This is a genomic window from Oscillibacter sp. PC13, from assembly GCF_900115635.1.
Classification (GTDB): Bacteria; Bacillota; Clostridia; order Oscillospirales; family Oscillospiraceae; genus Oscillibacter.
In genome coordinates this window covers 1-114,623 of record NZ_FOXE01000005.1, presented here as the reverse complement: position 1 = coordinate 114,623, position 114,623 = coordinate 1, and the positions used below count along the sequence as shown (strand labels likewise).

The window sequence follows — 114,623 nt, the reverse complement described above, 5'->3', positions numbered from 1 at the left end:
GGGAGTCTAAGGCGGCCAAAAGTGCTCGAATCCGATCAAGTCCCGGTGCGTGCTTCTGCCAGTTAAATGAGTGGATATAGGCAATGGATTCCTGTCCGTTCAAGGGAAGCACTCCTCTCTGTTCGTGCGGCGATGCACAGAATTCTTATGCCTGGCGGCGGACAATTCCCTGCCGCCGCAGCAGCCTGACCAGCGGAATTCCCACCGTGGTCACTACAATGGCAGTCAGGATGCCCGAGATGATTCGGATAATCGCGGAGCCAAACACATAGGCGAAGCTGTAGTACCCCATGATAACGCTGTCAACATACATGACTGCTGTATTCACCGCCGTGGTACACAGCGCTGCCGCCACACAAACCCCATAGCAAAGCGCATACCGGTCCTCTAAGTGCCTCTGTTCGTTTCCCAGCAGCAATGCGCTGCCGCCCACAACCAGGCCCCGCACTGCCGGAGGAATCAGCCAGAGGACTGTGGTGACCGTAATACCGTAGGAAAGAAGCTGGTTGAAAAACTCGCCGATGGCAGCAATCAACATTCCAGCTGCCGGTCCAAAAAGCAGACTCCCCACGATAACCGGAAGTGAGGCAAAGGTGATATGAAAGCTCCACGCCTTGAAGCCCAACATATTCAGGGCGAGATACAAGGCGGCAAGCATGCCGACAAGGCAAATTCTGCGGGCGATACGGTTGTACTTGAACATAAAAATACCTTCCTTCTGTATAGTTTCGGCAGTCCGGTTCCGGAACGCCGCACAGAGGAAGGCCATTGCAATTTCCCATATGCGGCAGCGGGATGCGAAACACACACTGCGGGCTTCTAGCCAAAGGCCTTGCCCCTTCGTCCGAAAAACAACTCCCCGTTTTTCCGGCACTATTTCACACGTGTGTCTCTACTCTGCCTGATAGCAATTATCATATGCCACTTGCGCCAAAAAGGCAAGAAAAAAAGCACCCCGGATTTAAAAATCCGGGGTGCTTCCTGTCAAAGCGGGATCAGGCCTTCTCGGCTGTCTCCGCCTGGGCGGCGGCAGCCTTTGCAGCCGCAGCTTTCTCAGCCTGGGCCTTCTTGATAGCCTTGTACTTCTCCTTCTCCTCCGCAGTGGCGGCGGGCTGGATGGCATCTCTCGGGCAGACCTTGGTGCAGAGCTTGCAGCCCACGCACTTATCATAATCGATAACGGCTACGCCATTCTCTACATGAATGGCGTCCTTCTTGCACTCCTTCTCGCAAAGGCCGCAGCCGATGCAGGAGCTGTTGCAGACGCTCATTGCAGCCTTGCCCTTGTCGCGGTTGGCGCAGGCCACATGAACCTTCTTGGAAGCAGGGACGGAGACAATCAGCTTCCGGGGGCAGGCGGCCATGCAGGCACCGCAGTTGGTACATTTATCGGGATCCACCACAGCTGCGCCATTTGCGCCGATAGACATAGCGCCGAACTGGCAGGCGCTCACACAGGAACCGAAGCCCAAGCAACCAAAGGCACACTCCAGGGGACCGGCAGCCACCTTGGTGGCAGAGATGCAGTCCTTCACGCCTACATAGTCAAACCGCTTCTTGGCATTGGTACCGCCGTTGCAGCGGACGTAGGCCACCTGGCGCTCACCAGAGGGAGCCTCCTGGCCCATAATGGCGGCAATGGCCGCCGCATTCTCTGCACCGGCAGGAGCGCAGGCGTTGACAGGCGCAGTGCCGGCCAGAATAGCCGCCGCACAACCCGCACAGCCGGGGAAACCGCAGCCGCCGCAGTTGGCGCCGGCCAAATGGCTTAGAATCTCTTCCTCGCGGGGATCCTTCTTCACCTCAAAAATCTTGGAGGCAATAGCCAGGACCAGTCCGAATACTGCACCCAGCACACCCAGCACGACAATCGCATAAATTACATTCGTCATTTCTCGCTCCTCCTTACCAGACCTTCAGGCCGGAGAAGCCCATGAAAGCCAGAGCCATCAGGCCAGCGGTGACCAAGGCGATGGGGAACCCATCAAACGCCTTGGGATAATCGGCAAACGCCAGACGCTCCCGGATACTGGCAAACAGCACGATGGCCAGCAGGAAGCCAAGGCCGCCGGTGATGCCGTACACCACGGACTCGATGAAATTGTAATTATTCTGCACATTCAGCAGCACCACGCCCAGCACAGCGCAGTTGGTGGTAATCAGGGGCAGGTACACGCCCAATGCGGTATACAGTGCCGGCATGGACTTCTGCAGGAACATCTCAATAAATTGCACCAGAGCGGCAATGACCAGGATGAAGGCCACCGTCTGCATATAGCCCAGGCCCAGATTTATCAGAAGAAGGTTGACTGCATAGCACACGGCGGAGGCCAAGCCCATAACAAATGTCACGGCGATGCCCATGCCAACAGCGGTGTCTACCTTCTTGGAAACGCCCAAGAAGGGGCAGCAGCCCAGGAACTGGGAGAAGATAAAGTTATTGGCCAGGATAGCTGCCAGGGTAATGGCCAAAAGGTTAGTAATCTGTTCCATTATTTGCTCTCCTCCTTATTCTTGGGTCTGGCAAGGGCCCACTGCATGGCTGCGATCAGGCAGGCCAGCACCAGGAAGCCGCCTACCGGCAGGGTCAGCATACCGGCGGGGAACTGCGCAGGGATAATCTGAATGCCCTTGGCATCGGGGCCCAGCAGTCCGGCGCCGAAGGTACCGGCACCCAACAGCTCACGAATGATACACATCACCATCAAAACCGCGGTATAGCCGATGCCCTGGCAGATGCCGTCCACAAAAGAGGCGCCCACACCGTTTTTATAGCAGAAGGACTCTGCACGGCCCAGGATGATGCAGTTCACCACGATCAGCGGGATGAATACGCCCAGGGACGCAGCCACGGCGGGAACAAATGCCTGCAGCAGCAAATCCACACAAGTCACAAAGCCTGCGATAACCACGATAAACATGGCAATCCGGATCTTATCGGGGACAATTTTACGAATTGCAGAGATGACGACGTTGGAGGCCGTCAGAATAATAAGTACGGCAACGCCCATACCCAAGCCGTTCATGAAGGAGGTGGTGATTGCCATGGTAGAGCACATGCCCAGCACCTGCACCAAAACGGGGTTGTTGGTAATCAGGCCTTCCTTAAACTGTTTTCCAAAATTCATGTTCTATGCTCCCCCTTCCTCAGCCGATGACACCGGCCACAGCCAGTGCACCGTTGACACCAGCGGTAACGCCCTTGCTGGACACCGTGGCGCCGGAGATGGCGTCCACATTGCTGCCCACGGTCAAGGTTCCGTCCGCCGCGCTCTTACCGGCAAATTGATCCAGTACGCCGTTTTCATTCTCCATAACTCTGGAGCCAATGCCGGATGTCTCGGCGTTGTCCACGATGGAGACACCGGTAACCGTGCCTTCCGCGTCAATGCCAACCACCATCTCAATGCTGCCTTGGGAGCCGGAGGCCACAATCTTCACGGCATGGCCAATAAGCTGACCGCCGTCCTGCGCCTCGTAGACATTTTGAACCGTCGTGCTGAAGCTGCCAGCTGCAGCTGCCATTTCCTCCGTCACTTCCATTTCGGGGAACTCGGGTGCGGATGCCTCCTGGAACACAGACGCCAGAGCGGCGTTGGTCTTTTCCAGGTTTGCCGCCGCAATGGGGCCCGCGGTCACTTTGTTGACCAGTCCCAAGGCAGCAGCCACAATCACGCAGGTAACCAGCAGAGTTACGGTCAGCGTAGTGATGTACTTGGGATCCATATTGACCTTTTCCTTGGTCTTGACTTCCTTACTCATTTCGCAGCCGCCTCCTTCTTCTCGGATTTTACGACACCAAAACGAGCGGGCTTCGTGCACTTGTCAATCAAAGCCACAAACAGGTTCATAACCATAATGGAGTAGCAGACGCCCTCGTTATAGGAGCCAAAGTAGCGGATAAACACGGTAAACAGACCGCAGCCGATGCCGAAGATCAACTGGCCCTTCTTGGTAACAGGAGAGGTGGCATAGTCGGTTGCCATGAAGAAGGCGCCCAACATCAAGCCGCCGCCGAAGATGCTGTACAGCATCCAGTTCAGGCCGGACATGCCGTGTTGCGGGAACAGGAATGTCAGAACGGCCACTGTACCGATATAGGCCACAGGAGTCTGCCAGTTGATGACCTTGCGCCAAATCAGGTATACCCCACCCACAATCAGCAGCAGGGCGGAAACCTCACCCAAAGAACCCGGGATTTTGCCCAGGAACATGTCCAGGGCAGAGTACTGACTCAACGCCTCCAAGTCACCGCTCTTCATCAGAGCCAGCGGCGTGGCCGCAGTCACCACATCCACGGTGCCGCCGAACAGCGGAGCCTTGTTCTGGGCGGGATCCACCCAACTGGTCATCACGCCGGCATAGCTGCCCAGCAGGAATGCCCGGCCAGCCAGCGCGGGGTTGACAAAGTTTTTGCCGATACCGCCAAAGAGCTGCTTCACCACCACGATAGAGAAGAAATCGCCGATGATAATCATCCACAGCGGCGTAGAGGCGGGGCAGACAAAGGCCAGCAGCATACCTGTAACCACTGCGGACAAATCACCCACAGACTGGGGCTTTTTCATCAGCTTGCGGTACAGCCACTCCCAGAACATGCACCCTGCCACGGAGACCGCAGTCAGCAGCAGCGCCTCAAATCCGAACTGCCAGGTGGCATACGCCAAAGCAGGTACCATGGCAATGATAACATCCAGCATGATGGATCGGGTCGTCTCCGCCCCGCGGATATGGGGAGAAGACGTTGCAATCAGTTTTAAGTTCTTGTAATCCGTCATTTGTTGACAGCCTCCTTCTGCGCTTCTGCAGCCTTTGCCTCTTCCGCGGCCTTCTTGGCCTCGGCGGCGGCCTTGTCAGCGGCCATCTTGTCCTTGAGCTTCTGCTTGCCGGTCTTGAACATATGGGTCAGATGCATCCGGGCCGGGCATGCATAGGCACAGGCACCGCATTCCATGCAGTCCATAATGTGCGCATCATTCAGCTCATCCAGCATGCCCTTTTCCGCATACTGGTACATGAACAGGGGCTCCAGGTGCATGGGGCAGGCGGCAACACACTTGCCGCAGCGGATGCACTGGGGGTGCTCCACGGTCTGCTCCTCGTTTTCACAGAAGGCCAGCATAGCGCCGGTGCCCTTGCCCACGGGGACATCCGTGGTGTACTGGGCCATGCCCATCATGGGGCCGCCCATAATCAGTTTATAGGTGCCGTCCTTCAGGCCGCCGCACGCGTCGAACAGGTTGGATACCGGAGTACCGATGGGGCATTCGATATTCTTGGGGTCAATGACGCCGGATCCGGAAACCGTGACAATCTTGCGTACTACGGGCATGCCCTGCGTAACAGCCCGGTAAATGGCACAGGTCGTGTTGATATTGAACACCGCGCAGCCGATGTTGGCAGGCAGTCCGCCGGGAGGCACCTGCTTGCCGGTAATGGCCTGGCAGAGCTGCTTCTCACCGCCCTGAGGGTAACGGCAGTGCAGGGCTTCCACCACCACAGGTGCATTTTTCTCTGCAATGACCTTGTTCATGGAGTCAATGCCGTTTTGCTTGTTGTCCTCAACACCGATAATCACTTTATCAGTACCAAACATTTTCGCCAGATATGTAGCGCCGCCGATGATCTCCTCAGGCCGCTCCAGCATCGTGCGGTGGTCGCCAGTGATATAGGGTTCGCACTCAGCACCGTTGATGATGACGGTATCCACCTTACCGATACCGCCGGAAATCTTGACATGGGTGGGGAATGTTGCGCCGCCCATGCCGACGATGCCAGCGTTCTTGACAGCCTCTACCATCTGCTCTACCGTCAGAGCTTCCGGATCTGCTGGGGCCTGAACTTCCTCGCTGAGCTCGTCCTGGAAATCGTTCTCAATCACAACGGACATCATATTGCCGCCCATATTATAGGGCCGCGGCTCCACTGCCTTGACCGTGCCGGAAACACTGGCATGAATCGGTGCACCCAGGCCGCGGAACTCGCCGATCTTCTGGCCCACTTTTACGTGATCCCCAACCTTGACAAGGGGCGTACACGGTGCGCCAAAGTGCATCGACATGGGAATGACCACGATTGCTGGCGGAGCCAGCTGTTCGATGGCCTTTTCATTGGTCGCGGCTTTCATGTCATTTGGATGAACGCCGCCAAAGAATGCTTGTGCCATTGTCTTCACCTCATTTTTACTCCTTGATAGCGGCCAAAACATGATAATTCTCCGCCTCTTTCCCTGGCGGAGCCATCATGCATTTAGCAAAACTACCACATACTGCGTTTGATTCTACACCTATTTTTAAAAAATGTCCAGACTGTGAACAACTGTTTTTGCGGAAAACCATCCTCTTTTTAACAGTTTCTTTCTGTTTTTCCCGAATTCTTCCAAATGTGGGTAGTATTTACCGCCCTGATTCCGGTCGGCTTCCAAAAGCTCCTATCCGTTCTCTTGTTATTTGGACGGAGACTTAGTATAATAGAGATATTCGGTATCGATATTCTTGAATGGTTGGAGGAACACACCCTATGATGGCACAAATTGTGGATCGCAAGGCGTTGAAGGCCCAGATGCGCAGCCTGCTGCACACTGCTCAGGTCAGTCCCAAGGGCTTTACCGCGCTGTATCTCATTCTGACTTCTGCGTTGAACCTGGTGGACTCCATTGCCGGCGGCACAGAGAGCGGCCTTCTGGGAACCTTTGTCACGGTTCTCACCAGCCTCCTGGGCATGATCCTCGGCACAGGCTTTGTCCTCTACTGCATGGCCATTCGCCGCGGCGAACGGGCGGAATATCTGACGCTGTTTGACGGTTTTTCTTTCGTGGGCAAAGTCATTGGGCTGAATATCGTCATGTATGCTTTTGTCACACTTTGGTCACTTTTGTTTGTCATTCCCGGCGTTATTGCCGCTTACCGTTACCGCTTCGCACTTTATAACCTCTATGAAAATCCCGGCATCGGCATTATGGAGGCTCTGGATATGAGCAAGCAGCAAACCTACGGTTACAAAGGCCAGCTGTTTGTTCTGGACTGGAGCTATTTTGGCTGGGGCCTGCTGGCCTCGATTCCCTCTTTGACATTGATTGTCCCCATAGCAAGAAGTGCGGCAGACATGGTATTCTCCGGCCAGTTTTTCTCTGTGGAAGAGGCGCTGGCCGCCATGCCCCATTTCTGGGGTGCCACGCTTCTTGGCAGCCTGTGGTCCCTGGCGGTGCAGCTGTTCTATCTGCCAAACTACCAGTGCACAGAGTTGGGTTACTTTGAAATTGCCAAGCAGACCTCCGGTGTTGGTTTTGGCAGCGTGTCCGGCGGCCATGTAGGAGGCAGCAGCGGGCCGGACGATCTTGGCGGCTTAGACGGCTGGAACAGCCGTTTCTGAACCTCACATCAAGCAACTCCGTATCCAATGTACAAGGCCCCGGCGGGTTCTAGAACCCGCCGGGGCTTTTTTGTGCGAATTGCTATACATTATAATATAGGAAATATGCGTCGGACATAACTGCTCTTCCGCAGGGCCAATGCCAACAGTGTGGAAACCGCGATGCCGAAGCCCGCCTGCACTAGATTGCTTGGGATTCCGATGGCCGTTCCCGCCAGACTGACGCCAAAACTCTGTCCGGCGGAGGTAGCCAGAATGGCGTCAAACAGCCAGTATCCCACAACCATGGGTACCTCCCCAACAACACCGCAGGCAATCACGCCCGGAACGCTTGTTTTTCCAACGGCCTTATACAGCAGTCCCGCCACCAGTGCCATCACCGCTTTGATCACCAGCGTAGCCGGAACGTACATTGGGTAGCCGGCCAGCAAATCCGCCAGTGCGGATCCAATACCGCCGGCGGCGGCGCCGTACAGCGGCCCCAGCAGATAGGCCCCCAGCAGCACCACCGTATCTCCCAGATTCATATATCCGTCCGTTGGCGACGGCACCCGGATGAGCATGGTGGCCACGCAGGCCATCGCCGCAAACAGCGCCGTCAGCACCAGCTTTCTCGTCTGGCTCGGTGCCACTGCCGCAGAATGTTCCAATGTCTTTTCCATTTGGATGGTTCCCCCTTCAAAATGCATGGTTTGAACAGGCCCGTTCGATTGATGGTTGTCATCATACGGCAAAAATGGTATGATTGAAATATCCAATTTTACGTTTTTTTATAAGGTCAGAAAGGAGATGGCACCATGCTGACCTATCCACTGGAGGAGCGGGGCGGTCTGCCCCTGTACGAATATCTCTACCGCTGTATCCGATCGGACATCCTCTCCGGCGCTCTTCCCGCTGGGGAGCAGCTCCCTTCTAAGCGGAAACTGGCGGAACATCTGCGTATCTCCGTCATCACCGTGGAGGGGGCTTACCAGCAGCTGGAAGCAGAGGGATATGTTTATACCCTGCCCAAACGGGGGTTTTTTGTCTCCCGGGTGGAGCAGCCGTCAGCTGCCGGCACCCCGGTGCCGCTGCCCCCGCCGGAGCAGCCGCCTGACTGGGTGCTGGATCTGAAGAGCAACCGTGTGGACACCTCCCGTTTTCCGGTGGCCACCTGGGCTCGACTGACACGGCAGGTCCTCAGCGAGGACCGGGAGGCCCTGCTGCAGCCGGTTCCCCATCAGGGGCTTTCTGCCCTGCGGCAGGCCCTGGCGGACGACCTGCGCGCTTATAAGGGAATGGCTGTCTCTCCTCAACAGATTGTAGTGGGCGCTGGGGCTGAGTATTTGTACCTGCTGCTGGCCCAATTGCTGGACAGCGGCCGCCTGCCGGGGCAGGGAACGGTTTTTGCTGTGGAAGATCCCGGCTATCCCAAGATCCGGCAGGTATACCGCCAGTGCCGCGTGGAGTGCCGCCCGGTTCCGCTGGATGAACAGGGCCTGTGCATTGCGGCCCTGGAGCACTCGGGTGCTACCGCCGTTCACCTGTCCCCCTCCCACCACTATCCCACCGGCCTTGTAACGCCCATCAGCCGGCGTCAGGAACTTCTGCGCTGGGCGGAGCGGTCCGGCGGCATTATCATTGAGGACGATTATGACAGTGAGTTCCGTTTTGCCGGGCGGCCCATCCCCACTCTGCAGAGCATTGACGACGGGGGCCGGGTCATTTACATGAATACCTTTTCCCAGACCATCTCTCCCTCCATGCGAATGGGCTTCATGGTTCTGCCGCCCCGGCTTCTGGAGCAGTACCGGCAAAAGCTTGGGTTTTACGCCTGCACAGTTCCCGCCCTGGATCAGCACGTGCTGGCCCGGTTTCTCACCGGCGGCCATTATGAGCAGCATCTTGCCCGGATGCGGAAGGAATACCGTCTCCGCCGTTCCCGGGTGCTGGAGGCCTTCCGCACCTGTTCCTTTGCAAACCGCATCACCATCTCCGAGCAGGGGGCGGGCCTCCACTTTCTTCTGCGGCTGGATACCGCCTGCACGGATGAGAACCTGCGGCAGCGGGCAGAGGCCCGCGGTGTGCGCCTTGGCTTTCTGTCTGAATACGCCGCCCAGCCGAATCCCGCCTATGCCCACACGCTGGTCATCAACTACGCCGGGCTGGAGGGGAAGCGCTTGCCACAGGCCATGGCGCTGCTGGCGGAGATTTTCCAGACGTAATCCTTCCGGCTGGCGTGCCCTTCCCACAGCAAGGCCGCCCGGCAGACAGGCAAAAACAGCGGCGGATGCATTGCATCCGCCGCTGTTTTGTTTTTTCAAAGTTCCCGCCGGCCCTCCAGCGCCCGCATCAGCGTGGCGTCATCGGCAAATTCCAGATGTCCCCCCACAGGAATTCCGTAAGCCAATCGGGTAACCCGCACCTCAAAGGGCTTTAAGAGCCGGGCGATGTACATGGCGGTGGCCTCTCCCTCCGTATCCGGATTCGTGGCCATGATCACCTCCTGCACGCCGCCCTTGGCCACCCGTTCCACCAGGGACTTAATCGCCAAATCGTCGGGCCCAACGTGGTTCATGGGAGAGATGACGCCGTGGAGCACATGGTAGTGGCCGTTGTACTCCCGGCTCCGTTCAATGGCCGCCACGTCCCGCGGATCCGCCACCACGCAGATGGTGGTCCTGTCCCGCTTGGGAGAGGCACAGATGGGGCATAGCCCGCCGGCGGTAAAATTCTGGCAGACCGGGCAGCAGGTGACGCTTTTTTTTGCGTCGAGAATTGCGTCGGCAAATTCCTGCGCCTCCGCCTCCGGCAGGCCCAGCACAAAAAAGGCCAGGCGCTGGGCTGATTTGCCGCCGATGCCCGGCAGCCGGGCAAATTGCTCCACCAGTTTTTCAAGAGGTGCGGGGAAATATTCCATAGCAGTGGATAACTCCTTACATGTGGTTTTTCACATTTGGGCGGAACGGCCCACCAGGTCATCCAGTGTAACCTGGTAAAAATCTGCAAGCGCGACCAGAGTCGAAGCCGTCGGCTCCCGCTCTGCATTCTCATACCGCTGGTAGGATTTCGCGGAGATTCCGACGGCATCTGCCACTTCCTGCCGGGTAAGCTTTCTCCCTTTACGCAGCTTTAATAGTTGTTTTGCTAAATTTTCCATTTTATTTCCTCAAAGCCCTTGACAGGACCGTTTGGTCTCATCCCGACAAAAAGAGGTGCAGGGAAATATTCCATGGCAGCGGATAACTCCTTACATGTGGTTTTTCACATTTGGGCAGAACGGCCCACCAGGTCATCCAGTGTGACCTGATAAAAATCTGCAAGCGCGACCAGCGCAGACAGTGTCGGCTCCCGTTCGCCAGCCTCATACCTTCGGTAAGAACGATATGCAATTCCGCATCCAAGGGCAGCGTCTTCTTGGCTTAGCTTCCGCTGTTTTCGTAACTTTAGCAGATTTTCCGTAAAAACGGACATAAATTCTCTCCATTCTCTTGACAGGCCCAGACGGGACAGCTATACTTATTATCGTCCCATTCAGGACAATAATAAAAGGAATTGACTTTATGATACCCGCTGTCCAAGCCCTGTTAAACTATACCGACGACATGCTCCTGCCGAAGCTCCTGCGGGAAAACGGCTATTGGGACGCCATCCATCAAAACGATCTGCAGCAGGCCGCCGCGCTGGAGGCCGAGGCGCTGTTTCAGCTTGGCCTTGCCCTGGGCCTGGAGCTGGGACGCCTTCCGCCCCCGGCAAAGCCCTGAAGCAGTCAGCCAGCCAGTTTCCAATGAAACGCCAGCTCCGCCTCACATGCAGCGGGGCTGTGGAAGATCCATGGCAAACAGGGCCGCCGCGCCGCCGGTGTGGACGAACACCAGATTATCCGCATCGCCAAAATATCCGTGCTGCAGCAGCTTCAGCATGCCGGACCAAGCCTTGCCGGTATACACCGGATCCAGCAGGATTCCCTCCATCCGGGCAAGCTCCTCGATATACGGTGTGTCCGCACTGTTGGGGACGGCATAGCCCTCTCCAATGTTATAGACCATTTCAAAGTCCTGCTCCGTCCGGTCAAAGACGCAGTCCAAAAGCTCTGCCGCTCCGGCGGCCAGCTCCGGCACAATCTTTTCAAAGGGGTCGTTGTCCACGCCCAGGCCCGTGACCTTCACGCCCGGCTGGAACAGCTTCGCCCCCAGCAGCAGTCCCGCGGTGGTGCCGCCGGATCCGGTGGCGGAGACAATGTGGCCGATTTCAATTCCCTCGGCCAACGCCTGCACCGTAAATTCCCGGACGCAGTTCACATAGCCAACCGCGCCCAGGGCTGTGGAGCCGCCCACGGGGATGTAATAGGCCCGGTGGCCCTTTTGGGCCAGCTCCGCTCCCATCCGGTGCATTTCCTCATAGATATCGTCGTAGCTGTCCGTGTCCATCAGCTGGACGGTCGCTCCGTAAATCCCGTCCAGAACCAGGTTGCCCTTGCGCTCCGTCACACCCCGGTCCTTCAAAATCAGGATGCAGCGCATCCCAAGCCGGGCGGCACAGGCGGCAGTGAGCATTGCGTGGTTGGACTGGGCGCCGCCGGTGGTGAACACCGTGTCACAGCCCTGGGCCTTTGCGTCTGCCAGCAGGTATTCCAGCTTGCGGACCTTGTTTCCTCCAAGCGCCACGCCGCACAGATCGTCCCGCTTGATCCAGATGTTCCGGCCATACTTGGCGCTGATATGTTCCAGCTTGTAAAACGGGGTTGGGTATACGCCCAGCCGCAGCCGGGGCAGTTCATCAAAGTTTTTCATGGCTCATCCCCTCAGTTCCGCGATGCGGGCGGGAATATCCGCCGCCTTGTATACCGCGCTGCCGGCCACCAGCACGTTGGCCCCGGCGTCAATGCAGGTTTTGCAGGTGTCCGGGGCGACGCCGCCGTCCACCTCCAGCTCACAGGCTGGATTTTCCGTCTCAATCCACGTGCGGATGGCCGCCACCTTGGGCATCATGTCCGCCATAAACTTCTGGCCGCCAAAGCCAGGCTCTACGGTCATCACCAAAACCAGCTCCACTTCCTTCAGGAAGGGCAGCACTGCCTCCGCCGGTGTTTTGGGCTTCAAAACCACGCCGGCCCGTTTCCCCTTGGCGTGGATTTTGGCAATGGCGGCGTGAATGTTTTCCTCCGTGTCCGCCTCCACATGGACGGTCACCAGATCGGCGCCGGCGTCGCAGAACCGCTCCACATACCGCACCGGCTCCACAATCATCAAGTGTACATCCAGCGGCATCTTCGTAACCTTCCGGATGGACGCCACTACCGGGATACCGATGGTGATGTTCGGTACAAACATCCCATCCATCACGTCCACATGAACGTAATCGGCGGTTTCAATGCGTTGGATATCCCGCTCCAAATTCGCAAAATCAGCGGAGAGGATAGACGGTGCAATTTTGACCATGGAGATGGCCTCCCTTTCTCAAATTCAGCGGAAAAACGAAACAGCCGGGCTGACAGGCCCTGTGGCGCCCTCTCCTGCGGGCGCATAGGATACTGCAAGCGGCAAGGGCGTCCCCCAGATCTCTTCCGCGCAGCGTCCGCCCCCTGGACGGGGCGCCGCCGCTTTTTTGAATAGAGAGCCGGCGGGAGCTTCCCGCCGGCTCCAATTATATTTGGAACCTGTTTTAGTGTACCAAACTCCCCCGGCAAAAGCAACTCCCCGGCGCCCCCCTTAAAAAATTTTCCCCTTGTTGCAAAAACGACTTCTATATTAAGAACATCATGATATTCTAATATTACAAATTCCACAAAGGTGGTGTGTATGGTAGAAAATCGGATAAACTACATCGAGCAGGCGGCACTTTTAAAGGCCCTGTCCAATCCCGTCCGTCTGCAAATTGTTCACCACCTGCTGGCCACCGGCTGTCATAATGTCAGTTGTATGGAGCGCGAAACCGGTATGTCCCAGTCCTGCATTTCCCAGCATTTGCAAAAGCTGCGCTCTGCCGGCATTGTCACAGCCGCGCGCATTGGCAATGAAGTCTATTACCGTGTGACATCGGAAGAAGCCGCCCGTCTTGTGGCGCTTTTGCTGAAGGAGGAGGTATCCGCTTATGCCCCATGATATTTTGATCATCGGCGGAGGCCCGGCAGGTCTCTCCGCCGCCATCAATGCCAGATCCCGTGGGCGGAGCGTTTTGGTAGTTTCCAATCCCCCGGCAGAAAATCCGCTGTGGCCTGCAAAGCGGGTTGACAATTACCCAGGCCTTCCTGGCATCTCCGGTGCGGAGCTGCTCACTGCGTTGCGCCTGCACGCCGAGGAGGCCGGTGCAGAATTCTGCACCGGAAAGGTTCTTTCAACCGCCTTTATGGCCGGTACATGGTATGTCAGCGTAGGGTCAGATATGGAGGTGGCCACGGCCGTCATTCTGGCGGCAGGCGTATCCCGCGGCAAGAAATTCCCCGGCGAGGCGGAGTTCCTCGGGCGGGGCGTCAGTTACTGCGCCACCTGCGACGGGATGCTCTATCGCGGGAAAGCGGTCGCGGTGCTGGGCTACAGCGGCACTGCCCGGCAGGAGGCTGACTTCCTTCGTGAGATTGGCTGCACCGTTACCTATTTTGACCAACCCCGGCACTGCGAAATTTTGGGTGACGAACGTGTGGAGTCCATTGTCTGCGACGGGGAGTCCGCCGCAGTGGAGGGGGTGTTCATTCTCCGGCCAACGGCCGCGCCGGACGATCTCTTTCCCGGCCTTGCCGTGGAAAACGGATATGTAGCCGTAGACCGGCGCATGGCCACCGGTCTTCCCGGTGTGTTTGCAGCAGGTGACTGCACGGGAGGTCCTCTGCAGGCGGTGAAAGCGGCCGGCGAGGGGCTGATTGCGGGGCAGAGCGCTGCAGCCTATGTGGCGGATCTGAACCGGCAGATGAAAAAAGGAATCCAGACAACTTAAAAATAAAGGAGTAATGACAATGGCAATCAAGCATTTGACAACTGCAGAGTTCGATGCCGCAGTGGACGCGGCTCCCCTGGCAATGGTAGACTTCTGGGCGGCTTGGTGCGGCCCCTGCAAGATGCTCTCCCCCGCGGTGGAGGAGCTTGCAGAGCAATATGGCGACAAGGTCCTGGTTGGCAAGGTCAACGTGGACGAGGAGCCGGATCTGGCCCGGCGCTTCGGCGTCATGAGCATTCCCACCGTCGTCTTTTTGAAAAACGGCCGGGAGTTTGACCGGAAGGTTGGCGTGATGCCTCCGGATGCGTTCAGCGCAGTGCTGGACGAAAACCTGTAAAAAGTACGAGGCTCCCGGCGCCTGAGCGCCGGGAGCTTTGTACTTTTCCCCTGACAGCGGCGGATATCGCCATAAGGCAGAATAAAACGGGAGAGATCGTTCGATCCCTCCCGTTTCTGTTCTCTTTAGCCTAAAGGGCGCAAGCTCCCTCAGGAGACATTCAGCACTTTTCGAAGATGGTGGCAGTACCCATGCCGCCGCCGATGCACAGCGTAGCCATGCCCTTCTTGGCCTCGGGGCGCTTCAGCATCTCGTGAATCAGCGTGACAATGATACGGGCACCGGAACAGCCGATGGGATGGCCGATGGCGATAGCGCCGCCGTTTACGTTGACCTTGGCCATGTCAAAGTGCAGTTCGCGGGCCACAGCAATGGACTGGGCGGCAAATGCCTCGTTGGCCTCCACCAAGTCGATATCGTCAATGGTGACGCCGGCCTTATCCATTGCCTGACGGCAGGCGGGAACCGGGCCAACACCCATGATCTTGGGATCCACGCCGCCCTGGCCCCAGCCAATCAGCTTGGCCATGGGCTTCAGACCGTACTTCTCAACCGCCTCGCCGGAAGCCAGCACCATGGCGGCAGCGCCGTCGTTCAGGCCGGAAGCATTGGCGGCGGTCACGCGCTGCACATGCTTGTGGGCATCTGCCTCGTGGATTTCCTTGGGCTCAAAGGTATGGACAATCTCGTTCTCCACGCCGTCGGGACCAACGGGGAATGCACCGCGCAGCTTGGCAATGCCAGCGGCGGTGGTACCTGCCTTGGGATATTCGTCAACCTTAAAGTCCACAGTTTCCTTCTTGACCTTCACAGGAACAGGGACAATCTCATCGTTGAAGCGGCCAGACTCAATGGCAGCGCAGGCCTTCTGCTGAGAGGATGCGCCGAACTCATCCAGTTCTTCGCGGGTAATGCCCCACACATCGCAGATATTCTCAGCGGTGGTGCCCATGTGATAGTTGTTGTACGCATCCCACAGGCCGTCCTTGATCATAGTATCCACGATCTTCTTGTCGCCCATGCGGGCACCCCAGCGGGTATCCGAAGAGGCAAAGGGAGCCTGGGACATGTTCTCAGTGCCGCCGCAGACAATAATCTCCGCGTCACCGGCCAGAATGGAACGGGCACCCTCAATCATGGTCTTCATGCCGGAACCGCACACCATGTTCACAGTATAGGCGGGTACGCTGAAGGGAATCCCTGCTTTAATAGAAACCTGACGGGCGATGTTCTGGCCCAGGCCTGCGGTCAAAACGCCGCCGAACATGACCTCATCCACCTGCTCCGGCTTCACACCGGCGCGATTCAGAACTTCCTTTACCACGATGGCGCCCAGTTCAGCGGCCGGCGTGTTCTTCAGGGAGCCGCCAAATGAACCGACAGCGGTTCTGCAGCAATTCACGACATAAAGATCTTTCATGATGTTCCTCCGTTATTGTAAAATTTTGATCGGCAACGGCCGGATAAATATCTGAAAACCGCCGCTGCCGAAATGCCAGACATTGCTCTGCGGCAGATTTACGCATCTCTCAAGATTGCCAATTTTTTGACAAGCAAATTGCGTGCTCCGCCTCACATACTTGTATTATACGGGGTCTGCCCAGCTTCGTCAATGCAAAATTGTCCGTCTTTCAAAATTTTGTTAAATATTTGACAAAATCCCACTCATTTTCAGCATCTTGACGAAAATGAGTGGAATTTTCTTGGTCATGAATCTGCAGCACGGCGCAGTATTGTGAGCTTTTCATAAAATTCTCCGGTGTGAATCTCCTGGTAAGCCTTCTCCAGCTTGATTTCCGCCTCTTCCGCCGCTTTCTGCAAAAGACTGTCAAAATAGTCCCCTGCAATCACCTCTTCATCCGGTTGTTTTCGCAGCAGAATATAAAAACCGTTCTCTGCCTCTATCAAGCCGCTCCACTGCCCATCCTCCAGCGATTGTGCCGCTTCCTCCACTGCCGCTGGCAACACGCCCCTGCCAGGCAGGAAGGTTCGTCCCGCAGGATATTGGGCCCGGTCCGGGTCATCACTGTAAGTATCGGCCAAGGCAGCAAATCCCGCGGCCGGATCCGGGCTTGAATTCAGCTGTGAAAACACACTCTCCGCCCGCTGGCGCCGCTGAGCCAGGGCCTCCGTGTCCCCTTCCGGCACATCTTCCGTAGAAATTAAAATTTTATCCACACAGAGATACCCTTGTTCCTCTCCAAAGCGTTCGACAGCCCCGTCAGCCGGGTACAGCCCGCTTCCCGCCGTACGGTACAGATCATACAGGTGGCTGTACAAATAATAGTCGGCTGACATCGTCTCCGCGTCCGCCCGTTCCAGTCCCATGTCCGCCAAGGAAGCCAGGTACGCCTCTTCCCCGCCATAATGTTCTGTTTTTTCCGTCCAGTCATCGGCCATTGCCCTTCGATCTGCTTCTGTTACAGAGATGCCATATGTCTCTGCCCAATTCTCCACCGTGGCGTACAAAGCCGTGCTCTGCAGCGCCTGCTGGGCCGCGTATTCCGCCAAGCTCCCGCCGGAGAGCGGCGCGCTCCAGTCCAGGGTATCTCCCGTGCGCTCGTATGATGAATGGATAAAATCGCAGTTATAGGTCAGCCAGTAGAGGTATCGCCAGGAGGGTATTTCCCTGCCGTCCACCGTCAAAAGCACCGCGTCGGGGCTTATACCCGTGCCCTCATAAAAAAGGCCGGTTTTTCGCCCTTCTTCTTTTTTCCCCCCGCAGGCAGCAGTGAAGCCAAACAATAGCAGGGCAGCCAGCAAGAGCGCGATCCGTTTTCTCATGATGTTCAGGCTCCTTCACAGGATTGTCCTTCCATCCTATGTGAAGGAAACCTGAAACATGTCTTTTATTTCGGTGTATCGCCAGCCACTTCCTCCGTTGCCAGACGCAGCTCCTCCACCAGGCCTGCGGCGGACTCCAGCACGTCCGCGCCGGGCTTCAGCTTCAGGGAGAGGGCAGGCAAATCCCCGGCGGCCAGTGTCAGCCGCTGCTTGTACTTGGGCAGTCCGCAGACAGCCACCAAGGCCTCCGGGTGGAACACACCCAACTGGAATTTCAGCACATTGCCCTTTTGAGAAATATCGGATACGCCGGCTTTTGCCGCCGCCGCCCGCAGCAGGGCCACGTCCAGAAGGGCCAGTACGGATTTCGGTGCCTCGCCATAGCGATCCAGCATCTCGTCCAGCAAATCAGAGGCATCGTCATCCGTACGAATGGCAGCAATCCGTCGGTACAGATCTATTCTCTGTTCCGGGGCAGGCACATACCGCTCCGGAATATTGGCATTCACCGTAAGGTCAGCAGAGCACTCCGTTTCAATCTGCCGCTCCTCGCCCTTTTCCTCCAAAACAGCCTCCTCCAGCAGCTTCAGGTACATGTCGTATCCCACGCTCATGAGATAGCCGGACTGCTCCGGGCCCAGCAGATTGCCGGCGCCCCGGATTTCCAAATCCCGCATGGCAATCCGGAAACCGGAGCCGAATTCCACGTATTCCCGGATAGCTGAAAGGCGCTTTGCCGCAGTTTCCTGAAGGATCTTGCCCCGCCGGTAGGTAAGATACGCGTACGCCCGGCGGGCACTGCGGCCGATGCGTCCCCGGATCTGATGCAGCTGGGCCAATCCCATCTTGTCCGCATCCTCAATGATTAAGGTATTGACATTGGGAATATCAATGCCGGTTTCGATAATGGTGGTGCACACCAAAATATCCGCCTCGCCGTCCACCATGGCCTGCATAACGGCAGAAAGTTCCTGCTCCCCCATCTTCCCGTGTCCCACTACAATGCGGATCTCCGGCCCCAGCATCTTCTGGATGCGGGAGGCCGTAAGGTCAATGGACTCCACCCGGTTGTGGAGATAATAAATCTGGCCGCCCCGGCTGAGTTCTTTCCGCATGGCGTCCTCTATAATCGCCCAATCATGCTCCAGCACGTAGGTTTGGACCGGCTGTCGATCCCGGGGCGGCTCTTCAATCGTGCTCATATCCCGAAGGCCGGAGAGCGCCATGTTCAGCGTCCGCGGAATGGGGGTGGCAGAGAGTGTCAGCACGTCCACCTGGCGGCTCATCTCCTTGAGCCGTTCCTTATGGGTGACGCCGAAGCGCTGCTCCTCGTCAATAATCAGCAGCCCCAGATCGTGGAAGACCACCGTTTTCTGCAGCAGCTTGTGGGTGCCGATCAGCAAATCCACCCTTCCGCCTGCTGCGGCCCCCAAAATCCGCTTCTGCTCCTTGGCCGTGGTAAACCGGGAGAGCACTTCAATCTTCACCGGGAAATTCCGGAATCGGTTCACTGCCGTGGCGTAATGCTGCTGAGCCAGAACCGTGGTGGGCACCAGAATCGCCGCCTGCTTGCCGTCCAGAATACACTTCATAACCGCCCGCAGTGCCACCTCTGTTTTCCCATAGCCCACATCTCCGCAAAGCAGACGATCCATGGGGCGGGGCCGTTCCATATCAGCCTTGATCTCCGCAATACAGCGGAGCTGGTCATCCGTCTCCGTATAGTCAAAGGCCTCCTCAAACTCCTGCTGCCAGGGGGAGTCCGGGGAAAAAGCGAACCCTGGCCGCTTCTGCCGCTCGGCATACAGGGCAATTAACCCCTTGGCCAAATCCTTTGCGGCGCGTTTCGCCTTGGTTTTCTGCTTGGCCCACTCGGTGCCGCCAAGCTTATTGAGCCGGGTCCGCTCCTGATCCTCTCCTCCGCCGATATACTTGCTGACCAGGTCCAGCTGTGTAACCGGAACATACAGGCAATCTCCGCCGGCATAGTCAATTTTGATATAGTCCTTCTCCACGCCGTCCACGGGCATCCTCTGGATCCCCGCGAACCGTCCTACACCATGATGGGTATGCACCACCAGATCTCCCGGGGACAAGTCTGTATAGGACTGTATCTTCTGGCGGTTGGATTCCTTTTTCAGTTTTCGCTGTTTCTGCGGAGCAGTCATCAACTGCCCCTCCGTCAGAACAGCAAGGTGCAGCTGCGGCCACTCGCTCCCTGCAGACAGAGCGCCCACAGAAATCCGCACCTCTCCAGGCGCGGGCATTGCGGTACCAGTCAAATCCAGCACCGCCGGAATCTTCCGTTCCTCCAGCAGATGCTGCAGGTTTTTTGCCCGGGTCTCCCCGCCGCAAAGGAGCAGCACCCCGCTGCCGCTCTCCCGGTAATGGCTCATATCGGTGACGGCAGTCTCCAGGCTGCCGCCATAGGAAGATAGCTGCTTGGCGTTGACAGACACCAGTCCCCTGGGCCGCATTGGGTGGCGCGACGTAGGCAGAGAATCCTCCATCAGCACCGGAAACTCCTCCAGCGCCGCATACAGTTCCTCCGCCGTCAGGCATAAATGGGCGTATTCTCCCGCCAGCACGCCAGCGGCAAGCAGGGACTCCATATCCTGCTTATACTGCAGCGCGGTATTCTTCACCCGGTCATCCACACGACCGCTTTCACACAGAAACACCACCGCGTCGGCAGGAAGATAATGAACGCCCGCCGTCACCTCCGGATATATCGCCGCCAGATACCGGTCCATGCCTCCGGGGACGGCGCCGTTTCTCATTCGCTCCGCGTCCTCCCGCAGCTGGGCGGTAATGGTCTCTGTCTTCTGCTTTTTGGCCAGCTTTTCCGCCAGCTTCTCCAGCTTGTCCGCAAGGCCCGGGAGTCCCCCCTCCGTGCTGCGGGGCAGCACCTCTGCCGCCGGCAGCAGCAGGGCGGCTTTCACATTCTTTACCCGCCGCTGGTTTGCCGGATCAAAGGTGCCCATGGAGTCGAGCTCGTCATCAAAAAACTCACAGCGCACCGGCTGTTCCATCAATGGGGAGAACACGTCCAAAATTCCGCCCCGCAGGGCAAACTGTCCCACGCCCTCCACCTGCTCACAACGGACATATCCCGCCGCCGTCAAATGATCTGTCAGCCGGCCGGGATCCGCCCGGCCGCCAACTTCCAGGGTCAGCGCCAGACTTTGCAGAAGCCCCGGCGGCATGGTCCTGGCCATCAGTGCATCTGCCGTGGCCACGACCGCGGCGGGGCTTCCGCTGGCCAGGGCATACAGGGCCGAAAGCCGATTCTGCTCCCAGGAACGGGAGCTGATGGAGCCGGGGCGGAACTGCCATTCACGGGAGAGCAGCACAACCGGATCCTTATCCGTAAGCGTCCGCAGATCTCCGGCCAAGAGCTGTGCCTCCCGCTCATCCCCACAGACGAACACCGCAGGGCGGCCGGTTCCCAAGGCCACTGCCGCGCTCACACAGGCCCGCTGCACCGGCTGTAGGCCATTCACCACCGCCGGGCAACCGCCCGCTTCCACCCGCCTGGTCAGCTCTGCCACCTCTGGAAGCGTATTCAATTTTTGCAGAAACTGTTCCATATTACGTCTTCCTTGTGTCATTACGGAAATGATATGGGCAGGCAAGCACACCCTGTCCGCAAGGGACAGGGTGTACCTGTCGATTCTTCCTTTTCATTCTATGCGGAATCCTCCAGCTTTTTCCGAAAAATTCTCACGGAGTCTCCCCTATACAGTGCCACCTCTGTCAATCCGTCAGTTAAAATCGTTCATCGCCTTCTGGCAGCCCGACGCAATGATGCAGGCCGCCGCTTCAATGGCCCGCTCAAAGCTCTCCAGCAGGATCTTCCTCTCTGCCTGGGAGGGTTGCCCAATCACCCAGTCAATCATGTCGCCGCCCTCCCCGGGAGCGCCTGTGCCAATTTTAATCCGTGGAAATTCCTGGGTCCCCAAGTGCGCAATGATGTTCTTGATTCCATTGTGACCGCCGGCGGATCCGGAGGGTCGTACCCGAATCTTTCCAACAGGCAAAGACACGTCGTCGTAAATGACCAGAACATGGTCAGCAGGAACTTTATAAAACTGTGCAGCCTCCCGCACCGCCTCACCAGACAGGTTCATATAAGTCTGCGGCTTCATCACCAGACATTTGGATCCGGCAAAAGCCAAAACCTGATATGCGGATTTGAATTTCACCTTGTTAAGCTTGACGCCCTGCTGCTCTGCCAGCAGGTCCACGGTGAGAAAGCCCATGTTATGACGGGTATTGGCGTATTTCTGGCCGGGATTTCCCAGTCCCACTACCAGCCAGTCCACAGCAGAATTTTTGTTTCCAAACAGCATTGCATTCTCCTTTGAAACGCCGCAAGGGCGGGGAAGAACTTCTTCCCCGCCTGCATGCTTTGTGAATCTTTTCCTGCGTATGCGTCAAAGCCGGCGTCACCGCAGGCTCCGACCTGACAGATACTTCTAAGCAAGGCGCTGTTTCCTCATTCTCCCAGATACGCCGGCAGCGCACTTGCCGCGGAAAAAACAGAACCGTTCGGGCAATGAATCGCCTCTTCCCAAAGCAGTTCCGGTCAGAGCAAGGTTTATGCCGGCAATCAGCGGAACAGCTTGGAAATGGAAACCTCCTGATAAATCCGCTCAATAGCCTCGGCAAACATGGAAGCCACAGACAAATAGTGAATCTTGCCGCTCTTAGCAGGGTCAATCGCCGGAATGGTGTCCAGCAGGGCCAGTTCGGTGATCACGCTGTTGTTGATGCGGTCAATGGCCGGGCCGGAAAGCACACCGTGGGAAGCACACGCGTGGACACTCTTGGCGCCGCCCACATCAATCAGTGCCTGGGCCGCATTGCACAGGGATCCGCCGGTATCCACCATATCGTCAAAAATGATGCAGTCCTTGTCCCGGACGTCACCAATCACGTTCATCACCTCGCACTGGTTGGCCTTCTGGCGGCGCTTGTCCACAATGGCCAGGTTCATGTGCAGCTTTTGGGCAAAGGCGCGGGCCCGGGAAACAGACCCCACATCCGGTGAAACCACTACCATGTCCTCACAGGCAGACCCAAACTTCTTGGCATAGTAATCCACAAAAATGGGGTTGCCTGCCAGATTGTCCACAGGAATGTCAAAGAAGCCCTGAATTTGGGAAGCATGCAGGTCCATGGTCAGTACGCGGTCAGCGCCGGCAGCAGTCAGCATGTTGGCCACCAGCTTGGCAGTGATGGGGTCCCGTGCCTTGGCCTTGCGGTCCTGCCGGGCATAGCCGTAGTAAGGCATGACGGCAGTGATACGGCCCGCAGAAGCACGCTTGAGCGCATCAATCATAATCAGCAGTTCCATCAGGTTGTTATTGACGGGGGTGCAGGTGGATTGCACGACAAACACGTCGGAGCCTCGGACCGTCTCATATAGGGAGACAAAAATCTCTCCATCGGAGAACGTCCCAACCTCCGCCTCGCCCAGCTTGGTGCCCATCAGTTTGCAAATCTCCTCCGCCAGCTTGGGATTGGCATTACCGGTAAATACTTTAATGTCCTTGCCATGGGAAATCATTTCCAAACGCCCTCTTTCTCTAATATTCTCTTTATTTATCCAATTGTTATTATTTATTATGCTAAAACTTCTATGAATGGAATCCGTCCTCACGAGTCCTTACCATGCATCTGCCGACGGCGCCGGGCCCAGCCCTCCTTGTTTTCCTGCTTGGATCGGGCAACCGCCAGGGCGTCGGCCGGCACATCCTTTGTGATGGTCGCTCCCGCTGCGATATAAGCACCTTCCCCCACCGTCACAGGGGAAACCAGGTTGGTATTGCAGCCGATGAAGGCCCTGTCGCCAATCGTGCAGCGAAATTTTTGAAAACCGTCATAGTTGGTGGTAATCGTACCGCAGCCAAAGTTGACCCCACTGCCCACATCGGCATCGCCCACATAGGTGAGGTGGGCCATTTTAGTGCCCTCCCCCAGTACACAGTTTTTCAGTTGAACGAACGCGCCGATGTGGCAGTTCGGTCCCACTGTACAGTTGGGTCTGATATGGGCATACGGGCCCACGTCACATCCGTCGCCCAAAATGCTCTCATTCACCTGCGAGGCATTAATCTCCACACCGTCTCCCACCGTGCACCCGTTTACCAGTGCCTGGGGACCAATGGTACAGCCCTTTCCAATGCTGGTCTCGCCCTGGAGGAGCGTTCCCGGTAAAAGCATCGTCCCACGGCCAATGACCACCCGGGGATCAATATACACAGCAGATGGGTCCAAAATTCGGACGCCGTTTTGAATATGGTGTTTTACAATCCGCTCCAGCAACAGGGGCTCCAGCTCTGCAATGGTTTCCAGCCCATAAACCGGAAGCCAGCCGGAAAGCATCTCCGCTTCCTGGATGGCATTGGTCAGCCGCTCCCTCCAGACACTCTGCAGCTCTCTGCCGGATGCCTGATAGACAAAGCCGGGTCCCGCTTCCTCCATGGGCAGCGCCGCCCTGGTCAGCACCAGAACCGAATCCGGTGTATCGAGGAATTCGGACAGATCGCTCTTTTGATCAGAAAGCGTCACGTCTGCATTCTCCGGAAAGCAGGCGCGGACCTCCTTCTTAAACTGCGGGCCGCAGACAACAAAAAACCGCTGTACGCCATCGGCCTGTAACTTGTCACGCATCCATCGCAGGATCGGGCAAAACAGCACAGCTTCCAGCATCAGCGGTTTGGCACGCGTCGGAGCAGTGGAGATTTCATCCAGGAAGATCACGGCGCGTTGCGGAAAATTCATCAGTGCTCTCTCCTTTTGTATCCATTTACGGTCTTATTATAGCAAAGTTCTTTTGAAAATCCAGTGTTTCCAGCGAATTTCTTCAAGAAATTTCCCTAAATCTTTTCGACATTTTGTCCTTTTTTTGTCAGAGCCAACGGGAGGAGAAGTATTTTCTGTAAAATTTTATAAGTTTTTCGGCATTTTGCAGAATTTCAGTCTCTTTTGTCGTGATTTTCTCCGAAAATCCTTTTTTCCCGCCATATTGCGGTTGAATTTGCATACGCAAAGGATTACAATAACTTAGATTCGCGATTAAAGGAGGGTTTTGCCCGTTTTATGCTCAATATTGTACTGGTGGAACCGGAAATCCCGCAGAACTGCGGCAACATTGCCCGTACTTGTGCCGCAACCGGAAGCCGCCTTCATCTGGTTCGTCCCCTCGGCTTTGACATTTCAGACCGGGCAGTGAAGCGGGCAGGCCTGGACTACTGGAATTTGGTGGAAGTCCTTGACTATGAAAACCTGGATGATTTGTTTCGCCGGTGCCCCGAAGCCGCCGCCGACGCCTGGCTGACGACCACCAAAGCCCCCCGATCATACGCGTCGGCCTTCTTTACGCCGGACAGTTGGCTGTTTTTTGGCAAGGAAACCGCCGGACTGCCACTGTCTTTCCGGGAGCGTTTCCGGGATCGGTGCATCCGGCTGCCGATGGTATCTGAAGCCAGGAGCCTGAACCTCTCCAATACGGTGGCCGTCTGTGTCTACGAGGCACTGCGCCAGACCGGCTTTCCCGGCCTGCTGGATGCCGGTGAGATGTCCCGGGGGTGACATTGCCCTTTTCGGTCCATACTATTACAAGCAAAAATCCCGGCACAGGCCGTGCCGGAACCCTAAGATTGAATGGAGGATCTCCCATGAATTATAATAAGAAAACCATCCGGGACGTGGACGTAACCGGGAAAAAGGTACTGCTGCGCTGCGATTTCAATGTACCGCAGGACAAGGAAACCGGTGCCATCACCAGTGACAAGCGGATTGTTGCCGCCCTGCCCACGATTCGGTATTTGCTGGAAAACGGCGCAGCCGTCATCGCCTGTTCCCATTTGGGCAAGCCGAAAAACGGACCGGATCCCAAGTTGAGCCTGGCCCCCGTGGCAGAACGTCTCAGTGAACTGCTGGGCCAGACGGTCATCTTTGCCCATGATGTGATTGGAGAGGATGCAAAAGCCAAAGCTGCCGCCCTGCAGTCCGGCGAAATCATGCTGCTGGAGAACACACGCTTTGAACCCGGTGAAACCAAAAACGATCCGGCGCTGGCCAAGGCCCTGGCCGATTTGGCGGATTTGTACGTGTCCGACGCTTTTGGCGCCGTCCACCGCGCCCACGCCTCCACTGCCGGCGTGGCTGCCTATCTTCCAGCCGTGTCTGGTTTTCTGATTCAAAAGGAGCTGGAGTTTCTGGGTGGAGCAATTTTCTCCCCTAAGCGGCCTCTGGTGGCCATTTTGGGCGGAAGCAAGGTCAGTTCCAAGATTGGCGTCATCAACAATCTGCTGGAGATTGCCGACACGATTATTATCGGCGGCGGCATGGCCTATACCTTTTCTGCCGCCCTTGGCGGCAAGGTGGGCGACAGCCTGCTGGAAGCAGACTGGCTGGACTATTCCAGAGAGATGATCGAAAAGGCTGCGGCCAAGGGTGTAAAGTTGCTGCTGCCGGTGGACACTGTCTGCGCCGATGCTTTCGCCCCCGGTGCCAACTTCCAGGTGGTAAAAGCCGGGGAAATTCCTGACGGCTGGCAGGGGCTGGATATTGGGCCTGAAACCGTAAAACTGTACTGCGATGCCGTGGCCGATGCCGGCACAGTGATTTGGAACGGCCCCATGGGTGTGTTTGAATTCCCGGCCTTTGCCAAGGGCACCGAGGCTGTGGCCAAAGCCCTGAGCCACACCTCCGCCATCACCATCATCGGCGGCGGTGACAGCGCGGCGGCGGTGGAACAGCTGGGCTATGCCGACCAGATGACCCATATCAGTACCGGCGGCGGCGCCAGCCTTGAATTCCTGGAGGGAAAGGAGCTCCCCGGGGTTGCCTGCCTTTTGGACAAGTGAGATTTTCCCTCATTTTGAGGTCCATCTGTTTTTTCTTGACAAGGCCCCCTTTTTTCGGTATAAAGTAATAGTTTGCCTGTTATCCCTGCCGTTGGCAGGCGCGCGCAATCCCTGCGTATTGACGCAGTTTTTATGATAGACATAGAAGGAGTTTGAAGAACATGAACCGCAGATACCGCAAAACTGTTATCGCCGGCAACTGGAAGATGAACATGACCGCTTCCGAGACAAAAAAGTTTGCCGAAGAAATGAAGAAGATCATGCCCCGTGTCAAGTGGTGCGAGACCTTGATCTGCGTTCCCTCCTGCAATATTCCCGCTGCCACAAAGGCGTTTAAGGATCTGCGCATCTCTGTCGGCGCGGAAAATGTCTACTTCGAGGGAAGGGGTGCCTATACCGGCGAGATTTCTGCCGAGATGCTGAAGGATCTCGGTGTCAAGTACGTCATCGTGGGGCACAGTGAACGGCGGCAGTATTTCTGCGAGACGGATGCCGTTGTCAACAAAAAGGTCCATGCTGTGCTGGATGCGGGCATGACTCCGATCATCTGTGTGGGCGAATCCCTGGAACAGCGGGAAACAGGTATCACCAGTGAGTGGATCGCCCTGCAGGTAAAGGGTGCCCTCCACGGGGTGGCCGCAGACAAGCTGCGGCGCTGCATCATTGCCTATGAGCCCATCTGGGCAATTGGTACCGGGAAAACCGCTACAGCAGAGCAGGCCGGCGAAGTGTGCTCCAATATCCGTGCCACTATCCGCAGCCTGTACGGTGCCCGGATCGCCCGGAGTGTCACGATCCAGTACGGCGGATCCATGAATCCCAAGAATGCTGCCGAGCTGTTGTCCCAGCCCGATATTGACGGGGGATTGATCGGCGGTGCCTCTTTGAAGCCCGATCAGTTCCTGGAGATTATCAACGCCGCCAACCAGGACTGATGCCGGCGGAAATTTCCTGTCTTTTCCGTTTTCAGATCCGCAGGTGGATTTCGCACTCTCTCAGCTCCTTTTGAGGGCCGCTTGCAATATAAGCGAAACGAGGTTTCTATGAATAAAACACCAACTACCCTGATTATTATGGACGGCTTCGGCCTTACCAACCATACTGCTGGCAATGCCGTGAAAGCCGCCCAGACTCCCCGGCTGAACCAGTTCTTTCAGGAATTTGCCCACACCTCCCTGTCCGCCTCCGGGCTGGATGTCGGCCTGCCGGAGGGGCAGATGGGCAATAGTGAGGTGGGACACACCAATATTGGCGCAGGCCGTGTGGTGTTTCAGGATCTGCCCCGCATCACAAAGTCCATCACCGATGGGGACTTTTTTCAAAACCCTGCCTATCTCCGCGCCATGGATGCCTGCCGGAAAAAAGGCACGGCCCTCCACCTGATGGGACTTCTGTCTGATGGCGGCGTCCACTCCCATCTGGACCACCTGTTCGCCCTTTTGAGAATGGCAAAGAGCTGCGGGCTGGAAAAGGTCTATATCCACGCCTTTTTGGACGGACGGGACGTATCTCCCACCTCCGGGGCGGACTTTGTCGCTAAAACAGTGGCGTATTGCCAAGATTTGGAGATCGGCAGAATTGCCACGGTCATGGGCCGCTATTACGCCATGGATCGGGACAAACGATGGGATCGGGTGGAGCAGGCTTATGACGCCATGGTCTACGGCGAGGGCGCTGTTTTCAATCCTGTTCCTGTAGCAGCGGTGGAGGCATCCTATGACAACGGCGTTACCGATGAGTTTGTAGAGCCCGTTGTATGCGATGCCGATGGAACCATCTCTGACAACGACAGCGTGATCTTCTTTAACTTCCGTCCGGATCGGGCCCGGGAAATTACCCGCTCTCTGGTGGATCCTGACTTTGACGGCTTTACCAGACAAATTTTCCCTTTGACTTTCGTGTGCAACACGGAATATGACGCCTCCATGCCCAACGTGGAGGTTGCCTTTCCCAGGATTTCCGTACGCAATGGACTGGGAGAATATCTCAGCCAGATGGGAATGACCCAGCTGCGAATTGCGGAAACGGAAAAATATGCCCATGTAACCTTTTTCTTCAATGGCGGTTCTGAAACGGTCTTCCCCGGCGAGGATCGGGTGTTGGTACCCTCTCCCAAAGTGGCGACCTATGATTTACAGCCGGAGATGAGCGCATTGGAAGTAACCAGCAAATGCGTCGAGCAAATTGAATCCGGTGCCTATGACGTCATTATCCTGAACTTTGCCAACTGCGACATGGTGGGCCATACCGGCATTTATGACGCGGCGGTAAAGGCCGTGGAAACCGTGGATACCTGTGTTGGCAGAGTGGTGGACGCTACACTGAAGATGGGCGGCATCGCCATGATCACCGCAGACCACGGCAACGCCGAGCAAATGGCAGAGTCAGACGGCAGCCCCATGACCGCCCACACCACCAATCCGGTGCCCTTCATTCTTTGCGGTGCCGGTACCGTTCTGCGCGCCGGCGGACGGCTGGCAGATATTGCTCCCACTATGCTGGATGTAATGGGTTTGGCCTGTCCGCCTGAAATGGACGGAAAAACCCTGATTGTGAAATAAGCAGTTGACAAAAGAGACGCGCTGCCCGGGCAGCGCATCTCTTTTGTCAGTATGTGAAAACCAGGCCCGCCTTTTGGCGGGCCTGGCTCTGTTATACACCGTAATAGCACTGGTCGAGGACTTCCAGAATATTATGCTCGTCCATTTTAACAGGATTGAATTTCGTTGGCCCCATCAAAGAACTTGCGGCGAGGCGTGCCCGATCCCTCTGATAAGTCTCTTCGTCAAGTCCCATGTCTCGAATGGTCTTTGGTATATTCAATTCTTCCTTCAAGTTCTCAACCGCCGCGATAAAATCATCGCAGCCGATCATGTGCGCCAGTTTCTTCTGCTTTTCGGCAACGGAGGCAACCTGCAGATTATACTTCAGTACATACGGAAGAACCACTGCGTTTGACAGGCCATGTGCGTAGTTGTAGATCCCCCCAAAGGCATGGGAAATACCATGTACCATGGTAAGGCCGCCATTGGTAAAGGCCAAGCCGGCAATGCACTGATAATTATGCATTTTTTCGCGTGCTTCCTGGCCCTTTTCTTTATAAGAAACGGGAAGCCATTCCATAATCCCAAGAATGGCGCCTTGCGCAAGCACTGCGTCAAAATCGTCACAGTCCACGCGGAGATAGCATTCCACGGCATGTGTTAAGGCATCCATACCGGTTTCAGCTACCACATTGTCAGGAAGGGTCATCGTCAGGTCACTGTCCAGAATGGCAATATCAGGCTTGTTGGCCATGCAGTTAATCGGAACCTTAATGCCGCGCTTCGGATCGGTAATGACAGAGGATTTTGTCACTTCGGATGCCGTTCCGGACGTTGATGGGATTGCAATCAAGTGAACCTTTTCCCGGCGATCCGGCAGATTGGCGGTCGCAAGCGATTCAAAAGAGAGATCCGGGTGCTCGTAAAAAACAATCATGGACTTAGCAACGTCCATGGCCGATCCGCCGCCGACGGCAATAAGAGTGTCCGGCTGAAACGCGTGCATATGAGCGAGTCCCTTGTACACCTCATTGATAGTTGGGTTCTTACTGACGCCTTCATATATATGGACAGCGCGCCCGTCTAAGTAAGAAAGCATTCGATCCAATACCCCGCTTTTTCGCATGGATTGGCCACCGGTGACAATCAAAAAACGGTTTCCATCAACTGATTTCAGCGCCTCCAGTGATCCCCTTCCTGTAATAATCTTGTACGGGGAAAAATTTAAACTCCGCATATAAAGTCCTCTTTTTCATTAGAGAAAATTGTTCGTTCTGCGTTAAATGTTTGGATGCTCCTGTTCCCAGGCTTCCAGACCCGCCACTGTTTTCTGCGCAGAAAAAATTCCCATGTTGTTGATGGAGTCAATCGAACTGCCTGCCACATGCGGAGCTGCCACCACATTGTTCAGCTCCAGCAAAGGAGAGCCCACCGGCGGCTCATGGCAGAATGCGTCAATTCCCGCACCAGAGATGATTCCTTCTCTCAGCGCGGTGTTCAAATCATCTTCGTTTACAAGTCCGCCGCGGGCACAATTGACTAAGAATGCGGACTTTTTCATCTGTCGCAGCTCTGCCATGCCGATCATATTGCGTGTTTCATCATTCAGATTGCAATGCAGGGTTATAAAATCAGCCTGTTCATAAATCTCGGCAAGAGATGCCTTCTGGACATCAAATTCTTTCACAAAGGCCTCGTCCCAAAACAGGTCATAGGCCATAATGCGCATGCCAAAGCCCTTTGCGCGGCGTGCCATACATTTGCCGATGGCACCAAGGCCAACGATTCCAAGCGTGGTACCATAGACAGGGTATCCGGTATACTTGCTGACCTTTCCGCCCTTGAGAGCGGCACTTTCCGCCGAAATCGACCGGGCAAGATCCAAAATCATTCCAAACGCGTAGTCAGCAACCGCGTTCGAGTTGGCGCCAGGGGTATTGTAGGTCCGTACGCCCGCGCGCTTTGCGGCATCCAAATCCACATTGTCCATTCCCACACCATACCGGGTCACCACTTTGAGATCCTTGCAGGCATCGATTACCTTTGCGGTCATTGGCTCCAGTCCCAAAATAGCGGCGTCGTACCCCTGCAGCTGTTCAATCAGCTCATCTTCCGTCATACCGGCTTTGAAATACTTATCCACTTTCAAACCGGCATCTGTCAAAATTTTCTCGGGTTCATTTGAAAATTTCCCAAAAGAAGAGGGGAACACTTTTACCTTTTTCATAAAATTACTTCCTTTGTTGAATTTAAATTACAGCGCAGCCTTCTTTATACGCTGGCATCCGCGTTCTGCTTTGCCTGCTGTATCTTTCTCTGGTGATTACGGAATGCAGGCCAGAAGGCCAACAGAATGCCGATTGCCAAAAGAACCAATGCAATAGGGCGGGAGAACAGCGGCAAAAAGCTTCCTTTAGACGCAATAATGGCCGTCCGATAATTCTTTTCAATTACCCCGGAGAGAACATAACCCAGGACCATGGGTGGAAGGGGGTATTTATTGCAGACCATGAAGTATGCCACAATACCAAAGCCGACCAAAACGCCGGCGTCAAAAATCCGGTTGTTTGTGGCAATTCCGCCCACCAGACATGCTACAATAATAATGGGATAGAGCAGATTAACCGGAATGCGCAGCATCATGACAAAAAACCGCATCAGCCCCAGCTGCATCACATACATCAGGACGTTTGCAAGCAAGTAGCCCGCAAATACAACACCGACAATTTCAGGGTTCGAGTTAAACAGCAGCGAACCGGGCTGAAGGCCATGCAAAACCAACGCTCCCAGCAAAATGGAGGTGATCACGTCGCCGGGAATACCAATTGCCATCATCGGAATCAGCGCGCCGCCGCATACGGCATTGTTGGCGGCCTCCGATGCAACAACGCCCTCCGTGCAGCCGGTCCCAAATTTCTCCGGGTTTTTGGAGCCCTGCTTTGCGGTTGTATAGGCCAGCAGAGATGCGGTGGCCTGGCCAATTCCAGGCAAAATGCCGATGCCTGTTCCTATCAGCGAGCTTGTGATCATCGTCTTGCCAGTGCCCTTGAGCCACTCTTTCTTCGGGAGCATCGGTGTCGCATCGATTTTGCGCCGTTCGACCTTTTGGTTAATTGATTTGATGGAGACAAGAATTTCAGAAATTGCGAAAAGCCCCATCAAAACAGGCAGGCTCGAAAATCCGCCCTGCAGCTGCCAGTTGCCAAATGTAAACCTGGTTACCGTGGATACCGAATCTGTGCCGACCATCCCCACCAGAATGCCAAGAATTGCAGAGATATAACCCTTCAGCGGATCGGCTCCTGTCAGGGAAATGACAATGAAAAGGCCCATCATGCCCATCGCGAAGTATTCCCAGTATCCAAACTTCAGGGAAAATGTGGCCATAGGGCCGGAAATCAGCACCATGAAAAGGCCGCCGATAATGCCGCCGATCAGTGATGCAAACGTACCGATAACCAATGCCTTGGAGGGCTGCCCCTGTCTTGCCATGGGCGCTCCATCAAAGCAGGTGACAATAGACGATGGCGTACCCGGAATGTTTAAAAGAATTGCGGAAATCAATCCGCCGGAAATGGAGCCCACATAAATGGCAATCAAGACTGACAAGCCCGAGATTGCATTCATGTGATAAGTAAAGGGAAGGATTAACGAAATGGCAAGAGCGCCGGTAAGTCCGGGAATCGAGCCAAATACAATGCCCATAAATGTTCCGCCGACCAGCAGCAGCAACACGGAGGGGTTGCTGAATATTTGCTGAAATCCCAGTAAGAGCGTGGAGAGACCACTCATACGCTTCATTCCTTTCTATTGATATACGGCGTGCGGGACACCAATCATTTTGTGCGGGGCTGAGCCTTTGATGTTCCAGTAAAGCGAGAGGAGAAGGGCGCGGCAGCTGCCATGCCCCTCTCCTTGACTCAAAGCTGATTATAAAGTGTTATGAGAGGCTGAAAAAGGTCACCCAAAGGCTTTATGCTGCAGTTATGTTGGCTGGGGCAGATCAATAGTTTGCTGCAGCCTCCATCAGCGCTGGGAAGTCCTTCAGGCACTGGGCGGCGAGCGCTTCGTATTCGTCATGTCCAGTCCAGACGGTGTTGAAGCCCAAGGTGTCATGCATGTAGTCCTGGAACTCTGGGTTGTCATACACAGCCTTGACACGGCTTTCCATATCTGCAACGATTTCAGCCGGGGTGTCGGGAGTCATCGCAAAGCCGCGGTGAATGCCGGAAACGATGTCATAGCCCTGCTCGGTAAAGGTATCCACATCCGGGAAGAAGGAAACCTTTTCGTTGGCGCAGACGCCCAAAATTGTAAACTCGCCGGAGTCATAGTACGTCTTAGACTCACAGCTCTGGCACAGCAGCAGGTCAACCTGGCCGCCCAAAAGGGCTGCGCGGGTGGCGTTGGAGTCCTCATAGGGGATGTACTGCAGCTCAATGCCCAGTTTCTGCATGATCTCAACAGCCCACAGCTTATTCACGCCGGAGCCCACGCCGGCAATCGTCAGTTCGCCGGGATGCTCTGTGGCATAGGCAATCAAATCTTCCGTTGTCTGAATGTCGGAAGTAGACAGAACGTTCAGGGAGTTTACGTCATACACAGGGCTGGCAAGGAAGATCAGCTTGTCAAACACATCCTCCTCCATGGAGTCATTCAGCACCTGAACCGCAAAGGACTCCGGCAGGCAGAGATTCATGCTGTAGCCGTCCGGCTCTGCGTTCCAGCACTCCATCATGGCAATCGTGCCGGATCCGCCGGTAAGGTTCGTGCAGACCATCGTCTGATCACCCAAATCAATATACTTTGCCAACGCACGGGCCAGCAGGTCAGATCCTCCGCCGGCACCATAGCCGATGTACATCTGAACGTCCTTGGTGGGATAGGTTTCCTCCGCACTGGTGTCAGGCTTGCTGGAATCAGGCGTGCCGGAGCTGTCAGGTTTCGCAGTCTCATTGCCGCAGGCAACCAGGGAAAGGCTCATGATAAGAGCAAGAACAAGCGCAAAAACTTTTTTCATACTTTTCATCTTGTTTCCTTCCTTTTCGTGTATCGCGAAGCAACCATGCCACGCAATTATGTATTTGTTTGTAAGATATCTCATCCTGTACTTTAGAATTCAGCTTTTTATAATCGCTTTGAGCTTTTCCCGCCGATTCTCTACTGGAATAGAACACCGTCAGGCAGATTGGCGCCCAGCAGCTCCGTAAAAATATACTGAACAACAATTGTAATGATAAGACCCACTGCCAAGTAGAACAGTATTTGTACGGCGACTTTCTTTTTTTCCTTCCACGTGATCTTGCCCATCGCCGCACTGTAGCTGATCAGGAGAACCGCCAGCAGCAAGAACGTATTCAGGAAAAAGCCAAGTTGCCGTATCGTTACCACATAAAACACAAGGATGCCTATGGTGATCATCATAAGCGGTGTGAATATACGGGGCATTTCCTCATCGGGCCGCTTCACAAGTGCCCGAATCAACTGGATGACAGCCAGGATTCCCAGGAGTCCAATCCAGAGATGCGCATAAGCCGTCGGCTTTGCCAACTCGATTTTCACAAGCTTCTGCTCAAAGCCGTTTGCCGTAACCCACATCACGGCACAGAAGACAATGAGCACGATAGAATAGATGACATCTCTTTTCCAACGCTTCATTTTTCCATCCATTTCCCGCGTTATAGCGTAGTAGTTTTTATGGTCCCTCTCCAAGGACTGTTTGGTCTCCATCCCCTATGTATAGAACGCGCATCCATGCCAAGAAACTTAAAAGGCCAACTACGATACTCTGCGTCTGCGATTATTTTTGTTCGGGCTTCTTCTCGTCGAATTCATACACACCGGCAAATACCATCTTCACCTTTTCAAGATCGCCGCCGGTCTTGCGCAGTGCCGCCTGCATCTTCGCTTCCTTTTCAATCACGCGTTTTGCCCGGATAACAACCTCCTCAAGATACTCTCTGGGGAATTTCACTGCGCCGTTTTCGTCCATATGAATGATTTCCGTCGGCTGGACGCTCATGCCGCAGATATTGACAGGGACATTCGTCGCCTGCAGTGCAAATGCGCCGTGGCCGGGAGTGACGCCGGTGAGCATATACTGAATGCCAAACGGGCGAATCTCGTCAACATCACGGGAGGGGCCGTCTGTCAGGACCCCCACACAGCCGGCTGCCTGGAAAGCTGTCATCATATTGCCGCCCAGCAGGCCGTTGATATTTTTGATCCGCTCAGGGAAATTCTGCTTTACCGCAAGAATCACGGGCTTTGGAGAGTTGTTGATGGCCTCCACAACGTCTGCGATATTTGCGTGGCGCTTATAATCGGGATCCGGCAGACCGTAAACACAGGTCACGGCATAGCCGACCACCCGCCCCAGTTCGGGATACATGCACTTCAGCGTCTGGTCGGTATACCACTCGCCGTCCCAAGGATGGTACAGGCCCAGGCAGTTGGTCTTGTCATTGGGGTAGGTGGCAACAACGTTTGTGATGGTGGGCGTGTCGAACTGTTTGAGTTCCTCCATGAGTTCGCGCTCGCGCGCCAGGTCTTCCTCGCTGTAATTTTTCATAGAATTCACATTTGCTCCCGCCCTTTTTCAAAAGCGCGGAGCCCCTCCTTTATAAATTTTGAATTTCAGGTATACAAGTGAATCAAAGAAGATTTGTATCTACAGTGAAAAAACATGGTGTTTTTCCCTGATCCTTATGGAGCCGCGCCCCTTGGGCCGGGACTTTTACTTGACCGTTACAACCTCGGAATTGGCGATGGCCTCCTCTGTCAGCTCCTGTCCGATGCCGGGCCTGTCCGGAACCTCAAAATAGCCGTCCTTTGCGACATAATCATATTTGCAAAGTTGAATGTTGTCTTCAATCAAAGCGGACGCATGCAGTTCATGAATAACAAAGTTCGGAATAACCGCTTCAAGCTGGAGCGCCGCCGCAGCGGATATGGGGCCGCCGCAGCAATGCACTTGCACGCCGATGTCATAGACATGGGCCATATCGCAGATTTTCTTTCCCTCTGTGAGGCCGCCGGTGTTGCACAGATCCGGCTGGATAATTCCAATGGAATGATCCTCAAAGAATTGCCGGTATCCCCAGCGGGTATAAACGCGTTCACCGGTTGCAACGGGAATCTCGATTTTGCTGCTGATTTCGCGGAACAGATTGGGGTTCATGGGCTGCGTGGGTTCCTCATAATAGAAGCAGTTTAATTTTTGAAGTTCCCGCCCCAGCTGAACAGATGTCGTCGCATCCGTCAGCGCGTGAAGCTCAATAATAATATCAACATCCGGCCCAGCTTCCCGCATAGCCGCCACACGGTCAATTGCCAGCTGCATCTGATCGCGCTGCAGAATTCCGCGGCTGCTCCGTCCCATCCAGACACCATTTTGGTCAAAACCAATCGGATCGACCTTAACGCAGTCAAACCCATCTGCCATCGCTTTGCGCATAGCCTCTGCATATTCCTCCGGCCGGGCAAGGGAGTGGCTGACCTTTCCCCAGTCAAACTGAAGCTGGCTTGCGTAGGCTCGCAATTTACTGTTGGTCTTGCCGCCCATCAGCTGATAAACAGGTGCATTCAGCGCCTTTCCCTTGATATCCCAGAGTGCAATGTCAATGCCGGAAATACCAGCCATGATGACACCGCCGTTGCCCATGCCCCAAAAGGTAAGCCGATGCAAACGGTTCCAGATTTCCTCGCTGTTCAGCGGATTGAGACCAATGATGCATTTTGCAAAATCCACGCCCATGCCAAAGCCGGCGTGCTGCGCGTTGCCATATGCAACTCCGATTTCACCATAGCCGCTGATTCCTTCGTCTGTGTTGATGCGGACAAACACAGGGTGCCACGGCACATTGCCAACCGCAACCTCTGCTGCCACAGACGGCGTTTTAAATGCCTTGATAAGGTCTACGCTTGTAATTTTCACAGAACCCCTCCCCACAACATGATATAAATTCCATTTCAGAAGAGTCACCGTCAAAAAGTTGGCCTGTTCATCTGTTCGCCTGATTTATAATCGAATTGTTGCACACCTTTCCATCTATGTCAATAAAAAAATAACATCTTTTTATCATTTTGTATAAAAAACAAAATATTTTTAAAAATTATTGTGCATCTTTTTTCTTCACAATATGTTAATATAAAAAAATATATAGAATGGGTGTTATCTGTTTGTTTGTTGACCTTATTTTCAAAAAAGTATCCGCTCGATTTTTATTTGTTATTCTGCGTATATTTATTTAATCGTGCAGACAATTGCCCTTTTACGTCTGATTTAAGATGTAGGAAGGGACGGGGGATGTTCATTGCCCGGTAAACGCCTCTGCATGTTTATTGGTTTTTCGCATACCGTAATTCTAAATTTACAAGAGGGTGAAATTGTGTCTGCTCAAATTATAAAAGTTGAAAAGATTACTGCCGGCGAGCAGGTTTACCAGAATTTGCGCGAAAATATTATTGCAAATCGGTGGAAAGCCGATGATAAACTGCCGTCTGAAACAGAGCTGGCCTCTATGTACGGAGTAAATCGGCTCACTGTGCGTATGGCGCTGCAGCGTTTAAATGCACTTGGATTGGTCGAAACCCGCGTAGGAGATGGTACTTACGTTAAGAAATTTGAATTTTCCGAGTTTATTAACGCGGTGCAGGATCTTTACAGCGAGCCAAAACTCATGGATGATGTCTGTGATTTCAGAAAACTAATAGAGGTGGAATGTGCAAGGCTGGCGATTCTCCGTGCCGAGCCCGAGGAGTATGAGGTCCTGGAACAATTGTGCCGTGAAAGCGAAAATTACAAATTGTCTCTGACCCCTCCTGTCAGTACGGAGCAGCTGGATACTCTGCTCAGTTACGATGTGAAATTTCATGAGCAAATTTGTATTATGTCCCACAATACGCTGTATACGTATTGCTTCATGGTGGCCCGGAATGCCATTGAAAAATACGTAAAGGTCACGCTCAAACGAGGAATTGCCGCATGGGAACGCCAAGGCTATTCCCTTTTGGAAGGAGATTTTCGGCACCGTGCAATTTTGGATGCCATGCGGAAAAAAGATTTTCCCCTGTGCAAACAGCTTTACGATGAAATGATTGACTGCGACATGTAGATTCCACGGCCAGGGCGCCTCCGTCCATTTCAGCCCACTTAACGAAAGAAAGGCCCGTCCCTAATGGCAGAGACAGGCCTTTTGATTTTTACAGCAGGGCGATGCTGCCTTTTGGAATATCACTTTTGTGCGGCCGTCCTGATTTTCTGCCGTTTTTGTATAACTCCAGGAAAATATGCCCATACTTCCCGTAGGTTCAAAATTGAGGGAGGTATCTATACATGGCAAACAAATTCAAGTCGGTTTTGGGCGGTGCAGGGTTTTATACAGTTCTGGCCTTGTGCGTCATGGCTGTAGGCATCGGCGGATATTTTCTGCTGTTTGAGCGCAGTGGAGCAGCAGAAACGGAAGATCCGCCCCAGGCGGAAACCTCAGCGCCAGCTCCAGACATCATTGACGAGTCCCCATCCGTAGAGACCGTCTCCCCGGAAGCAATGGAAACGGATGTCCCTGATGTCTCCATGCCTGTGGAAAAGGTTCCCATAGACGACACACCAGTGATAGCGGAGGCACCGCAATTGGTTGTCTCTCCCCTGCAGGGAACTGTAGTAGCCGCCTTTTCTGTGGACGAGCTGGTGTACAATGAAACATTGGAAGACTGGCGGACACACGACGGTGTGGACATTGCCGCCCAGCAGGGCACCGCAGTGACCGCAGCCTGTGCGGGCACAGTGCTCTCCATCTCTGATGACACACTGATGGGGACCACTGTAGTATTGGAGCACCAGGACGGCTATCAGACCACTTACGCCAACCTGCAGTCCAAGCCCACTGTCAGTGAGGGAGAATCCGTCTCTGCCGGACAGGTTATCGGTGCGGTGGGTACCACAGCTTCTGCAGAATCTGCCCAAGGGCCTCATCTGCATTTTTCGGTCACCAAGGATGGCGATGCCGTGAACCCCGATGACTTTTTAAACAAATAATTGAACACAAAAATAACGACGGAATGGGATGCCCATTCCGCCGTTATTTTTGTGTTCAGTCCAGTCAGGTTTCCATTCACACGGCACGCCGCAAAACGCCGGTTTAAGATGCCGTTCCGGCGTCTGCACCGCCGATTCGAGCCTCTGCGCTCCGCATGGTCCGCCGCAAAAAAATGGCACTGAGCGTCAGTGAGATCACCTCGGCCACCAAAAAGGCCAGCCAAACCAGTTCCAGCCGGCCTGTTTGGGCCAGCAGCCACGCCACCGGCAGCAGTACCAGCAACTGGCGGCAAACAGAGACGATCAAGCTGTAAAGGGGATTGCCGATGGCCTGGCACACAGACATGGCAATGATGCAGAAGCCCGCCAGCGGAAAGCTGACGCAAATGATTCGAAGCGCCACAATGCCAATGGAGAACATCTCCTCCGACGCATTGAAAAAGCTTAGCAGAACATCCGGAAACAGTTGGAAGATGGTAAATCCAGCCAACATAATACTGACGGCCGTAAATATCGTCAGCTTTACAGTTTTTCGCACCCGGTCCATTCTGGCCGCCCCATAGTTATACGCAACAATGGGTACCATGCCGTTATTCAGGCCAAACACCGGCATGAAAATAAAGCTCTGAAGCTTGAAATAGGCGCCGAACACGGCGGTGGCAGCCTCTGTAAAGGAGACGAGAATCCGGTTCATTCCAAAGGTCATAATGGAACTGATAGACTGCATCACAATGGAGGGCAGGCCAATCCGGTAAATCTCTCCTGCTACTTGGCGGTTCCAGCGGATCTCCCGCAGCCGCAGATGAATATCCGGATTACACCGCAAATTCATGACCACCGCCACGCAAGCGGCAATGATCTGGCCAGCCACTGTAGCGATGGCCGCGCCAGCCACCTCCAGCCGGGGTGCGCCAAACAGGCCAAAAATCAAAATGGGGTCCAGCACAATATTAATCAAGGCTCCAGTCAGCTGTGTACACATGGACAGCGTGGTGCGGCCCGTAGATTGAAGCAACCGCTCAAAGCAAAACTGGCAGAACAAGCCGACGGAAAAACCAAGGCAAATCCGGCCATAGGACGTGCCGTATTCCACCACCGCCGGATTTTGAATCTGTGCCAGGAAAAACGGGCGGGAGAGGAACAGTCCAATGAGTGCAAACACCACCGCACTGCACAGGGAGAGAAAAATTCCCGTATTCGCAGCCTTGTCCGCCATATCCTGGTGTTTTTCCCCAAGGGATCGGGACAGAAGGGCATTGATGCCCAGCGCCGTTCCGCCGCCCACGGCAATCATCAGGTTCTGCAGGGGGAATGCCAGGGAGACGGCATTCAGTGCATCCTGGCTGATCTGTGCCACGAAGATGCTGTCCACCACATTGTACAAGGCCTGGACCAGCATAGAGATCATCATTGGGATTGCCATACCAGCCAACAGCCTGCCGACGGGCAGCACACCCATTTTGTTTTCCTGATGCGCCGCACCCGCGGCTGGGGTTTTGTTTTCCATAGAACTCCTTTCTTTTGCAGAAAAAGGACGTGGCCCAAAGCCACGCCTTTTTTAGGGCATCTGTTGTCCTGCTGTTTACTTCTTCAGCTCGCCGGTGGCCAGCTGCGTCAGATAGGCGTTGATAAAGCCGTCCAAATCACCGTCCATCACATTGTCGATGTTTCCGGTTTCATAGGAGGTGCGGGTGTCCTTCACCATCTGGTAGGGCATAAAGACATAGGAGCGAATCTGGCTGCCCCATTCAATCTTCATTTGGACGCCCTTGATGTCTGAGATCTTCTCGGCGTGCTGCTGTGCCTTCAGTTCCATCAGCTTGGACTTCAGCATCTTCATGCAGTTGTCCTTGTTCTGGAACTGGCTGCGCTCCTGCTGGCTTGCCACCACAATCCCAGTGGGTTTGTGAATGAGGCGCACAGCAGAGGAGGTCTTGTTGACATGCTGGCCGCCGGCGCCGGAGGCCCGGTAAACCTGCATCTCAATATCCTCGTCCCGGATCTCAATCTGATCGTCGTCTTCAATTTCCGGCATAACTTCCAAGGCGGCAAAGGAGGTCTGCCGCCGGGCATTGGCGTCAAAGGGAGAAACCCGCACCAGACGATGGACGCCGTTCTCACTTTTCAGAAGGCCGTAGGCGTTTTCACCCTGAATGGAGATGGAGGCCGACTTGATCCCCGCCTCGTCGCCATCTTCATAGTCCAGGATCTGATAGGTGAAATCGTGGCGCTCTGCCCAGCGGGTATACATCCGGTAAAGCATCTGTGTCCAATCCTGTGCCTCGGTTCCGCCGGCACCGGCATGGAAGGTCAAAATAGCGTTATGGCCGTCATATTCGCCGGAAAGCAACGTTGCCATGCGGGACTCCTCGACTTTTTCCTCCAAAACGCGGAAGCTGTCCTTCAGCTCTGCCAGTAAATCCGGATCATCGGCCTCCTGCCCCATCTCGCAAAGGGCGCTTAGATCCTCCCACTCCCGGATCAGCCGCTCCTGGCGGCCCACCTTGTTCTGCAGCTGCTTGAGCCGCTGCTGCACCTTTTGAGAGCGCTCCAGATCATTCCAGAAGCCATCCTGCGCCGTTTCATCCTCCAGACGGGATGTCTCCGCCCGTGCGCTGTCAATATCCAGCGCGGCGGAGAGCTTCTGCAGCTCCGGCTCCAAATCCCGGAGTTTCTGCTTATACACATCATATTCGATCAAAGCCATGGCAATACTCCATTTCTTTCGAATTCCAGTAGCTATAGTATTATAATGGAGAATATATTTTTTGTAAAGGAAAACCTGGCAAAAGTTGTTCAAAAATGAAAAAAGCAAACATTTCCTGTTTGCGTCCTTCTCCGTGTACGCATCTGCCCTGCTTTCCGAAATTTCAAGGCAGGCAGTACAAGGCCCCGTCTTTCAAAGTCCCCTGTACTGCCCGCCTTCTCACAGCCGCAGGCCCTTGATGTCCTTAATGCGGGACAGGATGACATTGGTATTGACCGATGTGACACCGGGAAGCCTGTCCATCGTCTCCGCCATAAATTGCTCCAGCTCCGCCTGTCCCGCCGCCACTGCATGCACGTGGAGCCGGCACTTTCCCGTCATCCGGTAAATCTGTGTAACGGTAGGGCAGTTGTACAGCTGCTCCGTCACCTCCGCAAAGGTCTCGGGTGTGGTCTCAATTTCAAAGTAGCAGGAAACGGCACCGCCAAGCTGCTGGGGATTGATCACCGCAGTGTACTTCTCAATGATTCCCCGCTCCTCCAGTAAATTGATATGCGCCTTTGCCGCTACCCGAGACACGCCTACCCGTTCTCCGATCTCCGAATAGGAATATCGGGCGTTCTCAATCAGAAGCTGCAGAATCTTTTGATCCAGCTCGTCCAGTCCACTCAAATACATGCTCCATCACCTCATTTTTAGCATAACACCTCCACCCCAATAAGTCAAATCGAAACTTTTATATTGCGTTATGTTTCTATTTGTGCTAATATATCATCAATTTCGAAATCAATAAATTTACAGGTGTTGTTATGTATCGTGATTTAACAAAAGGGAATCTCTCCAAAACCCTTCTCTTGTTCGCGCTCCCCATGATTGCAGGCAATCTTTTGCAGCAGTTTTATAACATTGCAGACACTCTGATTGTGGGACAGTTTTTGGGGCGGGATGCCTTGGCAGCTGTCGGCTCTTCCTACACGCTGATGACCTTCCTGACCTCGATTCTCCTGGGCCTGTCCATGGGCGCTGGTGCGCTTTTTGCCATCTACCAAGGGCAGGGAAACCGGGAACGGCTGCGGGCCAGTATCGTCCAGGCCTTTGGGCTAATCCTGCTGCTGACAGTCCTGCTGAATACGGCGGTCTACCTGTGGATCGATCCCATTATGTCCTTTTTGCGGGTACCTGAGGAGGTTTATCCCCTCATGCGTGGGTATCTGTGGATTATTTTTTCCGGTTTGGCCGCCACATTTCTGTACAACTTTTTTTCCTGCCTGCTGCGGGCACTTGGAAATTCGGCCACGCCGCTGGCCTTTCTTGCTGTTTCTGCCCTGTTGAACATTGTGCTGGATCTGTTGTTTGTTCTGCGCTTTTCCTGGGGAGTTGCGGGAGCGGCGGCAGCCACGGTCATTTCCCAGTATGTCTCCGGCCTTGGAATTCTTCTGTATACGCTGGTGCGCTGCGGGGAATTGCGTCCATCCCGGGAGCATCTGCGCTGGAGTCCGGACATTCTGCGGGAAATCTGCAGCCTTTCCGTGTTGACCTGCGTACAGCAGTCCGTCATGAACTTTGGCATTCTGATGGTACAGGGGCTGGTAAACAGCTTTGGGCCTGTCATCATGGCAGCCTTTGCCGCCGCCGTCAAAATCGACTCCTTCGCCTACATGCCGGTTCAGGATTTTGGAAATGCGTTCTCCACCTTCGTTTCTCAAAATTATGGAGCCGGAGAACACGAGCGCATTCGGCTTGGTGTGAAGCGGGTCGTACAGATATCGATGCTGTTTTGCATCGTGATCTCCGCCCTGGTTGTGCTGTTTGCAAAGCCGCTGATGCTCATCTTCGTCCAGCCTCATGAAACGGAAATTTTGATGGAGGGCGTGCGCTACCTGCGGATAGAGGGCACCTTTTACTGCGGTATCGGCTGCCTGTTCCTGCTGTATGGCCTCTACCGCGCTGTGAAGCGTCCTGCTATGTCCGTGGTACTGACGGTCATCTCTCTGGGTACGCGGGTCGCCCTGGCCTATCTCCTGGCCGGTTCGGTGGGCATTTGCGGCATTTGGGCCGCCATTCCCATCGGCTGGTTTCTGGCAGATCTGGCAGGACTGTTGTACTACCGCAGACATCAACAGGAACTGTTGGGGGAATTTTGATCGCTCTGTCCAGTAAGCCGCGCAGGCAGGCCCCACACGTCAGCAGATAAAGGAAAGACACGCATGCAGCGTGTCTTTCCTTTGGCCTTGCTCCGCCGCTTCCATTAGGTGTCGAGGAAAAGCGGAGAGCCTACACGGAGGAACGCGGTTTTCGCCATGTCCATTCAGAGCGAAGTCTACTTTTCTGTTGAAGTCCAAAGCAAAAGGACATCCGTACGGACGTCCTTTTGCTTTGGACCAATGCGGTAAAAATGCTGTCCAAGCCTTAGAACCGTGCCCAGGCCCGCTCTGTAAACCAGCAAAGCGTTTGCGGGGGTAGAAGCGAGGAGCAGCAGAATGAGCGCGCGATGGGCTTTGCAATGGGCGCAAGCAATACAAAGCTTGTTCTGATGTGCAAAGGACGATTAAAACCGATATTTACGTTGCGGTAAGCGGCCCTTCTGCGCCGCACCGCAAGTGCGGTGTACAAGTATTTTTGCCAAAGGCAAAAATCTTGGCGGAGGTGGAGTTCACTTCTGCCGAGCATTTCAAAAAGCTTACGGTATCCATAAAAATGACCACACCGTTTGGTGTGGTCATTTTTATGGAGCGGCTGATGGGAGTCGAACCCACCTATGCAGCTTGGGAAGCTGCCGTTCTACCGATGAACTACAGCCGCATATCTGGTTATGTATGATACCATATGTTTTTCAGATTTGCAAGCCGAAAATTGAAAGTGTCCTATCTTTTCAACAGCCCGTCATGAATGTCCCCCCTTCTTCATAGAGTGAATCAACGATGCAAAGGGGGATCACCATGAAAAAACTGATTGCTCTGCTGTGTGCCGTGCTTTTCCTTGGAACCGGCGCCCAGGCTATCGACGTTTCGGCGCCATCTGCACTGCTGATGGAAAAAGAGACGGGCACCATTCTGTTTGCCAAAGACGAGCATGCCAAGCTGGAGCCTGCCAGCGTCACAAAGGTCATGACTCTGCTCTTGACCATGGAGGCCATTGACAGCGGCCAGCTCTCGTATGACACGGTTATCACCGCCTCCGCCCATGCCTGTTCCATGGGAGGCAGCCAAATCTGGCTGAAGGAAAATGAGCAGATGAGCGTGTCCGACATGCTGAAGGCCGTGTGCGTGGTATCTGCCAATGATTGTGCAGTTGCTCTGGCAGAGCAGGTTGCAGGCAGCGAGGGTGCCTTTGTGGAGCGGATGAACGCCCGCGCCAAAGAGCTTGGTATGAACGACACCACATTTCGAAATGCCACCGGCCTTCCGGCCGATGGACACGTCACCTCAGCTTACGATATTGCTCTGATGAGCCGGGAGCTGATTTTAAACCATCCGGATATCCGGCAGTACACCACCATCTGGATGGATACACTGCGGGACGGCGCTTCCTCTTTGGTAAACACCAATAAACTGATCCGTTTTTATGACGGTGCTACCGGTTTGAAGACCGGCTCTACTGACAATGCCCTCTACTGTCTCTCAGGAACTGCCGAGCGGGACGGCATGGAGCTGATCTCCGTCATCATGAAAGCCCCTACTTCGGCCCAACGGTTTGAGGACGCCAAAAGCCTTTTGAGCTTCGGCTTTTCCACGTACGCCCTGAAAGAAATTGTACCAGAGCAGGCTCTGGCACCGGTGCCGGTGGAGCTGGGCACACAGGCAACCGTCCAGCCGGTGCTTGGGGACAGCACACATCTCCTTCTGGAAAAGTCCAGGGCCGGGGAATTGCAGCAGTCTGTGGTCTTGGCGGAATCCGTGCCGGCTCCGGTAGCAGCGGGAGATCAACTGGGCACCCTGACGGTCACAGCGGGAGGCGAGGTGATTGCTGAACTGCCCATTCTGGCGGGCGAGGAAGTTCCCAGGATTACCTTTGGACAGATGCTGACTCGCCTTTTGAAAACGGCCTTTTTGTCCAATTGACCGTTCCGTGCTTTTTTCGGCGATGATCCGTGGCTTTTCTCTTGTTTATGCATGTTTCAAATGCTATAATGAATGAGAAATTTCCTGTTTCACCGTAACGATTCCGCTTGCCCATCACAAAAGAAAGGACCTGTTTACCATGCTGGACGTCAAGCTGTTCCATATGAAGACTTTTCTCCCTCTGCCCTATGAGGAGGCGTTGGCGCCCCGCCTGAAGCGGGCTCACGAAAAGCTGCAGAACGCCTCTGGGGCCGGCGGTGAGTTCACCGGCTGGGTTCATCTGCCCCGGGATTATGACCGGGCGGAGTTTTCCCGCATTCAGGATGCCGCAGCCAAAATTCAGCGGACCTCCAAGGCTCTGGTGGTCATCGGTATCGGCGGTTCCTACTTAGGTGCCCGCGGCGTGATTGAATGCCTGTGCTCTCCCAATTACAATCTGAAAAGGAAAGAAACGCCCAATGTCTATTTCATAGGCAATGGTCTTTCCTCCGACGCACTGCAGGAGGTACTGGATCTGGTGGCTGATGTAGACTTCTCGGTTAACGTCATCTCCAAATCCGGCACCACCACCGAGCCCGCCGTGGCCTTCCGCTTCTTCCGGGAAGCCCTGGAGCGCCGTTATGGCAAGGACGGAGCCAAAGATCGTATCTATGCCACCACAGATAAAGCGCGCGGCGCGCTGAAATCCCTGGCGGACGCTGAGGGATGGGAGACCTTTGTGGTTCCCGACGACGTGGGCGGGCGGTACAGCGTACTCACCGCCGTTGGCCTGCTGCCCATTGCCGTCACCGGTGTGGACATCGAGGCCCTGATGCGGGGCGCCGCCGCTATGATGGATATCTGCGGCGATGCCTCCTTCTCCTGTCCGGCCTGGCGCTATGCCGCCATCCGCTATGCGCTGTACCGCTCTGGCCGCTCCATCGAACTCCTGGCCTGCTATGATCCCGCCTTCCGTTTCATGGCGGAGTGGTGGAAGCAGCTTTTCGGGGAGAGCGAGGGCAAGGACGAAAAGGGACTCTTTCCCGCCAGCGTGGATTTCACCGCAGACCTGCACTCGATGGGACAGTATATCCAGCAGGGCAGGCGCCTGATGTTTGAAACCGTCGTGCGCCTGGGGGCCTCCAGCCACCAGCTGGCTGTTCCCATCGATAAGGCAGATGGCGATGGCCTGAACTTTTTGGCCGGGCAGTCCATGGACTTTATCCGGGACCGAGCCATGGACGGGACACTCCTGGCCCACACCGAGGGCGGTGTTCCGAATATTATTGTGGAAACCGGCGGCAAGTCTGCAGAGGACTTGGGCCAGTTGATTTACTTCTTTGAGTATGCCTGCGGCCTGTCCGGATATCTGCTGGATGTAAACCCCTTCGATCAGCCCGGCGTGGAGGCCTATAAGAAGAACATGTTTGCCCTGTTGGGCAAGCCCGGATATGAGGCGCAGAAGGCGGAGTTGGAAGCTAAGCTGACGCAATAACGTTTTTTTCAGGGAGTTGTCAGCTTTTATGAAACTCCCTGTATTCTCCCCTGCCTTAGCGCTGTCAATGCTCAATATGAACAAAGTTTAAATTTGCTTTTCTGCATTGTTTTTTACAGAATGTTATGATATCCTTAACGTAGCAAAACCATTTCCCACGATTTTAATTAACAGGAGTGATAATTATGGTCAGACTTATTATGGGCGTAAAGGGTTCCGGCAAGACCAAGCAGCTCATCGAACTGATCAACAACGCGGCGAAGGACGAGCCCGGAAACGTGGTTTGTATTGAAGCCAACCGCAATATGACGTACGATATTCACTATCACATTCGCTTGATTGACGCTCAGGAATATAAATTGAACAGTTATGAGTTGCTGCGGGGCTTTATCAGCGGCCTGTACGCCGGCAACTATGATATCTCTCATGTATTTATCGACAACCTGTGCAAGGTTGTCGGCGGCGAGGTCGGAACGGACACAGAATCTTTCCTGAACTGGCTGGATGCTTTCGGCGAGGCCAACAACATCAAATTTACCGTGACCATCAGTGCCGATGTTGGAATGGCAACAGACGGCATGCAGCGGTATCTCTAAATTCAGAATATTTCAGAGGAGGAGCCAATGCTCCTCCTCTTTTTGCAGGTTCCGTGCGGCTGTATCCATTGGTTCCCGCGGGCCGTTATATCCGGGCGCTGCATTCCGGCAGCAGTTCCGCCAGCACCTCCGGCGCATGCCGGATGATGAACTCCGCAAACCGCCGTGCCGCCAGCGGCATTGTCTCCCAGCTGCGCCACGCCAGTGCCACGGTGCGCTCCGGTGCCTCCCGAATGGGGCGCACCGCCACCCCCTCTCCAAATCCGGGCAGCACCAGACGATAGAGTACGGACACCCCCAGCCCCTGCCGCACCATGGCCAGGATGGAGTAGTCATCATAGACCTTGTATTCAATCTTCGGAGAAAGGCCCTGCTCAGAAAAAGCATTCAGCGGAACGCTGTCAGCCCCTTCATCCAGTAAGATAAAAGGTTCCTCTGCCAGTTGCCTCAGCAGAACTTGCGGCCGTGCAGCAAGCGCGTGTCCCCGCGGCAGAACCGCCACCATCTCATCCTGATACAGGGTTTGCGCGGTTAATCCGGCAGCTGTCTGCCGGTTGGTGAACCCAAAATCAATGATTCCTTCCTGTACCCACTGGTTGATACTGGTGTAGTCTCCCTGCTGTAAGGCAAAATGCACCCCCGGATACAGGGCTTTAAACCTCTGCATCAGCTGGGGCAGCAGGTTGCGGCTGACCGTTGTAAAGGTACCGATACGGATGGTGTTGTTTTCCAGGCCCTGCATCTCCTGCCGCTTCCGATCCAGCGTCCGTTCTGCACCGCTGATGGCCCGGATATAGGGCAGGTAGCTCTCCCCATCCGCAGTGGGTGTGATGCCCCCCTTGTTCCGGTTCACTAAGGTTGTCCCCAGCTCCCGTTCCAGCCCCTTTACCGCCTGGCTGACGGCACTTTGGGAATAGCCCAGGAGATCCGCCGCTCTGGTAAAGCTGCCGGTTTCCAGGACCTTGCAGAAAATATCGTAGTGCGAGAGCATTTTCTCTCCTCCATTCATCAGTTTTTCTTATATATTCATTATAAACATTCGTTTTTCAAATAGCAAGTCACATGTTATACTGAAGCCCGAATTGAAACAAAAGGTGTGTTGTGTTTTTATGATGTACGGAAGCTCCCCTTCTTCAGCCCTTCCTGCAATCAAGGCCAGACGGGGATTTTTTGCAGCTCATGGAGATGTTCTACGGGAGGGAATCCGGGACGGTGCCCCCATTGCGCTGGGTTATTTTGTGGTGGCCTTTACCCTGGGGATTGCGGCCCGCGGCGCAGGTCTGACGGCCTTCCAAGGCTTTCTGTCCAGCCTGCTGCTGAACGCCTCTGCCGGCGAGTATGCCGGGTTCGCCCTGATTGCCGCCAAAGCCGCCTATTGGGAGGTTGCTCTGGTCACACTGATTGCCAATGCCCGGTATCTGCTGATGAGCTGTGCTCTCAGCCAGCGTCTGGCTCCCGGCACCGCGCTGCGCCATCGGCTTTTGCTGGGCTATGACATTGCGGACGAGCTATTCGGCATTTCGATTGCCCGCCCCGGTTATCTGGATCCCTTCTACACATACGGCGCCATTCTCGTCGCCGCCCCCTGCTGGGCCATCGGCACCGCTGTCGGCGTCACCGCCGGAAGTATTCTGCCGCTCCGGGTGGTCAGTGCACTGGGGGTCGCCCTGTTCGGCATGTTTCTGGCTGTGATCATTCCCCCGGCCCGGAAAAGCCGTGTGGTGGCGGGCGTCGTGGCGGCAAGCTTTGCCGCCAGCTACGGAGCGGCAAAGCTGCCGCTGCTGGCCACGCTCTCGGACGGGACACGCACCATTTTGCTGACCGTGGTCATTGCGGGTCTCGCGGCGGCCCTGTTCCCGATTTCCGCAGCCAAGGAGGAGCCTGCCGGTCATGCAGCATAATATCTACCTCTATCTGTTTGTAATGGCTGCCGTCACCTATGCCATTCGGGTCCTGCCCCTGACACTGATCCGGCAGCAAATTCAAAATCGTTTTGTACAGTCCTTTCTCTATTACGTTCCCTATGTAACATTGGCGGTCATGACTTTTCCCGCCATTCTGGGTGCCACCCAGATCCCCATTGCCGGAGCGCTGGCTCTTGGCGCGGGGATTGTGCTGGCCTGGTGCGGTGCCGGACTCTTTTCTGTCTCCGCGGCCTGCTGTGCCGTGGTATTTTTGGTGGAGCTGGTGCTCTGCCGCTGATGACACAACTTTTCAAAAAAGCTGGGGGAAGCAATTGCTTCCCCCAGCTTTTTTGTTTTCGATATGGGCGGATTCTCTTACTGCAGTCCCTTCAGCAACTCCTCCGATACAGATGACAAATCGCTCAGACACACCTGATCCACGCCGAAAAAGCCCGCCATCCTGGCCCGTTCCGCCGCCGCCTCTTGATTCAGATACCACACCACGGTCTGACTCCTGTCGTTCTCTGCGCAGGTCAGATAGGCGCAGGCATAGCGGCTGGAGTAGTAAGTCTCCGTCTCCCGATCTGCCAGGCGGGCCGCTATCTCCGCCGCGTCCGGCGTTCCGCCCCGTTTTCCTCCAGTCCAGGCGATGCCTGTCGTGGTCATCATCAGGGTGATTTTCTCCCCTGGGACCACTCCCCTTAACTCCGCCAAAGCGTAATAGACCTCCTCCAGCGGCTCCATCGGTGCGATGGGAAAGCCTCCGCCATTCTGCTCATAGGGTGCCACCCGCAGCACCAGACGGTCCGCCGCAGCGCCCAAGGCAGCATAGTCATACCCCTCGTAGGTCTTTCCCTCCCACACGGGCGCCTCCGCCGCCACATACAATGCTTTCTCGCCCAAGGCGCTGTCCAGTGCCTGTACCAGTGTGGTCAGCAACTTTCTCTGCTCAAACTTCAGCTTGGGGAGGTCCAAAAACACCCCGTCATAACCGCCGGCGCTGACCGCGTCCGCGATTTTGCCCGCCAGTTCACCAGACGCCCCCTTCAGTGTGTTGGTACTTCCGGTGACCTGCAGCAAAACCGCTGCGCCGCTGGCCCGTGCGGCTGTCTGGATGGCAGCAGTCGTCTCCTCTTCCATTCCAATGGAAACCTGCACCTGGCCGTTATACACCAGCCGGGCGGCAGGCACTGCCACGGCCTCGTAGCCGGTCAGCCCTTCTGCAGTGGTGGTAATACCGATTCGGCCAATAGACGAAGCATGGTATTTGTCATACAGGCGCATCAGCATCACCGCCGCCTGTTCCCGGGTCGCCGTCCGATCCGGCGAAAAAGCCGCAGCGGAGGTCCCGCTGATGATTCCAAGCTCATAGGCCATGGAGATATATCCCACATTGGCATTCACATCCCGGAAGGGCATGGGCAGTTCCTGCGCAAGGCCCGCAATGGTTCCATACCCCAGGGCCCGCACCAGCATGACCGCAATCTCCTCTCGAGTGATGGCGTCACTCGGCCGGAATTTCTCTGTTTGGCGGGTAACAGCGCCGTTGGCATAAGCCGTCTCCACCGCGCTGTAATACCAGGCGGCAGGGTTCTGCACATCCGTATAGGTACCCTGCTCCGGTTTCGCCATCTCCCATCCGAAAAAGCGGCACAGCACTACGGTAAAGGCCGCCCGAGTCATGGGATGTCCCAGTCCAAACGTTGTTTTGCTCTCTCCCTGAAACAGACCCAGGTCAACCGCCCGGGTAATGGACGCGGCAGCCCAGTGTGAGGCAGGGACATCGGAAAAGCCCGTGCGCGCAGCAGCCGCAGAGGGCGCCGAAACTCCCAACAGCAGTGCGCACAGCAGCCCACAGGCGAGCAGCCGTTGCAGACAATTTTTCATCGTTGTTTTTGCTCCTTTGGCGATTCATTTGTTTGCAGATATAGGGCATTGTACCAAAATCCGGAAGTTTCGTCAAACGAAGGGTGTCGGAATACAGAAAAGCCTTTACGTTTCAGCGCTTGCCTGATATAATATTCTGGTTATCATAGCTTCTTCAGGCAAATATGGGAAAGGGGGGAACGTATCTATGAAATTCAAAAAATGGAATATCGGGGCTCCGGCAGAGCAGGACGTTGCCCTCCTGCGCAGTGCAGGGTATTCCTATTTGCTGTCCACCGTGCTGGCAGCCCGGGGCATTACCACGGCAGAGGCGGCCGCAGAATTCTTGGATCGGGAGCGGAAGCTGACGCTTTCCCCGATGCTGATGCGGGATATGGACAAAGCCGTTACCCGCATTCAGCAGGCCATTGCCTCAGGAGAAACCATTGCCGTCTTCGGCGACTACGATGTGGACGGCATTACCTCCACCTGCCTGCTTACAGACTACCTGCGCAGCTGCGGTGCCCGCTGCCTGCGTTATATTCCCCGGAGAATTGAGGACGGCTACGGCCTCTCCTGCGATGCCATCCGGAATCTGCACGAGCAGGGTGCCTCCTTGATGATCACCGTGGACTGCGGCATTACTGGCAATGAGGAAGTGGATTTTGCCAACGGACTAGGAATGGATGTGGTCGTAACGGATCACCATGAGTGCAAGGACACACTGCCGCATGCTGTGGCAGTGGTCGACCCGCATCGGCCGGACTGCTCCTACCCCTTCAAGTACTTGGCCGGTGTCGGCGTGGCGCTGAAACTGGTGCTGGCTCTGGGCGGGGAAAGCCGTGAGGACGCCTTGTTCGCCCGGTACTGCACGCTGGCCGCCATCGGCACCATTGCTGATGTCATGCGGATGGAAGGCGAAAACCGCACGATTGTCCACTGTGGCCTGGAAGCCCTGCCTCATACCAATTTTGTGGGCATTCACGCACTTTTAAAGGAGGCCGGACTTCTGGGAAAGCCCATCACCTCCATTCAAATTGGCTTTGTGCTCTCTCCCCGGATTAACGCCGCCGGGCGCATGGGTGCGGCAGATCTGGCTGCAGACCTTCTTGAGACCAGCGATCCAGCCCGAGCCGAGGCGCTTGCAAAACAGCTTTGTGATTTGAACCGGGAGCGCCAGACTGTGGAGCAGGCCATCTGCGCAGACGCCATTGGACAGATTGAACGCCTCCGGGCAGAGGACCGCAATGCCTTGGTGCTCTCCAGCGAAGACTGGCACCAGGGGGTGGTCGGCATCGTAGCCTCCCGCCTCAGCGAGAAATATTCCTGCCCCAGCTTCATGATTCACTTAAAGGATGGGACCGGCAAGGGATCCTGCCGTTCTTACGGCGGCTTTAACCTCTTTGCCGCCCTGGAGTCCTGTTCCGATTTATTGGAGGGCTTCGGCGGTCACGAGCTGGCCGCTGGTTTCACCATTCAGGAATCCAATATTGCCGCTTTCCGGGCGCGGATGAACCGCTATGCCCGCAGCGCCGCCGGCGGCGAACCGCCCATCAGCTCGCTGGACGTTGACGCTCCCATCTCCTACCCCGGAGATGTGTCCCTCTTTGAGGTAGAGCAATTGGGCCACTTGGAGCCTTATGGTGCGGGAAACCCCCGGCCGGTCTTCGCGCTGCTGGGGGCTACGGTGGACGCCATCCAGTCCGTTGGTCAGGGGAAGCACCTCAAGCTCCGTCTTTCCAAGGGCACCTGCCGGTTTGACTCCATCTTCTTCTCTGTGACTGCGGAGGAATGCGGTGTAGCGGAGGGAATGCGGGTAGATGCTGCCTTTTATCTGCAGGCCAATACATTCCGCGGAAATACCACTCTGCAGCTGCAGCTGATTGATATCCGGCCCTCTCTGACTCCCAGCCGGCACGAAGCGGCGGATCTGGATTTGCTGCACAGGCTGATGGACGGAGCCGCACTGACAGCCCAGGAATCCGCCCGTCTGCGGGCCTCCCGGGATCAGTTTGCAGCGTTCTGGCTGGTGTTGGAGCGCCGGCTCCGCCAGGGGCGGTTGGAGGCAGAACTCCTGCCCTTTCTGCGCCAGCTGGCAGCTCTGGCCGGCGGATGTGAGAGCTTTCTCCGGGCCGCTTTGGCGTTGGCAGTCTTCCATGAGCGAGGCCTTTTATCCATGACCATAGACGGTAGTTTGCTGACGTTAAAGTTGAATTCCGCCCAAGGGAAGGTCGACCTGTTCGCCTCCCCGTATCTGATGCGGCTGCAGGATGCCGCCAATCGGAATCGAGGTGATGTCCTATGACCATTTCGGAACAGTACGACAACCTGGAAAAAACCGTTCGCGGTTATAACTCCTCTGCAGATTTTGCCCAGATCCGGGCCGCCTTTGAATTTGCGGAGAATGCCCACAAGGATCAGCGGCGCAAGAGTGGTGAGCCGTATATCATCCACCCCCTGGCGGTAGCCCAGATTGTGGCGGAGGAGTTGCGGCTGGATTCCGAGTCCATTGCGGCCGCCCTGCTTCACGACGTAATTGAGGATACCCCTGCCAATTATGGTCAGGTGTCGAAGCTCTTCTCCCCTACCATTGCCGATCTGGTGGAGGGCGTCTCAAAGCTGACCCGTATCCAGTATGCCACCAAGGAAGACGAGCAGATGGAGAATCTGCGGAAGATGCTCATTGCCATGAGCAAGGACATCCGAGTGATTCTCATCAAAATTGCCGACCGGCTTCATAACATGCGCACCATGGAGTACCAGTCTCCGGAAAAGCAGAAGCAAAAGTCTTTGGAGACGATGGAGATCTATGCGCCCATCTCCCACCGGCTGGGCATGCAGCGCATCAAGTGGGAGCTGGAGGATCTGTCTTTAAAGTACCTGGACCCCATCGGGTATGAGGAAATCGTCTCCAAGCTGGATGCCAAGCGCCAGGAATATGAGGCTTTTATGCGGCGCACCCAGGATCAAATCGATGACCGGTTAAACGAATTGAGCATCGAGCATATCATTTATGGCCGGATGAAGCACCCCTATTCCATCTATCGGAAAATGTTTAACCAGAACAAGTCTCTTGACGAAATTTTTGATCTCTTTGCCTTCCGTGTCATCGTGGAAAACGTGGGGGACTGTTACAATGTGCTGGGTGTGATTCACGATCTCTACAAACCCATCCTCGGCCGCTTCAAGGATTATATCGGAACGCCGAAGCCAAACGGCTATCAGTCTCTCCACACCACTGTCATGGGGCCGGACGGCCTGCCTTTTGAGGTACAGATCCGCACCCGGGAGATGCACGAGATTGCTGAGTACGGCGTGGCGGCCCACTGGAAATACAAGCAGGGCGGCGCAGGCAGCGGCACGGAAGGACGGTACGAATGGGTCCGGCGCCTGCTGGAAAACCAGGAGGGCGCTGATGCCGAGGATTATATCCACTCGCTGAAGGTAGACATGTTTGCCGATGAGGTATTCGTTTTTACCCCCAACGGCGATGTACAGAACCTGCCGGCCGGTGCCACTCCCATCGACTTTGCCTATGCCATTCATTCCGCTGTGGGCAACCGGATGGTGGGTGCCAAGGTCAACAGCCGCATTGTCACCTTGGATCACGTTCTGAAAAACGGCGACATCGTGGAGATCCTGACCTCCAAAAATGCCAAGGGTCCCAGCCGGGATTGGATGAAAATTGCCAAATCCAGCGAGGCCCGCAGTAAAATCCGGCAGTGGTTTAAAAAAGAGAAAAAGGATGAAAATATTGCCAACGGCCGCTCTGCTTTTGAAGCAGAACTGAAGCACTGCGGCATTCCCATGCGGGATGTCCTGGATCCTGAGATTCTGCCCGGTCTTCTCAAGCGGGTCAGCTACGGATCGCTGGACGAGATGTATGCCGCCATCGGCTATGGCGGCTTTACTGCTCAGAAAGCCGTCAGCCGGATGCAGGGCGAACTGAATCGAGTTGCCAAACTGCATGAGGCGGAGAAGGCGCTGGAGGACGCTGCTGAGGCAAAAACCGCAGAAAATGCCAAGCAGCCCTCGGCTCCCAAGCGAATTAGAAGCGAGCAGGGAATTATTGTGGAGGGGCTGGACAACTGCCTGGTCAAATTCTCCAAGTGCTGCACCCCGGTTCCGGGGGACGATATTATTGGCTTTATCACCCGCGGATACGGCGTGTCCGTCCACCGCTGTGACTGTCCCAACGCCTCCCTGGAAAAGCGCTCCCTGCCCGGCCAGGAAGGACGGTGGATCAAGGTCTCCTGGGGCAGCGACACCAATGAGAGTTATCCCACTCTTTTGGAGGTGGTGTGCAAGGACCGGCAGGGGCTCCTGCTGGATATCTCCGCCGCCCTTTCTTCCACCAACACCTTCGTCCTCGGCATTAACTCCCGCAGCACTGCAGATGAGTTTGCCATCTTCCGGATTGAAGTCCGCATTCGGGACAGTCAGCAGCTGAAGGCTTTGATGAACCGCCTGCATCAAATTTCCGGCGTTCTGAAGGTCACGCGGCCCTCTGGCTGACACCGTTGCAAGCTCCGTATTCCCCGTTTTCGCCTTTCCCGCGATTACCGATCGTTCAAAAAAGGAGATGTTCTTTATGCGCGCAGTTGTCACCCGGGTGGCCCATGCCTCCGTCACAATCGACGGGCGAGTCAGCGGACAGATCGGCCGGGGCTTTCTGGTGCTGTTAGGTGTGGGGCCATGCGACACGTATGATACCGCCGTCAAGCTGGCGGACAAAATCTGCAATCTTCGTGTCTTTGAAGACGAGGCGGGTAAAATGAACCGCAGTTTGGAGCAGGTGGACGGCAGTCTCCTGGTTGTCTCCCAGTTTACGCTGTATGCCGACACCTCCTCCCGCCGTCCCGGCTTCACCGGCGCGGCCAAGCCAGATGCTGCCATTTTGCTGTATGAAGCCTTTATGTCCCACTGCCGTGAACGGGGCTTTCGGGTGGAGCACGGCGAATTCGGCGCCGACATGCAGGTGGATTCCCGCAACGACGGGCCGGTGACAATTTTGTTTGACTCCGACCGCCCTTAACGTGATTTCAAAATTTTACTTTACGGAGGTTTTTCATGGAGATCAAAGCCTTGCAGGTTGGCGCCCTTGGCACCAACTGCTATCTTCTCTGCGATGAAGCAACCAAGGTCTGCGCCGTAGTGGATCCAGGCGCAGATGCAAACCGCGTGGCAGCAGCTGTGGCGCAAACCGGCTGTACGCCCTGCGCCATTTTTCTGACTCATGGACACGATGACCATACCGGCGGCGTGGCAGATCTGCAGGCCCTGTGGCCTGAGGTCCCAACCTATCTCAATCACCGGGACATCTATCCTGACGATCCCCGGGCGCAGCAGCTTTTCCCCCTGCTCTCCGGCGACATCCGGGACTATGACGAGGGGGATTCCCTGTCTGTGGGCAGCCTCACCGTCTCTGTGATGGCCACGCCCGGCCACTCTGAGGGCAGTGTCACGCTTCGCTGCGGCGACGCGCTGTTCTGCGGAGATACTCTGTTTGCCGGCTCCTGCGGCCGGACGGATTTTCAGGGCGGCGACATGGAGAAGATGATGGCCTCTCTCAAACGTCTGAGCGCGTTGGAGGGAGACCTTCAGGTCCTGCCCGGCCATATGGATTTCAGCAGCCTGGATCGGGAGCGGCGGGTGAATCCCTATCTGCTCCACGCCATGCGCGGAACAATTTAAGGAATTTTTATGAAACTGGTATTGAATGGCCATGATGAGCGCTATGTTGTAGAGCAGAGCCTGATGGCTCTGTTTCCGGAAGAGCGTCCAGTCTATGAGCAGATTCTTCCCTGTGATACCACCTGGGCTATCATCTCCCTCCGGGAGGAGGCGGACCGCTGCCGCGTCACCGTGGAACTGTCCTACCAGGGCAAGGCCGCCCCATACAGCTACGGCTGCTCCCTCACCGGCACGGACTTTGAAAAAGAAGGCCAGCGGCGCCATGTGATTGGGAAGTGCTTTTTCCTGGCGGCTAGGGAAGTTACCGGCGTTACCCCGCCCTGGGGAAGCCTCACAGGCGTCCGGCCCGACAAGCTGGCCACCTGGGCCATGGCGGAGGGGCGCACCCAGCAGCAGGCGCAGGCCATACTGGAAAACAACTATTTCGTCACGCCGGAACGGGCAGCTCTGGCCGCTGAAACCGGTGCCCAAGCGCTCTTTGCCGGACAGAGCCTCGGCCCCCGGGACATTGCAGTATATGTGGGTATTCCCTTCTGCCCCACCCGGTGCGCCTACTGTTCTTTTGTCAGCCAGTCCGTGGAAAAGAGTTTTGCCATGGTGCCGCCCTACGTGGACGCCCTGGTGTGGGAACTCAAAGCCGGCGGGCAGATGGTCCGCCAGGCCGGGCTGCGGGTTCGGGCCTTTTACATGGGCGGTGGAACGCCCACGACCCTGACGGCCGCGCAGATGGACCGGGTGCTGGAGGCCTTTGAAACGGCGTTTGACACCGCCGCCTGTGAGGAGATGACCGTGGAGGCCGGCAGGCCGGATACCATTACGGCAGAAAAGCTGGCGGTTTTAAAGGCCCACGGCGTCACCCGGGTGTCCGTGAATCCCCAGACCATGGAAGACCATGTGCTCCGGGCCATCGGCCGGTGCCACACCGCCGGAGACATTGAACGCGCCATGGAACTGACGGCACAGCATGGCTTCCCACATGTGAACATGGACTTGATTGCTGGACTTCCGGAGGACACGGCGGAGGGCTTCCGCCGTTCTCTCGATCGGTGCCTTGCCTTCGGCACGGACAACGTCACCGTCCACACGCTGGCCTTGAAAAAGGGCAGCCGTATTCTGACGGAGGGTCTCCGCATTCCCGGGCAGGAGACGGTGGCGGAGATGCTGGACTATGCCGCGCCCGTTCTCCGGGCCGCCGGGCACCATCCCTACTATCTCTACCGGCAGAAGTATATGTCAGGCAGCTTTGAAAACATCGGCTGGAGCCATCCCGGCGCGGAGTGCCTGTACAACATCTATATTATGTCGGAGCTGTGCTCCATTTTGTCTTTCGGCGCCGGCGGATCCACGAAAATGGTGGAACCCGGTACCAATCACATTCAGCGGGCATTCAATCTGAAATATCCGAAAGAGTATATCGAGCGGCCGGAAAAGTCGCTCGCCAACCAGGCGGCCTTTGCCGCGTTTTACGAAACTTTGAAAGGAGTTTAAGTTACATGCCGTATTCTCTGACGCAAATTAACGAAGCGGTCCGCAGCGATCCCAAGGCGTTCGCCGAAGAGTGCGATGCCGCCTATGCGAAAAAGGTGGAGCTGGCTGCCCAGAAAATTGCCGGGCACCGCAGCGAGTCTCACGTCATCCTGCTGTCCGGCCCCTCCGGGTCCGGCAAGACCACCACGGCCATGAAAATTGAAGAAGTCCTGGAGCATATGGGGGTGGAAACCCACACCATCTCCATGGACAACTACTTCAACACCGTTGATCCGGAGACGGCGCCCCGGAACCGGGAGGGCGGTATCGATTATGAATCCCCCTTCTGCCTGGATATTGAGCTTTTGAACCGGCACTTTGCCATGCTGGACCGGGGCGAGACCATCCACGTGCCCAAGTACGAGTTCGCCCGGCAGATGCGCTCCGACATTCTCTCCCAGCCTCTGCGTCTGGGGCCTGACGAGCTGGCGATTTTCGAGGGGATTCATGCTCTCAACGACATCATCGTGGGCAAAAACCCCCATGCCTTCAAGCTCTATATCGCCGCCCGCTCCAACATTACAAACGGCGAGGGCGAGATTGTCTTCCAGCATGCCTGGCTGCGGCTGTGCCGCCGGATTGTCCGGGACTACAAGTTCCGCGGCAGCGACGCCAGCTTCACCCTGAAAATGTGGGCCAACGTCCGCCGGGGCGAAAAGCTGTACATCTCCCCCTATAAGGAAAACGCAAACATCATGTTCGACTCCTCTCTGGCCTGCGAGGCCTCGCTGCTGAAGCCCTTTGTCGTGCCCCTGCTGGAGGCCGTTCCCGCCGGGAAATACGAGGTGGTGGATGAGATGCTGAAGGCCTTTGACCGGATTGAGGCCATGGACGAGAAGTACATCGCCCCCAACTCCCTGGCCCGGGAGTTTATCGGCGGCAGCACGTACAGTTATTAACAGATTGGAAGGAGGCTCCCCCATGAACGAACGGCTGCAGGAATTGCTGGACAGCGTCCAGCGCACCGCCTGCCAAGTCAGCGACGCCGCGGCCGACGCCGCTTACGGTGTGGGCAAAAAAGCCAGTGCGCTGCTGAGCGTGGCCAAGCTGAATATCCAGGTGATGGATTTGAAGGCGGAAGTGAATGCCCAGCTTCGGACGGTGGGCGAGATGATCTACGGCACCCACACCGGAACTCCTACGGAATCGGAAGTCCTGCTGGAAAAGCTTCAGGAAATCGATGGACTTTACAGCCGGATTGCGGATCTCGAGGCGGAGATTGTGCGGCTCCAGGCGGTCCCTGCCTGTCCCATCTGCGGCGCCCCTGCCCAGGATGGCGACGTATTCTGCCGGGAATGCGGGGGAAAGCTGTAATGGAATATGCCTTTTCACAGTATCAGGAGAGTGCGGAATCGCTCCGTGCCCGTTTGGGTTCCTTTCGCCCCCGTTGTCTGTTGATCTTGGGATCCGGTCTGGGCGCTTTGGGAGATGTGGTGGAGGATGCCGTCTGCGTCCCCTTTGAAGAAGTTCCCCATATGAAGCGTTCCACAGCTCCCGACCACAAGGGCCGCTTTGTCTTTGGCCGCCTGTCCGGCCAGCCGGTGGCGGTGATGCAGGGGCGGCTTCACACTTACGAGGGCTGGTCCTTCGCGGACGTCAGCTTCCCCGTTCGGGTGCTGCGGCTTTTAGGCGCGGAGGCTATGATCATCACCAATGCCGCCGGAGCGGTCAACACCGCCTTTTCCGCCGGGGACATCATGCTGATCACCGACCACATCAAGCTCTTCGGTGTCAGTCCCCTGTGCGGCCCCAACCTGGAGGAATTCGGTCCCCGTTTTCCGGATGCGTCCCATATCTACACGCCCGCTTTGCAGGATGTGGCCCGCCAGACCGCCCAAACGCTGGATATTCCTCTCCGGGAGGGCGTTTACATGTACTTCCCGGGTCCCCAGTACGAAACGCCGGCGGAGGTGCGGGCGGCCCGCGTACTGGGTGCGGACGCCGTGGGCATGTCCACGGTGCCGGAAGCCATTGTGGCCGCCCACTGCGGCATGCAGGTGCTGGGCTTTACCCTGTGCACCAATATGGCGGCCGGCGTTTTAAACCAGCCGCTCTCCTCTGACGAGGTTCTCGCTGCCGCCGGGGCGGCAGGTCCCCGCTTTTCCGCTCTGGTAAAAGGATGCCTGGCCCGTCTGTAAGGCATGATTTTTCAAACTGCGCCATAGGCTGGAAACAGCCCCCTGCGCATTCTTTAAGTAATTCGAGGTAATCTCTCCATGTCGAATCAACCAAAAAAGCAATCCTTTCTGGGCGGTGCCGCCATTTTGGCGGCTGCGGTTGCCATTGTCAAAATCATTGGCGCTTTCTATAAGCTGCCGCTGAGCAACATTCTGGGCGGCACCGGAAAAACCTATTTCAACACCGCTTATTATATCTACAACATTCTTCTGACCATTTCCACCGCCGGATTGCCCCTGGCCATTTCCAAGCTCACCAGCCAGGCCCATGCCCAGGGGCGCGAGAACGAAAAGCGGAAGATTTTCCGCACCGCCATCTGGCTGTTTTTCGCCCTGGGCGTGGCCGGTTCCCTGTTCATGTATTTCCGGGCGGCAGACCTTGCTGTTTTCATGGAGAACGCGTTGGCATACCAGCCTATCCGGGCCCTGGCGCCCGCCGTGTTCTGCGTGTGTCTTCTGGCCTGCATGCGGGGCTATACCCAGGGGCAGGGGAACATGACGCCAACTGCCATCTCCCAGGTGCTGGAGGCACTTTGCAAGCTGTGCGTCGGCCTGCCCCTGGCCTGGTACGTTCTGCACATCGGCATGAGCCTGGATATGAGTGCCGCCGGCGCCATTGTGGGTGTCACAGTGGGTACAGTGGTATCCATGCTGTTCCTCGTGTTCTATCTTCTGACCCACCGGAACCGGACAGAAGCTCTGGACGCTCCTTCCGGCAGCGGCGCCATTATCCGCCAGATCCTGGCGATTGGAATTCCTATTACGCTCAGCAATTCCGCATTGAGTATTATCAGCCTCATTGATACCAAGATTGTCATGGGCCGCCTGCAGCATGGCCTGCTTCTTACCGAGGAGGCAGCGGCGGCGCTGAATGGTCAGTACAGCATGGCCATGGATATGCCCAACATGGTGGCTTCTTTCGTCTATCCCGTCACCATGAGCCTCATTCCCTTTGCCGCGGCGGCTTTGGCCCGGAAGGACCACGCGGGATCCGACCGTATTATTTCTTCCGCCTTCCGCCTGATTGCCATTCTGGCCCTGCCAGCCGGCATCGGCCTCAGCGCTCTGTCCACTCCCATTATGCGGCTGGTTCTTCCCCTCCAGCAGGAGGATGCCCAGGCGGCGGGCCCCCATCTGCAGATTCTGGGCATCGCCCTGATCTTTATCTGCCTGATGATTCTGACGAACGCCATTCTGCAAACCTACGGCAAGGAGAACCTGCCCATCTTCACCGTCATTGCCGGCGGTGCTACAAAGATTATCATGAACTATATTCTGGTGGGAAACCCGGATATCAACATCCATGGCGCCCCGATCTCCACATTGTGCTGCTATCTGGTCATCTCCGGATTGAACTTGTTTTTTGTGTGGAAGTACTCTCCGAAAAAGCCCCGTTATCTCCAGCTGTTCTTAAAGCCTGTCATCGCCTCCGTTTTAATGGGCGGTTCCGCCTGGGCGGTGTACGGCTTCGTGGACCGGATACTGTCTGCGGGCCACTCCGCCTATGGCGCCAACGCCATTGCCACTCTGCTGGGCATCTGCGCAGGCGTGATCGTTTACTTTATTTTAGTCATTGCCCTGCAGATTCTGCGGGCAGAGGATGTTCAGAATATCCCCCACGGGAAAACACTGATAAAACTTTTGCACTTAAAATGATTTTTTCCTTGAAAACCAAGGGGTTCCTATCGATTTATCTTGCAAAGGCGGACAATATATGGTAGATTTTCAATGTAAGAATTTTTATAGCTACGAAGACTTTCTGGAGATTATGCGGCTTCTCCGTGCTCCTGGAGGATGTCCGTGGGATGCGGAACAGACCCACGCCTCCATCCGCCGCAATTTTCTGGAAGAAACCTATGAGGCGTTGGATGCCTTGGATCGGGACGATGCCAACGATATGTGCGAGGAACTGGGCGATGTGCTGATGCAGGTGGCGTTTCACGCCGTCATTGAGGAGGAGCGCGGCCGTTTCACCATGGCGGATGTGGTGAACGGTGTGGCGCAAAAGCTGGTGTATCGTCACCCGCATGTGTTTGGCACGGTGCAGGTGGAAAACAGCGATGAGGTGCTGACCAACTGGGAAGCCCTCAAGCGGGCAGAGAAAGGACAGGCCTCCACCGCCGATGCCGTGGAGTCTGTCCCCCACACGCTGCCATCCCTGTGGCGGGCTGAAAAAATTCAGAAGAAGGCCGCCAAGGCTGGCTTTGACTGGGAGAATGCCATTTCCGCCCTGAATAGCCTGGAAGAGGAAGTCCGGGAACTGCGGGAGGCACTGCAATCTGAAAAGGCAGCGGACGCCCATCATAGTGTGCGGGAGGAGCTTGGCAAGACCTTGTTTATGGCAGCCAAAATCGGCCAGATGACGGGTGTGGATCCGGAAGATGCCCTTCATTGTGCCTGTGACAAATTCAATGCCCGCTTTCGCCTGGTGGAAGAAGCTGCGGACAAGCCCCTGTCAGAGTACGGCAGCGATGAACTCACCGCCCTGTGGAATACCGCCAAGGCACACGAACTGTCTTAATCGCGTAAGAATTCGCGTTAAGAAATATGAAGAGAATCAACATTTTTATAGGAGGATATTTTCATGAACAAAGCTGAACTGATTAATGCCGTCGCCGCTTCCGCAGAGGTTTCCAAAAAGGAAGCCGAGGCCGTTGTTTCTGCCACTTTGGATGCCATTACCGCCGCCCTGCAGGAGGGAGATAAGGTGCAGCTGGTCGGCTTTGGATCTTTCGAGGTAAAGAAGCGTGCCGAGCGTATCGGCCGCAACCCCAAGACCAAGGAGTCCATCAAGATTCCTGCTTCCGTCGTTCCCGTATTCAAGGCTGGCAAGGCCCTGAAGGACGCCGTCGCGAAATAAGCATCCCGATGAATCCGGCTGCCGGCACCTGAAGTGTCGGCAGCTTTACTTCTTTTGGAAAGGACGTTTTTTCATGCGATTGGACAAATATCTGAAGGTCTCCCGTCTGATTAAGCGGCGGACCATTGCCAACGAGGCCTGCGACAACGGACTGGTGACCGTCAACGGTAAGCCCGCCCGGGCCTCCTATGATGTAAAGGTAGGAGATCAAATCTCTTTGCGGTTCGGCATACGGACTGTGACTGTGGAGGTACTGTCTGTGCAGGAAACCGTCCGCCAAGCGGACGCTGCGGCACTGTACCGGGAAATCGGGCGTTGATCCTGCCGGTGTAATTCCCGCTCATATTTTTTCTCTCCGCCCCATATAGTTGGGACAGGGGGAGGGACACCGTATGAACGACTACACTGCAATGCCGCAGGCCGGGCATCGCCTGGAACTCATCGGACGGGAACAGCTGACGATTTCCGGCGTGGAGGACGTGGAACGCTTTGACGAAGCAGGCATCGTCATGTCCACCAGTGCCGGTACGCTGGTCATTACCGGAGAAGATCTGCACATTGGCAAGCTGTCTCTTGACGGCGGCGAGCTGCATGTGGATGGCCGCATTGATTCTATTTCCTATGAAGACGGCGGCCGGGAACAGGGCGGTTTTCTGCGCCGGCTATTCGGATAACGCCCTATGGAGAACTACGTCTCCCAGCAGCTGCTGGTCTTTGGCCAGTCCATTTTGCTGGGTCTGTCGGCCGGACTGCTGTATGATTTGCTGCGGGCCTTCCGGCTTCGCAGACCCCGCCTCACCGCTCTGCTGGACAGCCTATACTGTCTGTCTCTGGGGACCGCAGTCTTTTTATTTACCCTGCGCCTGGCTGAGGGGCAGTTGAGACTGTATGTGCTACTGGGAATTCTCGGCGGATCCGTACTGTTTTTTTCCGCATTTTCTGCGTCGCTTCGGCCAGTTTGGGACTTTTGGGTGGACACTTTGGCGCTTTTGCTGCATTTACTGTCCATCCCTGCCCATTGGTGCCGACAATTTTGCAAAAAAACATGGCAAAGCGGAAAAAATCTCTTTTATTTTGCAGGGAAATGCTATACAATAAGAAAAAATGGGTGTAAGCGGTTTTCTCAGAAGAAAGGCGGACTCCATGGCAAACCAGGCAAATACAAAAAAGCAAAAAAAGAACGGTCGGAGAACTCGGGCCAGCCTCCCCACCAAGATTTTGATTTTGGTACTTCTGGCCGCCACAGGGTGGCAGCTTTACCGGCTGCAGGGGCAGGTGGACGCCGCTCGGGCCGAAAAAGAGGCACTGGCCGCCCAGGTGCAGGTTCAGCAGCAGGAAAATGATTCCATTTCTGCGGATATTGCTGCCGGCAACACCCAAGAGAAGATGGAGGAAATCGCCCGGGATGAATTGGGCTTGGTTTCCCCTGGCGAGCGCGTATTTTATGATGTGAGCAATTGAGACCGGTGCCGGGCGGCGAGAAGGACGTCCTGTTCTCTTCTTCCCTTCGGCATCGGCCCTCTTGTATGGAAATGCGGGCACCTTTTACAGACAGCGTGCCCGGAAAATTACCGGAAGGAGAAACAAGTAACTGTATGGAGCCTCAGGTTGGGAGCATTCTGGAGGGTAAGGTGACCTCTATCACCAAATTCGGCGCATTTGTCGCCTTGGCCAATGGGAAGTCCGGTTTGGTGCATATTTCAGAGATCGCCAACAGCTTTGTCAACGATGTACATGATTTTCTGCAGGAAGGACAGACTGTTAAGGTCTTGGTTCTCTCTACAGATAATGGAAAAATTAACCTTTCCATTAAAAAAACTTTGCCGCAGCAGGAACGTCCTGCTCCCAGAGGGCCGCGCCCAATCCAGCAGCGGCCTGTCGGCAGCACACCCCGGCCTATGGCACCGCGCACCTCCTTCCGGACTCCACAGCCCATATCTCCCAGCGGAGATCAGTCCTTTGAGGATAAGTTAAAGCAATTTCTCTCCTCTTCAGAGGGAAAGATGGCTGATCTGAACCGCAGTGTGGACAGCAAGCGGGGCGGCGGCCGCAGGCGGAAATAGCACAAAAGGAGATCGCCTCTGGCGATCTCCTTTTTATATGGGTGCACCAGTATAAAAAAGAGCCGCCCAGCGCCATGCACTGTGCGGCCCAAGCGGGTGGGATATTGGAAAGCTTCCTTCATTATGATACACCCCTGCCGCCGCTTTTGTAAACAGGAGCTTTTGCCGGAAAGAGAGTTCTTTTGCCGAAAAAATGCATTTTTAAACAATTTGTGAAAATAGACATATTTTCTCTTTTCAACGAAGTATCCTTGTGTTATACTATACAAAAGAGAGGGTATATAACTCTCTTTCATACGAAAGGAGCGATTTCGATGAAGTGTACCTTTGCCTGTAAGCGAGTGTCCCTGAACGACTCCATCAAGGAGTATGCTGAAAAGAAAATCTCCAAGCTGGAGCGCTATTTCCGGGAAGAGGATACCACTGCGTTTATTACATTCACTGTGCAGAAGGATCATCTTTGCTCGGTGGAAATTACCATCCGAGGCGGTGGTACCATGCTCCGGGCCCAGACTGAGGCTCCGGACGGTGATATGCGCGGTGCCATCGACGCTGCTGTTGGCTATATCGAGCGCCAGATTCTGAAGAACAAAACCCGCCTCTCCAAGCGGCTGCGGAGCGAGGGCTTTCCGCCTCCCACCCCTGCGGATGATTTTGAGATAACGGAGGAGAAAGAATTCAACATTGTCCGTACCAAGCGTTTTTCCGTAAAGCCCATGAGCCCAGAGGAGGCCATTTTGCAGATGAATCTGCTGGATCACAGCTTCTTCGTCTTCCGCAACAGCGAGGATGACGCCCTGTCAATTGTCTATTGCCGTAAAAATGGCGGCTATGGTCTGATTGCCACGGATGATGCTGAATAAGTAACGTGTTTTCTGGGGGCCGCAATGGCCCCCAGATTTCTTTCTTCCCGGGTTGACCGGGTGTTTTTCCTTGTGCTTTTCCGGATAATCTGGTATACTAAATGGGTCTTTTCCCTTGGAACAGGCAAAATTCAACGAAAGAAAGTACTTTTTCATGAAAATGATTTTTTTGGTGGACGGCGATAACAACATTGGCACCGGCTTGAAGGGCATTGAGATGCTCTCCGAGCAGGACACCGTCCTGATCTTTTACCAAAAGGGGTTGACCCCCACTAAAATCCAAAAGCTGTGCACAGGCGCCAAGGCAGACGTGCAGTATATCGAAAGCGTCCGGGACGGCAAAAACTCCATTGACTTCCAGATTATTACGGAGTTGGGTGTTCTGGTCGGAAAGCAGGAAGCGGACTTTGCCTATGTCATCAGCCAGGATAAGGGGTATGCCGCCTCTATTGATGCACTCCGGGCCCGGTATGCTGACGCTTTTCAGGAAGTTGCCCTGCGGCCCTCGATTGAGGAGTGCCTGCACCTGAGCTTTATACTGAAGGCAACTTCCCGCCAGGAGTTGAAGCATGCGCTGGCAAAGGAATACGGCGGTGCCCAAGGCGGATTGCTGTACAGCCATCTGGAGCAGCTCTTTCAGGCGCCGGAAAAGTCCGTGACACTGACTACCGGGCCGGTACCAAAAGCTGCCGTCCGTCCCCGCCGAGGTTCCCGCGGCGGTCGGAGAAAAAAGCAGCCCACCCCTGAAAAGAACACCGAAGTTCTTTCCGAATAAGTGAAAGAGAGCATCCCTTTCGATGAAAACATCAAAAGGGATGCTCTTTTCTTAAAATATACACAGCCGGGCAGAAACTGAAGAGGAGCCGGCAGCAGCTGCCCTTTCCCCGCAGGGCACCATATCAATTTCAGTTTTGCTGTTCTATATCTCCTGCTCCCTTTGATGTCCCTGGAGCAGGGGGCGTGGTGCAGTGATGGGCTTCTCGCATCCGCGCCTCCAAGTTCTGGGAAAGGTAGAGCCAACCGGCTGCGCATTTTCCGATCCAGCTGCGCTCACCATATGGTCGGCACAGACGCCACAGAAACGATTCCTTGCCGGAATATGCTGCTTTCCTGTCTGATCCGGCCCTTCCTGTTATGCCCAGCGCAATTTTTCTTCCTGGCCAAGCGGCAGAATATTGCTGTGGATCCCACGCAGCTGCGGAGTAATGGGCTGGTCGACATGCATATGTCCAAAATACCACCTTTTGAACCGCGGTGCAGCGGAAAGCATCTGATACCATGTATCGAACAGCGCCGGCAGCTGGTAATCCGCGTCAATTTCCTTGGATCTGGAAATGGCCGCCCTGGCGGACAACGGGGTTTCATGGGAGATCACATAATCGATTTCATGCAGATGCGCCGCCAGCTGACGCTCTCCATACGCGATTTCCGCAGGTGTCGGCTCTTCTTCCGGCCACCAGCTTACCCCTTTCTTCTTCCACCAGCTGAACCCATCCTCCCTGCGATCGATGCCAACGGACCGGGCTCCGCCGAACGTGAAAATCCGGGTTTCATAAATGGAGTAGATCTCTCCCCGCATCAGGTGAAATACCCGCTCACCAGCCCGGTGTACACGGCCTCCATTCCAAGATTCAACTTCCATGCTGTTCAGCAGGGCATGGTTTTCGTGATTCCCGTCTATAAATGCGACAACGCCGGGAAAAAGCTGCTGCAGGGTTTCAATTTTGGAGGGGTAGTTCCTGTCCCAGATGTAGCCGGCATCCCCTGCTATGATCAAAATATCAGACGGTCTCAGCTCGTTTTTCGCCGCAAGGCCAAAAAAGGGGGAGAAGGTTCCGTGCTTATCGCCTGTGATAAAAATTCTTTCCGTCATGTCGGCTGGTTACACTGCTTCCGGCTTTTTATAGGAATAGATACCGTTTTGCTCCTCACGGACAATCTGGCCGGAAAAATACAGATACTGCAGGTGGGAAACGGCTTCTCCCGTTGCAAACCATTTTTGCGGGGCAGGAAACTCCTCCCAGTTCCTGCAGTCAATTTCCCAGGTCATATCCCGTGCAACTTCATATGCCGTTTTCCGGCTGCCGCCCAGAATGCTGAGTACTTCTGCAAGTCGGTCGTTGTGGTGACGGTACAGTTCCTGAATCCGCGCGTACATGTTTTCCACCGGCGTTCCGTGGGCGGACAGCAGCAGGCTGACATCCAGCTTTTCCACTTTTTTCAGGCTCTCCAAATACTCCTGCAGCGGGTTTTCCGTACAAAGCTCAATGCAGATATTCGGCGTAATGGTTCCTAAAATATGATCCCCGCAAAACAGCACTTTTTTTTCGGCGTCATAAAGGCACATATGGCCGGGGGTATGGCCGGGGGTTTCCACGGCCTGCAGGTGGTATCCGCCGTAGTGCAGCACATCGCCCTCCTTCACATAGGTAAAGTTGACCCGTGTATCCTGGCAGTACTTTCTGCCCGGGTGAATATCCGTGTTCCGCCCAAAGTCCGCCTTCGGAAATCCATACTTGATAAACAGATCATCCAGCATTCGCCAGTAGAGGTTACCGGTTTCAAAATTGATGAGCTCCCCATCCGTCTCCCCGGTGAAAATCGTGCTGGACTCCCGGGCAAACTTTCCGATCAGTCCGCAGTGATCGGAATGCAGATGGGTAATGAACAGGTCTGTTTCCGCAATGCCCAGTTCCTCAAATGCGCTTCGCAGAGCCTCCTCACATTCTGGCCTGTTAAAGCCGGTGTCAATCAGCAGGTTTCGCTCTCCGGTAATGATATAGGCATTGATATCCCGCAGGGGGTTGTTGGGCAGGGGAACGGTTTTTTGATAAATGTTCTCTGCTACTTTTTTTAACATGTGCTGTGCCTCCTGGAGTATTTTCTTGTAATTTGGTCTGCATCTTGGCCACTGGAGGATCTGGATTCCGCTCAGCGGCAGCGGAAATCCACCAAACCTGCGCAGCCGGGTACCGGGCCGTACATCAGACTGCATTCGCCGCTTCCGGCAGGGTGGAACAGCGGCAGCCGAAAAGCCCAGTGGAACGAGCATACCACAGCCCGGGGTGGTTCGCAAGGTTCCTTGTGGAAAACAGGGAAATCCCTGCAGCGGCGCCGATCCGCAGACCTACCGTATCAGAAGCTGCGCAAAAACACTCCTTCCTTGGCCTCTATACCAAAAAAGGAGTGTTTTCATCGTTATGGGGCGAGCCAAACCGCCGGGATCCCGATAGATACCGCCAGTCTGCAAAGACGGCCCACTCACAGCAGAAGCCGCTTTGACTCTGCCTTAAAACATCCTCAGATCTTCTGATCCACTTCGTACATGTGAGCCATCAGATCCAGAATCTTGTTGCTGTAGCCCCATTCATTATCGTACCAGGCGATCAGCTTTACAAAGTTGTTGTCCAGCATAATGCCGGCCGTCTCATCAAAAATGCAGGTTTCGGAAAAACCGGTCAGGTCAGAGGAAACCACTTGATCCGTGGTGCAGGTAATGATGCCCTTCATGCTGTTTTTCGCAGCATTCTGCATCGCCACACACACATCATGATAGCTGGCGGGCTGCTTCAGGCGGGCGGTCAAATCCACCACGGAGACATCATTGGTGGGCACACGGAAGCTCATACCGGTCATCTTGCCCTTCAGCTCCGGAATCACCAGACCAACGGCCTTGGCAGCGCCTGTGGTGGAAGGAATGATATTCCCCATCACGCTGCGCCCGGTGCGCCAGTCACGGCCGGCACGGGAGTCAACGGCCTTCTGCTTGGCTGTGGCGGCGTGGATGGTGCTCATCAGCGCTTGCTCAATACCAAAGGTATCATTGATGACCTTGGTCATGGGGGCCAGGCAGTTCGTCGTGCAGGAGGCATTGGACACCACATCCATATCCGGCGTGTACAGTTTATGGTTGACGCCCATCACAAACGTGGGGGTTGTGTCATCCTTGGCAGGGGCGGAGATAATCACCTTTTTTGCGCCGTGCTGGAAGTGGGCAGCCGCCTTTTCCGTGGTGTTATATACGCCGGTGGATTCAATAATGTACTCTGCACCGCAGTCATCCCAGGGAATCAAGTTGGCATCGCTCTCACTGTATACGCGAATTTTCTTTCCGTTGATAATCAGGTGGCGGTCATCGTGCTCCACAATACCGCGATAGGTCCGGAAAACCGTGTCATACTTTACCTGATAAACCATATAATCCAAATCTGCATTCCGAAGATTGATGCCGCAGATCTCATAACTGCTGCAGCCTCTCTCCAGCATAATCCGCAGTGCCACACGGCCAATTCGGCCGAAGCCATTAATGCCAACTTTGATCGCCATGTTCCCATTCCTTCCACTGTTTTCATATTTCACCAAGCATGCCCGTGGATGCCCAGTAAGTTCTGTCTTTATTATAGCACAAGGAGTAAATATTTCCCTACATTTTTACGTAAAATTACGTCTTTAAAATTCAAATATTCTTGTCTGTTTTGCACATATCGTTTTTTACTTTTCCGCTTTTCAGCCTGTTCCTCGTCAATTTTCGACATAATTCAACAAAATTCTTGTTTTTATAAATAGCTTTTGTTATGCTAATGGTGTTATAGGCAGGGTTTTCCATGGTTTTTGGATTCTCTCTCTGTAAATGCTACATTCAGTGCCAGCGGGCACGGGAAAGGAGCCTCCCATGGATCCGGATGTTCATCAATTGGCCGCCCTGTTCCGCAATATCTCCACACAGCTTCGCGGCACCCTGAGCAATTTCCACCTGGCGGCCGGTCAGTTGGTCCCTGCTGCTGATCGGGAGCTGAATCCCATTCTGGACGCTAAGGCCGCCGTCCTGGATCAAGGCTACTATCAATTACTGCGGCTGGTGAATGATCTCTCAGCCGTGTCTTCTTTATATGCAGGGCCTCCCCTTCTCCTGCAGGATTGCGATATTGTAGAGCTGATCCGTACCCTGTGTCTGCAGGCAGATGATCTGGCCGCTATGATTGGTCTGAAGCTGCAGTTTCTCTGCAATTTAGATCGCCACATCTGTGCCGTCAATCGCGACAGCATCGAACAGCTGCTGTTTCATCTGCTGTCCAATGCTTTCAAGTTTACACCTGCCGGCGGAAGTGTATCTGTAGAGCTAAAGATCAGCGGCAATCGGGTACTGCTCTCTGTCTGCGATACCGGCTGCGGCATTGACGAGCATTTGCTGCCTGTGCTTTTTGACCGCTATCTCCATGAGATTTCTGAGGAACCACTTCCCGGGCAAGGGCTTGGACTTGGATTATTTTTGTGTCACCGCATTGCGGAGGCACACGGCGGCAGTATCATGGCAGAGTCAAGAGCCGGAAAGGGCACTCGCTTCACAGTTTCTCTTCCCGACCGGCAAGCAGGATCCCCCAGTGTTTCAGATGTCCCCAACGCATACAGCAACGGCTTTAATAAAATACTGATGGCTTTATCAGACGCACTGCCGTCCAGTGCCTTTTTGCTGCGGAATCAGGACTGAAAAATTGGCTGCATAACAAATTGCAGCCAATTTTTTGTTTCATTTTTCAGAAAAACCAGTTACAATAACAGTATCACTATTTTCAATTCAAAGGAGTTTTCCCGATGTCCCATGTATATATTGCCATGAGCGGCGGTGTAGACAGCTCTGTTTCTGCGCTGTTGCTGCAGCAAGCTGGGTACCAGATCTCCGGTGTCAACCTGCGCCTATTTCATAATGAGGATCTCGGTGAAAGCCGTGAAAAAACCTGCTGTTCTCTTTCTGATGCGGAAGATGCCCGCATGGTTGCGCGGCGGTTGGGATTTCCCTTCTATGTGTTTGATTTTTCTCAAATATTTCGTGATACGGTCATTCAGGAATTTGTGGAGTCGTACCAGCGCGGACAAACACCCAATCCCTGCGTTGCCTGCAATCGCTCCGTCAAGTTCGGTGCTTTGCTGCACCGGGTGCTGGCGTTGCACGGTGATTTTCTGGCCACAGGCCATTATGCTCAAATTGTGCGCAGCACAACTACGGGACGTTACCTTTTGAAAAGAGGTGCAGACCGGAGCAAGGACCAGAGCTATTTCCTTTATATGCTGACCCAGGAGCAGTTGGCCCACACGCTTTTTCCACTGGGTGGACTCCATAAAAGCCAGGTTCGGGAAATTGCGGCGGAGCATGGTTTGATCAATGCGTCCAAGCGGGACAGCCAAGATATCTGCTTTGCGCCGGATGGCGATTATGCCACTTTCATTGAGCGTGCCACCGGGCATCCATCTCCAACCGGGCCCTTTCTGGATGAAACCGGGCATATTTTAGGGCAACATAAGGGCTTTGTCCGCTATACCCGCGGACAGCATAAGGGCCTGGGCCTGCCGACGGAACAGCCCCTATATGTATTGGAGAAGGATGCGGAAACAAATGCCATTCGTCTCGGACCGGACAGTGCCCTTTGGGAAGACACACTGATAGCGGAACATATGAACTGGATTTCTATTCCCACCCTGTCAGCTCCAATGTCGGTAACTGTCAAAACCCGCTACAGCCAGCGGGAAGCCGCCGCCGTCATCGAACCCATGGAGCGCGGGCGGGTACGGGCAATATTTGATGAACCTCAGCGGGCCATTACCGCTGGACAGGCCGTTGTTTTCTATGACGGTGAAATTGTCGTTGGCGGTGGTACCATCTGCTGAGCACGCAAAAGGACGCCGCATTTGCGGCGTCCTGCAATCACTAGCGGTTGCTGATGGACCAGTTGTCCTGGAAAATCAGGTCATCTACATCACCGTCGCGGTTCTCCCGGGTTTTCACGGTTCTTCCTCCTTTGCGGTTTGCTTCTCAGTCAGTATATGCTTGCCGGCGGGAGAAATTGCATGAAATGATGCACCGGCATTGGATTTTGGAGCAAAAAGCGACGAAAAGTTTTTTAATATTTTAAGAGGTACTGCTTGACATTTGCTGGCAACTATGGTATTCTAATCGTTGCCGACAGCTGCCGGTGTGGTGGAATGGTAGACACAGGAGACTTAAAATCTCCCGGTAGCGATACTGTACCGGTTCGAGTCCGGTCACCGGCACCACAAATTTCATATCGCGGAGTAGAGCAGTTGGTAGCTCGTCGGGCTCATAACCCGGAGGTCGCAGGTTCGAGTCCTGTCTCCGCAACCAGAAAGTCCTGATTTCTTGCGAAATCAGGACTTTTTCCGTACTTTTTTGTTCAATAACTTACTTGCTGTTTTTTCTGACCCAAACGCTGACCCCAACGGGAGCGGATAGCGGAAAGGATTATACCGCACCAGAGAGGATGTTACCCATTGTTTTTGCCGCTTCACGCTTGGCGGAGGTCGTTACATGAGCGTAGGTGTCCAGCGTGAAGCCTGCCGAAAAATGCCCCAGCATGCCAGACACGGTCTTGATGTCCACTCCGTTTTGCAGAGCCAGCGTTGCGAAGGTGTGGCGCAGGTCATGAAAGCGTATCCTCGGTAGACCCGCTCGTTTCAGCACCCGCTGGAGCATGTGCAACACGCTGTCCGGGGACATGGGTCCTCCGCTTGGCGAGGGAAACACCCACTCACTGTTCCCAACTTTGCATTTCTGCATTTTCAGAACGCTTATCGCGTCTGCCGACAGCGGCAGGGTGCGGTAGGCGTTTTTCGTTTTCAGCGGCATCTCAATGATCTTGCCGTCGATGCGTCCGATCTGCCGTTGAACCCGGAGGTCTCCTTTTTCCAAATCAATGTCTGACCATTTTAATCCGAGCAACTCGCCCCGCCGCAGGCCGGTGGTCAGGTCGATATAGTACAGGGCGAACACGCCGCTGTCTTTTGCCTCGCGGAGGAGGGACGTCAGCTGCTCAACAGGAAGCGTCTGCATTTCCTTGCGCTCCGCCTTCGGCAACGCGCAGCCGTCTGCCGGATTGCGGGCGATCAGCCGCTGCTCGATTGCCAGCTTCAGGGCAGAGGAAATGATTTGATGGATGTTGCGCACTGTTTTTGCGCTCAGTCCCTTGGGCTGCTTCTGTGCTTCGATTCGCTCTACCCGCCCTTCCGCCAACAATTTTTTGTAGAACTGTTGCAGATGCAGCGTCGTCAGATCATTCAACGGGATCTTGCCGAGCTGCGGCTTGATGTGGTTTTCGATGTAGCCATGGTAGGTCAGGTAGGTGGATGGGCGCATCTTGATTTTGGCATAGTTCTCGTACCACACTTCTAACCTGTTACCTACTGTGTAGTTCTTTGCCCGCCCATAGTCGATGCCCACGTTTTCCTCAATGGCTTTCTTCAGCTTTTCCTTGACTTCTGTCTGCGTCTTGCCAAGGACATTTTTGATGATGGCCTTGCCGGTTTCCGGATCGTGACCGACTGTGTAGCGCCCCTCCCATCGGCCATCCTTGCGCTTTCGGATGTTCCCTTCCCCGTTTGCTCGTCTTTTTGGCATGATATCAACCTCCTTTGTAACGGCAAACCATACCGTAAACAACAGAGGAAAGCTACTGGAAAGCAGAACTGTTATCAGAAAGTTATCATTTGCCTTGCGGTGACTTCTGCCCCTAATCTTTGTCTATTGCGACGCAATTCTTGCGCTGTCAGGGGAACGCTCTTCTTTGGTTACAGCGGTGCGTTTTTTGGACGGTCGAAAGTCTCTTTTCATCGACTGTAGTGGCGCAAAACATGCTTGCCCTGCACTACCGCCTTGAGAGATTTGATTACCTCGATTTCCTTCCGAAACGGCCACAAGGCACCACCAAAATCCTTGGGACATCTGCGTTTGCGGGAACCAAGACGCCAGCCGCTCTGAAATTTTCTTCAAAAGGCGCCACAACCGATTGCGCTGAAACCCCCGTCAACTGCCCGCACTGCGGGCAGAAGTGATTGGGCAGAGCGTCGGTTCCGACGCCAGCCGTTTATCCTGCTTTCTTTTTCGTCCTCGAAAAAGCCGTGAAAGGCGCAGGAAACGCAGTCATACCAACGTATCCAATGCATCGGTCACACGGACTTCAACACCTCCGGCACAAACGCCGCAACGTTCGTTTCGAGGGACTGCGGCGGGTACACACTTGCCTTCGCCAACAGGATCGCACACAGCGGATCACAGGGCGAAACAGGGGCGTTTCGGACGGGGGTGGTATCACTACCCTCGGATCGTTTTGCGCGGTTCGAAAACCCTGCGCGGCCGGGTATCAGAACGGCAAACTTTGCCGCTTTTGGGTCTTGGCCGGGTGTGCTCCCGAAGAACGCAGAAAGCCTTCGGGACAGCGATGCGCATGATGCGCGTCGCTGTCCCGAGGCGTCGCGGCCCCGCTGGGCTGCGTGATCTTTTTCGCTTTTGTCGAAATCGGGATTTGTACATCCGGCGCTCATGGTTTTCCGCGTGTGCGAGGCAGGGGCGGTATCACTACCCTCGGTGCGCTCCACGTGCTGCTGAAACGCTGGGCGGCCGCTTGTCAAAAAGGCTCATTTGCCGTTTTCTGAGGTCGGGTGGTCATCATTGATTCCAGCGGCGTAAAGTGTGCTTGACAGGCACAGTCTACTTGTGATAGACTTCAAGTATCAAAAATCTATCATAAATAGACCAACAAAGAAAGGGGGCACACATGGACGGTTACAAACTGGGCGTTGTTGAGACGCGTTTTGCAGAACTCATCTGGCAGCACGAGCCGCTGACCTCCGGTGAACTGGTGAAACTATGCGAACAGGAACTGCAATGGAAAAAATCCACGACCTACACAGTTTTGAAAAAACTCTGCGAACACGGTATCTTTCAGAACGAAAACGGCACGGTAACTTCCCTTCTCTCACAGGAGGGCTATAACGCCGTACAGAGTGAGAAATTTGTGGAGGACACCTTCGACGGTTCCCTTCCCGCATTTCTTGCCGCCTTTACCACACGGAAATCTCTTTCGGAGAAGGACATTGCGGAAATTCAGCGCATGATCGACCGCTGCGGAAAGGAGTGAGCCAATGGCCGCCGTCTTTTTGAAGCTCTTGAATCTAAGCATTTCCGCAAGCTGGCTGGTGCTGGCCGTGCTGGTACTGCGCCTGATATCAAAGCGTTCGCCCAAGTGGATGAATGTTCTGCTTTGGGGCATCGTCGCGCTGCGGCTGGTTCTGCCATTCTCCATAGAGAGCGCGTTGAGCCTGATCCCCAGTGCCGAAACGGTCAGTCCCGCAGCCGTGCAGTTTGACCCCGCGCCGACCATCACCAGCGGCGTGAGCGTTATCGACAATGCTGTGAATCCCTCGCTCAGCGAGCATTTTGCCGCCGTGCCAACAGCCAGCGTCAACCCGCTTTATGTGTGGGCGTATCTTGCGGGCTGGGTGTGGCTCATCGGCCTTGGAGTCATGCTGCTCTATGCGCTCGTGAGTTATCTTCGGTTGCGTCGGCGCGTGAGTGTATCGCTCCCCGTTCAAGATCACATTTATCTTTGCGATGCCATTTCCTCGCCGTTCATCCTCGGCGTTGTAAAACCACACATCTATCTGCCCTCCGGTCTGGACGAGGTGCAGCGGCAGAATGTACTGGCGCATGAGCAAGCGCATCTCGCGCGGCGTGACCACTGGTGGAAGCCGCTGGGTTTCGCGCTGCTTGCGGTTTACTGGTTCAACCCCGTGCTGTGGCTCGCCTATACACTGCTCTGCCGCGACATTGAACTGGCCTGCGATGAGCGGGTGATCCGCACGATGGACGAGAGCGCCGTCAAGACCTATTCCACAGTGCTGCTTGCGTGCAGTATGCCGCGCAAGGCAGTCATCACCTGCCCGCTGGCGTTCGGTGAAGTTGGCGTCAAGGAGCGTGTGCGGAATGCGCTTCACTACAAAAAGCCCGCGTTCTGGGTGGTCGCGGCGTCGGTCGCCGTGTGCGTCGTTGTGGCGGTGTGCTTTCTGACCGATCCGCCTACGGATACCGACGCCGCCGGACTGGTCGGTTTCCATCGTGAACAGGTCACTTATGCCGATGTAACGGACGCAAGCGGCGTGCAGCCATCCAGCGTCCAGTTAACGGCGGAGGAAACGGACGCCGTCTACGCTCTGCTGGATGCCATGCAATATAAACGCCTTGGTGCTGCGTCAGCAATGCAGGACTGCTATGCAAGGCTCTATTTTATCAGCGCCGCGGGCGAACGCTGCGAGGTCATGCTCTCTGAACGTGAAATGCTGGTCAACCCCATCACAGGCGGCAAGACAGCGCGGCTCTATGAGCTGCGTTCCGGAAGTACGGAGTTGAGAGACTATCTGCTTGGATGCATTGGCACAAGCGATGCGGCGCTCACCGCGTCATCCGTGTCTATCCAAAAAATCTCAGAAACCGCCTACCGGAACGCCTTAGCCGAGGAAAAGACTTCCGCAATGTGGGATGGAAAGAACAGTTCTCCTGTCTGCCCGGAACGAGGAACCGCGAACTACTATCAGGTTTCTGTGCTCAATGCCGGATATAACAACGAGCTTCCCATTAACGCAAACATCTACTTCGCCGTAATACCGGGTGGAGGTTTGGCAGAGGAAAGCTATTTTACCCTGATGGAGATGCCTGTGTCCCCCCGCTATCAAAACGTGATCACATCTGCCACGAACACAGTCAGCGCGGACGTATTCCTGAAATTGGAGATCAGCGTTGTCGCTTACTATGACGGAGACGGCCAACCGGTTCGAAGTGAAGACTTCACATACGCTCTGAGCTGCTTCTGCGATCTTGAAGCGTTAGAAATCCAGCAACTTCGTATGACGGGCGAAGGATTCCGTCATGAAAAAGGAGGCAGTACGGCAGATGCCCTCATCGGCAGCTACGCCGATGACATGGGCTCCAGTCTGACAATCCGGAAAAACACCGATGGCAGCTATGCGGTATACCTTGGCATCTATAAGTTTACTTCTGTCGACAATACAGCAGGAAGCTATGACCCGCAGATGAATATCCTGCATATCTCCGGCGCAGCGGATATTGGCGGCACTCTCGCGGCAGACATAACCGCAGATGGAACCGGGCGCCTGATCGTTACATTGACAGAATCTCCCGTTTCCACAAGCTATCTTGCCGCAGGCGCGGTGTTTACTTTCTGGCCCCGCGTAACCGGATACCCCCAGTACGATGAGGTGTTAGCCAATATCTGCGATCTCCGCTTTGCTGGTACACAAGGCATCGAAACGGAGTTCAGTTCTGATCTTTTGACAGCGAATGACTACTACCAGACACCCGGCTGGCTGCTGCGCGATCTTGACGGTGATGGGATCCCTGAGCTGCTGCTCGGTGCGAATTGGGATGAAGGACACGCCGTGATTTTCAACATCTACCGCTCTGGCGGTGCGAGAGCCGTCCGCGTGGTCAACGGTTGGAACCGTAACCGCTGGTATCTCTGCACCGATGGCAGTCTGGCAAACGAAGGCAGCAGCAGCGCATTTGAAAGCAGCTACTCTTACTACCGCTATACCAGCGGCGAGTTACAGCATCTGGAAACGTTGCTGTATCTGGATGACGGTTCCGGCGGCTCACCATGGCGCTACTCCGTCACAACGGATCAGTATGTCAACAGTGGTGACTTTCACTCTGTCACCGAGGCCGAAGCAACTGCCGTGATGGACAAATACACCCACGAAACGCTGGCCTTTACGCCATTTGTGGTATGAGGATAGATAGTGTGGACTGTGGCGCAAGGTTGCAGTTCGCCAGTCCCTCCGGATATTACAGCCTCTGACCCACTTTTGACCCAGAATAGGATTGGAGCGGGCAGGGCTGGACGGAAACAATGGAAAATCCGCCGAGTGAACGGTGGTAAAAAGCACAAATCGGAGTCGAAATGGCTCCGATTTGTGCTTGAGACTGCCTCATAACCCGGAGGTCGCAGGTTCAAGTCCTGTCTCCGCAACCATAAAAGTCCTGAAATCGCGAGATTTCAGGACTTTTCTTTGTTTTTGCTTCCAAAAGATTCTGTCCCGACCTCCGGGTTCTGTGCCTGACCCAAGCCTTGACCCATACGGGAAACAGTTCAGAAAGCACCAGATGGACGATTTAGTGTGTCCAGCTGGTGCTTTCGCTCTTTTTTATCACTTTTTACGGGATGATGGGTCAAATTTTCGTGTCCACTTTTCGGGGTATCAGCTATTTGCTGCTACCCGCAGAACTCCTCCCATGGTGTTCGCGGCTTCTTTCTGTGCAGAGGTTGTGACATGTGCGTAGGTGTCGAGGGTGAATCCTGCGGAGAAGTGGCCCAGCATACCGGATACAGTCTTGATGTCCACGCCGTTCTGCAAAGCCAGCGTTGCGAAGGTGTGGCGGAGGTCATGGAACCGAATCTTGGGCAGTCCCGCTCTTTCCAGCACTCTGTGGAGCATGTTCAGCACGCTGTCCGGGGAGATGGGGCCTCCGTTGGGGGATGGGAACACATACTCGATTTCACGGCCCACTTTTTTCCTCTGCTCTTTCAGAACTTCTATCGCATCATCTCCGATGGACACGGTGCGGTAGGAGTTTTTCGTTTTCAGGGGTGCCTCTACGATCTCACCGTCGATTCTGGCTACCTGCCGCTGCACTCGGATGGTTCCGTTGGCCATGTCGATGTCATTCCATTTCAGTCCCAGCAATTCTCCTCTGCGAAGCCCGGTTGCCAGTTCGATGTAGTACATCTCGTACACACCGGTTTCTCTGGCTTCTCGCAGGAAGAAAGTCAGTTGCTCCACGGGGAGCGTTTTCATCTCTCTGTGTTCTATCTTCGGCAGTGCGCAGGCTTCTGCCGGGTTGGAGTAGATCAGCTTCTGTTCCTTTGCCAGATTCAAGGCAGAGGATATGATCTGGTTGATGTTCCGAACCGTCTTGGCGCTGAGGCCCTTGGGCTGATTCTTTGATTCAATCCGGTCGATTCTCCCCTCGGCCAACAGCATCTTGTAGAGTTTCTGTAAATCCAGAGAGGTCAATTTGCTCAGTGGGATGCTGCCCACATGAGGTTTGATGTGGTTATTGATGTAGCCTTTGTAGGTCTGGTGGGAGGATGGCCTTACTTTCAGCTTGGCATAGTTTTCGAACCACACATCCATCCACTGCCCCAGTGTGTACTGCCCAGCTTTGACGATATCCAATCCCTTATTTTCCTCAATGGCTCGCTTTAGCTTCTCTTTGACTTCTGCCTGGGTCTTGCCCAGCACATTCTTGTAGATGGCTTTTCCGGTGGTATCATGGCCTGCCGTGTAGCGCCCTTCCCATCTGCCGTCTTTCCGCTTTCGGATATTGCCCTCTCCGTTTGCTCGTTTCTTCGCCATATCATCCCTCCCTCAGTTTTTCGCAGGCCAGTCGTTCATCCTCATCCTCGAAGTTGTAGGGTGGCTGGTCTGCCAGCAGTTCTTGATGGATGCCGTGGGCAACTCTGTAGCCGGACATAAAGCTGTCCAAGCAGGATTGGTCTCGCAGAGAGGCTTCCAGATCCACAAGGCGCAGGAGCAGTCTCCGTTGGTGGTTTCCCAGCTGTTTGGCAAGCTGCTTGTGTGCCTTATCCACCACCTCTTCCAGTTTTTCTGCCCTTTCAGAGGGGGTCTCGAATCTGTAATAGAGTGCTTTCATATAGTCGTGCATTGCGCCACCTCCTATTCAGCAACACACAATACCGAGAAAGGCAGAGAATAGCTATACCAAAACCGAGGAGTTATCAGAAAGTTAAGAAAGAACCGGGTGTGGGGCAGCGCCCCGCAAACAGCAAAAGTCTGGACGCCGGCATGAGCCGACGTCCAGACGAATGCGATGCTGGCTTCTGCCAGCTTCTGCCAGCGGCAGAACAAAAATCGTTCTCTCACGATCTGCCTCTTCTTTGTTTAATGCGGCGTAAATTTTGCGCCGGGTATCGTCTCCTAAAAGGGGTTGTGGGCTTGCCCGCTGCCGAAGGGGCCGGGAGGGGCAAATGCCCCGATCCGTGCCACGAAGGCGAAACTTGTCATCCTCTAAACCGAGGATTCTCCCAGCCTTCGCAGCCACAAAATCTTCTGTCGCAACTATTTTGCGCAGCGGCAACGGAACCTTGAAGTTGCTTTGTGAAGTGCTTTTATATACATACATTTCCCGGTTCTCTGTGGATCCCCTGTATCAACAGAGAAGAAAAACGCCGTGTGCCAACTTCGCCCATAAAGGCCGCACACAGCGTTTCATTGTGCCGTAGGAGAAAGGATGCCACCCCTATTGGAAAAATCGCACACAGCGGCCCACAAGGGGATGAATTTTTCAGACGAGAGATATCCCCATTATGCAGAGTATTTGTACGATTGCTAAGGTCGGCTTTGTGGAGAGGCTTTTATTCTTTGATTTGCGACGCAAATCTTGAGTGCCGCAGGCCCCAAAAAATTTCAGAAGAGCCTTGACAAAGCAAATCGCTGGAATTCATGGGTTTCTCTTCCGAAGTTTTGACAAAACACAGGAAAAGGCGTATGCTGGAAAGCAAAGGAGTGTGCGGACAATGGAGGATGTAAGAGCTGAAAAGAACAGTCGACAGATTGTTTTTCGCACCTGCGGTGTGTTCCTGCTGACATTTCTGGCGGCACTTTTGCTGATTACCTACACTGTACAGGTTAACATTCAGCAGGAACGAAGTCGTATGGAGCATTTTGCGCAGTCTATCGGTGCAGAGACCTATGAGATTCTGCTCTCTGAAATGGGAAAGGCCAGAGTTTTGGAAGCCTATCTGCTCCAGACGGAGGGCTCCTACGAGAACTTTGAGAGGATCTCCCACGTCCTGCTGCGGGAACCCTTTGTCCGGAATGTGCTGTTTGCGCCGGACGGGATCGTGGAGGCGGTCTATCCCCTGAAGGGCAACGAAGCGGTCATCGGCCTGAACATGTATGAGGAGGGAGCGGGCAATAAGGAGGCACAGGCCGCCATTGAAAAACAGGAGCTCTATATGGCGGGTCCCTTTGACCTGATTCAGGGCGGGGCTGGCATTGCCGGGCGGCTGCCGATTTTTCTGGAGGATGAAACCGGTGCGTCTGTGTTCTGGGGAATTGTCTCAGTGACGCTGGATTTTCCGGAGGTATTGTCCGGAAGTTCCATTGATCGGCTCAATGAGCAGGGGTTTGCGTGTGAGGTCTGGCGAATCAACCCTGATAGTGGAAAGCGCCAGACCATTCTGGCAACAGAAATTCCTCTGAAGCAGGACTGGGATACCATAGACTTCCAGCAGGAGCTCTTTAATTCCGTATGGACGGTCTCCATTGCGCCGCTGCAGCGATGGTATAGCCAAACCAGCTTCTGGATGTACCTTGCGGCTGGTCTGCTGATCAGCTTCCTGGCTGCGATGGGGATCTATCATGTGGAAAAGCTTCGTCTGATGCGGGCAGAGGCGTCCAAACGGGAGATTGAGCGGCTTTTGGCGCAGCTGGAGTATGAACAGGGAAATATGCTGTTCAGCCAGATCCGATCCCACTTTTTTTATCATACGCTGAATTCCCTGCAGGCGTTGATTGTATTGGATCCGGATGCGGCCTATAAGATGGCAGGAGACTTTTCACGTTACCTGCGGTTTAATCTGGACTCCGTCACCTCTGCTGGCGGCATAGGGTCTTTCAGGGAAGAGCTGAGGGCTGTTCGCGCCTACGCGGATATCAATCAGATGCAGTTGGGGGATCGGCTGACCATGAAATTTGATGTGCCGGATGTGGATTTTCAGATGCCGGCTCTAACCATTCAGCCGATTGTGGAAAACGCAATTCTCCACGGGATTAAACCCAAGATAGGCGGGGGAACCGTCTGTGTTAAGCTAGAGGAGACAGCGGAACATTGGCAGGTAATTGTAGAGGATGACGGCGTTGGATTTGAGTATTCTCCGGCTGTCGGGGATCGCTCCATCGGATTGAGTATTGTGCGCCAGCGCATGGATCGCTCGCCCGGGTGTGGCATTGAAATTAAAAGCACTCCCGGACAAGGGACAATGATTGTGCTATCTTACAAAAAAGAAGACTAATGTTCTTCATAATTTCCAAAAGAATCTGGCGGCAAAGCGTACGGTTTTCGTACGCTTTGTTTGTTATAATGAAATTGTACAGAGTGGGGGTGATGTGTGATGAAAACCATTCTGGTGGACGATATGCTGCTGGATTTACAGTTATTTGAATTAAAATGCGCCGACATGCCTGATTTTGAGATTGTCGGGAAATTTACAGAGCCCCAGCAAGCCATCGCATATGCTGTTGGCAACGTAGTGGACTTTGCCCTGCTGGATATTGACATGCCGGGTATGAATGGGATGGAGTTGGCACAGCAGCTCCGTCAGATTCGCGGTGATATCATCATTGTGTTTGCAACAGCGCATCCGAAGTTTGCCGTAGACGCGTTGAAAATGAAAGCGGACTATGTGATCTTCAAGCCTTTTGACAGGGAGGATATTGCTGATGTAATGGAGCGGGCCAAGCTCTTGCGGCGTCGGCAGAAGAAACGGATATCTTTTCGCACATTCGGAGCCTTTGATATGTTGGTGGATGGAAAACCCGTGCATTTCCGCTCGGGAAAGGCAAAAGAGCTGATGGCGTTGTGCGTGTATCGCGAGGGCTGCCCTGTGTCTATCCATGAAATTGTGGAGATATTATGGGGAGAGTCGTCCACAGCGAATGCGGACGGGATCGGATATCGTCGTACGATTAAAGAACTGGCGGATACCCTGCGGGATTATGCGGCGGAGGAGCTGATGATTCGCGCCAGAGGGAGCCTGCGGATCCGGATCGAATTAACGGATTCGGATTACAGGCGCTTTATGGATGGGGACGAGGATGCCATCTGCCAGTATCAGGGTGTTTTTATGCAGCAGTATTCGTGGGCGGAGCCCATGGTATACACCCTGCAGGAAAAGAAAGAGCGTATGCTTGCCCGTTGAATAAGGCAAGGCAACAATTGAGGAGGGGATGTATTTGAGTGAACTCTTGAGAATGGAGCATGTCAGCAAGCGATTTGGCGATTTCTATGCCAACAGAGACATCAATCTGTCGGTTCGCCGGGGTGAGGTACATACTCTGCTGGGAGAGAACGGAGCAGGAAAGTCCACGCTGATGAATGTTCTCATCGGACTCTATCAGCCTACCGAGGGCAGCATTTATCTAAACGGACAGAAAGTTCAAATCGACTCTCCGGCTCAGGCGGTGCGCCTGGGGATCGGCATGGTCCATCAGCACTTCATGCTGGTAGAAGCCATGACAGTGTTTGAGAATATCATTCTGGGAGATCGAAATACCAAGGGCGTTTTCATAGACAGGGAAGCCCGGAAGAGGGAGATTCTGGAGCTGTCTGAGAGATATGGTTTGGATGTGGAGCTGGATAAGCCCGTCACAGAGATTGCTGTAGGTGCTCAGCAGCGGGTGGAGATCCTCAAGGCGCTGTATCGGGGCGCGGAGCTTCTGATTCTGGATGAGCCCTCTGCCGCCCTTACCGACATAGAGGTTGAGGGGCTGTTTAAGATTATGAACAAGCTGACGGAGGAGGGAAAGAGCATCATCTTCATCAGTCATAAGATGCGGGAAGTGATGCGCATTTCCGACCGTATCACCATTCTTCGCGCCGGTGAGGTGATCACCACTCTGGAGCGAGCAGGGACCGACGGACAGGAACTGGCTAATTTGATGATCGGGCGGGAATTGACCCCATCTCATTATGAAAAAGCAGAGGCCTCCGGCGATCCGGTGATTGCCTTACGGCATGTGGATTATCAGAAGACCTCAAAGCACAACGGTCTCAACGGTGTCTCTCTGACAGTGGGGCGGGGCGAGATCGTGGGGATTGCCGGAGTGGACGGCAATGGTCAGAGCCAGCTGGCACAGGTGGTCACCGGTGTGCTGACGCCGGACAGCGGCGAGGTGGATATGAAGGGCACCCGTGTGGCCAAGTTCACACCCAACGGCTTTATTCTGGAAAACGTGTCTCACATTCCGGAGGATCGGAATAAAATGGGACTCATCGGCGATATGTCCGTAAAGGACAACATTGTGCTGAAATCCACTGAGGCGCCGAAATTTTCTCAGGCCGGCGGACTCCGCCTTAAGAAAAAGGAAATTCGGGAATACGCTGAACAAATGCGGGAGAAGTATGATATTCGCTGTACTTCCATTGAACAGCAGTCCCGGAGTCTTTCCGGAGGTAATCAGCAGAAGGTCATTCTGGCCAGAGAACTGGAGAGTGATCCGGATCTTCTGGTTGCGGTTCATCCCACCCGTGGACTGGATATCGGGGCGACTCGTTTTGTCCATGACACCATGGTTGAGGCGCGGGACAAGGGCTGCGGCGTGCTGTTGATCTCCGCTGACTTCGATGAGATTCTGGAGGTCTCCGACCGTATCATCGTGATGTTCGAAGGACAGGTCATGGGCGTTTTCTCCGGTAAGAACCCTCCGATTGAGGAGATTAGCTTGGCTATGGCCGGGAAGTAAAGGGGGACGGAATATGAAAAACGGCAACAGGTTCATCAATGTTTTGGTCCCTCTGATTTCGGTGCTGCTGTCCTTTCTTATCGGCTGCATCATTATGGCAGCGCTGGGCGCCAATCCGCTGACGGCTCTGCAGGCGCTGTGGAAAGGCGCTTTTGGTAACCTGCGAAATGTAGGCACCACGCTCTCACGAGCCACACCTCTGATTTTTACCAGCCTGTGCGCCTGCTTTGCCTATCGTTGCGGTGTGTTCAATCTGGGCGGTGAGGGTCAGTTCATCATGGGTAGCGTGGTTTGCTGCTATATCGCCACACAAAGCGGCATTGAAGGTCTGCCGGCTATTATCCTGTGTCTGATAGTCGGTGCCCTGGCGGGAGGATTCTGGGCTGCCATCCCCGGGATTTTGAAGATTTATCGGGGACAGAACGAGATGATCATCTCCATCATGCTTAATTATGTGGCAACCCTTTTTATGGGCGTTGTCTATACCGACTGGCTGCGGGACGGCAGTGTGCCCCAGACTGTCCCAGTCCCTGACGCCTCCAAACTCAGCCGCCTTTTTGGACTCCGGACAACCACGGCTTTTATCATCGCCCTTGTGGTTGGACTGCTGGTCTACTATTTCCTGTTCAATACCTCCAAAGGCTTTCAGCTTCGAGCGGTGGGATTGAACATGACAGCCGCAGAGTTCAACGGTTTCGCTGTGAAGAAATACATCCTCTACAGCTTCATCGTTTCCGGTGCGATTGCAGGGTTAGGAGGCAGTGCGGAACTGCTGGGAACCCAGTTTAACCTGATCAACGGATTTGCTGCAGGATACGGATTTGACGGTGTGGCCATGGCTCTCATTGGTCAGCTCCACCCCCTTGCAACGATTTTAGTGGCCATTTTCTTTGCGGCCCTGCGGGTGGGATCCACCACCATGCAGGCAGCCACAGGCGTCCCCACCAGCGTATCCGACATTATTCAGGCGCTGGTCATCGTTTTTACCGTTGCGGGACTGGCTATGGTCAAGTTGCCGGAGTTCAAGGCTCTGGTGGACAGGGTGTTCAGTAAGCGGAAGGAGGCAGTGTAAAATGGATATGACCTTTATCAGCAACCTGCTTCTGGCCAGCGTTCGTATGGCAACACCTCTGATTTTTCTGGCGTTGGCAGAGCTGTATTCCCAGCGAGCCGGCCTGGTTCACATTGGACTGGAGGGTCTGGCTGCCATTGGTTCTCTGACCGGCTTCCTGGTGAGCCTGATCACCGGCAGTCCTTTTGTGGGTGTTTTAGCCGGTGCGGCAGTTGGCATTTTGGTCAACATGATCTATGCGTACGCTACCATTCATCTTTGCGCAGAGCAGATTGTTTACGGCATGGCCATCAACATCTTTGCCCCGGCGCTGGCGGCTTTCATCTATCGGGTCTATTTCGGTGCTGGCAGCGAGCTGGTACAGGTGGAGCTGATGAAGCCCCTGTCCGCGATACTGGGGATCCCCACTGACAATTTCTTTGCGGCACTGCTACTGGATCAGACACTTATGGTTTATCTGGCCTATGGTTTGGTGATCTTTACCGCCGTTTATTTTAACAAGACCAAGTCAGGACTGAACTATAAAGCTGTTGGCGAATATCCAAAGGCGGCGGCGACGCTGGGTATCAACGTTATTGGAACGAAGTATGTCGCTTCTGTGATTTGCGGTGCGCTGGCGGGTATTGGTGGAGCGTATCTCACTACCTGCTACACCACTACCTATGTGGATGGCAATGTGGCGGGCCGAGGCTTCATTGCTCTGGCGGCAGTGATTTTTGGCCGCTGGAGTTCCAGTGGCGTGTTGCTGGCGTGTCTGTTCTTCGGCTTCTGTGATGCCTTGCAGATCCGGCTTCAGGTGGGAAGTTTTGGTGTACCTTACCAGTTCTTCCAGATGATTCCGTATTTGGCCACTGTGATGGTTTTGACGATCATTGGCATCAAGAAAGCCGGCCCCAAAGGAGTGGGCAAGCCCTATCGCCGGGAGGAGCGCTAATTTTGGTAATAACTGCTGCGCAGTTGTTATAAATTAAAAATGGAGGATAAATTATGAAGAAGTCTCTCGCTTTCATTCTTGCGCTGGTTATGGCGCTGTCTCTGGTAGCCTGTGGTGGCTCTTCCGGCGGATCCAGCAGCAGTGGATCTGACAACACTGGCAGTGATTCTGCCGATGAGGGCAAAGTCTATAAGGTTGCCATGATCTGCGATTCCAGTATCTCTGACGGCGGCTGGGGCATGGCCTGCTACAACGCCATGATCGATGCGGCTGAAAAGTACGGTTGGGAAACCGCCTACTCTGACAGCATTGACCAGTCTGCCTATTATGACACCATCGTATCTTACTGCGACCTGGGTTATGATCTGATCTACGCCCCCGGCAACCAGTATACCGATGCTGTGCTGCAGGCTGCTGTGGAGTATCCTGAGATCGCATTTGGTCTGCTCAACGGTGGCGAGGACACTCCTGGCAAAGCTGAGAATGGCAATGTGACCTCCATGTTGCCTAATTCCCAGCAGATCGGCTGGATCGCTGGTGCACTGGCAGGTCTCATGACCGAGACTGGTATCGTTGCTTTCATCGGCGGCATGGAGCTGGACACCACCAAGGGCAAGTACGAGGGCTTCAAGGAGTCTGCCGCCTTTGTGGGCGAGCAGGAAGGCAAGACAGTCTCTACGCTGGACATTGTTTACTCCAACTCTTTCTCTGCCTCTGACAAGGGTATTGAGTTTGCCAAGGCCATGATGGATCAGGGTGCCGACGTCTTCTTCGGCGACGCCTCTGCCGTTGACTCCGGTGCGCGTCAGGCTATCGACGAGGCTAACGCCGCTAAGGGTGAGATCACGGTCTATGACATCGCTCAGCCCTCCGACCTGCTGGGTCAGAACGAATGCATCATCGGTAGCCAGGTGACGGACAACTCTTCTCTGGTTGGTCTGTGCATGGAGGCCATTGAGGCCGGTACCTTTGGTGGCGAGGTCATCTACGGCACCATGCAGAATGGTGCGCTGTCTGCCGGTGCGGTCAGTGACCTGGTTCCCGCTGAGAAGCAGGAGAAATATCAGGAGTACATCCAGCAGATGACGGACGGTACTTTCATGCAATAAAATGGTCCTTCTTGGTTTCTTTTAGATGACCCAAACGCTGACCCAGACCACGCAAAAAATGGACGGAAACAACGGAGTGGATACCCCCAAAGAGCATCCTGCTCCCGGCTCAACCGCTCCGGAAAGCGGCGGAAACTACCGCTTGGAAACCGTCAGAGCACCTCATAACCCGGAGGTCGCAGGTTCGAGTCCTGTCTCCGCAACCATAAACGTCCTGAAATCTTTCGATTTCAGGACGTTTTCTTTGTTTTTCTGTCGGAAAGATCGGGTGAAAAATTGGGGTCAGTGCCATGAGCCTGACGCTGACCCATACGGGAATAGGTCTGGTTACTGCTCCATAGCATAGGATATGGCCGCTTCTTTTCTGGGGTGCCATGGTAACGTGAGTGCAGGCCATGGAAACGGACCTTTGGCAGTCCCCCCCCCCCCCGCATGCCGAAAGAGATGGACAACTGTCCAGATTCGTGCCGCAATGGTCAGCCTTGCCATCCTTGAAGCGTGGGTTTTCTCTATGATGCCGGGAAAGGCCCAGCAGCCATCAGCATTTGCGGGAAGGCAATCCCCCTCAGGGGCTTTTTCGCTCCGGTTCTGCCCTCCCCCTCACCCAGCCGCAAATGCCCGCAGTACGGGCATTTGCGGAGTCCAAGACTGCGCAGGGTGCAAATTGTCGTTCGCCGTCTCCCCTGCGCCCTTAGGTTCTTCTTTGATTACCGCATCGCAAATTTTGATTCGGGTTTTCACAATATCCCTGTTCTTTTCCTTGTCAACCATCCCGCCGGGGGTTATCCCGGCGGGATGGTTGCCGATAAAGCGGCTTTGACCTTTTTTTCAGAAAATGTATTTGGCTGCCGCTTACGCCGCACTACCTACGATTCGTTCATAGGTCCAGGCCGTCAAAAAATACACCAGCGCGTACACAGCGGCAAAAACTGCCAGTGTCCCCACTGTGCAGAGGGCAAACAGCCCCACATCATGCAGGCCAAACAGTTCCAAAATGCGGCAGAGCATGGGAAAGGCTGCCAGAATATGCACCCCCGCTGCCATCAGGGGCAGGAAAAACACCAGCAGGATCTGCCCCCGGATGGAAGCTCCCACCTCCCGATGGCTCATGCCTACCTGCTGCATGATCCGGTAGCGGTGCTGGTCCTCATACCCCTCAGAGATCTGCTTGTAGTAGATGATGAGCACCGTAGCCATCAGGAACAGCAGGCCCAAAAAGATACCCAGGAACAAGAAGCCGCCGTACATGGCGTAGAATTCTTCCGCCATCTCCTGACGGCTGGCCACGCCGTATCTCCCGTCTGAAACCGCCAGAACAGCCTTGGCGCAGGCCAGCTTTTCACTGTCGGTGCCATCGGTATTCAGATGAATGCGGAAAGTCCGGCGTGCCAGGTCTGTGTCCATTATCTGCTCGGCCAGGGAATCGTCCGCCACCAAGCCCAGATTGGCCTCGTTGGTAACGATGGCGCTGTCCCCGGCAGGAAAACTGTCCAGCCGGGCTCTCACCCGAATGGGTTCTCCCTCATAAAAGAAAGTCTCTGGCAGCGGAAGATCGCCGTCCGCACAAGCCAGCACCTCGTTTTCCTCCAGAGAGACTGTATCCCCCGTCAGGCGGCTGTACTCCTCTGCCGTCAGAACCGTGACTTCCGTCAGAAGGCCGTTCTGGCCCAGGTCCGTCAGCAGCGTATTGCCGCTGTATTTGGCGTGGAAAGAGATAGACTGCTCATAGCAGATGTCTCTCACCTGCCGTCCTGCGTTCGCTATGGTCCGTTGTACCAAGTCCAGTATTGCGGTGGAATCAACACTGTCTTCCAGCGTCTGGGTTACCAGAATATCGTCGGGATACTTGCCGTCCAGGGACTTCTCCGCTCCCAGATAGAGGCACAGCGTTCCGGACACCGTCACCAGCACCATACAGGCCAGGATGCAGATATTGGCAAGGCCCACGGCGTTCTGCTTCATGCGGTACAGCAGGCCGGAGACGGCGGTGAAATGGCGGGTCTGGTAATAGAACTTTACGTTGGCCCGCAGACACTTTAGCAGAGAAATGGACCCGGCAGTAAACAGGCAGTAGGTGCCGAGCATCACCAGAATGACCGCCACAAAGAACAGCATCAGGGCGTTCACCGGGTTCCGGGTGGTGAGAGCGATGGCATAGCCCCCCAGCAGCGCCGCCAGCCCAAGGACTGCCAATAGCCGCTTTGTTTTCGGCTCCCGCTCTCCGGCGTTGTTGCTGTGGAGCAGCTCGATGGGGCGGGACCTCCCCAGGCGAAGCAGGTTCCATAGAAGCGCCAGCAGGAACAATACCCCCAGCAGCGCTGCCGTCTCCCCCATACCCCTGATGCTGATAGAAAAGCCGAACTGCACCGGAATCTGTACCAGCTTCAAAAGCAGAAGCAGGATCAGCTTGCTGAGCAGGATGCCCGCCGCGATGCCGCCCGGAATCACCGCAGCGGCGCACAGCAGTGTCTCCCAGACGCACAGTGCCGCGATGTGCCGCTTTTCCAGGCCCAGGATGTTGTAGATCCCCAGTTCTTTCTGCCGTCGCTTCATCACAAAGCTGTTGGCATACAGCAAAAGCACTACGGAAAACAGTGCCACCACAAAGCATCCGATGGACATCATGGCCTGGAGATAGGCGGCGCCCCGCACCGTCTGGATGACCTCGTTCCAGGTCAGAAACCGCAGGATATAATACATGGCAGCCATGGCGCCGCAGGAGAGGAGATAAGGTCCGTAATACCGGCTGTTGCGGAGCAGGTTTACCAGAGCCAGCCGGGGAAAGAAGCTGTGCTTACCCATGGTTTTCACCGCCTTGGGTCAGCACCGTCAGCGTGTCGGAAATACGGCAGAACTGAGCCTCCCGGCTCTCACTGCCCCGGTAGAGCTGGTGATACACCCGCCCATCCCGCAGAAACAGCACCCGCCCCGCGTGGCTGGCCGCCTTCACGGAGTGGGTCACCATCAGGATGGTCTGTCCACTGGCGTTAATCTTACCGAACAGCTCCAGCAGATTGTCAGAGGACCGGGAGTCCAGGGCGCCGGTGGGCTCGTCCGCCAAGACGATCTGCGGGTCTGTGATCAGCGCACGGGCCACCGCCGTCCTCTGCTTCTGTCCTCCAGAGACCTCGTAGGGGTATTTGCTCAGAATATCGGCAATCCCCAGCTGCTCCGCCAGAGGCTTCAGTTTCCGTTCCATCTCCTCATAGGGCTGTCCCGCCAGTACCAGGGGCAGGAAAATGTTGTCCCGCAGGGAAAAGGTGTCCAGCAGGTTAAAGTCCTGAAACACAAAGCCCAGATGGGAGCGGCGGAAGGCCGCCAGATCCCGTTCCCGGACATCGGACAGGGCCTTACCGTTCAAAAACACCTCTCCGGCAGTGGGCCGGTCCAGGACCGCCAGGATATTCAGCAAAGTGGTCTTGCCGGATCCGGACTCGCCCATGATGGCCACATACTCCCCCGGCTCCACGGAAAAATTCACGTTCTGCAGCGCTTCTACCTGACTGCCGCCAAAGCGGCTGGTGTAGACCTTCTGCAGGTGCTGTACTTCCAATAATGGCATAAGAGTTCCTCCTCTATCAGCTTGACACCATCCTACCAAAAAGCCGGACTGTCTGCCATCGATTTGGCTTACAGTTCGGCTCCGTATCTTACGATTTTGTAAGGTTACTCCACAATTCGGTTCTCCCGGCTCAAATCCAACCGCACAAGAGTTCCCTGGCCAGGCCGTGAGGTGAGGGAGATGTTGTGATTCAGTCGGTCCATGACCTGGCGGCAGAGGTAGAGCCCGATCCCCGTGGACTTTTTATCCGCCCGGCCATTGTAGCCGGTAAAACCCTTTTCAAACACCCGGGCCTGATCCTCCTCCCGGATACCGATGCCGCTGTCGGCAATGGCCACCGTGGTGCCGTCTCCATAGATTCGGATGGTACCGCCGGCCGGGGTATATTTCAGGGCATTGGAAAGAACCTGCTCCACCACGAACAGCAGCCATTTCTCGTCCGTCAGCACAGTCTTCCCGGTCTCCCGAAAATCCAAGGCGATTTTTTTCAGGATAAACATCTTGGCAAACTTCCGCACGGCCTGACGCAGGATGTCATCCAGCGAATACTCCCGCAAAACGTAATCTGTGGAGTCGCTGTCCAGCCGCAGGTAGGAGAGCACCATCTCCACATATTGTCCGATTTTCAGCAGCTCCATCTCCAGTTCTCCCCGGTGCGGAGAGGTATCCTCCTGCAGCAGCAAGTCCATGGCGGCGATGGGTGTTTTGATCTGGTGGGCCCAAAGGGAGTAGTAGTCCGTCAGTTCCCGGAGGCGGTTCTCGTTCTCCGCTGCCAGCCGGGCTCGATCCCGGCAGACCGCCTGCAACAGCGCCTGATAGTCCTCCTCCAGCAGCCCCCGGGCGGGCGGCAGAGGCAGAGCTTTCTCATTCGTCTGACGCAAAAGCTGCTGCAGCTCCCGGTGCCGCTGAAGGAAGCGGCTGTATCCCACCGCAAAGAGGATCAGCCCCAGCGCCAGGCACAGAACCCCGGCATAGGCCACTGCCTCCAAAGGCAGATCATAAAGGGCAAATATCACTGCGAACACGCAGACGGCTCCCGCCAGCAGGAGCAGCAGCTTGTATTGGCGTTTCAAATAGGCCATCAGCATCCTCAGTCCTCCACCAGGTAGCCCATGCCCTTCCGGGTACGAATCAGGTTCGTCAGTCCCACACCCTCCAATTTTTTTCGCAATCGGGTCACATTCACCGTCAGGGTATTTTCGTCCACAAAGCTGTCGGACTCCCACAGCCGGGTCATGATGGCCTCCCGGCTGACGATTTCGCCCCGGTGCTCCAGCAAAAGCTGTAAAATCTTAAGCTCGTTCCGGGTCAGCTCTGCCTTCTGTCCGTTGGCTGTCAGGGTTCCAGACATATTCAGTACCGCACCGCCGCATTTCAACAGGTGGGCGGTGCCGGTGAAGTCGTAGGCCCGCCGCAGTATGGCCTGCACCTTGGCAGAAAGCACCTGCAGGTGAAAGGGCTTTGCCAGCAGATCATCTCCGCCCATCTCCATGGCCATCACCAGATTCATGTCATCTGAGGCCGAGGTAAGGAACAAAATAGGGACTTTGGACACCTTTCGGATCTCCCGGCACCAGTGGTAGCCGTTAAAAAAGGGAAGAGAGATATCCAGCAGCACCAGCTGGGGGTCAAAGGCGGCGAACTCCGCCACCACATCATCGAAGCGTACCGCACAGGCCACCTGATGCCCCCAGCTCTCCAGATGCCGCTGCACAGAGCCAGCGATGACGTCGTCATCCTCCACCACAAAAATTCGGTACACAGGTGATTCCCCCTTTCCATCATATTTTTATTCTGGTTGGAGCATAGCATCCGGGCCGGAAAATGTCAATTCTCAAAGGGTGTGTCATTCGTCCCTGACCCATAAGCGGAACAGGTGGCAGGCAGCGGAAACCGCGAAGCGGACAATAAGTAATCTTGAGAAACCAGGCGCTGAAAGCTGCGGACAATAGACCCACCTGCAGTTCATAACCCGAAGGTCGCAGGTTCAGGTCCTGTTTCTGCAGCCCAAAAGGTCCTGAGTTTACTGCCAAGGGAGAAACAGGCATTTCTTAAAAATAAGGTGCAGTTCATCTTTTAAGCTGATGTGGTGGATCTGCGGACCCACCTTGGCTTTAAAAAGGCGCCAAACGCTGAGGAGACGTTTGGCGCCTTGGTATCAATCAAGCTTTTCCGGAAGTTCTTTGCCGCAGAGGAACCAGTCCTTACAAGAAAGTCCCTGTAGGTTTGGCTTTTTTTCTCGCTCCAGCAGCTCCTCATACGTCTGTGGGGGTGGAACCAGTACAGGCTGCCCCGGCTGCCAGTTGGCTGGCGTTACCACATGATATTCATCTGTTGTCTGAAGCGCTGCCAGCAATCTTAAAATTTCCGGAACGTTGCGGCCATTGGTAAGGGGATAGATCAAAATAGCGCGTATTTTCTGCTGGGGATCGATGATGAATACATTTCGAACTGTTTCCTGCGTACTGACATCAGGCGAAATCATTCCATAAAGCCGTGCGATTTCGCCAGTTCGATCGGCAATCACCGGAAAGGGAATCTCAATCCCAGTCGTCAGATAAATGGCATAGACCCACGCCAGATGCGAGGGATTGCTGTCAATGCTCAGCCCAAGCAGCTGCGTGTTCTTCTCTGCAAACTGTGACTGCGCATTGGCAAAAGCAATGAATTCTGTTGTACAGACCGGTGTAAAATCGCCCGGGTGTGAGAACAAAACAACCCATTTTCCTTTATAATCAGACAGGCGAACCGTCCCGAAGGTCGTATTTGCGGTAAAGTCCGGCGCCTGCACTCCTAAAGACAAATGACCATCCATGGCACAACCTCCTTGTATCAACATATGTTTTTTGCACAGAGAGTGTACCCGCAAAACATTCAATGCACCATTTTCTTATCTGCAATCAATATCTTCTATACCTTCCATGCAATTGCATTTCGTTTTTGATAGGTTCACCAGCCATGTTTTCATTGCCTTTCTCACTGCTGGCGCCGTTTCCGGGAATCGCACTTTTTTAACGCAGCATTTTTAAAAATCACAGTAAAATACGGCGGTGGGGAAAAGCAAAACTGCTCCCACCGCCGTGTTTTCATGTTTTCTCGCAGATTCCCATACCGCCAAACCCGGCCAATCGTCAGTGGAATTCCCAAGCAGCAGCCATTGTTATCCCACTCGTTTTATGCGCGCTCCATCAGCTTCCGGATATGGGCGCTCACCTGTGCCCGGGCTGCAGACACCCATTGCTCATCCAGCGGCAGCCCCATATTCTTGCAGAACGCATAGTACAGCCCGATTTGCTGATAGTAGACCTCGTAATCCGCCCGAGTGGGCCCCGGCGGCAGCGGGCGGATCATCTCCATACGTCCGTGGACGAAGTGCTCCTGGACATAGCTCTCAAACTGGGCCATCAGATGCTCATTTTCCACATCAAAGGGCAGTGTCATCAGCCGCCACTCCACCGCCTCCGGCAGGTGATAGGGACGAAGCAGATCCAACACCAGCAGTTCGTTGCGCACGTCCTTTTTCCGGTAACAGGAGAGTGCCTCCGGCCGGGCACTCCACAAGGCCAGCTTCTGTTGGAGCGGAAGCAGTCCAATTTTCAAAATTGCCTCGCTGGGACCAACCACCGCCTGCTCGATAGGCATGTCTTCGCTGTGGAGCTGTTCCTCTAAAAACTCCAGGGCATCCCTCTCCAGAGCCCCCACATAGCCTACATCGAAAATACCGATGCGCCCGGCCCGCCCTGCAATCTGCTTGACCTCCTGACTGGTCAGCGGCCGCACCATTTCCCCATCAAACTTCTCGGCATCCGCAAAGATGACCCGCCGAATGGGCAGGTTCACCCCCATGCCAATGGCGTCCGTGGCAATCAGCACCGGGTTTTCTCTGCTGATGAAGCGGTCGTATTCCGTCCGGCGGACCTCCGGCGGCAGGTCGCCGTAGATGACGCTGGCAGGCACTCCCTGCCGCCGAAACTGCTGGGCCATGGCCAGTACCCGGCGTTTGGAAAAGGCCACGTAGGCATCTCCCGGCTCCGGTTCGGTCAGTTTTACCGGACGGCGCATCACCTGCAGCGGTACCTGGCGGGTATATGTTTTCAGCTCCCAGGTATCTCCGCAGCGATCAATCATACCGGTGATCTGCTCCTTGGCCAGCACCGCGCCGCAAAGATGGATCTCCGGGCACTGGAGGCCCAGAATGGCCCGGGTCCAAGCATCACCCCTCTGGGAATCCGCTGTCAGCTGTGTCTCGTCAATGACCGCCACATCATACTGGCAGTCCAGTGCCGCCTTCTCCACCGTGCAGCACAGGTGCTGTGCCCCCGGCACCCGAACCTCCTCCTCGCCGGTCAGCAGATCGCAGGGGACGCCCTCCCGGTTCAGCCGTTCGAAGTTCTCCAGGGCCAGAATGCGCAGCGGCGCCAGGTAGGCACCGCTTCCGGCTTCCCTCAGCCGCCGGAGAGCCTGATAGGTTTTACCGGTGTTGGTGTCCCCCAGATGCAAGCAGAAATGCCGCCTGCACTGGCGGGCCGCCGGATACTCCTGCCCGGGATCCTCCGGAAGCAGTCTCGCGAACTCCGCCGACACCATCTGCGGAATGTGGGTGGTCAGCAGAACGGAGAGAATGCCAGTGTCCCGGTAGCTCTCCCGCCGGCCCGCCACCACCTCCTCAAAAACATAGGCGGTATGGTGCTTCTCGTTGTAGTGATCCAGCAGCCGCCTGGACACATCGTCCAGCAAGGTTTCATAGCTGTTGAAAACCGTCTGGTATTCCGGGGAAATCCCCGGCGGAATAGCCTTCAGCTTGCGGAGCTGGCCACGGATTACCATCTCGTGGTGCAGCAGGCTTCGCCTGCCGGATCGTGCCGCACCCTGGCGCACCTGTTCCAGGTTTTTCCGGGCTGCCTGGAGGGCCATCCGCTGTTTTCGCTCTTTTTTCATAACGGATCCTCTCTATCACTTTTTCGGAACAATGCCAAGCAGTCTTCCTGCTTGGGGATATCTGATCATTTTAAAAAGGACGATTGACGTTTTTGGGACCGGCATAGGTGCACCTCTGGATTAGTGTTCGTGAAATTTGAGAAATTACTCCCCGCACAGCTTCTCACGCTTTCCTATGCGGTTTCATGCCATTCCAGCCAAGCCGCTCTGTTCAGGCGAGGCAGATGCACGGCCGCCTGACAGCCTCCCCCGCCGTTTTCTTGGCCAGCTGATGGCAGAGGCGCAGTTTTTAGCCGGACTTTGTATGAAAAACATGATCGCGCAGAAAACTTTTTGATGGACCATCGCAGATTTTTCCCGGGAGGTCGTTTTTTATATGGGAAACCACGAATATTTTTGCGGCTGGTATTTTAAGTGCCAGTCCCAGGAGGAGAGTCTTGCGCTAATCCCAGCTGTTCATACGGAGTGTGGGAAGCAAACCAGTTCTCTTCAGTTGATCAGCAGCAGGGAGAGCTGGAATGTTCCCCTGTCCAGCCAGTCATGCCAAATACGTGCCGATCGTCCCTATGCCAAGCTGGGAGAAAGTGTTTTCTCAGAATATGGCATTCAATTGAATCTGCACACGACGTCCTTCTCTGCAGTGGGGTCTCTGCAGTTCAGCAAGCACTCCCCTATCCGCTTTGATATCATGGGACCATTTTGCTGTGTCCCGTTCATGGAATGCAGACACCGTGTTTTCAGCATGCAGCACGAGGTAAACGGCAGCCTGCAAATCAATGGAAGGATTCACCGTTTTGAAAACAGTATTGGATATATCGAAGGAGATAGGGGACATTCCTTTCCAAAGCAGTATCTGTGGACACAGTGTTGCTTTGAAAATGGTTCTCTCATGCTCGCTGCTGCTGACATCCCGTTGGGGCCGATTTGCTTTACCGGGATTATCGGCGTCATACATCTGGGCGGTCGGGAATACCGCCTTGCCACGTATCTGGGGGCTAAGGTTGTCTCCTTAAAAAACCGTGAAATCACAATTCAGCAGGGCGATCTTCGGATGACGGCCGCTCTGCTCGATGAGCAGGCGCATCCGCTCCAGGCCCCGGTAAGCGGCGCTATGGCCAGGACAATCCGCGAAAACATCGCCTGCCATGCACGCTATCAGCTTTTTAAAAAGGACCGTATGCTGCTCAGCATGGAGACGCAGGCGGCTTCCTTTGAATATGAGTACCCATAACGGGGCGGAATGTCAAAGGCTCCCTGAGAGCGGATGCTCTCAGGGAGCCTTTCTTCGTAATTTAAAAGCTGCAGAACTTGTTTTCCTCAGGAGCTTCCCGCCCCCCTCTTTGTCTTTCGTTTTAAGTCATTTCTCTGCAGTCTTCCAGAATGCTGCGCAGCAGTTGATAGGTACGCGCTGTGGAGGAAATGCTAAGGCGCTCGGCCGGTGAATGAACATCATACAGGTTTGGCCCAATGGATACACAGTCCAGATCCGGCGCCTTGCCGCAGAACAGGCCACACTCCAGGCCACCATGGGTTGCTGTAATCTTCGGCGCTTTGCCAAAGGACTCGGTAAATTTTCTCTCAACCAGGCCCCGCAGGCGGGATTCCCGACGGAATTCCCACGCCGGATAGTCCGCGCAGAATTCCACTTTGCCGCCGACCCGCCGCATGATACTCTCCAGGCGCTGGCACAGCCACTGCTTCTGGCTAGCTACACTGCTGCGGACAGCAAAAGACATCCGCAGCTGATCCTCTGTCATGCGCAGAACCCCCATATTGAGGGAAGTCTGCACCAATCCCGGAATATCTGTACTCATGGCCTGCACACCATAAGGCAGATTCAGCATCGCAAAGGTCAGGTGGTCGGTTGTTCCGCCATCAGTGGCAGCCAGTGTCTCCTCTCCTCCCGCAGTTATTGTCAGGCGGACATTCCCATCCGCCGTGGCGTATTCATGCCGGTAAATGGCGTCGTATTGCTCTGCTACAGTGGTCAGCTTTGCCAAATGTCCTTTTTCAATGATCATTTCAGCCGCCGCCTTACTGGAAATTGCGTTTTCCACTGTGCCGCCTTCCATGGTGACAATCCCATAAGGGGCCGCCTCCCACATCGTGCGGAGTACGCGGCCCAACAGGCCGTTGGCGCTGGCGCGCCCCTTGTCAATCTCACCGCCGGAGTGCCCGCCCTTGAGACCATCCACAGTCAGTGTGCAGCGGATTCCTGTCATACGCCTGCGTCTTACCGGCAGCAGACAGTTTGCTCGCACGCCGCCTGCACAGCCTGCAGTGATGACACCTTCCTCCTCAGAGTCGATGTTGATCAGCCAGCGTCCCTTCAAATCCGAAAAATCCACCGCCTCTGCGCCGTACATACCGGTTTCCTCATCCACGGTGAACAGTGCCTCCAGTGCCGGATGCGGCAGCGTATCATCCGCCAGCAGCGCCAGAATCATGGCCACAGCAATCCCGTCATCGCCGCCCAGGGATGTCCCCTTTGCATAGACAAAATCCCCTTCCACCGCTACATCCAGTCCGTCCTTCATAAAGTCAACGGCGCAGTCCTGCTCCTTGACGCAGACCATATCCAGGTGCCCCTGCAAAATCAGGGTTGGTGCATGCTCGTATCCTGCAGCAGCAGGTTTTCGGATGATGATATTGTGATGTGTGTCCTGCTTATAATCAAGGCTGTGCTCCCTTGCAAACTCCACACAAAAATTGCTGATGGCCTTTGTGTTGCCGGAGCCATGCGGAATCGCACAAATCTGTTCAAAATAGGAAAATACCTCCTGCGGCTCGCAGTTTTCCAATATAGACATTCCCGTCGTTCCCCTTCTTCTGTTTTTCAGCCCATCGATGTCAGTTTCCAGTACTCCCGTGCCGCCGGCGCTTCTTCTTACGCGGACCCTTGGCCGCTTTTTTCAGGCGAACCCATCCCGCGGCTTGCTGCTCACAGGAGTCTGCTTCGTGAAATTTCCCCGTTTTCCATATTTTTCTGGCACCTGGAAGCCATTATACGTTTTATCTGCCGCTTTTCAAGATGTTCTCCTCTGTTTTTACAAATTTCTCTGCGCAGACACTTTATGCTCCATAAGAACTCAGCTTATACAGATACTCCCGATCTACAATGAGATAATCTCCCTTTTTTCTTTTTTGAAGCACCCCTGCATTGCACAAATCCAAAAGCGTGCGGAGAAGATGCCGGTAGCTTACCTCCAGCAGGTCGGCGCAGACGGTCAGATTATAGTGGAATGCTCCATCCCGCTCCTCCCGCAAAATCAGGGTTGCCAGCCGGTTCTTCAGGGGTTCAAAATGGGTGTGGTTCTTCCGGATATGACGAGCCAGAGAGCGAAGACCAAACTGCAGAAATTTCAGGTCATTTAACAGCATCCCGCGATACGTCACAGCAGAGATACTTAGAAAGGTGCAGGGGGTAACGGCCCGGATATTGTTGATCACCGGCTCATCCCACAGCACAGAGATGAATCCCAAAAAGTTCACACCGCGGTAAAGGCATTCACAGTGTATTTTATTCCCTGCTGTTACGTCATAGGCCATGCATTCCCCATTGACTAAAATACGAAAATCCTGGCCCATTTCACCGGCCCTGCTGATCATTTCATCTGTGTCAAACTGAATCAAAATGGCGGCCTTTGTCAGATCAAAAGAAAAGTTTTGCTGAAGGTTGTACCGGTCAATATAGCTCTTTAATAAAGCAGAATCGTTGATCTGGCGCATGATGTCCTCCTTTGGCAAATAAGAGCGGATTAGACGGGAACTAACAGAATATTCCTTATTATATATCAAAAACCATCCATTTCGAAGAGAAAACCATCAGAAAATTTTCCTTGTTTTTTTACTCTTTAAGCACAATTCACGAAAAATACAAAAAATCTGAAAGAAGTGACTTATGTCATTTACACACAGAAGTTGTATTTGTATACTTGGCTTAATTTAGAACAGGAAAACTTTTTTTGCGCAGCTGCTGCGCGGAAAAGACTGGGGCAAGGACGCTTCATTCCATACTTGAAGCGTTCTTTTTTTTAAGGCCGCTTTAGCACGTTGTGGTGCTGAACTGTATTGTGTAAGAAACCGTGTAGAAGAGAGGAGTACATACATGGCAACCATTGTTGAGTTCAAAAACTACAGCATGGGCTTCAAAGATGATGACGGTCAGGTTTTTAATCTGCTGGATCGTTTGAATTTTAAGGTAGAAGAAGGGAAGGCTCTGGGTGTCGTTGGTGAATCAGGCTGCGGCAAGAGCATGACGAGCCTGTCCCTCATGCGCTTACTGCCAGACGCTGCTACCGTCCAGGGTGGCGAAATCTTTCTGGAGGGAAAGGATCTGCTGAAGGCCTCCGAGGCGGAGATGCGCGACATTCGCGGCAATAAGCTGACCATGATCTTCCAGGAGCCTATGACTGCGCTCAACCCGGTGCTTACCATAGGCCAGCAGATCGGCGAAATTCTGCAGCTCCATCATCCTGAGATGAAGCCCGATGAAATTCGTCGTCTGGTCCTGCAGTCCCTTGTGGACGTTGGAATCGCTGCGCCGGAAACACGGATTGATCAATATCCCCACGAGTTCTCCGGCGGCATGCGTCAGCGCGTGATGATTGCCATGGCAATTATCAACCACCCGGCCCTCTTAATTGCCGATGAGCCTACGACCGCACTGGACGTGACCATTCAGGCACAAATTCTGGATATCATGCGCCGCCTGAAAAAGGCTTCCGGCAGTTTGATGGTCATTACTCACAATCTGGGTATTGTGGCCGAAATCTGCGAGGAAGTCGTGGTTATGTATGCTGGCCGCGCCATTGAGAGAGGCACCTTAAAGGCCATTTTTGACGGCCCTCTCCACCCGTATACCAGGGGGCTCATGGCCTCTATTCCAACCATGCGCAGTGAAAAAAAGCCGCTGCACACGATTCCCGGATCTGTGCCGACCGTTTACGATTTTGGACCTGGCTGCCGGTTTGCCGCTCGGTGCGAGCACTGTACAGAACAGTGCCGTTTGACCGTCCCTCCCCTAAAGCGGGTGGGGAAAGACCATCTGGTTCAATGCTGGCTGACATTTGAGGGAGAGGTGATTGAGCATGCGTGAAGAAGCAACCACTGCCGCCGGCGCAGAAACTGCGGATATACAGCCCATTCTGCGGGTAGAGCATCTGACCAAGCTCTTTCCCGTAAAGAAGAAAAAGCTCATTGAAACAAAGCGGTTTGTTCACGCGGTGGAGGATGTGAGTTTTGACGTTTATCCGGGTGAAACGCTTGGAATTGTGGGCGAATCCGGTTCCGGCAAGTCCACGTTGGCCCAGACAATTTTGGCATTGACTCCGGCAACCTCCGGCGAAGTTTATTACGACGGGAAAAAGATTACCAATTTTAAAGTGGGTGGTGCCGGACGCAAAAAACTGCGGCAGGAAATGCAGATGATCTTCCAGGACCCCTATGCCAGCCTGAACCCCAAAATCAAGGTGGGGGACGCCATTGCCGAACCCATGCTGGTCAACGGTCAGGCAAAAAGCCGTAAAGAGGCGGAGGAAAAGGCCAAGCACCTCCTGGAAACAGTGGGGCTTCGGCCTGAGGTCTATGACCGTTACCCCCATGAGTTCTCCGGCGGTCAGCGGCAGCGTATTGGAATTGTCCGCTCCCTGTCGGTAAATCCCCGGCTCCTCTTCTGTGATGAGTCGGTGTCCGCGCTGGATGTTTCGGTCCAGGCGCAGATTTTGAACCTTTTTAATGACCTCAAAAAGGCCTTTCACCTGACCTATGTTTTCATTGGCCACGATTTGGCCGTTATCCGCTACATCAGCGACCGGATCCTGGTGATGTACCTGGGAAAAATCATGGAGATTGCGTCCTATGACGATCTGTTTGGGGAGAACACACATCCCTATACTCAGGCGCTGGTTTCCGCCATCCCGGAACCCAGCACCGCGCCCCGCACCCAGCGCATCCTGTTGGAAGGAGATATCCCCAGCGTTGTAAATCCCCCCAAGGGCTGCCGCTTCTGCCAGCGGTGCTTTAAAGCACAAGCCGTTTGTTTCGAGCAGGAGCCGGATCTGAAAGAAGTTGGCAAGGGGCACTTGATCCGCTGCCATTTTGCAAAGGAGGCCGAATAAATGCTTCGCTACCTAATCCGCCGCATCGGTCGCGGTATTCTGACCATCTTCGTGTCTGTGACGCTTGTGTTTTTCATCGTGCGGGCCATGCCCTCTAACCCGGTAACCTTGATGATCAGCCCACAGATGAGTGAGGAGGCTCAGCAGGCCCTCATGGTTTCTTATGGCTTGGACAAGCCCAAGAGTGTCCAATATGTTCTCTATATGAAAGAGCTCCTGCACGGCAACTTGGGCACCAGCTTTTCCAAGCGTATCCCCGTCACAGAGTATCTGGCGGAAAAGCTGCCCTGGACACTGCTTCTGCTGGCTGCTGTTATGGTCATCGTCATCTTTGTGGGAATCGGCGTGGGACTTTTTGCGGCCGCCCACAAGGGGAAACTGGCCGATCGGCTCATTAATATTGTTGTAACGATGGGAATTTCGGTCTTTATTCCATTTATGGCGTTTCTGCTGCTCTATATCTTCGCCTTCAAACTAAGGATTTGTCCAACCGGAGGAGCCTATACACCGCCCAAGGGCGCCGGCCTTTCCTTTTATCTGGACGTGGGCAAGCACCTGATTCTCCCGGCGGTGGCGCTTTCCATCACCAACCTGGCCAATGCAGTGCTCTATACCCGCAACAGCATGATTGACGTGCTTCATGAGGACTATATCCGCACTGCCTATTCCAAAGGCTGCGACTCCAAGCGGGTTATGAAGGTCCACGCCATCAAGAACGCCCTGATCCCCACCGTCACCGTCATCGGCATGCAAATTGGCATTATGGTGGGCGGAGCCACCGTTACAGAAACTGTCTTTTCCTGGCCGGGCATCGGCCGCCTCGTTTACGACTCGGTCAATGCTCTGGATTATCCGGTTCTTCAGGGAGCGTTTTTGGTAATGGCGGTAGCCGTGGTCATCATGAGCCTGCTGACCGATCTGGTGGTTGCCTGGCTGGATCCGCGCATTAAATTGGGGGGCTGAGCATGAAAGAACGCAAAGGTTTTCTCTACTATTTCGTCCGAAATCGAAATGGAATGATTGGATTAATCGGGGTGTCGATCATCGTCGCCATCGGCCTGATTGGCCCCATCTTTATTCCAAAGCCGGATGGCTATACTGCCGATATTCTCATCGCTCCCTGCGCCCAGCACTGGCTGGGTACAGACAATCTGGGGCTGGACATCTTTGCCGAGCTGGTGTGGGGTGCCCGCACCTCCCTTTATGTCTCTATTCTGGCTATGCTGATCTCCGGCGTCATCGGCATTCCGCTGGGCCTGCTGTGCGGCTATACCAGAGGCTGGCTGTCCGAGGTCATCGATGCGCTGATCGATATCTTCATGACGCTCCCCATGCTGCCGCTGATGATTATCGTGGCCGCGATTATGGGAACCTCCATTACCAATGTGGCCCTCATTTTGGGCATTTTCTCCTGGCCTCAGCTGGCACGGGTGACAAAGAACAGCACCCTGAAAATCAGGGAGATGCCGTATATTGAGGCAGCAAACTGCCTGGGCCTTTCCAAGCCCCGCATTCTCTTCAAGCATGTGCTCCTCAACGCCTCCGGTCCTGTCTTTGTCGACATGACCCTGGTTATGGCCTCCGCTGTGCTGACCGAGGCCAGTCTCAGCTTCTTGGGTCTTGGCGACCCCACTACCTGGAGCTGGGGTACCATCCTCAAGCGGGCCTGGGGACAGAACGCCGTCATCAGCAGTCCCAACCCCTGGTGGTGGTGGCTGATGCCCAGCCTGTGCATTGTGGTGTACGTGGTATGCTTCAACCTGCTGGGCACGGCGCTGAACGACTGCCTCAACCCAAAAGGACGGGAGTAATCCACCGCTTCCATATATTGATTCTCAGGAGGAAACATAAAATGTACAATTTTTTGATCAAAAACGGACTTGTTGTAGACGGTACAGGCGCTCCTGCGGTAAAGGCTGACGTGGCAGTACAGGGTGATAGGGTGGTTCGCATTGCTCCCAATATTACAGAAGATGCCGCCCAGATTTATGACGCAGCAGGAAAGTACGTCATCCCCGGACTCATCGATCCCCACGTCCACGAGGAGTGGTATTGCTTTGATGACGGCACATATGAGTCCTACATCAGCCAGGGCGTCACCACCTTAATTAACGGAAACTGCAGCCACAGCATTGTTCCCGGCCACAAGAAGGAAATTTTGGATTATTATCTGGGCAACGGCTTGGTGGGGCTCCGGCAGTATAAGCGCTATTTGGAAAAATGGCCGGACTGGAACGACTTCGCCAGTTACTGCGATGCTGTGGCCACGGTGGGGACAAACTGCAATTTTGTCACGCTGCTGGGCCATGGCAGCATCCGCCAGTATGTGATGCACGGCGCCTATAACCGGGCGCCTGACGAACTGGAGCAAATTCAAATCGAAAATATTATCCGCCACAATATGGATCAGGGCGCCTGGGGTATCTCCTTCGGCCTGGACTACGTTCCCAGCCGATACGCCTCCATGGATGAACTGTGCAACGTGGTCCGCCAGATCAAACGCTACGACGCAGTTGCCGCCGCCCATCAGCGCAATTACATCGGCATCCCCGCCGCCACTGCCGAGTTCTGCGAAGTAGGCCGCCGCACCGGAGCAAAGATCCAGATTTCCCATCTGGCCTCCTCTTGTCCCGAGGCCTATGACATCGCCCTCAAGGCCATTCAGGAAGGCGTCCGGGCGCATATCGACGTGATCCCCAGCAGTGTTGGCCACTGCACCGGCAAGGAGCGGATGCTCCTTTTCACCATGGCTCTCAGCGACGAGCTCTTCAGCCAGGGGATTGAGGGGGTAAAGCGGGCCCTGAAAACCCCGGAGGGCCGGGCGCTTATCAAAAAGGACAACTATACCATGGCAGGTCCCAAGGACAAGATCTACATCGTCCGCTCCGAGGATCCCCATCTGGAGAACCGCTCTGTCCGGGACATTGCACAGGAGCGGGGCATTGACGAGGATGAGTGCATGCTGGATCTGATGGCGGACGATCTCAACTACGTCTTCTGGCTCAACGCGCCCGCGGCCCATGTGCCCAGCAATTTCATCGATCACTGCGACTCCATCGTCGCCAACCCCTATGTTTCCGTCGGCAGCGACACCATTATGGGCGATCCGGAGGATCCCTATGACTGGTACGAAATCCGGCGCCGGGGCGGCTTTGCCATCTTTGCACAGATGTACCTGAGCAAGGGCGTCCCCTATGAGGAAATTGTCCGTCGGAACACCAGCATGGTGGCCGACCACTTCGGTATCTATAAGCGCGGCCGCCTGGCGGAGGGCAGCTATGCCGATATTGCAGTCATTGACCTGCCCAACTACCGCTATCCCGAAATGGATCAAATGCACTATCAAACACCAAGGATGAATGCCACCGGCTGCGACTTGGTGCTGTGCAACGGCCAGGTGGAGGCCATGGACGGAAAGATTTTCCAAACCTATGCCGGCCGGGTTCTCAAGAAAAACGAACAGGGCTTTTAACCGATAATTATGGGCTATCCCGTGATTATAAATAGATTGATCAAAAATGAACAGGAGGAAAATAATGATGAAAAGGAAACTGCTCTCCCTTTTGCTGGCGGGCTGCCTGTGCCTGTCCTTGGCGGCCTGCGGCGGTAACGACACCGCCCCTTCCGCTCCCGCTGACAGCGCAAGTGAGTCCGGAACGCCCAAAGTAGGCGGCTCCATCAACGTGGGCCTCAATACCGCCCCCGTCAGCGAAAACATCTGGTATCAAAACGATCTGAACTCCAGCATTATCATGAACCTGGTCTGTCCCAATATGGTGGCCATGGACGAGAGCGGAACCAAGTACAACTATCTGACGGAGTCCGCTGTCCCCAACGACGACTGCACCCAGTGGACTGTCACCTTGAAGGAGGGTCTCTGCTGGAATGACGGCACCCCCGTCACCGCTGATGACCTGCTGTTTACCGGCAAGTACGGCGTGGAGCACCACATTGGCTTCTTTGACAGCTATTACGGTCTGGTGAACTACGAGAAGAGTCACACCGACGGTGACCGCACGGTGGTCTTTGAGCTGACCTCCGGCAACGTGAATTTCTGGAATGGCGCCGGCTTCTGGATCCCCATTATGCGTCAAAGTGAGTGGGAGTCCGTGGAAGACCCCTCCACCTATGATTACAGCGGCGCCGGTTACGGCCCCTACTACATCAAAGAGTGGGTTGATGGAGAATATGTGGTTCTGGAGCGGAACCCCAACTTTACCCTTGCCAACGATGGCCAAGGCGCGTATCTGGACGAAGTGGTTTTCCGCATCTATACCGATGAAAACGCCATGGTCCTGGCTCTCCAGAACGGCGAGATTGACGTATGCGCCGATTTCCTGAGTGCCTCTTCTGTCAGCCAGCTTCAGAGCAACCCTGTCTATCAGCTCAGCAGCGTTGGCTCTCTGGGCTATGCACTGCTCACTATGTCCCAGACCAATCCGCTGCTCACTGACAAGACTATCCGTCAGGCAATCGCCATGTGCTGTGACCGTGACGCACTGGTAAATGTTGCCTTTGCAGGTGCTGCCACCCCCATGTATACTCCCGTCAGCCCGGTGTACGGCGATTTTGTGGCCTCCAATATCCAGCAACCTGCCTTTGATACCGCCGCGGCCGCCGATCTATTGGAGCAGGCCGGCTATAAGGATGCCAACGGTGACGGTGTCCGGGAATCCGCTGACGGCACTCCCCTCCGCTTCACCCTGACCTATAAGAGCACTCTGTCCAATGTGGACGGCGTCATGACTATTCTGAAGACCAACATGGCCGAGGCCGGCATTGAAATTGTTCTCCAGCCTGTGGATGCCGCCACCTTCTCCGCCAATGTAACACAGGGCCACACCTATGACATCAGCTACAGCAGCTGGGGCACCATTGATGACGTGGACACCACTCTGCTGACCTGCTTCGGCATTGGCCAGACTTTGAACTTCATGGAGTTCAATGACCAGACACAGGAAGACCTCCTCCAGGCCATGCAGGGTGAAGTGGACTATGAAAAGCGACTTGACCTGCTCAACCAGTGGCAGACCTGGTTCGCGGACAACCTGCCTTGCATCCATTTGCTGGTCCCTAACAACACTTACGCCGCCAGTACAGAGAAGTACGAGGGCTGGAGTTTGGTTCCCGGCAATCAGGCCTTCATGGCTTGTGCCCAGTTCTGCGAAGTTTACGCAAAGTAAACCGTCTGCACACTACCCTGCCAAAGGATTCGGGACGGCAAATGCCGTCCCATCCTTTTGGGCAGCGTCAGAATCAAACATGATAGAAGAATTGAACGAGGAAAGGGAGCAACAGCAATATGGAATTTAAGCAAAAGCCCGCCTACAAGGGCTATCGGGCCTATCAATACCTGGAGGCCGGGAAGGACTACAAGGACTTTGAGTGGGCCGATTGGGATTGGGCTGGCCGCCATGTCATTGAGCTGAGCAATGAACAGGAGGCCATGGTATCTGAGATTCTGGCCAAATATCCTTACATCAGTCTTCACGACCATCCCACTTTCTATCCAAAGGACATGTCCAGCGCAGATCACATCTTCGACTCCATGCGCCAGGGACGGGCGGTCTGCGGCTATGAGGCCCTGTCCTACTCCAACCTTGACTGCGTGTTCGACAATATGCTCGATGGCGTGAACATCATCTCCAGCCCTGGCGGCTGGAAGTGGATTGACATCATCCATGATCTGGGTATGCGCCTGTGCGACATCGCCCATCAGGATTTTCTGGTTCACTGCAAGACGGTGGATGACATTCTCGCAGCCAAAAAGGCCGGCAAAATTGCCTGGGTTGCCAGTGTCGAGGGCGCTGCCTGCATCGAAAATGAGGTAGACCGCATTGATATCCTCTACGGTCTGGGTGTCCGCCAGTTGGGCGTCACCTATTCTGAGAGCAACGCACTCGGCAACGGTATGAAGGAAGACCGTGACGGCGGCCTGACCAAATTCGGCGAGAAGTGCGTGGAGCGGATGAACCAGGTGGGAATGCTTATCGATGTCTCCCACTGCGGGCAGCAGACCGCCTATGACGCTGTGATGCACTCCAAAAAGCCCATCATCATGAGCCATGTGGGCGCCAAGGGTGTCTGGGACATCAAACGCATGGCCGGTGATACGCTGCTGAAGGCTGTGGGGGAAAAGGGCGGCGTTATCGGTATCGAGTCCGCTCCCCATACCACCATGTCCAAGACCCGCATGACCCATGACATTGACAGCGTGATGGAACATTTTGAGTATGTGAAAAACCTGGTGGGCATCGACCACGTCGGTTTTGGCGTGGACTGTCTTTATGGTGACCACGTGGGTGTCCATCACGCCTTTGCTGCCGCCCTCTCCACTGCGGAAACAGCCAACACCCAGTACCAGGAGGTTCCATTCGTCTGGGGTCTGGAGAATCCAACTGAGGCCAGCTGGAACATTGTCCGCTGGCTGGTGAAGCACGGCTATACCGAAGAGGAGATTGGCAAAGTGATTGGCGGCAACGCCATTCGGGTCCTGCGGGAAGTCTGGGCCAACTGATCAGGAGAAACAGCCGCTCCCTCAGGGCGGCTGTTTTCGGAAAGGGAGCAGCAATATGGAATTTACCCTGAAAAAAGGCTACCGCCCATATGAGGCCTACCAGTATTTGGAGCCCGGACGGGATTATCCGATCATTGACTGGGCTGACTGGGACTGGGCCGGCCGCCATGTGCTGGCGTTGACGGACAATGAAGAGGCGCGGGTCGCTGAAATCCTGGCCAACGCCCCTTACATCAGCCTTCATGACCACCCGGACTTCACCACACGGGACATGTCTTCCTGCAAGCCGCTTTTCGACGCCATGCGCAGCGGCAGGGACCGGTGCGGCTATGAAGCCCTGGCCTATTCCAATCTGGACTGCATCTTCGACAACATGATGGACGGCACCAATATCATTTCCAGCCCCGAGGGGTGGAAGTGGATTGACATTATCCATGATTTGGGTATGCGCCTGTGTGATATCGCCCATCAGAATTTTATGACCCACTGCAAGACGGTGGACGATATTTTCCAGGCGAAGAAAACGGGGCGAATTGCCTGCGTCTTTGTCATTGAGGGCGCCGCCCCACTTGAGAACGAGGTGGATCGCATTGACATTCTCTACGGTCTCGGCATCCGCCAGATGGGCATTACCTATTCTGAGAGCAACGCCCTGGGCAGCGGACTCAAGGAGGATCACGACGGCGGCCTGACTCACTTTGGCAGGCAGTGCGTGGAGCGGATGAACCAGGTGGGAATGCTCATTGACGTCTCCCACTGCGGGCCGCAGACCGCTTATGACACAGCCGTTTATTCCAAAAAACCCATCATTGCCTCTCACGTGGGTGCCAAGGGCGTCTGGAATACCAAGCGGATGGCCGATGACCGGCTTATTACGGCCATTGCAGATGGCGGCGGCGTTATCGCCATTGAGGCAGCCCCACACACCACCATGTCCAAAACCCACATGACCCATGATATCGACAGTTTCATGGAGCACTTTGAGTATGTAAAAGACCTGGTGGGCATCGACCATGTGGGCTTTGGTGTGGACTGCATGTATGGGGACCACGTAGGGCTTCATCACGCTTTTGCATCTGCCCTTTCCACCGGGGAAACCTCCCGAAGCCAGCAGACCTACCAGGAGGTTCCATTCGTCAAATATCTGGAAAATCCAACAGAGGCAAGCTGGAATATTCCCCGCTGGCTGGTGAAGCACGGCTATTCCAACGAAGAGATTGCCAAGGTTCTGGGCGGAAATGCCATCCGGGTGCTGCGGGAAGTCTGGGCCTGAGCAAACGATTGAGAAAAGGAGATTAGGATATGGAATTCAAGATGAAGCCGGCTTATCACGGCTATCGGGCGTATGCATATTTGGAGGAGGGAAAAGATTATCCCAAGTTTGACTGGGCCGACTGGGATTGGGCCGGCCGCCACGTGCTGGATCTGACAGATGAGGAAGAGGCGCGGGTCGCGGAAATTCTGGCCAACACCCCCTACATCAGCCTTCACGATCACCCCACTCTGTTTCCCCGGAAAATGGACAGTGCGGATGACATCACAGATGCCATGCGCAACGGACGGGAAATGACCGCCTATGAGGCGCTCGCCTATTCCAATCTGGACTGCGTTTTCGATAACCAGTTGGACGGGGTCAACATTATCTCCAGCCCCGGCGGCTGGAAATGGATTGATATTATTCATGACCTGGGCATGCGCCTGTGTGACATTGCACATCAGGACTTCCTGGTCCACTGCAAAACTGTGGATGATATTTTTGCCGCCAAGAAGGCCGGCAAAATCGCCTGGGTTGCCGTTGTCGAAGGGGCCGCTCCGATTGAAAACGAGGTGGATCGCATTGATATTCTCTACGGTCTGGGTATCCGTCAGTTGGGCGTGACCTATTCCGAGAGCAACGCTCTGGGCAGCGGCTGCAAGGAAAATCACGACGGCGGTCTGACCAAATTCGGTGAAAAGTGCGTGGAGCGGATGAACCAGGTGGGAATGCTCATTGACGTGTCTCACTGTGCTCCCCAGACGGCCTATGATGCCGTCATGCACTCCAAGAAGCCCATTATCGCCTCCCATGTGGGAGCCAAGGGCGTTTGGCCCACCAAGCGGATGGCCAGCGATGAGCTGATCAAGGCTGTGGCAGAAAAGGGCGGTGTCATCGGCATTGAGGCCGCTCCCCACACCACCATGTCCAAGACCAATATGACCCATGATATTGACAGTTTCATGGAGCACTTCGAATACGTGAAAAACATGGTTGGAATTGACCACGTGGGCTTTGGTGTGGATTGTCTCTACGGCGACCATGTGGGCGTTCATCATGCTTTTTCCGCCGCACTCTCCCTTGCCAGCACCGCCAAGACCGGCGTTGCACCTTATGAGGAAGTTCCCTTCGTCAAGTATCTGGAAAACACCACAGAGTCCAGCTGGAACATTCCACGCTGGCTGGTCAAGCACGGCTATTCTGACGAAGAGATCGCCAAGGTTCTGGGCGGCAATGCCATCCGGGTGCTGCGGGAAGTCTGGGCCTGATGCGGCTTCTGTATCTGATTCCCGGCATGATGCATGCATCCGTTCTTGGAACGGAAGAAATGGAGCGGCGCAGAGCAATTCTGCAAAAGCACGCTTTCCCCGGCACGGTGGTGGATGTGGCGGATACTGATACCGGCCCCGCCTCCATTGAATCCATCTGTGAAGAATACGCCAGTATTCCACCTACAGTGGAGCGGGCCGTGCGCGCCCAGGCAGAGGGTTATGACGGCATCATTTTGGGCTGCTATGCCGACCCCGGCATCGATGCGCTTCGGGAAATGCTCACCATTCCCGTGTCCGGCCCCTTTGAGTCCAGCTGCTTTGCCGCCATGACTCTGGGCCACCGGTTCTCAATCCTCACGGTCACACCGGATATGTGTCCGGTATTGGAAGCGGAATTTGAAAGCAAGGGCGGGGCGGGACGCAGGTTGGCCAGCGTCCGGGCCATTGACCTGGATATTCTTGCGCTGCAGGAATATCCTGAACTGCTGAAAAAGCGCCTGTGCGCCGAAGCGGAGCTGGCAATTACCCAGGATCGGGCGGATACGCTGGTCCTAGGCTGCATCTCTCTGGCCTTCGCCGATATGGACCTTACATTGGAGAACGCCTTCGGCGTTCCCTGTGTCAACCCCATTCTGACGGCACTGAAGCAGTGCGAAAGCCATGTAAGCATGGGGCTTCACCACAGCAAACGCGCCTATGCGCTGCCGCGGAAGCTGCGGCAGCAGGCATAGCGGCAGCTTTCAGCGTGCGCGCCCCGGCCTCCACGGTCAGGAGCGCGCATGTTTTTTCACCGTTTATCTATGAATAAGGCGCGTATGCGCGGGAGGTCTTATGGAACGTAATCCAAAGGCGGCCAAGCCCATTCTAGAGGCGCTGAAGGGCCGCTATTCCTGCCGGAACTTTACAGGAGCACCTGTGGACGACGCAGTGCTTGGCGATCTGATCGACACCGGACTGATGGCTGCCACCGGCGGAAACCTGCAGCCCTATTCCATTCTTATTGTACGGAATCCCACCACCAAAGCGGAATTGCGCCGACTGGGCGGTGGGCAGGCTTTTATCGAACAGGCGGATGTCTTGTTGGTTTTTGCCCTGGATTGGAGCCGTTATCAGGTGTACACCCAGCAAAAGCACGCCCCCTTTCAGGCCAACCACCAATTTTTGCACCTTCTCATCGGCATAGAGGATATTCTATGTGCCGCACAGACAATTGAGACCGGGGCTTATCTCAGCGGTCTCGGTGCCTGCTATGTGGGCGGTGTGCTGGAAACAGGCAGTCAAATTGCCCGCCTGCTGCATTTCCCCCAGGGCGCATATCCAATTGTCATGCTGGCTCTTGGGCATCCCGCACCCGGCAGCGACCACAAGCCCACAAAGCTGCCCCGGGATTTGATGGTCTTTCAGGAGCGCTACCGCCCGATCAGCGAAGCGGAAATCCGCCGTGCATACGACGCCAAATACGCCTCCGTGGACCGTCATCCGCTTCCCTTGGATGGTGCCGCGCGGGATCGGGTGTTGGAGCAGCTGCTGCACAACCTGTCACTCACCTACCCGGAATCGCAGGCCCAGTCCTACCTGGAGGAGATTCGGCAGTCCGGCGCATATAACGAGGCCCAGCGGCGTTATGGGGTTCACTATGGGGTGGAAACCATGCGTCGGCGCGGCCACGAAACACTGACTGGTATGCGGGAGATGGGCTGTGACCCGCTGAAAATGGAGCGGGATTTTTAACTGCATTCCGTACAGGCTGCCCCGCCCTTCCGAAACAGGCCCGTTCGCGCCAAAAGGCGCCAGCCTCTGCCGATGCAGAAGCTGGCGCCTTTTGTTGGCTTTTGCGGCCGC

The 114,623-nt window shown here is 54.9% G+C and carries 103 protein-coding genes, 3 tRNA genes and 1 riboswitch (1 of these 107 running past the window's edge); of the genes, 59 read left to right on the top strand and 47 right to left on the bottom strand.

Going from position 1 to position 114,623, the window contains the following annotated elements:
- From BMZ81_RS04255 to rsxC, 8 genes are all read right to left on the bottom strand, one after another.
- On the bottom strand, window positions 1–103 hold the start of the coding sequence (locus BMZ81_RS04255) for a bifunctional folylpolyglutamate synthase/dihydrofolate synthase (protein WP_091129030.1). 1,172 nt of this gene lie to the left of the window's left edge; only the first 103 of its 1,275 coding nucleotides appear in the window; the start codon lies at window positions 101–103; the stop codon falls past the left edge of the window.
- A 42-nt stretch (window positions 104–145) separates the two neighbouring features.
- Window positions 146–703 (bottom strand): ECF transporter S component, encoded by a 558-nt coding sequence (locus BMZ81_RS04250; protein ID WP_177187198.1) that lies wholly within the window; start codon window positions 701–703, stop codon window positions 146–148.
- A gap of 83 nt (window positions 704–786) precedes the next feature.
- A riboswitch (THF riboswitch) is annotated at window positions 787–902 on the bottom strand.
- 93 nt (window positions 903–995) lie between these two features.
- Entirely contained in the window at window positions 996–1,892 is an 897-nt protein-coding gene (locus BMZ81_RS04245; protein WP_091129026.1) for an RnfABCDGE type electron transport complex subunit B, read from the bottom strand.
- A 13-nt stretch (window positions 1,893–1,905) separates the two neighbouring features.
- Window positions 1,906–2,493 carry an electron transport complex subunit RsxA gene (gene rsxA, locus BMZ81_RS04240; protein WP_091129023.1) on the bottom strand — a complete coding sequence of 196 codons (588 nt, stop codon included), beginning with the start codon at window positions 2,491–2,493 and terminating at the stop codon, window positions 1,906–1,908.
- Entirely contained in the window at window positions 2,493–3,128 is a 636-nt protein-coding gene (locus BMZ81_RS04235) for an electron transport complex subunit RsxE (RefSeq protein ID WP_091129020.1), read from the bottom strand. The genes rsxA and BMZ81_RS04235 overlap by 1 nt, the downstream gene beginning before the upstream one ends.
- Window positions 3,129–3,147: 19 nt before the next feature.
- Window positions 3,148–3,762 (bottom strand): RnfABCDGE type electron transport complex subunit G, encoded by a 615-nt coding sequence (locus BMZ81_RS04230; RefSeq protein ID WP_091129018.1) that lies wholly within the window; start codon window positions 3,760–3,762, stop codon window positions 3,148–3,150.
- Window positions 3,759–4,778, bottom strand: coding sequence for an RnfABCDGE type electron transport complex subunit D (locus BMZ81_RS04225; RefSeq protein ID WP_091129015.1), 1,020 nt, complete (start codon window positions 4,776–4,778; stop codon window positions 3,759–3,761). Before BMZ81_RS04225 ends, BMZ81_RS04230 begins: the two co-directional genes overlap by 4 nt.
- Complete coding sequence (gene rsxC, locus BMZ81_RS04220) at window positions 4,775–6,166, bottom strand: electron transport complex subunit RsxC (protein ID WP_091129014.1); 1,392 nt, start codon at window positions 6,164–6,166, stop codon at window positions 4,775–4,777. The genes BMZ81_RS04225 and rsxC overlap by 4 nt, the downstream gene beginning before the upstream one ends.
- A 353-nt stretch (window positions 6,167–6,519) precedes the next feature.
- Between rsxC and BMZ81_RS04215 the strand changes: the two genes are divergently transcribed.
- Entirely contained in the window at window positions 6,520–7,371 is an 852-nt protein-coding gene (locus BMZ81_RS04215) for a DUF975 family protein (protein WP_177187197.1), read from the top strand.
- 89 nt (window positions 7,372–7,460) lie between these two features.
- On the opposite strand, the gene BMZ81_RS04210 is transcribed toward BMZ81_RS04215, so the two are convergent.
- Complete coding sequence (locus BMZ81_RS04210; RefSeq protein WP_091129009.1) at window positions 7,461–8,033, bottom strand: ECF transporter S component; 573 nt, start codon at window positions 8,031–8,033, stop codon at window positions 7,461–7,463.
- A 135-nt stretch (window positions 8,034–8,168) separates the two neighbouring features.
- On the opposite strand from BMZ81_RS04210, the gene BMZ81_RS04205 reads away from it, so the two are divergent.
- Window positions 8,169–9,575: a MocR-like pyridoxine biosynthesis transcription factor PdxR gene (locus BMZ81_RS04205; protein ID WP_091129006.1), complete on the top strand. Its 1,407-nt coding sequence runs from the start codon at window positions 8,169–8,171 to the stop codon at window positions 9,573–9,575.
- A 95-nt stretch (window positions 9,576–9,670) separates the two neighbouring features.
- Here the strand turns inward: BMZ81_RS04205 and recR are convergent, their stop codons facing one another.
- The 3 genes from recR to BMZ81_RS04190 all read right to left on the bottom strand — a co-directional run bounded on the left by recR (window position 9,671) and on the right by BMZ81_RS04190 (window position 10,824).
- Entirely contained in the window at window positions 9,671–10,270 is a 600-nt protein-coding gene (gene recR / locus BMZ81_RS04200) for a recombination mediator RecR (protein ID WP_091129005.1), read from the bottom strand.
- A 30-nt stretch (window positions 10,271–10,300) separates the two neighbouring features.
- Complete coding sequence (locus tag BMZ81_RS04195; protein WP_091129003.1) at window positions 10,301–10,510, bottom strand: helix-turn-helix domain-containing protein; 210 nt, start codon at window positions 10,508–10,510, stop codon at window positions 10,301–10,303.
- Window positions 10,511–10,614: 104 nt separating this feature from the next.
- Window positions 10,615–10,824 (bottom strand): helix-turn-helix domain-containing protein, encoded by a 210-nt coding sequence (locus BMZ81_RS04190; protein ID WP_091129001.1) that lies wholly within the window; start codon window positions 10,822–10,824, stop codon window positions 10,615–10,617.
- Between the two features lie 89 nt (window positions 10,825–10,913).
- Here BMZ81_RS04190 and BMZ81_RS04185 point away from each other — a divergent pair, with 89 nt between their 5' ends.
- Window positions 10,914–11,114 carry a hypothetical protein gene (locus BMZ81_RS04185; protein WP_091128999.1) on the top strand — a complete coding sequence of 67 codons (201 nt, stop codon included), beginning with the start codon at window positions 10,914–10,916 and terminating at the stop codon, window positions 11,112–11,114.
- A 42-nt stretch (window positions 11,115–11,156) separates the two neighbouring features.
- On the opposite strand, the gene BMZ81_RS04180 is transcribed toward BMZ81_RS04185, so the two are convergent.
- Window positions 11,157–12,143: a 1-aminocyclopropane-1-carboxylate deaminase/D-cysteine desulfhydrase gene (locus BMZ81_RS04180; RefSeq protein ID WP_091128997.1), complete on the bottom strand. Its 987-nt coding sequence runs from the start codon at window positions 12,141–12,143 to the stop codon at window positions 11,157–11,159.
- A 3-nt stretch (window positions 12,144–12,146) separates the two neighbouring features.
- Entirely contained in the window at window positions 12,147–12,791 is a 645-nt protein-coding gene (rpe, locus tag BMZ81_RS04175; RefSeq protein WP_091128995.1) for a ribulose-phosphate 3-epimerase, read from the bottom strand.
- A gap of 360 nt (window positions 12,792–13,151) precedes the next feature.
- Between rpe and BMZ81_RS04170 the strand changes: the two genes are divergently transcribed.
- The 3 genes from BMZ81_RS04170 to trxA are packed head-to-tail and all read left to right on the top strand — an operon-like array spanning window position 13,152 to window position 14,620.
- Window positions 13,152–13,454, top strand: coding sequence for an ArsR/SmtB family transcription factor (locus tag BMZ81_RS04170; RefSeq protein ID WP_091128992.1), 303 nt, complete (start codon window positions 13,152–13,154; stop codon window positions 13,452–13,454).
- Window positions 13,444–14,283 carry an NAD(P)/FAD-dependent oxidoreductase gene (locus BMZ81_RS04165; protein ID WP_091128990.1) on the top strand — a complete coding sequence of 280 codons (840 nt, stop codon included), beginning with the start codon at window positions 13,444–13,446 and terminating at the stop codon, window positions 14,281–14,283. Before BMZ81_RS04170 ends, BMZ81_RS04165 begins: the two co-directional genes overlap by 11 nt.
- A gap of 19 nt (window positions 14,284–14,302) precedes the next feature.
- Window positions 14,303–14,620 (top strand): thioredoxin, encoded by a 318-nt coding sequence (gene trxA, locus BMZ81_RS04160; RefSeq protein WP_091128988.1) that lies wholly within the window; start codon window positions 14,303–14,305, stop codon window positions 14,618–14,620.
- Between the two features lie 160 nt (window positions 14,621–14,780).
- Here trxA and BMZ81_RS04155 read toward each other — a convergent pair whose 3' ends face one another.
- From BMZ81_RS04155 to BMZ81_RS04130, 6 genes are all read right to left on the bottom strand, one after another.
- Window positions 14,781–16,040 (bottom strand): acetyl-CoA C-acetyltransferase, encoded by a 1,260-nt coding sequence (locus tag BMZ81_RS04155; protein ID WP_091128986.1) that lies wholly within the window; start codon window positions 16,038–16,040, stop codon window positions 14,781–14,783.
- 287 nt (window positions 16,041–16,327) lie between these two features.
- Window positions 16,328–17,404: a peptidylprolyl isomerase gene (locus tag BMZ81_RS04150; RefSeq protein ID WP_091128983.1), complete on the bottom strand. Its 1,077-nt coding sequence runs from the start codon at window positions 17,402–17,404 to the stop codon at window positions 16,328–16,330.
- Between the two features lie 65 nt (window positions 17,405–17,469).
- Complete coding sequence (gene mfd / locus BMZ81_RS04145; RefSeq protein WP_091128982.1) at window positions 17,470–20,994, bottom strand: transcription-repair coupling factor; 3,525 nt, start codon at window positions 20,992–20,994, stop codon at window positions 17,470–17,472.
- Window positions 20,995–21,168: 174 nt separating this feature from the next.
- Window positions 21,169–21,756 carry an aminoacyl-tRNA hydrolase gene (gene pth / locus BMZ81_RS04140; protein WP_091128979.1) on the bottom strand — a complete coding sequence of 196 codons (588 nt, stop codon included), beginning with the start codon at window positions 21,754–21,756 and terminating at the stop codon, window positions 21,169–21,171.
- 260 nt (window positions 21,757–22,016) lie between these two features.
- Complete coding sequence (locus BMZ81_RS04135) at window positions 22,017–22,976, bottom strand: ribose-phosphate pyrophosphokinase (protein ID WP_091128976.1); 960 nt, start codon at window positions 22,974–22,976, stop codon at window positions 22,017–22,019.
- A gap of 89 nt (window positions 22,977–23,065) precedes the next feature.
- Window positions 23,066–24,193 (bottom strand): GlgC family sugar phosphate nucleotidyltransferase, encoded by a 1,128-nt coding sequence (locus BMZ81_RS04130; protein ID WP_091128973.1) that lies wholly within the window; start codon window positions 24,191–24,193, stop codon window positions 23,066–23,068.
- Window positions 24,194–24,511: 318 nt separating this feature from the next.
- Between BMZ81_RS04130 and BMZ81_RS04125 the strand changes: the two genes are divergently transcribed.
- The 4 genes from BMZ81_RS04125 to gpmI all read left to right on the top strand — a co-directional run bounded on the left by BMZ81_RS04125 (window position 24,512) and on the right by gpmI (window position 28,844).
- A complete protein-coding gene (locus tag BMZ81_RS04125; protein ID WP_091128970.1) occupies window positions 24,512–25,003 on the top strand; it encodes a tRNA (cytidine(34)-2'-O)-methyltransferase in 492 nt (163 codons plus the stop codon).
- Between the two features lie 86 nt (window positions 25,004–25,089).
- Complete coding sequence (locus BMZ81_RS04120; protein WP_091128968.1) at window positions 25,090–26,283, top strand: phosphoglycerate kinase; 1,194 nt, start codon at window positions 25,090–25,092, stop codon at window positions 26,281–26,283.
- A gap of 161 nt (window positions 26,284–26,444) precedes the next feature.
- Window positions 26,445–27,218: a triose-phosphate isomerase gene (gene tpiA / locus BMZ81_RS04115; protein ID WP_091128966.1), complete on the top strand. Its 774-nt coding sequence runs from the start codon at window positions 26,445–26,447 to the stop codon at window positions 27,216–27,218.
- A gap of 108 nt (window positions 27,219–27,326) precedes the next feature.
- Entirely contained in the window at window positions 27,327–28,844 is a 1,518-nt protein-coding gene (gene gpmI / locus BMZ81_RS04110) for a 2,3-bisphosphoglycerate-independent phosphoglycerate mutase (protein WP_091128964.1), read from the top strand.
- Between the two features lie 91 nt (window positions 28,845–28,935).
- On the opposite strand, the gene BMZ81_RS04105 is transcribed toward gpmI, so the two are convergent.
- From BMZ81_RS04105 to BMZ81_RS04075, 7 genes are all read right to left on the bottom strand, one after another.
- The gene (locus tag BMZ81_RS04105; RefSeq protein ID WP_091128962.1) at window positions 28,936–30,063 is read right to left on the bottom strand and encodes an iron-containing alcohol dehydrogenase; all 1,128 of its coding nucleotides are present in this window, start codon (window positions 30,061–30,063) and stop codon (window positions 28,936–28,938) included.
- Between the two features lie 42 nt (window positions 30,064–30,105).
- Entirely contained in the window at window positions 30,106–31,053 is a 948-nt protein-coding gene (locus BMZ81_RS04100) for a phosphoglycerate dehydrogenase (protein WP_091128959.1), read from the bottom strand.
- Between the two features lie 44 nt (window positions 31,054–31,097).
- The gene (locus tag BMZ81_RS04095; protein WP_177187196.1) at window positions 31,098–32,618 is read right to left on the bottom strand and encodes a tripartite tricarboxylate transporter permease; all 1,521 of its coding nucleotides are present in this window, start codon (window positions 32,616–32,618) and stop codon (window positions 31,098–31,100) included.
- 211 nt (window positions 32,619–32,829) lie between these two features.
- Window positions 32,830–33,846, bottom strand: coding sequence for a tripartite tricarboxylate transporter substrate-binding protein (locus tag BMZ81_RS04090; RefSeq protein ID WP_177187195.1), 1,017 nt, complete (start codon window positions 33,844–33,846; stop codon window positions 32,830–32,832).
- 140 nt (window positions 33,847–33,986) lie between these two features.
- The gene (locus BMZ81_RS04085) at window positions 33,987–34,484 is read right to left on the bottom strand and encodes a tripartite tricarboxylate transporter TctB family protein (protein WP_177187194.1); all 498 of its coding nucleotides are present in this window, start codon (window positions 34,482–34,484) and stop codon (window positions 33,987–33,989) included.
- Window positions 34,485–34,626: 142 nt separating this feature from the next.
- Window positions 34,627–35,397 carry an RraA family protein gene (locus tag BMZ81_RS04080; RefSeq protein ID WP_091129133.1) on the bottom strand — a complete coding sequence of 257 codons (771 nt, stop codon included), beginning with the start codon at window positions 35,395–35,397 and terminating at the stop codon, window positions 34,627–34,629.
- A gap of 165 nt (window positions 35,398–35,562) precedes the next feature.
- Window positions 35,563–36,762, bottom strand: a complete 1,200-nt coding sequence (locus BMZ81_RS04075; protein WP_091128952.1) for a mandelate racemase/muconate lactonizing enzyme family protein — start codon at window positions 36,760–36,762, stop codon at window positions 35,563–35,565.
- A gap of 454 nt (window positions 36,763–37,216) precedes the next feature.
- Here BMZ81_RS04075 and BMZ81_RS04070 point away from each other — a divergent pair, with 454 nt between their 5' ends.
- On the top strand, window positions 37,217–37,942 hold the full coding sequence (locus tag BMZ81_RS04070) for a FadR/GntR family transcriptional regulator (protein WP_177187193.1): 726 nt from the start codon (window positions 37,217–37,219) through the stop codon (window positions 37,940–37,942).
- A gap of 221 nt (window positions 37,943–38,163) precedes the next feature.
- Window positions 38,164–38,865, top strand: a complete 702-nt coding sequence (locus BMZ81_RS04065; protein WP_091128947.1) for a M23 family metallopeptidase — start codon at window positions 38,164–38,166, stop codon at window positions 38,863–38,865.
- 103 nt (window positions 38,866–38,968) lie between these two features.
- Here BMZ81_RS04065 and BMZ81_RS04060 read toward each other — a convergent pair whose 3' ends face one another.
- From BMZ81_RS04060 to BMZ81_RS04050, 3 genes are all read right to left on the bottom strand, one after another.
- Window positions 38,969–40,372: an MATE family efflux transporter gene (locus tag BMZ81_RS04060; RefSeq protein ID WP_091128946.1), complete on the bottom strand. Its 1,404-nt coding sequence runs from the start codon at window positions 40,370–40,372 to the stop codon at window positions 38,969–38,971.
- 75 nt (window positions 40,373–40,447) lie between these two features.
- Window positions 40,448–41,572: a peptide chain release factor 2 gene (gene prfB / locus BMZ81_RS04055; RefSeq protein WP_177187192.1), complete on the bottom strand. Its 1,125-nt coding sequence runs from the start codon at window positions 41,570–41,572 to the stop codon at window positions 40,448–40,450.
- A gap of 219 nt (window positions 41,573–41,791) precedes the next feature.
- On the bottom strand, window positions 41,792–42,250 hold the full coding sequence (locus BMZ81_RS04050) for an Lrp/AsnC family transcriptional regulator (RefSeq protein ID WP_091128943.1): 459 nt from the start codon (window positions 42,248–42,250) through the stop codon (window positions 41,792–41,794).
- A 131-nt stretch (window positions 42,251–42,381) separates the two neighbouring features.
- On the opposite strand from BMZ81_RS04050, the gene BMZ81_RS04045 reads away from it, so the two are divergent.
- Window positions 42,382–43,716 (top strand): MATE family efflux transporter, encoded by a 1,335-nt coding sequence (locus BMZ81_RS04045; protein ID WP_091128942.1) that lies wholly within the window; start codon window positions 42,382–42,384, stop codon window positions 43,714–43,716.
- 584 nt (window positions 43,717–44,300) lie between these two features.
- Here the strand turns inward: BMZ81_RS04045 and BMZ81_RS04040 are convergent.
- Window positions 44,301–44,374 (bottom strand) — tRNA-Gly (locus BMZ81_RS04040).
- A 137-nt stretch (window positions 44,375–44,511) separates the two neighbouring features.
- On the opposite strand from BMZ81_RS04040, the gene BMZ81_RS04035 reads away from it, so the two are divergent.
- The 3 genes from BMZ81_RS04035 to BMZ81_RS04025 all read left to right on the top strand — a co-directional run bounded on the left by BMZ81_RS04035 (window position 44,512) and on the right by BMZ81_RS04025 (window position 47,703).
- Window positions 44,512–45,633 (top strand): D-alanyl-D-alanine carboxypeptidase family protein, encoded by a 1,122-nt coding sequence (locus BMZ81_RS04035; protein WP_091128940.1) that lies wholly within the window; start codon window positions 44,512–44,514, stop codon window positions 45,631–45,633.
- A 139-nt stretch (window positions 45,634–45,772) separates the two neighbouring features.
- The gene (locus BMZ81_RS04030) at window positions 45,773–47,107 is read left to right on the top strand and encodes a glucose-6-phosphate isomerase (protein ID WP_091128937.1); all 1,335 of its coding nucleotides are present in this window, start codon (window positions 45,773–45,775) and stop codon (window positions 47,105–47,107) included.
- Between the two features lie 185 nt (window positions 47,108–47,292).
- Window positions 47,293–47,703 (top strand): hypothetical protein, encoded by a 411-nt coding sequence (locus BMZ81_RS04025; protein ID WP_091128934.1) that lies wholly within the window; start codon window positions 47,293–47,295, stop codon window positions 47,701–47,703.
- A gap of 85 nt (window positions 47,704–47,788) precedes the next feature.
- Here the strand turns inward: BMZ81_RS04025 and BMZ81_RS04020 are convergent, their stop codons facing one another.
- The gene (locus BMZ81_RS04020; RefSeq protein WP_091128932.1) at window positions 47,789–48,694 is read right to left on the bottom strand and encodes a LysR family transcriptional regulator; all 906 of its coding nucleotides are present in this window, start codon (window positions 48,692–48,694) and stop codon (window positions 47,789–47,791) included.
- 118 nt (window positions 48,695–48,812) lie between these two features.
- Here BMZ81_RS04020 and BMZ81_RS04015 point away from each other — a divergent pair, with 118 nt between their 5' ends.
- Both BMZ81_RS04015 and BMZ81_RS04010 read left to right on the top strand, forming a co-directional pair.
- Window positions 48,813–49,604 (top strand): AzlC family ABC transporter permease, encoded by a 792-nt coding sequence (locus tag BMZ81_RS04015; RefSeq protein ID WP_242942563.1) that lies wholly within the window; start codon window positions 48,813–48,815, stop codon window positions 49,602–49,604.
- Window positions 49,594–49,905 carry an AzlD domain-containing protein gene (locus tag BMZ81_RS04010; RefSeq protein ID WP_091128930.1) on the top strand — a complete coding sequence of 104 codons (312 nt, stop codon included), beginning with the start codon at window positions 49,594–49,596 and terminating at the stop codon, window positions 49,903–49,905. The genes BMZ81_RS04015 and BMZ81_RS04010 overlap by 11 nt, the downstream gene beginning before the upstream one ends.
- Before the next feature lie 77 nt (window positions 49,906–49,982).
- Here the strand turns inward: BMZ81_RS04010 and BMZ81_RS04005 are convergent, their stop codons facing one another.
- Window positions 49,983–51,494 (bottom strand): S-layer homology domain-containing protein, encoded by a 1,512-nt coding sequence (locus BMZ81_RS04005; protein WP_091128927.1) that lies wholly within the window; start codon window positions 51,492–51,494, stop codon window positions 49,983–49,985.
- Between the two features lie 187 nt (window positions 51,495–51,681).
- Between BMZ81_RS04005 and recJ the strand changes: the two genes are divergently transcribed.
- The 17 genes from recJ to BMZ81_RS03910 all read left to right on the top strand — a co-directional run bounded on the left by recJ (window position 51,682) and on the right by BMZ81_RS03910 (window position 67,432).
- Window positions 51,682–53,778, top strand: a complete 2,097-nt coding sequence (recJ, locus tag BMZ81_RS04000) for a single-stranded-DNA-specific exonuclease RecJ (protein WP_091128925.1) — start codon at window positions 51,682–51,684, stop codon at window positions 53,776–53,778.
- Window positions 53,775–55,988 carry a RelA/SpoT family protein gene (locus BMZ81_RS03995; RefSeq protein ID WP_091128923.1) on the top strand — a complete coding sequence of 738 codons (2,214 nt, stop codon included), beginning with the start codon at window positions 53,775–53,777 and terminating at the stop codon, window positions 55,986–55,988. The genes recJ and BMZ81_RS03995 overlap by 4 nt, the downstream gene beginning before the upstream one ends.
- Before the next feature lie 76 nt (window positions 55,989–56,064).
- Window positions 56,065–56,508, top strand: coding sequence for a D-aminoacyl-tRNA deacylase (gene dtd / locus BMZ81_RS03990; RefSeq protein WP_091128921.1), 444 nt, complete (start codon window positions 56,065–56,067; stop codon window positions 56,506–56,508).
- Between the two features lie 35 nt (window positions 56,509–56,543).
- Window positions 56,544–57,167, top strand: coding sequence for an MBL fold metallo-hydrolase (locus tag BMZ81_RS03985; RefSeq protein WP_091128918.1), 624 nt, complete (start codon window positions 56,544–56,546; stop codon window positions 57,165–57,167).
- A gap of 9 nt (window positions 57,168–57,176) precedes the next feature.
- Window positions 57,177–58,655 carry a coproporphyrinogen dehydrogenase HemZ gene (gene hemZ / locus BMZ81_RS03980; protein ID WP_091128915.1) on the top strand — a complete coding sequence of 493 codons (1,479 nt, stop codon included), beginning with the start codon at window positions 57,177–57,179 and terminating at the stop codon, window positions 58,653–58,655.
- Between the two features lie 5 nt (window positions 58,656–58,660).
- Window positions 58,661–59,593 carry a uridine kinase family protein gene (locus tag BMZ81_RS03975; protein ID WP_091128912.1) on the top strand — a complete coding sequence of 311 codons (933 nt, stop codon included), beginning with the start codon at window positions 58,661–58,663 and terminating at the stop codon, window positions 59,591–59,593.
- 22 nt (window positions 59,594–59,615) lie between these two features.
- On the top strand, window positions 59,616–60,008 hold the full coding sequence (locus tag BMZ81_RS03970) for a zinc ribbon domain-containing protein (protein WP_091128909.1): 393 nt from the start codon (window positions 59,616–59,618) through the stop codon (window positions 60,006–60,008).
- Window positions 60,008–60,832 carry a purine-nucleoside phosphorylase gene (locus BMZ81_RS03965; protein WP_091128906.1) on the top strand — a complete coding sequence of 275 codons (825 nt, stop codon included), beginning with the start codon at window positions 60,008–60,010 and terminating at the stop codon, window positions 60,830–60,832. The genes BMZ81_RS03970 and BMZ81_RS03965 overlap by 1 nt, the downstream gene beginning before the upstream one ends.
- Window positions 60,833–60,910: 78 nt before the next feature.
- Entirely contained in the window at window positions 60,911–62,527 is a 1,617-nt protein-coding gene (locus BMZ81_RS03960; RefSeq protein ID WP_091128904.1) for a putative polysaccharide biosynthesis protein, read from the top strand.
- Between the two features lie 58 nt (window positions 62,528–62,585).
- Window positions 62,586–63,392 carry a nucleoside triphosphate pyrophosphohydrolase gene (gene mazG, locus BMZ81_RS03955; protein ID WP_091128902.1) on the top strand — a complete coding sequence of 269 codons (807 nt, stop codon included), beginning with the start codon at window positions 62,586–62,588 and terminating at the stop codon, window positions 63,390–63,392.
- Window positions 63,393–63,455: 63 nt separating this feature from the next.
- Window positions 63,456–63,731, top strand: coding sequence for an HU family DNA-binding protein (locus BMZ81_RS03950; RefSeq protein ID WP_091128900.1), 276 nt, complete (start codon window positions 63,456–63,458; stop codon window positions 63,729–63,731).
- A 73-nt stretch (window positions 63,732–63,804) separates the two neighbouring features.
- Window positions 63,805–64,050, top strand: a complete 246-nt coding sequence (locus BMZ81_RS03945; RefSeq protein ID WP_091128897.1) for an RNA-binding S4 domain-containing protein — start codon at window positions 63,805–63,807, stop codon at window positions 64,048–64,050.
- Window positions 64,051–64,123: 73 nt separating this feature from the next.
- Window positions 64,124–64,405, top strand: a complete 282-nt coding sequence (locus tag BMZ81_RS03940; protein ID WP_091128895.1) for a YabP/YqfC family sporulation protein — start codon at window positions 64,124–64,126, stop codon at window positions 64,403–64,405.
- Window positions 64,406–64,874: 469 nt separating this feature from the next.
- A complete protein-coding gene (locus BMZ81_RS14220) occupies window positions 64,875–65,192 on the top strand; it encodes an FtsB family cell division protein (RefSeq protein WP_242942562.1) in 318 nt (105 codons plus the stop codon).
- A 134-nt stretch (window positions 65,193–65,326) separates the two neighbouring features.
- Window positions 65,327–65,794 (top strand): S1 RNA-binding domain-containing protein, encoded by a 468-nt coding sequence (locus BMZ81_RS03920; protein ID WP_091128889.1) that lies wholly within the window; start codon window positions 65,327–65,329, stop codon window positions 65,792–65,794.
- A gap of 314 nt (window positions 65,795–66,108) precedes the next feature.
- Window positions 66,109–66,657, top strand: a complete 549-nt coding sequence (raiA, locus tag BMZ81_RS03915) for a ribosome hibernation-promoting factor, HPF/YfiA family (protein ID WP_091128885.1) — start codon at window positions 66,109–66,111, stop codon at window positions 66,655–66,657.
- A gap of 154 nt (window positions 66,658–66,811) precedes the next feature.
- Window positions 66,812–67,432: a PIN domain-containing protein gene (locus BMZ81_RS03910; RefSeq protein ID WP_177187190.1), complete on the top strand. Its 621-nt coding sequence runs from the start codon at window positions 66,812–66,814 to the stop codon at window positions 67,430–67,432.
- Window positions 67,433–67,789: 357 nt separating this feature from the next.
- Here the strand turns inward: BMZ81_RS03910 and BMZ81_RS03905 are convergent, their stop codons facing one another.
- From BMZ81_RS03905 to gap, 3 genes are all read right to left on the bottom strand, one after another.
- The gene (locus tag BMZ81_RS03905; RefSeq protein ID WP_091128883.1) at window positions 67,790–68,530 is read right to left on the bottom strand and encodes a metallophosphoesterase; all 741 of its coding nucleotides are present in this window, start codon (window positions 68,528–68,530) and stop codon (window positions 67,790–67,792) included.
- Window positions 68,531–68,539: 9 nt separating this feature from the next.
- A complete protein-coding gene (locus BMZ81_RS03900; protein WP_177187189.1) occupies window positions 68,540–69,517 on the bottom strand; it encodes an MBL fold metallo-hydrolase in 978 nt (325 codons plus the stop codon).
- Between the two features lie 440 nt (window positions 69,518–69,957).
- The gene (gene gap / locus BMZ81_RS03895; RefSeq protein WP_091128878.1) at window positions 69,958–70,983 is read right to left on the bottom strand and encodes a type I glyceraldehyde-3-phosphate dehydrogenase; all 1,026 of its coding nucleotides are present in this window, start codon (window positions 70,981–70,983) and stop codon (window positions 69,958–69,960) included.
- A gap of 346 nt (window positions 70,984–71,329) precedes the next feature.
- On the opposite strand from gap, the gene BMZ81_RS03890 reads away from it, so the two are divergent.
- The 4 genes from BMZ81_RS03890 to BMZ81_RS03875 all read left to right on the top strand — a co-directional run bounded on the left by BMZ81_RS03890 (window position 71,330) and on the right by BMZ81_RS03875 (window position 73,795).
- Window positions 71,330–72,145: a sensor histidine kinase gene (locus BMZ81_RS03890; RefSeq protein ID WP_091128875.1), complete on the top strand. Its 816-nt coding sequence runs from the start codon at window positions 71,330–71,332 to the stop codon at window positions 72,143–72,145.
- A gap of 104 nt (window positions 72,146–72,249) precedes the next feature.
- Entirely contained in the window at window positions 72,250–73,320 is a 1,071-nt protein-coding gene (mnmA, locus tag BMZ81_RS03885) for a tRNA 2-thiouridine(34) synthase MnmA (RefSeq protein ID WP_091128873.1), read from the top strand.
- A gap of 301 nt (window positions 73,321–73,621) precedes the next feature.
- A tRNA-Leu gene (locus tag BMZ81_RS03880) sits at window positions 73,622–73,707 on the top strand.
- A 12-nt stretch (window positions 73,708–73,719) separates the two neighbouring features.
- Window positions 73,720–73,795: transfer RNA gene (locus BMZ81_RS03875), tRNA-Met, on the top strand.
- 117 nt (window positions 73,796–73,912) lie between these two features.
- Here BMZ81_RS03875 and BMZ81_RS03870 read toward each other — a convergent pair.
- Entirely contained in the window at window positions 73,913–75,064 is a 1,152-nt protein-coding gene (locus BMZ81_RS03870) for a tyrosine-type recombinase/integrase (RefSeq protein ID WP_091128869.1), read from the bottom strand.
- A 1,156-nt stretch (window positions 75,065–76,220) separates the two neighbouring features.
- Between BMZ81_RS03870 and BMZ81_RS03865 the strand changes: the two genes are divergently transcribed.
- Window positions 76,221–76,583, top strand: a complete 363-nt coding sequence (locus BMZ81_RS03865) for a BlaI/MecI/CopY family transcriptional regulator (RefSeq protein ID WP_091128866.1) — start codon at window positions 76,221–76,223, stop codon at window positions 76,581–76,583.
- 4 nt (window positions 76,584–76,587) lie between these two features.
- Entirely contained in the window at window positions 76,588–79,248 is a 2,661-nt protein-coding gene (locus BMZ81_RS03860; protein WP_091128863.1) for a M56 family metallopeptidase, read from the top strand.
- A gap of 468 nt (window positions 79,249–79,716) precedes the next feature.
- Here the strand turns inward: BMZ81_RS03860 and BMZ81_RS03855 are convergent, their stop codons facing one another.
- Both BMZ81_RS03855 and BMZ81_RS03850 read right to left on the bottom strand, forming a co-directional pair.
- Window positions 79,717–80,874, bottom strand: a complete 1,158-nt coding sequence (locus BMZ81_RS03855) for a tyrosine-type recombinase/integrase (protein ID WP_091128862.1) — start codon at window positions 80,872–80,874, stop codon at window positions 79,717–79,719.
- 1 nt (window position 80,875) lies between these two features.
- The gene (locus BMZ81_RS03850; protein ID WP_091128859.1) at window positions 80,876–81,184 is read right to left on the bottom strand and encodes a DUF6809 family protein; all 309 of its coding nucleotides are present in this window, start codon (window positions 81,182–81,184) and stop codon (window positions 80,876–80,878) included.
- A gap of 871 nt (window positions 81,185–82,055) precedes the next feature.
- Here BMZ81_RS03850 and BMZ81_RS03845 point away from each other — a divergent pair.
- From BMZ81_RS03845 to BMZ81_RS03820, 6 genes are all read left to right on the top strand, one after another.
- Window positions 82,056–83,555, top strand: a complete 1,500-nt coding sequence (locus tag BMZ81_RS03845; RefSeq protein WP_091128858.1) for a histidine kinase — start codon at window positions 82,056–82,058, stop codon at window positions 83,553–83,555.
- Window positions 83,556–83,654: 99 nt separating this feature from the next.
- Complete coding sequence (locus BMZ81_RS03840; protein ID WP_091128855.1) at window positions 83,655–84,461, top strand: response regulator; 807 nt, start codon at window positions 83,655–83,657, stop codon at window positions 84,459–84,461.
- A gap of 28 nt (window positions 84,462–84,489) precedes the next feature.
- Window positions 84,490–86,004 (top strand): ABC transporter ATP-binding protein, encoded by a 1,515-nt coding sequence (locus tag BMZ81_RS03835; RefSeq protein WP_242942561.1) that lies wholly within the window; start codon window positions 84,490–84,492, stop codon window positions 86,002–86,004.
- 13 nt (window positions 86,005–86,017) lie between these two features.
- On the top strand, window positions 86,018–87,076 hold the full coding sequence (locus BMZ81_RS03830; RefSeq protein WP_091128852.1) for an ABC transporter permease: 1,059 nt from the start codon (window positions 86,018–86,020) through the stop codon (window positions 87,074–87,076).
- Window position 87,077: 1 nt separating this feature from the next.
- Window positions 87,078–88,010, top strand: a complete 933-nt coding sequence (locus tag BMZ81_RS03825; RefSeq protein WP_091128851.1) for an ABC transporter permease — start codon at window positions 87,078–87,080, stop codon at window positions 88,008–88,010.
- Window positions 88,011–88,063: 53 nt separating this feature from the next.
- The gene (locus BMZ81_RS03820; RefSeq protein ID WP_091128848.1) at window positions 88,064–89,119 is read left to right on the top strand and encodes a BMP family protein; all 1,056 of its coding nucleotides are present in this window, start codon (window positions 88,064–88,066) and stop codon (window positions 89,117–89,119) included.
- An 852-nt stretch (window positions 89,120–89,971) separates the two neighbouring features.
- Here the strand turns inward: BMZ81_RS03820 and BMZ81_RS03815 are convergent.
- The 6 genes from BMZ81_RS03815 to BMZ81_RS03790 all read right to left on the bottom strand — a co-directional run bounded on the left by BMZ81_RS03815 (window position 89,972) and on the right by BMZ81_RS03790 (window position 97,619).
- Window positions 89,972–91,921 (bottom strand): FtsX-like permease family protein, encoded by a 1,950-nt coding sequence (locus BMZ81_RS03815; RefSeq protein ID WP_091128845.1) that lies wholly within the window; start codon window positions 91,919–91,921, stop codon window positions 89,972–89,974.
- Entirely contained in the window at window positions 91,914–92,681 is a 768-nt protein-coding gene (locus tag BMZ81_RS03810) for an ABC transporter ATP-binding protein (protein ID WP_091128843.1), read from the bottom strand. Before BMZ81_RS03810 ends, BMZ81_RS03815 begins: the two co-directional genes overlap by 8 nt.
- 104 nt (window positions 92,682–92,785) lie before the next feature.
- Window positions 92,786–93,769 (bottom strand): sensor histidine kinase, encoded by a 984-nt coding sequence (locus tag BMZ81_RS03805; RefSeq protein WP_347498047.1) that lies wholly within the window; start codon window positions 93,767–93,769, stop codon window positions 92,786–92,788.
- Window positions 93,770–93,771: 2 nt separating this feature from the next.
- Window positions 93,772–94,443, bottom strand: a complete 672-nt coding sequence (locus tag BMZ81_RS03800; RefSeq protein ID WP_091128841.1) for a response regulator transcription factor — start codon at window positions 94,441–94,443, stop codon at window positions 93,772–93,774.
- 396 nt (window positions 94,444–94,839) lie between these two features.
- The gene (locus BMZ81_RS03795) at window positions 94,840–95,496 is read right to left on the bottom strand and encodes a peroxiredoxin (RefSeq protein ID WP_091128838.1); all 657 of its coding nucleotides are present in this window, start codon (window positions 95,494–95,496) and stop codon (window positions 94,840–94,842) included.
- A 359-nt stretch (window positions 95,497–95,855) separates the two neighbouring features.
- Window positions 95,856–97,619: a helicase-related protein gene (locus tag BMZ81_RS03790; protein ID WP_091128836.1), complete on the bottom strand. Its 1,764-nt coding sequence runs from the start codon at window positions 97,617–97,619 to the stop codon at window positions 95,856–95,858.
- Between the two features lie 376 nt (window positions 97,620–97,995).
- Here BMZ81_RS03790 and BMZ81_RS03785 point away from each other — a divergent pair, with 376 nt between their 5' ends.
- Complete coding sequence (locus BMZ81_RS03785) at window positions 97,996–98,850, top strand: tocopherol cyclase family protein (protein WP_091128834.1); 855 nt, start codon at window positions 97,996–97,998, stop codon at window positions 98,848–98,850.
- 121 nt (window positions 98,851–98,971) lie between these two features.
- On the opposite strand, the gene BMZ81_RS03780 is transcribed toward BMZ81_RS03785, so the two are convergent.
- Window positions 98,972–100,429 carry an aminoacyl-histidine dipeptidase gene (locus BMZ81_RS03780; RefSeq protein ID WP_091128832.1) on the bottom strand — a complete coding sequence of 486 codons (1,458 nt, stop codon included), beginning with the start codon at window positions 100,427–100,429 and terminating at the stop codon, window positions 98,972–98,974.
- A 262-nt stretch (window positions 100,430–100,691) separates the two neighbouring features.
- Complete coding sequence (locus BMZ81_RS03775; RefSeq protein WP_091128830.1) at window positions 100,692–101,348, bottom strand: cyclic nucleotide-binding domain-containing protein; 657 nt, start codon at window positions 101,346–101,348, stop codon at window positions 100,692–100,694.
- A 379-nt stretch (window positions 101,349–101,727) separates the two neighbouring features.
- Here BMZ81_RS03775 and BMZ81_RS03770 point away from each other — a divergent pair, with 379 nt between their 5' ends.
- The 11 genes from BMZ81_RS03770 to BMZ81_RS03720 all read left to right on the top strand — a co-directional run bounded on the left by BMZ81_RS03770 (window position 101,728) and on the right by BMZ81_RS03720 (window position 114,512).
- Window positions 101,728–102,717 (top strand): ABC transporter ATP-binding protein, encoded by a 990-nt coding sequence (locus BMZ81_RS03770; RefSeq protein ID WP_091128828.1) that lies wholly within the window; start codon window positions 101,728–101,730, stop codon window positions 102,715–102,717.
- Window positions 102,710–103,738: an ABC transporter ATP-binding protein gene (locus tag BMZ81_RS03765; protein ID WP_091128826.1), complete on the top strand. Its 1,029-nt coding sequence runs from the start codon at window positions 102,710–102,712 to the stop codon at window positions 103,736–103,738. Before BMZ81_RS03770 ends, BMZ81_RS03765 begins: the two co-directional genes overlap by 8 nt.
- Complete coding sequence (locus BMZ81_RS03760; RefSeq protein ID WP_091128824.1) at window positions 103,739–104,701, top strand: ABC transporter permease; 963 nt, start codon at window positions 103,739–103,741, stop codon at window positions 104,699–104,701. It begins immediately after the preceding gene.
- 2 nt (window positions 104,702–104,703) lie between these two features.
- On the top strand, window positions 104,704–105,549 hold the full coding sequence (locus tag BMZ81_RS03755) for an ABC transporter permease (protein WP_091128821.1): 846 nt from the start codon (window positions 104,704–104,706) through the stop codon (window positions 105,547–105,549).
- A 41-nt stretch (window positions 105,550–105,590) separates the two neighbouring features.
- Window positions 105,591–107,210, top strand: coding sequence for an N-acyl-D-amino-acid deacylase family protein (locus tag BMZ81_RS03750; RefSeq protein WP_177187188.1), 1,620 nt, complete (start codon window positions 105,591–105,593; stop codon window positions 107,208–107,210).
- A gap of 64 nt (window positions 107,211–107,274) precedes the next feature.
- Entirely contained in the window at window positions 107,275–108,921 is a 1,647-nt protein-coding gene (locus BMZ81_RS03745; RefSeq protein ID WP_177187187.1) for an ABC transporter substrate-binding protein, read from the top strand.
- A 119-nt stretch (window positions 108,922–109,040) separates the two neighbouring features.
- A complete protein-coding gene (locus BMZ81_RS03740; protein WP_091128813.1) occupies window positions 109,041–110,255 on the top strand; it encodes a dipeptidase in 1,215 nt (404 codons plus the stop codon).
- A gap of 55 nt (window positions 110,256–110,310) precedes the next feature.
- Complete coding sequence (locus BMZ81_RS03735; protein ID WP_091128811.1) at window positions 110,311–111,528, top strand: dipeptidase; 1,218 nt, start codon at window positions 110,311–110,313, stop codon at window positions 111,526–111,528.
- 29 nt (window positions 111,529–111,557) lie between these two features.
- A complete protein-coding gene (locus BMZ81_RS03730; protein ID WP_242942560.1) occupies window positions 111,558–112,778 on the top strand; it encodes a dipeptidase in 1,221 nt (406 codons plus the stop codon).
- A complete protein-coding gene (locus tag BMZ81_RS03725) occupies window positions 112,778–113,512 on the top strand; it encodes an aspartate/glutamate racemase family protein (protein WP_091128808.1) in 735 nt (244 codons plus the stop codon). The genes BMZ81_RS03730 and BMZ81_RS03725 overlap by 1 nt, the downstream gene beginning before the upstream one ends.
- 100 nt (window positions 113,513–113,612) lie before the next feature.
- Entirely contained in the window at window positions 113,613–114,512 is a 900-nt protein-coding gene (locus BMZ81_RS03720; RefSeq protein WP_091128807.1) for a nitroreductase family protein, read from the top strand.
- Window positions 114,513–114,623 lie beyond the last annotated feature (111 nt).

Bases quoted from the DNA above. Each gene is read 5' to 3' on its own strand.
- BMZ81_RS04250 (WP_177187198.1), bottom strand. From the start codon at position 703: ATGTTCAAGTACAACCGTATCGCCCGCAGAATTTGCCTTGTCGGCATG.
- BMZ81_RS04245 (WP_091129026.1), bottom strand. From the start codon at position 1,892: ATGACGAATGTAATTTATGCGATTGTCGTGCTGGGTGTGCTGGGTGCA.
- rsxA (WP_091129023.1), bottom strand. From the start codon at position 2,493: ATGGAACAGATTACTAACCTTTTGGCCATTACCCTGGCAGCTATCCTG.
- BMZ81_RS04235 (WP_091129020.1), bottom strand. From the start codon at position 3,128: ATGAATTTTGGAAAACAGTTTAAGGAAGGCCTGATTACCAACAACCCC.
- BMZ81_RS04230 (WP_091129018.1), bottom strand. From the start codon at position 3,762: ATGAGTAAGGAAGTCAAGACCAAGGAAAAGGTCAATATGGATCCCAAG.
- BMZ81_RS04225 (WP_091129015.1), bottom strand. From the start codon at position 4,778: ATGACGGATTACAAGAACTTAAAACTGATTGCAACGTCTTCTCCCCAT.
- rsxC (WP_091129014.1), bottom strand. From the start codon at position 6,166: ATGGCACAAGCATTCTTTGGCGGCGTTCATCCAAATGACATGAAAGCC.
- BMZ81_RS04215 (WP_177187197.1), top strand. From the start codon at position 6,520: ATGATGGCACAAATTGTGGATCGCAAGGCGTTGAAGGCCCAGATGCGC.
- BMZ81_RS04210 (WP_091129009.1), bottom strand. From the start codon at position 8,033: ATGGAAAAGACATTGGAACATTCTGCGGCAGTGGCACCGAGCCAGACG.
- BMZ81_RS04205 (WP_091129006.1), top strand. From the start codon at position 8,169: ATGCTGACCTATCCACTGGAGGAGCGGGGCGGTCTGCCCCTGTACGAA.
- recR (WP_091129005.1), bottom strand. From the start codon at position 10,270: ATGGAATATTTCCCCGCACCTCTTGAAAAACTGGTGGAGCAATTTGCC.
- BMZ81_RS04195 (WP_091129003.1), bottom strand. From the start codon at position 10,510: ATGGAAAATTTAGCAAAACAACTATTAAAGCTGCGTAAAGGGAGAAAG.
- BMZ81_RS04190 (WP_091129001.1), bottom strand. From the start codon at position 10,824: ATGTCCGTTTTTACGGAAAATCTGCTAAAGTTACGAAAACAGCGGAAG.
- BMZ81_RS04185 (WP_091128999.1), top strand. From the start codon at position 10,914: ATGATACCCGCTGTCCAAGCCCTGTTAAACTATACCGACGACATGCTC.
- BMZ81_RS04180 (WP_091128997.1), bottom strand. From the start codon at position 12,143: ATGAAAAACTTTGATGAACTGCCCCGGCTGCGGCTGGGCGTATACCCA.
- rpe (WP_091128995.1), bottom strand. From the start codon at position 12,791: ATGGTCAAAATTGCACCGTCTATCCTCTCCGCTGATTTTGCGAATTTG.
- BMZ81_RS04170 (WP_091128992.1), top strand. From the start codon at position 13,152: ATGGTAGAAAATCGGATAAACTACATCGAGCAGGCGGCACTTTTAAAG.
- BMZ81_RS04165 (WP_091128990.1), top strand. From the start codon at position 13,444: ATGCCCCATGATATTTTGATCATCGGCGGAGGCCCGGCAGGTCTCTCC.
- trxA (WP_091128988.1), top strand. From the start codon at position 14,303: ATGGCAATCAAGCATTTGACAACTGCAGAGTTCGATGCCGCAGTGGAC.
- BMZ81_RS04155 (WP_091128986.1), bottom strand. From the start codon at position 16,040: ATGAAAGATCTTTATGTCGTGAATTGCTGCAGAACCGCTGTCGGTTCA.
- BMZ81_RS04150 (WP_091128983.1), bottom strand. From the start codon at position 17,404: ATGAGAAAACGGATCGCGCTCTTGCTGGCTGCCCTGCTATTGTTTGGC.
- mfd (WP_091128982.1), bottom strand. From the start codon at position 20,994: ATGGAACAGTTTCTGCAAAAATTGAATACGCTTCCAGAGGTGGCAGAG.
- pth (WP_091128979.1), bottom strand. From the start codon at position 21,756: ATGCTGTTTGGAAACAAAAATTCTGCTGTGGACTGGCTGGTAGTGGGA.
- BMZ81_RS04135 (WP_091128976.1), bottom strand. From the start codon at position 22,976: ATGATTTCCCATGGCAAGGACATTAAAGTATTTACCGGTAATGCCAAT.
- BMZ81_RS04130 (WP_091128973.1), bottom strand. From the start codon at position 24,193: ATGAATTTTCCGCAACGCGCCGTGATCTTCCTGGATGAAATCTCCACT.
- BMZ81_RS04125 (WP_091128970.1), top strand. From the start codon at position 24,512: ATGCTCAATATTGTACTGGTGGAACCGGAAATCCCGCAGAACTGCGGC.
- BMZ81_RS04120 (WP_091128968.1), top strand. From the start codon at position 25,090: ATGAATTATAATAAGAAAACCATCCGGGACGTGGACGTAACCGGGAAA.
- tpiA (WP_091128966.1), top strand. From the start codon at position 26,445: ATGAACCGCAGATACCGCAAAACTGTTATCGCCGGCAACTGGAAGATG.
- gpmI (WP_091128964.1), top strand. From the start codon at position 27,327: ATGAATAAAACACCAACTACCCTGATTATTATGGACGGCTTCGGCCTT.
- BMZ81_RS04105 (WP_091128962.1), bottom strand. From the start codon at position 30,063: ATGCGGAGTTTAAATTTTTCCCCGTACAAGATTATTACAGGAAGGGGA.
- BMZ81_RS04100 (WP_091128959.1), bottom strand. From the start codon at position 31,053: ATGAAAAAGGTAAAAGTGTTCCCCTCTTCTTTTGGGAAATTTTCAAAT.
- BMZ81_RS04095 (WP_177187196.1), bottom strand. From the start codon at position 32,618: ATGAGTGGTCTCTCCACGCTCTTACTGGGATTTCAGCAAATATTCAGC.
- BMZ81_RS04090 (WP_177187195.1), bottom strand. From the start codon at position 33,846: ATGAAAAAAGTTTTTGCGCTTGTTCTTGCTCTTATCATGAGCCTTTCC.
- BMZ81_RS04085 (WP_177187194.1), bottom strand. From the start codon at position 34,484: ATGAAGCGTTGGAAAAGAGATGTCATCTATTCTATCGTGCTCATTGTC.
- BMZ81_RS04080 (WP_091129133.1), bottom strand. From the start codon at position 35,397: ATGAAAAATTACAGCGAGGAAGACCTGGCGCGCGAGCGCGAACTCATG.
- BMZ81_RS04065 (WP_091128947.1), top strand. From the start codon at position 38,164: ATGGCAAACAAATTCAAGTCGGTTTTGGGCGGTGCAGGGTTTTATACA.
- BMZ81_RS04060 (WP_091128946.1), bottom strand. From the start codon at position 40,372: ATGGAAAACAAAACCCCAGCCGCGGGTGCGGCGCATCAGGAAAACAAA.
- prfB (WP_177187192.1), bottom strand. From the start codon at position 41,572: ATGGCTTTGATCGAATATGATGTGTATAAGCAGAAACTCCGGGATTTG.
- BMZ81_RS04050 (WP_091128943.1), bottom strand. From the start codon at position 42,250: ATGTATTTGAGTGGACTGGACGAGCTGGATCAAAAGATTCTGCAGCTT.
- BMZ81_RS04045 (WP_091128942.1), top strand. From the start codon at position 42,382: ATGTATCGTGATTTAACAAAAGGGAATCTCTCCAAAACCCTTCTCTTG.
- BMZ81_RS04035 (WP_091128940.1), top strand. From the start codon at position 44,512: ATGAAAAAACTGATTGCTCTGCTGTGTGCCGTGCTTTTCCTTGGAACC.
- BMZ81_RS04030 (WP_091128937.1), top strand. From the start codon at position 45,773: ATGCTGGACGTCAAGCTGTTCCATATGAAGACTTTTCTCCCTCTGCCC.
- BMZ81_RS04025 (WP_091128934.1), top strand. From the start codon at position 47,293: ATGGTCAGACTTATTATGGGCGTAAAGGGTTCCGGCAAGACCAAGCAG.
- BMZ81_RS04020 (WP_091128932.1), bottom strand. From the start codon at position 48,694: ATGCTCTCGCACTACGATATTTTCTGCAAGGTCCTGGAAACCGGCAGC.
- BMZ81_RS04015 (WP_242942563.1), top strand. From the start codon at position 48,813: ATGATGTACGGAAGCTCCCCTTCTTCAGCCCTTCCTGCAATCAAGGCC.
- BMZ81_RS04010 (WP_091128930.1), top strand. From the start codon at position 49,594: ATGCAGCATAATATCTACCTCTATCTGTTTGTAATGGCTGCCGTCACC.
- BMZ81_RS04005 (WP_091128927.1), bottom strand. From the start codon at position 51,494: ATGAAAAATTGTCTGCAACGGCTGCTCGCCTGTGGGCTGCTGTGCGCA.
- recJ (WP_091128925.1), top strand. From the start codon at position 51,682: ATGAAATTCAAAAAATGGAATATCGGGGCTCCGGCAGAGCAGGACGTT.
- BMZ81_RS03995 (WP_091128923.1), top strand. From the start codon at position 53,775: ATGACCATTTCGGAACAGTACGACAACCTGGAAAAAACCGTTCGCGGT.
- dtd (WP_091128921.1), top strand. From the start codon at position 56,065: ATGCGCGCAGTTGTCACCCGGGTGGCCCATGCCTCCGTCACAATCGAC.
- BMZ81_RS03985 (WP_091128918.1), top strand. From the start codon at position 56,544: ATGGAGATCAAAGCCTTGCAGGTTGGCGCCCTTGGCACCAACTGCTAT.
- hemZ (WP_091128915.1), top strand. From the start codon at position 57,177: ATGAAACTGGTATTGAATGGCCATGATGAGCGCTATGTTGTAGAGCAG.
- BMZ81_RS03975 (WP_091128912.1), top strand. From the start codon at position 58,661: ATGCCGTATTCTCTGACGCAAATTAACGAAGCGGTCCGCAGCGATCCC.
- BMZ81_RS03970 (WP_091128909.1), top strand. From the start codon at position 59,616: ATGAACGAACGGCTGCAGGAATTGCTGGACAGCGTCCAGCGCACCGCC.
- BMZ81_RS03965 (WP_091128906.1), top strand. From the start codon at position 60,008: ATGGAATATGCCTTTTCACAGTATCAGGAGAGTGCGGAATCGCTCCGT.
- BMZ81_RS03960 (WP_091128904.1), top strand. From the start codon at position 60,911: ATGTCGAATCAACCAAAAAAGCAATCCTTTCTGGGCGGTGCCGCCATT.
- mazG (WP_091128902.1), top strand. From the start codon at position 62,586: ATGGTAGATTTTCAATGTAAGAATTTTTATAGCTACGAAGACTTTCTG.
- BMZ81_RS03950 (WP_091128900.1), top strand. From the start codon at position 63,456: ATGAACAAAGCTGAACTGATTAATGCCGTCGCCGCTTCCGCAGAGGTT.
- BMZ81_RS03945 (WP_091128897.1), top strand. From the start codon at position 63,805: ATGCGATTGGACAAATATCTGAAGGTCTCCCGTCTGATTAAGCGGCGG.
- BMZ81_RS03940 (WP_091128895.1), top strand. From the start codon at position 64,124: ATGAACGACTACACTGCAATGCCGCAGGCCGGGCATCGCCTGGAACTC.
- BMZ81_RS14220 (WP_242942562.1), top strand. From the start codon at position 64,875: ATGGCAAACCAGGCAAATACAAAAAAGCAAAAAAAGAACGGTCGGAGA.
- BMZ81_RS03920 (WP_091128889.1), top strand. From the start codon at position 65,327: ATGGAGCCTCAGGTTGGGAGCATTCTGGAGGGTAAGGTGACCTCTATC.
- raiA (WP_091128885.1), top strand. From the start codon at position 66,109: ATGAAGTGTACCTTTGCCTGTAAGCGAGTGTCCCTGAACGACTCCATC.
- BMZ81_RS03910 (WP_177187190.1), top strand. From the start codon at position 66,812: ATGAAAATGATTTTTTTGGTGGACGGCGATAACAACATTGGCACCGGC.
- BMZ81_RS03905 (WP_091128883.1), bottom strand. From the start codon at position 68,530: ATGACGGAAAGAATTTTTATCACAGGCGATAAGCACGGAACCTTCTCC.
- BMZ81_RS03900 (WP_177187189.1), bottom strand. From the start codon at position 69,517: ATGTTAAAAAAAGTAGCAGAGAACATTTATCAAAAAACCGTTCCCCTG.
- gap (WP_091128878.1), bottom strand. From the start codon at position 70,983: ATGGCGATCAAAGTTGGCATTAATGGCTTCGGCCGAATTGGCCGTGTG.
- BMZ81_RS03890 (WP_091128875.1), top strand. From the start codon at position 71,330: ATGGATCCGGATGTTCATCAATTGGCCGCCCTGTTCCGCAATATCTCC.
- mnmA (WP_091128873.1), top strand. From the start codon at position 72,250: ATGTCCCATGTATATATTGCCATGAGCGGCGGTGTAGACAGCTCTGTT.
- BMZ81_RS03870 (WP_091128869.1), bottom strand. From the start codon at position 75,064: ATGCCAAAAAGACGAGCAAACGGGGAAGGGAACATCCGAAAGCGCAAG.
- BMZ81_RS03865 (WP_091128866.1), top strand. From the start codon at position 76,221: ATGGACGGTTACAAACTGGGCGTTGTTGAGACGCGTTTTGCAGAACTC.
- BMZ81_RS03860 (WP_091128863.1), top strand. From the start codon at position 76,588: ATGGCCGCCGTCTTTTTGAAGCTCTTGAATCTAAGCATTTCCGCAAGC.
- BMZ81_RS03855 (WP_091128862.1), bottom strand. From the start codon at position 80,874: ATGGCGAAGAAACGAGCAAACGGAGAGGGCAATATCCGAAAGCGGAAA.
- BMZ81_RS03850 (WP_091128859.1), bottom strand. From the start codon at position 81,184: ATGCACGACTATATGAAAGCACTCTATTACAGATTCGAGACCCCCTCT.
- BMZ81_RS03845 (WP_091128858.1), top strand. From the start codon at position 82,056: ATGGAGGATGTAAGAGCTGAAAAGAACAGTCGACAGATTGTTTTTCGC.
- BMZ81_RS03840 (WP_091128855.1), top strand. From the start codon at position 83,655: ATGAAAACCATTCTGGTGGACGATATGCTGCTGGATTTACAGTTATTT.
- BMZ81_RS03835 (WP_242942561.1), top strand. From the start codon at position 84,490: ATGTATTTGAGTGAACTCTTGAGAATGGAGCATGTCAGCAAGCGATTT.
- BMZ81_RS03830 (WP_091128852.1), top strand. From the start codon at position 86,018: ATGAAAAACGGCAACAGGTTCATCAATGTTTTGGTCCCTCTGATTTCG.
- BMZ81_RS03825 (WP_091128851.1), top strand. From the start codon at position 87,078: ATGGATATGACCTTTATCAGCAACCTGCTTCTGGCCAGCGTTCGTATG.
- BMZ81_RS03820 (WP_091128848.1), top strand. From the start codon at position 88,064: ATGAAGAAGTCTCTCGCTTTCATTCTTGCGCTGGTTATGGCGCTGTCT.
- BMZ81_RS03815 (WP_091128845.1), bottom strand. From the start codon at position 91,921: ATGGGTAAGCACAGCTTCTTTCCCCGGCTGGCTCTGGTAAACCTGCTC.
- BMZ81_RS03810 (WP_091128843.1), bottom strand. From the start codon at position 92,681: ATGCCATTATTGGAAGTACAGCACCTGCAGAAGGTCTACACCAGCCGC.
- BMZ81_RS03805 (WP_347498047.1), bottom strand. From the start codon at position 93,769: ATGCTGATGGCCTATTTGAAACGCCAATACAAGCTGCTGCTCCTGCTG.
- BMZ81_RS03795 (WP_091128838.1), bottom strand. From the start codon at position 95,496: ATGGATGGTCATTTGTCTTTAGGAGTGCAGGCGCCGGACTTTACCGCA.
- BMZ81_RS03790 (WP_091128836.1), bottom strand. From the start codon at position 97,619: ATGAAAAAAGAGCGAAAACAGCGGATGGCCCTCCAGGCAGCCCGGAAA.
- BMZ81_RS03785 (WP_091128834.1), top strand. From the start codon at position 97,996: ATGGGAAACCACGAATATTTTTGCGGCTGGTATTTTAAGTGCCAGTCC.
- BMZ81_RS03780 (WP_091128832.1), bottom strand. From the start codon at position 100,429: ATGTCTATATTGGAAAACTGCGAGCCGCAGGAGGTATTTTCCTATTTT.
- BMZ81_RS03775 (WP_091128830.1), bottom strand. From the start codon at position 101,348: ATGCGCCAGATCAACGATTCTGCTTTATTAAAGAGCTATATTGACCGG.
- BMZ81_RS03770 (WP_091128828.1), top strand. From the start codon at position 101,728: ATGGCAACCATTGTTGAGTTCAAAAACTACAGCATGGGCTTCAAAGAT.
- BMZ81_RS03765 (WP_091128826.1), top strand. From the start codon at position 102,710: ATGCGTGAAGAAGCAACCACTGCCGCCGGCGCAGAAACTGCGGATATA.
- BMZ81_RS03760 (WP_091128824.1), top strand. From the start codon at position 103,739: ATGCTTCGCTACCTAATCCGCCGCATCGGTCGCGGTATTCTGACCATC.
- BMZ81_RS03755 (WP_091128821.1), top strand. From the start codon at position 104,704: ATGAAAGAACGCAAAGGTTTTCTCTACTATTTCGTCCGAAATCGAAAT.
- BMZ81_RS03750 (WP_177187188.1), top strand. From the start codon at position 105,591: ATGTACAATTTTTTGATCAAAAACGGACTTGTTGTAGACGGTACAGGC.
- BMZ81_RS03745 (WP_177187187.1), top strand. From the start codon at position 107,275: ATGATGAAAAGGAAACTGCTCTCCCTTTTGCTGGCGGGCTGCCTGTGC.
- BMZ81_RS03740 (WP_091128813.1), top strand. From the start codon at position 109,041: ATGGAATTTAAGCAAAAGCCCGCCTACAAGGGCTATCGGGCCTATCAA.
- BMZ81_RS03735 (WP_091128811.1), top strand. From the start codon at position 110,311: ATGGAATTTACCCTGAAAAAAGGCTACCGCCCATATGAGGCCTACCAG.
- BMZ81_RS03730 (WP_242942560.1), top strand. From the start codon at position 111,558: ATGGAATTCAAGATGAAGCCGGCTTATCACGGCTATCGGGCGTATGCA.
- BMZ81_RS03725 (WP_091128808.1), top strand. From the start codon at position 112,778: ATGCGGCTTCTGTATCTGATTCCCGGCATGATGCATGCATCCGTTCTT.
- BMZ81_RS03720 (WP_091128807.1), top strand. From the start codon at position 113,613: ATGGAACGTAATCCAAAGGCGGCCAAGCCCATTCTAGAGGCGCTGAAG.